This window comes from Ruegeria sp. BG9, assembly GCF_056538305.1.
Genome location: NZ_JBQFSY010000002.1, coordinates 112,871 through 225,372, shown reverse-complemented (window position 1 = coordinate 225,372; position 112,502 = coordinate 112,871). Strand labels below are relative to the sequence as shown.

The 112,502-nt window shown below is 56.8% G+C and carries 113 protein-coding genes, 2 tRNA genes, 1 pseudogene and 1 riboswitch (2 of these 117 running past the window's edge); of the genes and pseudogenes, 50 read left to right on the top strand and 66 right to left on the bottom strand.

Features of this window, described 5'->3' with window-relative positions:
- The 5 genes from hisD to ACR0I8_RS04725 all read left to right on the top strand — a co-directional run.
- Positions 1–595, top strand: partial view of a histidinol dehydrogenase gene (hisD, locus tag ACR0I8_RS04745; RefSeq protein WP_170689440.1) — the end only. 707 nt of this gene lie to the left of the window's left edge; the window shows 595 of its 1,302 coding nt (coding positions 708–1,302); its start codon lies beyond the left edge, outside the window; the stop codon is at positions 593–595.
- Positions 596–694: 99 nt separating this feature from the next.
- Positions 695–1,174, top strand: coding sequence for a UPF0262 family protein (locus ACR0I8_RS04740; protein WP_170379879.1), 480 nt, complete (start codon positions 695–697; stop codon positions 1,172–1,174).
- A gap of 3 nt (positions 1,175–1,177) precedes the next feature.
- Complete coding sequence (locus tag ACR0I8_RS04735) at positions 1,178–1,630, top strand: arsenate-mycothiol transferase ArsC (RefSeq protein WP_170462968.1); 453 nt, start codon at positions 1,178–1,180, stop codon at positions 1,628–1,630.
- A 3-nt stretch (positions 1,631–1,633) separates the two neighbouring features.
- A complete protein-coding gene (locus ACR0I8_RS04730) occupies positions 1,634–2,032 on the top strand; it encodes a ketosteroid isomerase-related protein (protein WP_170660873.1) in 399 nt (132 codons plus the stop codon).
- Entirely contained in the window at positions 2,025–2,624 is a 600-nt protein-coding gene (locus ACR0I8_RS04725; RefSeq protein ID WP_170660874.1) for a GNAT family N-acetyltransferase, read from the top strand. Before ACR0I8_RS04730 ends, ACR0I8_RS04725 begins: the two co-directional genes overlap by 8 nt.
- Before the next feature lie 97 nt (positions 2,625–2,721).
- On the opposite strand, the gene ACR0I8_RS04720 is transcribed toward ACR0I8_RS04725, so the two are convergent.
- A complete protein-coding gene (locus ACR0I8_RS04720) occupies positions 2,722–2,937 on the bottom strand; it encodes a hypothetical protein (RefSeq protein WP_170462965.1) in 216 nt (71 codons plus the stop codon).
- A gap of 146 nt (positions 2,938–3,083) precedes the next feature.
- Between ACR0I8_RS04720 and ACR0I8_RS04715 the strand changes: the two genes are divergently transcribed.
- From ACR0I8_RS04715 to ACR0I8_RS04650, 14 genes are all read left to right on the top strand, one after another.
- Positions 3,084–3,959: a carbon-nitrogen hydrolase family protein gene (locus ACR0I8_RS04715; protein ID WP_170689441.1), complete on the top strand. Its 876-nt coding sequence runs from the start codon at positions 3,084–3,086 to the stop codon at positions 3,957–3,959.
- A 90-nt stretch (positions 3,960–4,049) separates the two neighbouring features.
- Positions 4,050–4,268 carry a translation initiation factor IF-1 gene (infA, locus tag ACR0I8_RS04710; protein WP_005978431.1) on the top strand — a complete coding sequence of 73 codons (219 nt, stop codon included), beginning with the start codon at positions 4,050–4,052 and terminating at the stop codon, positions 4,266–4,268.
- Between the two features lie 11 nt (positions 4,269–4,279).
- On the top strand, positions 4,280–4,858 hold the full coding sequence (locus tag ACR0I8_RS04705; RefSeq protein ID WP_170660876.1) for a Maf family protein: 579 nt from the start codon (positions 4,280–4,282) through the stop codon (positions 4,856–4,858).
- The gene (locus ACR0I8_RS04700) at positions 4,855–5,877 is read left to right on the top strand and encodes a ribonuclease E/G (protein WP_170689442.1); all 1,023 of its coding nucleotides are present in this window, start codon (positions 4,855–4,857) and stop codon (positions 5,875–5,877) included. The genes ACR0I8_RS04705 and ACR0I8_RS04700 overlap by 4 nt, the downstream gene beginning before the upstream one ends.
- Positions 5,874–6,056 (top strand): DNA gyrase inhibitor YacG, encoded by a 183-nt coding sequence (locus ACR0I8_RS04695; RefSeq protein ID WP_170462961.1) that lies wholly within the window; start codon positions 5,874–5,876, stop codon positions 6,054–6,056. The genes ACR0I8_RS04700 and ACR0I8_RS04695 overlap by 4 nt, the downstream gene beginning before the upstream one ends.
- Positions 6,057–6,135: 79 nt before the next feature.
- Positions 6,136–6,210: transfer RNA gene (locus ACR0I8_RS04690), tRNA-Phe, on the top strand.
- 165 nt (positions 6,211–6,375) lie between these two features.
- Entirely contained in the window at positions 6,376–7,578 is a 1,203-nt protein-coding gene (locus ACR0I8_RS04685; RefSeq protein ID WP_170689443.1) for a phage integrase central domain-containing protein, read from the top strand.
- Complete coding sequence (locus ACR0I8_RS04680; RefSeq protein WP_170689444.1) at positions 7,568–8,377, top strand: hypothetical protein; 810 nt, start codon at positions 7,568–7,570, stop codon at positions 8,375–8,377. The genes ACR0I8_RS04685 and ACR0I8_RS04680 overlap by 11 nt, the downstream gene beginning before the upstream one ends.
- A gap of 117 nt (positions 8,378–8,494) precedes the next feature.
- On the top strand, positions 8,495–8,734 hold the full coding sequence (locus ACR0I8_RS04675) for an AlpA family phage regulatory protein (protein ID WP_170689445.1): 240 nt from the start codon (positions 8,495–8,497) through the stop codon (positions 8,732–8,734).
- Positions 8,731–9,039: a hypothetical protein gene (locus tag ACR0I8_RS04670; protein WP_170689446.1), complete on the top strand. Its 309-nt coding sequence runs from the start codon at positions 8,731–8,733 to the stop codon at positions 9,037–9,039. The genes ACR0I8_RS04675 and ACR0I8_RS04670 overlap by 4 nt, the downstream gene beginning before the upstream one ends.
- 146 nt (positions 9,040–9,185) lie before the next feature.
- The gene (locus ACR0I8_RS04665; protein WP_170689447.1) at positions 9,186–11,183 is read left to right on the top strand and encodes an AAA family ATPase; all 1,998 of its coding nucleotides are present in this window, start codon (positions 9,186–9,188) and stop codon (positions 11,181–11,183) included.
- Positions 11,184–11,722: 539 nt separating this feature from the next.
- Complete coding sequence (gene dcm, locus ACR0I8_RS04660) at positions 11,723–12,949, top strand: DNA (cytosine-5-)-methyltransferase (protein ID WP_170689648.1); 1,227 nt, start codon at positions 11,723–11,725, stop codon at positions 12,947–12,949.
- Complete coding sequence (locus tag ACR0I8_RS04655) at positions 12,942–13,424, top strand: DNA mismatch endonuclease Vsr (RefSeq protein WP_170689448.1); 483 nt, start codon at positions 12,942–12,944, stop codon at positions 13,422–13,424. Before dcm ends, ACR0I8_RS04655 begins: the two co-directional genes overlap by 8 nt.
- Complete coding sequence (locus ACR0I8_RS04650) at positions 13,421–14,671, top strand: type II restriction endonuclease (protein WP_170689449.1); 1,251 nt, start codon at positions 13,421–13,423, stop codon at positions 14,669–14,671. The genes ACR0I8_RS04655 and ACR0I8_RS04650 overlap by 4 nt, the downstream gene beginning before the upstream one ends.
- Before the next feature lie 180 nt (positions 14,672–14,851).
- Here the strand turns inward: ACR0I8_RS04650 and ACR0I8_RS04645 are convergent, their stop codons facing one another.
- From ACR0I8_RS04645 to ACR0I8_RS04635, 3 genes are read right to left on the bottom strand one after another with little or no spacing between them, the layout of a single operon-like run.
- Positions 14,852–17,287, bottom strand: a complete 2,436-nt coding sequence (locus ACR0I8_RS04645) for an AAA family ATPase (RefSeq protein ID WP_480702801.1) — start codon at positions 17,285–17,287, stop codon at positions 14,852–14,854.
- Positions 17,284–17,859: a hypothetical protein gene (locus ACR0I8_RS04640; RefSeq protein ID WP_480702799.1), complete on the bottom strand. Its 576-nt coding sequence runs from the start codon at positions 17,857–17,859 to the stop codon at positions 17,284–17,286. Before ACR0I8_RS04640 ends, ACR0I8_RS04645 begins: the two co-directional genes overlap by 4 nt.
- On the bottom strand, positions 17,856–19,349 hold the full coding sequence (locus ACR0I8_RS04635) for an SIR2 family protein (RefSeq protein ID WP_480702797.1): 1,494 nt from the start codon (positions 19,347–19,349) through the stop codon (positions 17,856–17,858). The genes ACR0I8_RS04640 and ACR0I8_RS04635 overlap by 4 nt, the downstream gene beginning before the upstream one ends.
- A 116-nt stretch (positions 19,350–19,465) precedes the next feature.
- Between ACR0I8_RS04635 and ACR0I8_RS04630 the strand changes: the two genes are divergently transcribed.
- Positions 19,466–19,735 carry a hypothetical protein gene (locus ACR0I8_RS04630; protein WP_480702795.1) on the top strand — a complete coding sequence of 90 codons (270 nt, stop codon included), beginning with the start codon at positions 19,466–19,468 and terminating at the stop codon, positions 19,733–19,735.
- Entirely contained in the window at positions 19,728–20,267 is a 540-nt protein-coding gene (locus tag ACR0I8_RS04625) for a hypothetical protein (RefSeq protein WP_480702793.1), read from the top strand. Before ACR0I8_RS04630 ends, ACR0I8_RS04625 begins: the two co-directional genes overlap by 8 nt.
- Positions 20,268–20,844: 577 nt before the next feature.
- On the opposite strand, the gene ACR0I8_RS04620 is transcribed toward ACR0I8_RS04625, so the two are convergent.
- The 13 genes from ACR0I8_RS04620 to ACR0I8_RS04560 all read right to left on the bottom strand — a co-directional run bounded on the left by ACR0I8_RS04620 (position 20,845) and on the right by ACR0I8_RS04560 (position 30,722).
- Complete coding sequence (locus ACR0I8_RS04620; RefSeq protein WP_170452290.1) at positions 20,845–21,972, bottom strand: HlyD family secretion protein; 1,128 nt, start codon at positions 21,970–21,972, stop codon at positions 20,845–20,847.
- The gene (locus ACR0I8_RS04615; protein ID WP_170452293.1) at positions 21,969–22,250 is read right to left on the bottom strand and encodes a DUF3302 domain-containing protein; all 282 of its coding nucleotides are present in this window, start codon (positions 22,248–22,250) and stop codon (positions 21,969–21,971) included. Before ACR0I8_RS04615 ends, ACR0I8_RS04620 begins: the two co-directional genes overlap by 4 nt.
- 46 nt (positions 22,251–22,296) lie before the next feature.
- Positions 22,297–23,373, bottom strand: a complete 1,077-nt coding sequence (locus tag ACR0I8_RS04610; protein ID WP_170452295.1) for a DUF1254 domain-containing protein — start codon at positions 23,371–23,373, stop codon at positions 22,297–22,299.
- Positions 23,370–24,416: a DUF1214 domain-containing protein gene (locus tag ACR0I8_RS04605; protein ID WP_170452297.1), complete on the bottom strand. Its 1,047-nt coding sequence runs from the start codon at positions 24,414–24,416 to the stop codon at positions 23,370–23,372. The genes ACR0I8_RS04610 and ACR0I8_RS04605 overlap by 4 nt, the downstream gene beginning before the upstream one ends.
- Before the next feature lie 417 nt (positions 24,417–24,833).
- Complete coding sequence (locus ACR0I8_RS04600) at positions 24,834–26,159, bottom strand: amidase (RefSeq protein WP_170689460.1); 1,326 nt, start codon at positions 26,157–26,159, stop codon at positions 24,834–24,836.
- 79 nt (positions 26,160–26,238) lie between these two features.
- On the bottom strand, positions 26,239–26,820 hold the full coding sequence (locus ACR0I8_RS04595) for a disulfide bond formation protein B (RefSeq protein ID WP_170687411.1): 582 nt from the start codon (positions 26,818–26,820) through the stop codon (positions 26,239–26,241).
- A 9-nt stretch (positions 26,821–26,829) separates the two neighbouring features.
- Complete coding sequence (locus ACR0I8_RS04590) at positions 26,830–26,985, bottom strand: DUF5993 family protein (protein WP_480480247.1); 156 nt, start codon at positions 26,983–26,985, stop codon at positions 26,830–26,832.
- A gap of 266 nt (positions 26,986–27,251) precedes the next feature.
- Complete coding sequence (locus ACR0I8_RS04585) at positions 27,252–27,725, bottom strand: GNAT family N-acetyltransferase (protein ID WP_170410345.1); 474 nt, start codon at positions 27,723–27,725, stop codon at positions 27,252–27,254.
- 76 nt (positions 27,726–27,801) lie between these two features.
- The gene (locus ACR0I8_RS04580; protein ID WP_170689461.1) at positions 27,802–28,173 is read right to left on the bottom strand and encodes a VOC family protein; all 372 of its coding nucleotides are present in this window, start codon (positions 28,171–28,173) and stop codon (positions 27,802–27,804) included.
- 48 nt (positions 28,174–28,221) lie between these two features.
- Complete coding sequence (locus ACR0I8_RS04575) at positions 28,222–28,878, bottom strand: methyltransferase domain-containing protein (RefSeq protein ID WP_170689462.1); 657 nt, start codon at positions 28,876–28,878, stop codon at positions 28,222–28,224.
- Between the two features lie 50 nt (positions 28,879–28,928).
- Complete coding sequence (locus ACR0I8_RS04570; protein ID WP_480702789.1) at positions 28,929–29,348, bottom strand: DUF6326 family protein; 420 nt, start codon at positions 29,346–29,348, stop codon at positions 28,929–28,931.
- Positions 29,349–29,410: 62 nt separating this feature from the next.
- On the bottom strand, positions 29,411–30,067 hold the full coding sequence (locus ACR0I8_RS04565) for a DUF2306 domain-containing protein (protein ID WP_170689463.1): 657 nt from the start codon (positions 30,065–30,067) through the stop codon (positions 29,411–29,413).
- 34 nt (positions 30,068–30,101) lie between these two features.
- A complete protein-coding gene (locus ACR0I8_RS04560) occupies positions 30,102–30,722 on the bottom strand; it encodes a class I SAM-dependent methyltransferase (RefSeq protein ID WP_170689464.1) in 621 nt (206 codons plus the stop codon).
- 189 nt (positions 30,723–30,911) lie between these two features.
- Here ACR0I8_RS04560 and ACR0I8_RS04555 point away from each other — a divergent pair, with 189 nt between their 5' ends.
- A complete protein-coding gene (locus tag ACR0I8_RS04555) occupies positions 30,912–31,826 on the top strand; it encodes a LysR family transcriptional regulator (protein WP_170689465.1) in 915 nt (304 codons plus the stop codon).
- 201 nt (positions 31,827–32,027) lie between these two features.
- Here ACR0I8_RS04555 and ACR0I8_RS04550 read toward each other — a convergent pair whose 3' ends face one another.
- Positions 32,028–32,942, bottom strand: coding sequence for an NAD(P)-dependent oxidoreductase (locus ACR0I8_RS04550; protein WP_480702787.1), 915 nt, complete (start codon positions 32,940–32,942; stop codon positions 32,028–32,030).
- Positions 32,943–32,993: 51 nt separating this feature from the next.
- Between ACR0I8_RS04550 and ACR0I8_RS04545 the strand changes: the two genes are divergently transcribed.
- A complete protein-coding gene (locus ACR0I8_RS04545) occupies positions 32,994–33,911 on the top strand; it encodes a LysR family transcriptional regulator (protein ID WP_170689467.1) in 918 nt (305 codons plus the stop codon).
- Between the two features lie 88 nt (positions 33,912–33,999).
- On the opposite strand, the gene ACR0I8_RS04540 is transcribed toward ACR0I8_RS04545, so the two are convergent.
- The 3 genes from ACR0I8_RS04540 to ACR0I8_RS04530 all read right to left on the bottom strand — a co-directional run bounded on the left by ACR0I8_RS04540 (position 34,000) and on the right by ACR0I8_RS04530 (position 36,105).
- The gene (locus ACR0I8_RS04540; RefSeq protein WP_170689468.1) at positions 34,000–34,395 is read right to left on the bottom strand and encodes a nuclear transport factor 2 family protein; all 396 of its coding nucleotides are present in this window, start codon (positions 34,393–34,395) and stop codon (positions 34,000–34,002) included.
- Between the two features lie 245 nt (positions 34,396–34,640).
- Positions 34,641–35,273: a tyrosine-type recombinase/integrase gene (locus ACR0I8_RS04535; RefSeq protein ID WP_170689469.1), complete on the bottom strand. Its 633-nt coding sequence runs from the start codon at positions 35,271–35,273 to the stop codon at positions 34,641–34,643.
- A 493-nt stretch (positions 35,274–35,766) separates the two neighbouring features.
- Positions 35,767–36,105: a winged helix-turn-helix transcriptional regulator gene (locus ACR0I8_RS04530; RefSeq protein ID WP_170689470.1), complete on the bottom strand. Its 339-nt coding sequence runs from the start codon at positions 36,103–36,105 to the stop codon at positions 35,767–35,769.
- Between the two features lie 267 nt (positions 36,106–36,372).
- On the opposite strand from ACR0I8_RS04530, the gene ACR0I8_RS04525 reads away from it, so the two are divergent.
- Genes ACR0I8_RS04525 through ACR0I8_RS04505 form a run of 5 tightly spaced genes read left to right on the top strand, consistent with a single transcriptional unit; the run spans position 36,373 to position 40,115 of the window.
- Positions 36,373–37,611 carry a hypothetical protein gene (locus ACR0I8_RS04525; RefSeq protein ID WP_170689471.1) on the top strand — a complete coding sequence of 413 codons (1,239 nt, stop codon included), beginning with the start codon at positions 36,373–36,375 and terminating at the stop codon, positions 37,609–37,611.
- A gap of 7 nt (positions 37,612–37,618) precedes the next feature.
- Entirely contained in the window at positions 37,619–38,455 is an 837-nt protein-coding gene (locus ACR0I8_RS04520) for a hypothetical protein (protein ID WP_170689472.1), read from the top strand.
- A 25-nt stretch (positions 38,456–38,480) separates the two neighbouring features.
- Complete coding sequence (locus ACR0I8_RS04515) at positions 38,481–39,098, top strand: glutathione S-transferase family protein (protein WP_480702783.1); 618 nt, start codon at positions 38,481–38,483, stop codon at positions 39,096–39,098.
- A 2-nt stretch (positions 39,099–39,100) separates the two neighbouring features.
- Positions 39,101–39,676, top strand: coding sequence for a hemerythrin domain-containing protein (locus ACR0I8_RS04510; protein ID WP_170689473.1), 576 nt, complete (start codon positions 39,101–39,103; stop codon positions 39,674–39,676).
- Positions 39,669–40,115 (top strand): SgcJ/EcaC family oxidoreductase, encoded by a 447-nt coding sequence (locus ACR0I8_RS04505; protein WP_170689474.1) that lies wholly within the window; start codon positions 39,669–39,671, stop codon positions 40,113–40,115. The genes ACR0I8_RS04510 and ACR0I8_RS04505 overlap by 8 nt, the downstream gene beginning before the upstream one ends.
- A gap of 436 nt (positions 40,116–40,551) precedes the next feature.
- Here the strand turns inward: ACR0I8_RS04505 and ACR0I8_RS04500 are convergent, their stop codons facing one another.
- The 11 genes from ACR0I8_RS04500 to ACR0I8_RS04450 all read right to left on the bottom strand — a co-directional run bounded on the left by ACR0I8_RS04500 (position 40,552) and on the right by ACR0I8_RS04450 (position 54,483).
- The gene (locus ACR0I8_RS04500) at positions 40,552–41,400 is read right to left on the bottom strand and encodes a DUF6339 family protein (RefSeq protein WP_170689475.1); all 849 of its coding nucleotides are present in this window, start codon (positions 41,398–41,400) and stop codon (positions 40,552–40,554) included.
- Positions 41,397–42,242 carry a hypothetical protein gene (locus tag ACR0I8_RS04495; protein WP_170689476.1) on the bottom strand — a complete coding sequence of 282 codons (846 nt, stop codon included), beginning with the start codon at positions 42,240–42,242 and terminating at the stop codon, positions 41,397–41,399. Before ACR0I8_RS04495 ends, ACR0I8_RS04500 begins: the two co-directional genes overlap by 4 nt.
- A gap of 62 nt (positions 42,243–42,304) precedes the next feature.
- Entirely contained in the window at positions 42,305–44,152 is a 1,848-nt protein-coding gene (locus tag ACR0I8_RS04490; RefSeq protein ID WP_170689477.1) for a hypothetical protein, read from the bottom strand.
- Positions 44,149–45,147: a PD-(D/E)XK motif protein gene (locus tag ACR0I8_RS04485; protein ID WP_170689478.1), complete on the bottom strand. Its 999-nt coding sequence runs from the start codon at positions 45,145–45,147 to the stop codon at positions 44,149–44,151. Before ACR0I8_RS04485 ends, ACR0I8_RS04490 begins: the two co-directional genes overlap by 4 nt.
- On the bottom strand, positions 45,137–47,761 hold the full coding sequence (locus ACR0I8_RS04480; protein WP_170689479.1) for a Z1 domain-containing protein: 2,625 nt from the start codon (positions 47,759–47,761) through the stop codon (positions 45,137–45,139). The genes ACR0I8_RS04485 and ACR0I8_RS04480 overlap by 11 nt, the downstream gene beginning before the upstream one ends.
- Positions 47,762–48,755: 994 nt before the next feature.
- Positions 48,756–49,625: a carboxylating nicotinate-nucleotide diphosphorylase gene (nadC, locus tag ACR0I8_RS04475; RefSeq protein ID WP_480702781.1), complete on the bottom strand. Its 870-nt coding sequence runs from the start codon at positions 49,623–49,625 to the stop codon at positions 48,756–48,758.
- Between the two features lie 3 nt (positions 49,626–49,628).
- Complete coding sequence (locus ACR0I8_RS04470; RefSeq protein WP_170689480.1) at positions 49,629–51,167, bottom strand: L-aspartate oxidase; 1,539 nt, start codon at positions 51,165–51,167, stop codon at positions 49,629–49,631.
- A complete protein-coding gene (gene nadA, locus ACR0I8_RS04465) occupies positions 51,164–52,135 on the bottom strand; it encodes a quinolinate synthase NadA (RefSeq protein ID WP_170689481.1) in 972 nt (323 codons plus the stop codon). The genes ACR0I8_RS04470 and nadA overlap by 4 nt, the downstream gene beginning before the upstream one ends.
- 77 nt (positions 52,136–52,212) lie before the next feature.
- Positions 52,213–53,127: an NUDIX hydrolase gene (locus ACR0I8_RS04460; RefSeq protein WP_480702779.1), complete on the bottom strand. Its 915-nt coding sequence runs from the start codon at positions 53,125–53,127 to the stop codon at positions 52,213–52,215.
- A 123-nt stretch (positions 53,128–53,250) separates the two neighbouring features.
- Positions 53,251–53,327 (bottom strand) — tRNA-Arg (locus ACR0I8_RS04455).
- A 445-nt stretch (positions 53,328–53,772) separates the two neighbouring features.
- Positions 53,773–54,483, bottom strand: coding sequence for an IS6 family transposase (locus ACR0I8_RS04450; RefSeq protein ID WP_170689482.1), 711 nt, complete (start codon positions 54,481–54,483; stop codon positions 53,773–53,775).
- Positions 54,484–54,764: 281 nt separating this feature from the next.
- On the opposite strand from ACR0I8_RS04450, the gene ACR0I8_RS04445 reads away from it, so the two are divergent.
- From ACR0I8_RS04445 to ACR0I8_RS04430, 4 genes are all read left to right on the top strand, one after another.
- Positions 54,765–55,742: a glycosyltransferase family 2 protein gene (locus ACR0I8_RS04445; protein WP_170380126.1), complete on the top strand. Its 978-nt coding sequence runs from the start codon at positions 54,765–54,767 to the stop codon at positions 55,740–55,742.
- Positions 55,726–57,261 carry a hypothetical protein gene (locus ACR0I8_RS04440; RefSeq protein WP_170693455.1) on the top strand — a complete coding sequence of 512 codons (1,536 nt, stop codon included), beginning with the start codon at positions 55,726–55,728 and terminating at the stop codon, positions 57,259–57,261. The genes ACR0I8_RS04445 and ACR0I8_RS04440 overlap by 17 nt, the downstream gene beginning before the upstream one ends.
- 7 nt (positions 57,262–57,268) lie before the next feature.
- Positions 57,269–57,994 (top strand): class I SAM-dependent methyltransferase, encoded by a 726-nt coding sequence (locus tag ACR0I8_RS04435; RefSeq protein WP_170693453.1) that lies wholly within the window; start codon positions 57,269–57,271, stop codon positions 57,992–57,994.
- 178 nt (positions 57,995–58,172) lie between these two features.
- Positions 58,173–58,892: a putative bifunctional lysylphosphatidylglycerol flippase/synthetase gene (locus ACR0I8_RS04430; RefSeq protein WP_170693451.1), complete on the top strand. Its 720-nt coding sequence runs from the start codon at positions 58,173–58,175 to the stop codon at positions 58,890–58,892.
- A gap of 145 nt (positions 58,893–59,037) precedes the next feature.
- Here ACR0I8_RS04430 and ACR0I8_RS04425 read toward each other — a convergent pair whose 3' ends face one another.
- Complete coding sequence (locus ACR0I8_RS04425) at positions 59,038–59,748, bottom strand: IS6 family transposase (RefSeq protein ID WP_170689482.1); 711 nt, start codon at positions 59,746–59,748, stop codon at positions 59,038–59,040.
- The gene (locus ACR0I8_RS04420; protein WP_170689483.1) at positions 59,717–60,451 is read right to left on the bottom strand and encodes a hypothetical protein; all 735 of its coding nucleotides are present in this window, start codon (positions 60,449–60,451) and stop codon (positions 59,717–59,719) included. The genes ACR0I8_RS04425 and ACR0I8_RS04420 overlap by 32 nt, the downstream gene beginning before the upstream one ends.
- Positions 60,452–60,786: 335 nt before the next feature.
- On the opposite strand from ACR0I8_RS04420, the gene ACR0I8_RS04415 reads away from it, so the two are divergent.
- Positions 60,787–61,812 carry a LacI family DNA-binding transcriptional regulator gene (locus tag ACR0I8_RS04415; protein WP_170380279.1) on the top strand — a complete coding sequence of 342 codons (1,026 nt, stop codon included), beginning with the start codon at positions 60,787–60,789 and terminating at the stop codon, positions 61,810–61,812.
- Positions 61,813–61,816: 4 nt separating this feature from the next.
- Positions 61,817–63,031, top strand: coding sequence for a DNA glycosylase AlkZ-like family protein (locus ACR0I8_RS04410; RefSeq protein ID WP_170689484.1), 1,215 nt, complete (start codon positions 61,817–61,819; stop codon positions 63,029–63,031).
- Positions 63,032–63,034: 3 nt separating this feature from the next.
- On the opposite strand, the pseudogene ACR0I8_RS04405 reads toward ACR0I8_RS04410, so the two are convergent.
- The 3 genes and pseudogenes from ACR0I8_RS04405 to ACR0I8_RS04395 form a co-directional block, all read right to left on the bottom strand.
- Positions 63,035–63,730, bottom strand: a pseudogene (locus ACR0I8_RS04405) (fumarylacetoacetate hydrolase family protein).
- 531 nt (positions 63,731–64,261) lie between these two features.
- The gene (gene hpaR / locus ACR0I8_RS04400) at positions 64,262–64,696 is read right to left on the bottom strand and encodes a homoprotocatechuate degradation operon regulator HpaR (RefSeq protein ID WP_170380277.1); all 435 of its coding nucleotides are present in this window, start codon (positions 64,694–64,696) and stop codon (positions 64,262–64,264) included.
- 99 nt (positions 64,697–64,795) lie between these two features.
- Positions 64,796–65,938 (bottom strand): DUF3095 domain-containing protein, encoded by a 1,143-nt coding sequence (locus ACR0I8_RS04395; protein ID WP_170689485.1) that lies wholly within the window; start codon positions 65,936–65,938, stop codon positions 64,796–64,798.
- A 141-nt stretch (positions 65,939–66,079) separates the two neighbouring features.
- Between ACR0I8_RS04395 and ACR0I8_RS04390 the strand changes: the two genes are divergently transcribed.
- The 4 genes from ACR0I8_RS04390 (at position 66,080) to ACR0I8_RS04375 (ending at position 71,422) form a co-directional block, all read left to right on the top strand.
- Complete coding sequence (locus ACR0I8_RS04390; protein ID WP_170641077.1) at positions 66,080–67,252, top strand: MFS transporter; 1,173 nt, start codon at positions 66,080–66,082, stop codon at positions 67,250–67,252.
- A 21-nt stretch (positions 67,253–67,273) separates the two neighbouring features.
- The gene (locus ACR0I8_RS04385; protein ID WP_170689486.1) at positions 67,274–68,305 is read left to right on the top strand and encodes a glycosyltransferase family 4 protein; all 1,032 of its coding nucleotides are present in this window, start codon (positions 67,274–67,276) and stop codon (positions 68,303–68,305) included.
- 103 nt (positions 68,306–68,408) lie between these two features.
- Entirely contained in the window at positions 68,409–69,431 is a 1,023-nt protein-coding gene (locus ACR0I8_RS04380; protein ID WP_170380274.1) for an aspartate-semialdehyde dehydrogenase, read from the top strand.
- A gap of 158 nt (positions 69,432–69,589) precedes the next feature.
- Entirely contained in the window at positions 69,590–71,422 is a 1,833-nt protein-coding gene (locus tag ACR0I8_RS04375) for an amidohydrolase (protein ID WP_170689487.1), read from the top strand.
- Between the two features lie 21 nt (positions 71,423–71,443).
- Here ACR0I8_RS04375 and ACR0I8_RS04370 read toward each other — a convergent pair whose 3' ends face one another.
- Entirely contained in the window at positions 71,444–71,980 is a 537-nt protein-coding gene (locus ACR0I8_RS04370; protein WP_170689488.1) for an SRPBCC family protein, read from the bottom strand.
- Positions 71,981–72,064: 84 nt separating this feature from the next.
- On the bottom strand, positions 72,065–72,715 hold the full coding sequence (locus tag ACR0I8_RS04365; protein WP_170470818.1) for a carbonic anhydrase: 651 nt from the start codon (positions 72,713–72,715) through the stop codon (positions 72,065–72,067).
- 144 nt (positions 72,716–72,859) lie between these two features.
- Between ACR0I8_RS04365 and ACR0I8_RS04360 the strand changes: the two genes are divergently transcribed.
- The 3 genes from ACR0I8_RS04360 to ACR0I8_RS04350 all read left to right on the top strand — a co-directional run bounded on the left by ACR0I8_RS04360 (position 72,860) and on the right by ACR0I8_RS04350 (position 75,430).
- Positions 72,860–73,249, top strand: a complete 390-nt coding sequence (locus ACR0I8_RS04360) for a hypothetical protein (RefSeq protein WP_170689489.1) — start codon at positions 72,860–72,862, stop codon at positions 73,247–73,249.
- 64 nt (positions 73,250–73,313) lie between these two features.
- On the top strand, positions 73,314–74,696 hold the full coding sequence (locus ACR0I8_RS04355) for a M17 family metallopeptidase (protein ID WP_170689491.1): 1,383 nt from the start codon (positions 73,314–73,316) through the stop codon (positions 74,694–74,696).
- Positions 74,693–75,430 carry an NlpC/P60 family protein gene (locus ACR0I8_RS04350; protein ID WP_170689492.1) on the top strand — a complete coding sequence of 246 codons (738 nt, stop codon included), beginning with the start codon at positions 74,693–74,695 and terminating at the stop codon, positions 75,428–75,430. The genes ACR0I8_RS04355 and ACR0I8_RS04350 overlap by 4 nt, the downstream gene beginning before the upstream one ends.
- Here the strand turns inward: ACR0I8_RS04350 and ACR0I8_RS04345 are convergent.
- The 10 genes from ACR0I8_RS04345 to ACR0I8_RS04300 all read right to left on the bottom strand — a co-directional run bounded on the left by ACR0I8_RS04345 (position 75,427) and on the right by ACR0I8_RS04300 (position 86,330).
- Complete coding sequence (locus tag ACR0I8_RS04345) at positions 75,427–75,777, bottom strand: DUF2794 domain-containing protein (protein WP_170380289.1); 351 nt, start codon at positions 75,775–75,777, stop codon at positions 75,427–75,429. The two genes, ACR0I8_RS04350 and ACR0I8_RS04345, sit on opposite strands and share 4 nt — an antisense overlap.
- Positions 75,778–75,850: 73 nt before the next feature.
- The gene (locus tag ACR0I8_RS04340; RefSeq protein ID WP_170689494.1) at positions 75,851–77,515 is read right to left on the bottom strand and encodes an ABC transporter permease; all 1,665 of its coding nucleotides are present in this window, start codon (positions 77,513–77,515) and stop codon (positions 75,851–75,853) included.
- Between the two features lie 115 nt (positions 77,516–77,630).
- Entirely contained in the window at positions 77,631–78,848 is a 1,218-nt protein-coding gene (locus tag ACR0I8_RS04335; RefSeq protein ID WP_170689656.1) for an acyl-CoA synthetase family protein, read from the bottom strand.
- Between the two features lie 19 nt (positions 78,849–78,867).
- Positions 78,868–79,701 (bottom strand): ABC transporter ATP-binding protein, encoded by an 834-nt coding sequence (locus ACR0I8_RS04330; RefSeq protein WP_170380267.1) that lies wholly within the window; start codon positions 79,699–79,701, stop codon positions 78,868–78,870.
- Positions 79,702–79,773: 72 nt separating this feature from the next.
- Positions 79,774–81,057, bottom strand: a complete 1,284-nt coding sequence (locus ACR0I8_RS04325; protein ID WP_170380266.1) for an ABC transporter substrate-binding protein — start codon at positions 81,055–81,057, stop codon at positions 79,774–79,776.
- Between the two features lie 75 nt (positions 81,058–81,132).
- Positions 81,133–82,209, bottom strand: coding sequence for a branched-chain amino acid ABC transporter permease (locus tag ACR0I8_RS04320; RefSeq protein WP_170380265.1), 1,077 nt, complete (start codon positions 82,207–82,209; stop codon positions 81,133–81,135).
- Between the two features lie 3 nt (positions 82,210–82,212).
- Complete coding sequence (locus ACR0I8_RS04315; RefSeq protein WP_170380264.1) at positions 82,213–82,470, bottom strand: hypothetical protein; 258 nt, start codon at positions 82,468–82,470, stop codon at positions 82,213–82,215.
- A 2-nt stretch (positions 82,471–82,472) separates the two neighbouring features.
- A complete protein-coding gene (locus ACR0I8_RS04310; RefSeq protein WP_170462900.1) occupies positions 82,473–83,459 on the bottom strand; it encodes a branched-chain amino acid ABC transporter permease in 987 nt (328 codons plus the stop codon).
- 29 nt (positions 83,460–83,488) lie between these two features.
- The gene (locus ACR0I8_RS04305) at positions 83,489–84,307 is read right to left on the bottom strand and encodes an ABC transporter ATP-binding protein (RefSeq protein WP_170689496.1); all 819 of its coding nucleotides are present in this window, start codon (positions 84,305–84,307) and stop codon (positions 83,489–83,491) included.
- 79 nt (positions 84,308–84,386) lie between these two features.
- Positions 84,387–86,330 (bottom strand): AMP-binding protein, encoded by a 1,944-nt coding sequence (locus tag ACR0I8_RS04300; RefSeq protein ID WP_170689658.1) that lies wholly within the window; start codon positions 86,328–86,330, stop codon positions 84,387–84,389.
- Between the two features lie 388 nt (positions 86,331–86,718).
- Here ACR0I8_RS04300 and ACR0I8_RS04295 point away from each other — a divergent pair, with 388 nt between their 5' ends.
- A complete protein-coding gene (locus ACR0I8_RS04295) occupies positions 86,719–87,663 on the top strand; it encodes a sterol desaturase family protein (RefSeq protein ID WP_170380261.1) in 945 nt (314 codons plus the stop codon).
- A gap of 60 nt (positions 87,664–87,723) precedes the next feature.
- Here ACR0I8_RS04295 and mutT read toward each other — a convergent pair whose 3' ends face one another.
- The 3 genes from mutT to ACR0I8_RS04280 are packed head-to-tail and all read right to left on the bottom strand — an operon-like array spanning position 87,724 to position 90,200.
- On the bottom strand, positions 87,724–88,122 hold the full coding sequence (gene mutT / locus ACR0I8_RS04290; RefSeq protein WP_170334201.1) for an 8-oxo-dGTP diphosphatase MutT: 399 nt from the start codon (positions 88,120–88,122) through the stop codon (positions 87,724–87,726).
- Positions 88,119–89,345: a bifunctional glutamate N-acetyltransferase/amino-acid acetyltransferase ArgJ gene (gene argJ / locus ACR0I8_RS04285; RefSeq protein WP_170689498.1), complete on the bottom strand. Its 1,227-nt coding sequence runs from the start codon at positions 89,343–89,345 to the stop codon at positions 88,119–88,121. Before argJ ends, mutT begins: the two co-directional genes overlap by 4 nt.
- A 6-nt stretch (positions 89,346–89,351) precedes the next feature.
- Positions 89,352–90,200 (bottom strand): peptidylprolyl isomerase, encoded by an 849-nt coding sequence (locus tag ACR0I8_RS04280; protein ID WP_170689500.1) that lies wholly within the window; start codon positions 90,198–90,200, stop codon positions 89,352–89,354.
- 176 nt (positions 90,201–90,376) lie between these two features.
- Between ACR0I8_RS04280 and secA the strand changes: the two genes are divergently transcribed.
- From secA to ACR0I8_RS04265, 3 genes are all read left to right on the top strand, one after another.
- Positions 90,377–93,094, top strand: a complete 2,718-nt coding sequence (secA, locus tag ACR0I8_RS04275) for a preprotein translocase subunit SecA (protein WP_170689501.1) — start codon at positions 90,377–90,379, stop codon at positions 93,092–93,094.
- Positions 93,095–93,194: 100 nt separating this feature from the next.
- A complete protein-coding gene (locus ACR0I8_RS04270; RefSeq protein WP_170689503.1) occupies positions 93,195–94,103 on the top strand; it encodes a hypothetical protein in 909 nt (302 codons plus the stop codon).
- 24 nt (positions 94,104–94,127) lie between these two features.
- A complete protein-coding gene (locus tag ACR0I8_RS04265) occupies positions 94,128–95,684 on the top strand; it encodes a phosphate ABC transporter substrate-binding/OmpA family protein (RefSeq protein ID WP_170689505.1) in 1,557 nt (518 codons plus the stop codon).
- A gap of 277 nt (positions 95,685–95,961) precedes the next feature.
- Here ACR0I8_RS04265 and radC read toward each other — a convergent pair whose 3' ends face one another.
- From radC to dnaK, 13 genes are all read right to left on the bottom strand, one after another.
- Complete coding sequence (radC, locus tag ACR0I8_RS04260) at positions 95,962–96,717, bottom strand: RadC family protein (protein ID WP_170689507.1); 756 nt, start codon at positions 96,715–96,717, stop codon at positions 95,962–95,964.
- 36 nt (positions 96,718–96,753) lie between these two features.
- Positions 96,754–97,488 carry an ABC transporter permease gene (locus ACR0I8_RS04255; RefSeq protein WP_170643454.1) on the bottom strand — a complete coding sequence of 245 codons (735 nt, stop codon included), beginning with the start codon at positions 97,486–97,488 and terminating at the stop codon, positions 96,754–96,756.
- Complete coding sequence (locus ACR0I8_RS04250; protein ID WP_170689509.1) at positions 97,485–98,210, bottom strand: ABC transporter ATP-binding protein; 726 nt, start codon at positions 98,208–98,210, stop codon at positions 97,485–97,487. Before ACR0I8_RS04250 ends, ACR0I8_RS04255 begins: the two co-directional genes overlap by 4 nt.
- Complete coding sequence (gene tenA, locus ACR0I8_RS04245; RefSeq protein WP_170689511.1) at positions 98,207–98,881, bottom strand: thiaminase II; 675 nt, start codon at positions 98,879–98,881, stop codon at positions 98,207–98,209. The genes ACR0I8_RS04250 and tenA overlap by 4 nt, the downstream gene beginning before the upstream one ends.
- Positions 98,878–99,813, bottom strand: coding sequence for an ABC transporter substrate-binding protein (locus ACR0I8_RS04240; protein WP_170689513.1), 936 nt, complete (start codon positions 99,811–99,813; stop codon positions 98,878–98,880). Before ACR0I8_RS04240 ends, tenA begins: the two co-directional genes overlap by 4 nt.
- 20 nt (positions 99,814–99,833) lie before the next feature.
- The gene (locus tag ACR0I8_RS04235; RefSeq protein WP_170689515.1) at positions 99,834–100,796 is read right to left on the bottom strand and encodes a HesA/MoeB/ThiF family protein; all 963 of its coding nucleotides are present in this window, start codon (positions 100,794–100,796) and stop codon (positions 99,834–99,836) included.
- Complete coding sequence (locus tag ACR0I8_RS04230) at positions 100,793–101,389, bottom strand: thiamine phosphate synthase (RefSeq protein ID WP_170689517.1); 597 nt, start codon at positions 101,387–101,389, stop codon at positions 100,793–100,795. The genes ACR0I8_RS04235 and ACR0I8_RS04230 overlap by 4 nt, the downstream gene beginning before the upstream one ends.
- Complete coding sequence (locus ACR0I8_RS04225; protein ID WP_170689518.1) at positions 101,386–102,150, bottom strand: thiazole synthase; 765 nt, start codon at positions 102,148–102,150, stop codon at positions 101,386–101,388. Before ACR0I8_RS04225 ends, ACR0I8_RS04230 begins: the two co-directional genes overlap by 4 nt.
- Positions 102,151–102,152: 2 nt before the next feature.
- On the bottom strand, positions 102,153–102,347 hold the full coding sequence (thiS, locus tag ACR0I8_RS04220) for a sulfur carrier protein ThiS (RefSeq protein ID WP_170380247.1): 195 nt from the start codon (positions 102,345–102,347) through the stop codon (positions 102,153–102,155).
- Complete coding sequence (locus tag ACR0I8_RS04215) at positions 102,331–103,308, bottom strand: FAD-dependent oxidoreductase (protein WP_170689520.1); 978 nt, start codon at positions 103,306–103,308, stop codon at positions 102,331–102,333. Before ACR0I8_RS04215 ends, thiS begins: the two co-directional genes overlap by 17 nt.
- Entirely contained in the window at positions 103,305–104,108 is an 804-nt protein-coding gene (thiD, locus tag ACR0I8_RS04210; protein ID WP_170380245.1) for a bifunctional hydroxymethylpyrimidine kinase/phosphomethylpyrimidine kinase, read from the bottom strand. The genes ACR0I8_RS04215 and thiD overlap by 4 nt, the downstream gene beginning before the upstream one ends.
- Positions 104,109–104,153: 45 nt before the next feature.
- A riboswitch (TPP riboswitch) is annotated at positions 104,154–104,258 on the bottom strand.
- 252 nt (positions 104,259–104,510) lie between these two features.
- Positions 104,511–105,659 (bottom strand): molecular chaperone DnaJ, encoded by a 1,149-nt coding sequence (gene dnaJ / locus ACR0I8_RS04205; RefSeq protein ID WP_170380244.1) that lies wholly within the window; start codon positions 105,657–105,659, stop codon positions 104,511–104,513.
- 74 nt (positions 105,660–105,733) lie between these two features.
- The gene (gene dnaK / locus ACR0I8_RS04200) at positions 105,734–107,641 is read right to left on the bottom strand and encodes a molecular chaperone DnaK (protein ID WP_170380243.1); all 1,908 of its coding nucleotides are present in this window, start codon (positions 107,639–107,641) and stop codon (positions 105,734–105,736) included.
- A gap of 214 nt (positions 107,642–107,855) precedes the next feature.
- Between dnaK and ACR0I8_RS04195 the strand changes: the two genes are divergently transcribed.
- Positions 107,856–108,458: an alpha-ketoglutarate-dependent dioxygenase AlkB gene (locus ACR0I8_RS04195; protein WP_170689522.1), complete on the top strand. Its 603-nt coding sequence runs from the start codon at positions 107,856–107,858 to the stop codon at positions 108,456–108,458.
- On the opposite strand, the gene ACR0I8_RS04190 is transcribed toward ACR0I8_RS04195, so the two are convergent.
- A complete protein-coding gene (locus ACR0I8_RS04190; RefSeq protein ID WP_170380241.1) occupies positions 108,455–109,276 on the bottom strand; it encodes an ABC-2 transporter permease in 822 nt (273 codons plus the stop codon). The two genes, ACR0I8_RS04195 and ACR0I8_RS04190, sit on opposite strands and share 4 nt — an antisense overlap.
- A 122-nt stretch (positions 109,277–109,398) precedes the next feature.
- Here ACR0I8_RS04190 and cysQ point away from each other — a divergent pair, with 122 nt between their 5' ends.
- The 4 genes in view from cysQ to ACR0I8_RS04170 are tightly spaced (at most 51 nt apart) and all read left to right on the top strand, a layout consistent with a single transcriptional unit that may run on beyond the window.
- Positions 109,399–110,196 carry a 3'(2'),5'-bisphosphate nucleotidase CysQ gene (gene cysQ / locus ACR0I8_RS04185; protein ID WP_480702772.1) on the top strand — a complete coding sequence of 266 codons (798 nt, stop codon included), beginning with the start codon at positions 109,399–109,401 and terminating at the stop codon, positions 110,194–110,196.
- Positions 110,196–110,996, top strand: a complete 801-nt coding sequence (locus tag ACR0I8_RS04180; protein WP_170689524.1) for a 3-deoxy-manno-octulosonate cytidylyltransferase family protein — start codon at positions 110,196–110,198, stop codon at positions 110,994–110,996. Before cysQ ends, ACR0I8_RS04180 begins: the two co-directional genes overlap by 1 nt.
- A gap of 51 nt (positions 110,997–111,047) precedes the next feature.
- On the top strand, positions 111,048–112,049 hold the full coding sequence (gene galE, locus ACR0I8_RS04175) for a UDP-glucose 4-epimerase GalE (RefSeq protein ID WP_170689525.1): 1,002 nt from the start codon (positions 111,048–111,050) through the stop codon (positions 112,047–112,049).
- A 7-nt stretch (positions 112,050–112,056) separates the two neighbouring features.
- A protein-coding gene (locus ACR0I8_RS04170) for a glycosyltransferase family 2 protein (protein ID WP_170689526.1) crosses the window boundary here: on the top strand, positions 112,057–112,502 show its beginning. Its footprint extends 601 nt past the window's final position; 446 of the gene's 1,047 nt are visible here — the first part of the coding sequence; it begins with the start codon at positions 112,057–112,059; its stop codon lies beyond the right edge, outside the window.

Here is a 112,502-nt window from a genome sequence, read left to right as displayed (position 1 = left end):
CTCGGAGATCCTCGTAATTGCCGACAAGGACAATGAGCCCGACTGGATCGCGTTGGACCTGCTCAGCCAGGCCGAACATGATGAAAGCGCGCAGTCGATCCTGATCACAGACGATGCCGGGTTCGGTCAGGCCGTGGCGCAGGCCGTCGAAAAACGCCTTGAGACCCTACAGCGCCGCGCCATCGCCGGGGCCAGCTGGCGCGACTTTGGCGCAATCATCACCGTGCGCGATCTGGATGAGGCCGCCGCACTGTCGAACCGCATCGCGCCGGAACACTTGGAACTCTGCGTGGCCAACCCGGTGGCCCTAAGTGAACAGACCATCCACGCAGGCGCGATTTTCCTTGGGCAATACACTCCGGAGGCCATCGGAGACTATGTTGGCGGCCCCAACCATGTGCTTCCCACCGCACGCTCGGCGCGGTTCTCATCCGGCCTCAGCGTTATGGACTTCCTAAAACGCACCACCCTCAGCCAGATGACCCCCGAAGCGCTGCGCGCGATCGGCACCGCGGCGGAGACATTGGCGCAATCGGAAAGCCTCGAGGCGCATGGTTTGTCCGTCACCGCACGTCTGAACCGGCTGAACGGCTGATAGGGCGCAAAGATCGCCAGCTTGAGGCGTTTCTGTGCGTTGCCCATTGAAATCCATTGTTATAGGTCTGAGCAGACGTGAAGGATTGTGACCGTTAAAATGACCCGTATCTCGCATATCGAACTGGATGACCGGAACCTACCCCCGCCGACCCCTGAGATCGAGCAGGAGCGTAAGGTCGCCATCTATGATCTGCTTGAGGAGAACAGCTTTGACCTGCCTCAGCGGGATGATCGCGCAATTCCCGACGGCCCCTATCACCTACAGCTTTCGATCCGCGACAAACGTCTGGTCTTTGATATCAGCACCGAAGACAGCCAGAAAGCGGCTGAATTCCACCTGTCCCTCGGGCCCTTCCGGCAGGTGGTGAAAGACTATTTCCAGATCTGCCAAAGCTATTTCGACGCGGTCAAATCTCTGCCGCCCAGCCAGATCGAAACCATCGACATGGCCCGGCGCGGCATTCACAACGAAGGCAGCCGGGTTTTGCAGGAACGGCTGGAAGGCAAGGCCGACGTAGACACCGACACCGCCCGACGCCTGTTCACGCTGATCTGCGTGCTACATTTCGGAGGCTAACGGGTGACGCCTCTGCCGCAGTCCATTCTGTTCTGTTGCGACCACAACTCGGTTCGGTCTCCGATGGCCGAAGGCATCATGAAAAAGTTCTACGGCACCGGCACCTATGTGCAGTCCGCCGGCGTCCGCAACGATCTGGATATTGACGGCTTCTGCATCGCAGTCTGTCAGGAAATGGGCGTTGAGCTGTCCCGCCACCGCACCCGATCCTTTGACGAGATGCAGGAATGGGGTGACGACCTCAGCTCGTTCGATCTGATCGTCGCTTTGTCCCCGGCCAGTCAGCGCAAAGCGCTGGAGTTGACCCGGATTTTCCACCTCGATGTCGATTATTGGCCAATAATGGACCCTACCGGGATGGGCGAGACACGGGAATCAAAGCTACATCACTACCGACAGACCCGCGATCAGATCATCAAGCATCTGAAAGACCGCTGGGGCGAACCAACGGAGTGACCCATGAACCAGACCGTGAAGACCTATTTCGACGCCTTCAACGCCGGTGATGTCGATGGCATGCTGGCCTGTCTGTCCGATGACGTGGCCCATCATGTGAACGAAGGCCAGATCCGCGTCGGCAAAGAGAAATTCGCAGCTTTCTGCGCTCATATGAACCGCTGCTACAAAGAGAACCTGACCGATATCGTGGTGTTCGATGCCCAAGGTGGCACCCGCGCTGCGGCCGAGTTCATCGTCAACGGCACCTATCTGGAAACCGATGAGGGCCTGCCCGAGGCGCATGGACAGACCTACCGCCTGCCTGCAGGCTCGTTCTTTGACCTGCATGACGGCAAGATCACCCGCGTCACCACCTTCTATAACCTTGCAGACTGGACCAAACAGGTCTCGAATGGCTGAGGTTACATCCGTCCGCCCCCTGATCGGTGCAGCCCTCGAGGCCGCTCTGGACGACGTCGCGCGACTGCGGATCGAGGTGTTTCGGGCCTGGCCTTACCTCTATGATGGCGATCTGGAATACGAGCGCAGCTACCTGCAATCCTATCGCGACAGCGACAAGGCCATCGTTGTCGGCGCCTTCGACAATGACCACCTGATCGGAGCGTCGACGGGCGCGCCGTTGACCGACCACGCCGACGATTTTGCCGCCGCGTTTAAAAGTACAAGCCTGGACCTGTCACAGATTTTCTACTGTGCCGAATCCGTCCTTCTGTCCGACTACCGAGGTCAAGGCGTCGGTCACAAATTCTTCGATCAGCGCGAAGCCCACGCCCGCGCGCAGGGTTTCACCAAATGCGCCTTCTGCAGCGTCCAACGCCCGGCAGATCACCCAATGCGGCCCGAATCCTATAACCCACTTGATACGTTCTGGAGATCCCGCGGCTACGAACCATTACCCGGAGCCATCGCTCAATTCTCGTGGAAAGATGTCGGGGACGAGGGCGAGACACTCAAGCCATTGCAGTTTTGGATCCGGGATTTGTCAGCATGAGCCTTGCCGGCAGTCTCCGGTGCCATACCCAATCAACGCAGGCTTAAACTGCAGCCACGTTCTGAGAAAGTCCTGTAAGACCAGCGAGGCAAAGTTCTCAACCTTGACGCCTTCGACTGATTAGACCGTATTTCACGGCCCAGCCGCGGAGTGACCTGGTCTTGCGCTTTTTCGGGACCACGCTGTCTTTGCTCTGGGCGCCGCCTTTGCGATTGAACTCATAGACGTCAATGACACGTTCCGCGCAGCCGCAGGCCTCACCCATGCCGACCTTGGCGAAATAGAACTTCTCGAAGCTTTCAGGTTTTTGCATGGTGCCCTCCGGGTGCGATTAAACCACATGGGCCTTAGACCTCCAATTCACTTTGTCGTCGTTTTGTCCGACTGAAAGGTTGGGCCTGTACATGCCCAGCAATCGTCACTTAGTGTCCCGGCAAATCAGTATCGAAGGACAGATTCATGAGAGTCGCCACCTCCGCCTATGACCTCGATTGGCTCGACAGTTGGGCGCAATACGAGGACAAGCTGAACGCCTGGGTGGCGCAGGCCGCCGGGAACGGGGCCGAGTTGCTGGTCTTTCCCGAATACGGCGCAATGGAACTTTCGACACTGGACGGGGCCGACGTGGCGGTTGATCTGGAGCGGTCGATTCAGGCGGTCTCGGACCGGATAGAAGATGTGCAGAACCTGCACCAGCGCTTGGCGAAGGAATACAAGACGTACATCCTAGGGGCTTCGGCCCCAGTCGCAACAGGTGCAGGGCGTCCGGTGAACCGGGCGGAACTTTATGCGCCAGATGGCCGTCAGGACCATCAGGACAAGCAGATCATGACCCGGTTCGAGCGCGAACAATGGGACATCGCCCCCGGCGGCCCTCTTAAACTGTTCGACACGGCATTGGGCAAGATCGGCGTACTGATCTGCTATGACAGCGAATTCCCCCTGCTAGGCCGCGCCCTGAGCGATGCGGATCTGATCCTTGTCCCCTCCTGTACCGAAGCGTTAGCGGGGTATTGGCGCGTGCGCATCGGGGCGATGTCGCGTGCCTTGGAAAATCAATGCGTTACGGTCATGGCGTCCTTGGTGGGGAACAATGAATGGTCCGAGGCCGTGGATATGAACACCGGCACAGGCGGCATTTTTGGCCCGCCTGACAAGGGCTTTCCACAGACGGGCGTTCTGGCCGAAGGTGTGTTGAACCAACCGGGCTGGACCTATGCCGATATCGACCTGAGCGCCATCGCCGATGTCCGCGCCGACGGGCATGTCCTGAATCGAACCCACTGGGACGAGCAATCCCCCCGAGTCGAATCTGTCACATTCTCCGCGCTTTAATGATTCCGCCCTTGAAATAAGGGAAAAATAGGCTCATTTAAGCGCAGATCCTCGCAGATTCTGCGAGTGCAACGTAATGATGGAGACAACATGGCCAAGGAAGATACGCTCGAATTTCCCGGTGTCGTGAAGGAACTCCTGCCTAATGCGACGTTTCGGGTCGAGCTGGAAAACGGCCATGAGATCATCGCACATACGGCAGGCAAGATGCGCAAGAACCGCATCCGTGTTCTGGCCGGCGACAAAGTTCAGGTCGAGATGACCCCTTACGATCTGACCAAGGGTCGGATCAACTACCGCTTCAAGTAACGCCCTACCTCATGGCGTTTATCCTCGGATCGGGCAGCCCAAGGCGGCTGGACCTGCTGGCGCAGCTTGGCGTGCAGCCCGATTACGTGCGCCCTCCTGACATCGACGAAACGCCTTTGAAGGGCGAGCTTCCGGTTCCCTATTGTAGCCGTATTGCGCGCGAAAAAGCGCTGGCTGTTCAGGCGGATAGTGCAGATATTGTCTTGTGCGCGGACACCACGGTGGCGCTGGGGCGTCGCATTCTGGGCAAACCCGAAAACGCAGGAGAAGCGGCCGAGTTTCTGCACGCTCTGTCCGGGCGTCGGCATCGGGTCGTGACATCGGTCGCGGTGCGCTGCGGAGACCGGGTGTTGCAGCGAGACGTGGTCTCTCAGGTCAAGATGAAACGCTTGTCGGATCTCGAGGTGAACGCCTATCTTGCGACAGATGACTGGCAGGGCAAGGCGGGTGGTTATGCCATCCAAGGTCCGGCTGGGGCGTTCATTCCCTGGATTTCCGGATCGTTCACCGGCATCGTGGGCCTGCCCCTGTCCGAGACAGCCGCACTTTTGCAGGCAATCGGCTACCCATTGTACAGAGAGGCGCCATGAAAGGCCGCACAATCGTTCTGGATCATATCGATGGCCGCGAAGCAGCCGCGTTGATGGTCGACGGCAAGCTCGACGATTTTCTGATCGCCGGAGACGCGCCGCCGCCCGGCACGATCTACCGGGCCCGCGCAGATCGCCCGGTCAAAGGCCAAGGCGGCATGTTCCTCACCACACCGGACGGGCCCGCCTTTCTGCGTCAGGTCAAGGGCCTCGCACCCGGAGCGCTTCTGCTGGTGCAGGTGACAGGTTTTGCTGAACCGGGCAAAGCCGTTCCGGTCACCGATCGCGTTCTGTTTAAAAGCCGCTATGCGATTGTCACGCCCGAGGCTCCGGGCCTGAACATCTCGCGCAGCATCAAGGATGAGGATGAGCGCGACCGCCTGCTGGAAATCGCCCACGAGGTCATGGGTGACAGCGCCTATGGCCTGATTCTGCGGTCATGCTGCGTTGGTGCGGATGCAGATGACATCGCCGAAGACATCGGCGCCATGCTAACGCAGACCGAACAGGTCCTGAACGATCCGGGCACCGAGCCTGAAACCCTGGCCGAGGGCGACGGCCCTCATATCCTCGCCTGGCGCGATTGGACCGACCCGGCGGATGTCGTGACCGAGGCTGGTGGTTTCGAACATCACGGCGTTCTAGACGCGCTGGACATTGCCCTAGGCATTGCAGAGCCTCTGCCGGGCGGAGGGCATCTATACATCGAACCCACCCGCGCGCTTATTGCGGTGGATGTGAACACCGGCGCCGACACTTCGCTCGCAGCCGGCACAAAGGCCAATTTCGCCTGCGCCAAGACCCTTCCACGCGCCCTTAGGGTTCGTGGTCTGGGCGGGCAAATCACTATCGACATGGCCCCGATGCCCAAGAAAGACCGTCGCGGTCTTGAACAGGCCCTACGCGCCGCGTTCAAGGCGGATGGGATCGAAACAACGCTCGCAGGCTGGACGCCGCTGGGCCATTTCGAGCTGCAACGCAAACGTGGGCGTATCCCTCTGAGCGAGGTGCTGGAATGACTTGCCCGATCTGTCAGGAAAAGACGGTTTCCAAATACCGCCCGTTCTGTTCCAAACGCTGTGCGGATCTGGATCTGGCGAAGTGGCTGAACGGATCCTACGCCGTGCCCTCGCAACGCGAAGAGGATATCGAAGACGCGATTTCAGAACCCGAAGACATCCCCCGCCGTCCACACTGAAAAAATGTCAAAAAGCCTCTGGACACTGCTTGGTGCAAGTCATAGAAGGCCTCCACCCAATGGCAATTGCCGTTCCCGTGCCCGGGTAGCTCAGGGGTAGAGCAGTGGATTGAAAATCCTCGTGTCGGTGGTTCGATTCCGCCCCCGGGCACCATTTACACTTTCAGCAGCATCCAGCACTGTCCGATATTTTCGGTAACGCCATGATTTTGCTGCATTCTGAGTCCAGCGTCGTTCAGGTGATTCCGGGGGCAGCCAGACGGTCTGGGGGTATTTCCGGGGGTATTTTCAAAACCACATTAATTCGATTCCTGTTCTCATGCCATTGACCGATACAGCCATCCGAAACACCGCAAGCCGCGAAAAACCTTACAAAATATTCGACGGAGGCGGTCTGCACCTGCTGATCAATCCCGGCGGGTCCAGACTCTGGCGGCTCAAGTACCGGTTTGGGGGTAGAGAAAAGCTCCTTTCTCTGGGTCCTTACCCGCTCGTCAGCCTCAGACTTGCACGCGAAAAACGCGACGCCGCGAAGTTGCTTTTGCTGGAAGACAAAGACCCGGGAGAGGAGCGGAAACTGGCACGGATTGAGGCCGAACGGGAACGCGCGGTGACCTTTGGCGTGGTGGCCCGGGAGTATGTTTCAAAGCTCGAAAAAGAAGGGCGGGCGCCTGCTACTCTGAAGAAGCTGAACTGGCTCATCAGTCAGACTGAGCCGATGCTTTCAGAACGCCCCGTTGCGCAGATAGAGACCCCGGATGTTCTGCGCCTGCTGCGGCAGGTTGAGAGCAAAGGAACCTATGAAACAACCAGTCGGCTCAGGAGCACGATCGGGTCAGTGTTCCGCTATGCAATTGCGACCGGGCGCGCGCATAAGGATCCGACAGAGGCACTTAAAGGCGCGCTTATCCGTCCGCAGGTGCGTTCCAGATCAGCGATACTTGATCCGAAAGAACTTGGCCTGCTTCTGAACAGGATCGATGCTTTCTCGGGTCAGCCTGCGACAAAACATGCGCTGCATCTGCTTGCCCTTCTGGCCCCGCGCCCCGGAGAGCTCAGACTGGCGACATGGGATGAATTTGAGTGTCAGGAGGCGACATGGCGTGTTCCGGCGGAACGAATGAAAATGCGCCGCCCTCACCGTGTTCCGTTGCCGCAGCAGGCGCTGGATCAGCTGAAAGAACTGCACCGGCATACAGGAACAAGTGATTATCTTTTTCCCTCCGCGCGGTCCTGGAAGAAACCCATGTCGGAAAACACTCTGAACGCTGCACTCCGACGGATGGGGTACTCGTCCGATCAGATAACCGCACACGGCTTCAGGGCAACGTTCAGCACCTTCGCAAACGAAAGCGGTCTGTGGGCTGCAGACGCGGTTGAACGTGCTCTGGCTCATGTTGAGGGCAACGACGTGCGACGCGCCTATGTTCGGGGAGAACACTGGGAGGAACGGGTGAGAATGGCAGACTGGTGGGCGGATGAGTTAAGCAGAATGAAAGAGGCGGCTCAGGATGATCGGTGAAGTGTTAAAATCTGAAAAGTTTATTACCCTGAGTCAGGAATCGATCGGGTGGCAAAGACTCCTGACCTTTGTTGATGTGAAGAACATCATCGTAAAAACAGAGCTCCCTCTTCTGGATGAAGTCGCCGAGAAAAGTTTTCACCATTGGCTAAACGATTGTGTTGAATGGACGATCAGAGAGCAACTGACTGCCCGCCTGGATTGGGACCAGGTCAAAAAGGTGAGTGATGTCCTTGCGATTTATCGGGAGTTTTCCAGTAACTTTCTGTACAGTGACGACCCTCCACCCCCGCTTCCGCGAGCATGGGCCGTTGAAGCAGAGAAGTGGGTGGCTGATGCACAGTGTGTTTTGAAGCGTCGAAGGTCTGGTGGTGCCCGGCCAAATGCTGAAAAATGGGTCTTCTATCCCCGGGCGATCGGTCTTTTCCACGCGGCTTTTGGTGTAGAACCAGATGCGGTCGTTTCCCGAAAGTCAAAGGGGAGTCGGGGAGCTGTGTTTCGGTTTTTGAATGCAACTACAGAGACTGTGAACGAGAGGATAGAAGAGCGGAGCTTCTCTGTTTCGGTGCCGGACGACCTCAGGGCGATGGCACTTTGGCACCCCGTACAAAATGACACTTTCAGGCAGCGACTCAAGGATGCTCTGGAAATGAAGATGAGTTTGGCACCAGAACCAGGTTACGTCGAATATTTTCAGATCACCGGAAAAATGGAGCCGCAGGTCACTGGATTTGAAGGCCCGGCCTGGAGAATTTTCTCAGAAGAGTTCCGGGATGTTTTGTCAGGCCATGGAAATTAAAGAGGAAAATACCTCCGGATTTTTGGCAGGTTTGTTCCCGTGAAATGCGTAAAGGTTTCTGTCAGCCTTTAGTGGCCGGTACGACGTTTTGTCGGCCACTTCAGGAAAGGACAGAAAATGCAACAGGATACAACGCCCTGGCAGAACGTGCAGCCCACCGGGCGGTTGCTTCGGCCCGCAGAGGTTGTTGAAAAAGTCGGACTGTCGCGCAGTCAGATTTATCAGATGATTTCCGAAGGACGCTTTCCGCCGTTCATAAAACTGAGTGACCGGGCTTCCGCCATGCCCGAATCCTGGTTGCACGCGTTTGTGGAAAGCTGTGCAAAAGTCAGCATCGGGCAGGGGTATCAGAAATGAGCCGAATAATTCCAATGCATCCAGATGACATGGCGAAGCTGTATCTCAACACGCTCGAAGACCTGCGCTTGGCGAGGATCGCAGAACTGAACGGAGTCGGTGTAGATGAGCGAACTGCGGATTTGTTTGCACGACTGGAGATCGAGAAAAAGAAGCAGCTCGCTTCGGAAATAGGCCCCCAACGTGCTTTGCTTTCAACTCTTGTTCACGAGTTTGAAGGCAAGCGTTCCTGGTACTGTTCTGTTCGGTACGAAACGCCGCCGGAAGGCTTTTGGGACAGGATGTTCTGTGGCTTTCGAAATTAAGCCGATAGCCCAGAGCGGCCGGAGCCGACTTTCTCAGGCTCCGCCGTACTCTTTCTTTAACTTGTGGTTTTTGCCTCTGGTTTCGTCCAGTTCCACGACCCTTTTGCGGTTCGCGTTGCGACCGGAGAATTAGACAGGAAAGACAAATGCAGGGATCCATAGTCAGTTCTGCCGGTCGAACAAAATCCGTCAATGAAAAAGCTGCGTTACAGCTTGCTGAATCCGGATACAGAATTTTCCCGTGCAACCCCAATAATAAGGCGCCGCAAAACGGTGTGAAATGGAAACAGGTTGCCACTTCTGATGTGCGGCAGATTGAGGCCTGGTGGACAAAATGGCCTGATGCACTTCCCGGACTGCCTACCGGATCAGCCAACGGAGTAGCCGTGGTCGACCTCGACGTGCGAGAGCACAAAGACGGAGTCGCCGCGTATCTGGATCTTGGTCTTGATCCCGAAGACGCAGCAATGGTTGTTCGGACCGCTGGCGGAGGTAAGCATCTCTATTTTGAAAACGCGGATGATATCCGAAACTCGACGAGCAGCGCCGGTATAGATGTCCGAGGAGAGGGGGGCTACGTCATAGCTCCGGGCGCAGTCAGCAAAACCGGTTCGTATACGGTGGAAAAAGGTGACCCAAGGGTTGCTCAGCTGCTCCTGACCGCCTTCCCGCAGTCGCTCACACGATCTTTCAGCAGTTCTCAGAACATTAGTCATTGTCAGTATAAGGTGGCGGAGCTTGCAGAAGCGCTCTTCAGGATCCCGAATGACTTGCCGTATGCTCAGTGGGTAAGAATTCTGATGGCTGTTCATCATGCGACGGCCGGATCCAGGCCCGGGCTCAGCCTGGTACAGGCCTGGAGTGCTGACTACACCGGCTACGACTCTAAGGAAGTATCAAGGAAGTGGCGTAGTTTCGGAAAAGTCGATGCTCCTGCTGTGACTGCCGATACGCTGTTTGCAGAAGCGAGAAACTTTGGCTGGCTGGCAGTTTCGCCAAACGATTTTGATGACGACCCGGAAGAGTTGCCAGGCAGCGAATTCCTACTCGGTGAGGAGGCTTCCAAATCAGCTGATACCGGCGGGCTGACATTTCTCACCCCTGACCAATGTGCTGAGCTACCCATCCGTGACTACGTTATCAAGATGTTGATCGCACCCGGGCAGATAGGATGCATCTTTGGTGAGCCCGGGGCCGGCAAATCTCTGTTTGCTCCGCGGCTTGGCTACGCTGTCGCCCGGGGTGAGGATGTCTTTGGTTTGCGAACTAAGCAGGGGCAGGTGTTCTACATCGCTTGCGAGGATGAAGATGGTATGGCCGGGCGCGTCGCGGCTCTCTGTGGCGATCTTGGCGTAACAGATGGTTTCCAACTGGTTCAGGGTTGCGGAGATCTGTTTTCGCGAGGTCAGGTGGAGGGAAAGGGCAGCCCCGACCTCGAGGCTCTGGTTAAACAGGTCAGATTGGTCCGGCCTTCCCTTATTGTGATCGACACACTCGCCATGGCAATGCCCGGACTGGAGGAGAATGACGCGGCAGGTATGAACCGCGTTGTGCAGATTGGAAAACGCCTTGCACAAACTGGGGCGGCGGTCATCTTTGTTCATCACGGAACCAAAGCCGAGGGCAATACACCCAGGGGGCACTCTGTATTTAACGGAGCCCTCGACTTTTCAATAATGGTCAGGACTGCCGACCGGAACGGAATAGTTCGGGGCAAAATCCGGAAGAACCGAAACGGATCACCTGACCTCGACTTTGCTTTCAGAATTGGCTCTCGTCACCTTGGCTACGACATAGACAGCGAATCTGTGGAAGCACCGATCTGTCTGCCCTGCAGCCCTGGGGATCCAGAGGACAATCCGATACTCACGTCCGCTGAGGCAGCGGCCTTCACGCTTTACATGGAAATGTCGGACGGGGTTGAGCTGAACATAACTGACTGGCGAAAGGCCGCTACGGATGGTTTGACCGTATCAGGTAGTGATAACCGCGCCAGCAGACAAAAGGCGGTATCCAGAGCTCTTTCAGGGCTTGTGAAGAAAGGGAGGATTGCTGTCGAGAACGGTTTGATGTTCGTTCCACGTATACTGGAAAACGATGATTGGGATGACATCGAAGAGGATCAGGATAGTGGAGGAGACTGAGCGGACAGAAAGACAAAGTCTGCCGATTGTCCGGTCTGTCTGCAGTTAGCCGGCCCCTCGCATGACGGACAGACAGGACACCCCCCTTTTAGGGGTGTCCCTGTTGTCAGGTCTGCGGGGCACCCACAGAACAGGTTTACGACGGAGTTATCGCTCAAAAAACGGGTCCCTTCGGTCGTGTTACGCTCACCGCGGTCAGCGCGGAGCTCGGCTTTTGAGAGTCTTTCTTCTGGCCTAAGAGACACCCGTTTGCAGGTGTTTCGCTGACATCCCCCTGGTGTCGCCTGACAGCAGAATAAGATGTCCGTATAGGTAACGTCCCGGACCTGTTCTGAATTGCTTTAGCGTGCTATTTCTGACGGGAAGTTCGCATATGACGGCAATAGAAATGTGCGGTCGCAAAGCACAGGCACTTGGTGGCAAAAGCCTGGATCAGGTGTGCGTTAATGAGAAATCCACCAAATGTGCTCATAATGTTCTTGCGGCTAGGGTAGCTCCCAGCCATAATGACAGAAAAATTCCCAGCGAAGCGAGCAGAGATGACGGACTTTGAGATCCTTCTCAGGAAGGCGGGCTATTCGGTACCCCAGGCAGCAGAACACCTCGACTATTCTGAGAGCCACATTTATCGCTGGGTCAGAGGTGAAGAAAAACCCAGGGACGGTGTCATTCGTTTGCTGGAGTTGGAAGTCGATCGACGGAGCCCACCGAAAAACAAAGGTGGCTTCACCTTTATCGATCTGTTTGCAGGGATTGGTGGCTTGCGCAAAGCTATGGAGGGCGCGGGTGGGCGATGTGTGTTTACCTCCGAATGGGATAAATTCGCCCAACAGACCTATCTTGCGAACTTTCCCGACAACCGGCCGATCGCAGGCGATATCCGGGAGGTGGATGCGGCAGCAATCCCTGAGCATGACGTTCTGGTGGCGGGTTTCCCCTGTCAGCCTTTTTCAATTGCAGGTGTTTCAAAGAAGAATGCGCTTGGCCGGCGACACGGCTTTGATGACGAGACACAGGGCACATTATTTTTTGACGTTCTAAGAATCCTGATGGCGCACCGTCCGGCAGCTTTCCTGTTGGAAAACGTCAAGAATCTCAGAAGCCACGATCGGGGCCGGACGTTTGAGGTGATCAAGCGCAAGTTAGAGGATGAGCTTGGGTACAAGCTTCAGACACGGGTAATTGATGCGGCACACTATGTGCCCCAGCATCGCGAGCGGATCGTAATGGTCGGGTTCCGGGAAGACGTGCCATTCTCCTTCGATGATATTGCCCTGCCAAGACGTGGACACCGCGTTATGAGGGACATCCTGCACCCGGAAAACGGTCTGGAGACACCGGAAAGGCACTACACCCTAGGCGAAAACGCCGTTGTGAGTGGAAAATATACCCTTTCGGACAAACTCTGGCAGTACTTGCAGGACTACGCTGCGAAGCACCGCGCAAGGGGGAACGGGTTTGGGTTCGGGCTCGTAGATGGTGAAAGCATCGCCCGAACTCTTTCGGCCCGGTATTACAAGGATGGATCGGAAATTCTGATTAGCCGTGGTGAGGGGAAAAACCCGCGGCGCCTGACGCCGCGCGAGTGTGCCCGACTAATGGGCTATGGCGAAGATTTCCGGATTCCTGTTTCTGACACCCAGGCCTACAAGCAGTTCGGGAATTCGGTGGCGGTTCCGGTGTTCGCTGAGGTTGCAAGGATCATGCGACCGCATATCCTGTGGCTGACAAAGAACCAGACGGAGACACTAGGCAGAGTTGGTTGACGTTCACGACAAGGCGACCCGAAGCCGGAATATGGCGGCCATCAGGGGCTTCAACACCAAACCCGAAATCATAATCCGCCGGGGGATACATGCCCGCGGTTTCCGTTTCCGACTGCATGATCGAAATCTTCCAGGACGCCCTGATCTGGTATTCCCAAAACACCGGTCTGTACTTTTTGTTAACGGTTGCTTCTGGCACGGTCACGGCTGTCATCTGTTTAAGTGGCCGACCACGCGCAAAGAGTTCTGGCGTCAAAAGATTGGCGCCAATGTCGCGCGGGATAAAGTAAGCAAAGAAGCGTTGCACAATGCCGGTTGGCGTGTAGGGATCATCTGGGAGTGTGTTCTCAAAGGACGTCATCGACGTCCTGTCAGCGATGTTCTGGATGACGTCTCCGATTGGTTGAAGACGCTGGATGGCGATCTCATTCTTGAAGGTTTGCTCGAAAACCAAACATTGGGGGAGTCGCCGTGAAATTCGGTGTGTTGGCGGATATTTTTAAGGGGGCCGGTGCCAAGATTCTTACCGAAGTCGAGATAAATCGCCAGCGGTCAAACCAGCACGAATTCCAAGGTGTTGGTGGTTTTCGGGCTTTCCTTGGCGCGCCTGCCCAAAAGGAAACGTTTCAGTCGATCTTTTATTGGTTGGAAGATGATGAAGACGCGGAACCGCCACGTTTGGCTTCCTTTTGCACATGGAGTGACGTTCGGCGGGGCAAGGCAGGCCGAAGCCCTGAGTATCACCTCTACTACGCAGCGAATTCCGAGCCTGTAGTCCATCGGGCCCGGGCAGGTGATCAGGTCGTAATTGCCAGGAAACAAGATGACACCCTTTTGGTGCTCATCACACCTGATGGTTCAACGATCGGCCAGCAACTGCTGTGGCTATTTGGGCTGGATCTTTTTGAAGGGAGATCCGTCGCTCACCGTCTCGACAATAATAACGCAGTTGAACTTGGGTTTGCGGCTCGACGCGTTCTGGCGGATTTGGGCATTGAGATAGAAGATTCCGAACCAGACGCCTTCGATCTGTTAATTGATAGGTGCGGACGGAAGTTTCCCGGAACCGTTTCACTATCATTATTCGCCCGGGAAACCCTAAAAGATGTTGATCCGAAGCTTGATCCAGACGGAGCGCTGGTTGCCTGGATGGAACACGAGGAAGCGCTATTCCGCCATCTCGAACGTGAAATCGTATCTGATCGGCTGAAAGCGGGCTTTACGGAGGGGGATCTTGCCGATGTGGAAGGCTTCCTGAATTTCTCGCTTAGCGTTCAGAACCGTCGGAAGTCGCGCGCTGGCTATGCCTTCGGGCATCATGTGGAAGCCATCCTGCAAGCTCACGCAGTCAGCTATGCACGTGAAGCAACCACAGAGAAACGGAATGCTGCAGATTTTCTTTTCCCCGGTGAAGGCGAGTACGCCGACCATCAGTATCCAAGTGATCAGCTTGCAATGCTTGCGGTCAAAACAAGCTGCAAGGATCGCTGGAGGCAGGTCCTTGCGGAGGCTGATCGGATTCGGACCAAACATTTGCTCACACTGGAGCCTTCGATATCGAAGTCGCAGGTTTCTGAAATGCAGAAGCAGGAGTTGCAGTTAGTTGTGCCAACACCACTTCACACCACTTATCGCGATGATCAGCGGGGTGCACTACTTGACGTAGCGGGTTTTCTGAAAGTGGTGTGCGAGTTTCAGGGTCGCCAGAAACTACTCATTTGAAAGTCGAAAGTGGGCGGAAAGTGTGAATTCGCGGCACCGCAGCAGGAAACTGTGGAAGCCGCGAAAGCGGACCTTCGTCACCGGGGTCTCAGGATTGTCTTGCTTCGGGACAGTGATTCAGAAATCCGGACATTCGCTGTTGATGTGAGATGGATTCCGGAAACTCAAGAAAGCTGACCTCTATCCCGTTGCGTGAAACAATCGCTTTGGATCCCAAGTCGCCAGATTGGTACTGTATGTTGTTTGACCAGCAGCACTTCTGGACAACTCTACGGTAATGAGGCTGTCATTTTCGGAAGCTGGGCTTAGTTCAAGTGCCAAGTAATCAAAGAGTGGCTTCTCGTGCACAGCGATGACCACTTGTCGTTCCTTTTGTCTTGTCAGCGTCCTCAAGAGAGCCGCAAACTGGGCGATGTGAATGTCATCCATGTTTTGAACTGGGTCATCGAGAACCAGCCAAGGCAATGTAGGTGGTGCGGAAAGATGCAGTGAAAGAAACAGCGTTAGTGCGGCAGTGTTGAGGTTTCCCGCGCTCAACATGGCTTTGGGATTCCCTCCGTCAGCACTCCCTCTGTAACTTGTTCTCAGGTCAGCCTTTACCGGCCCGGAAGTTGTATCGGGAAGTGCGAATACAGGAACGAATGGTTCTTCCGGGGCCAATCGAACAAAAAGGTCTTTCCAGATTGAGTTTAGTGACTCGTTGAAGACCTGTTGCACAATTTCCGTCCTAACTGAGACAGCGCTTTCTGAAAGGCGCTTTAAGCTACTGCGTAGATCATCGACCTTTTTGAAAGCGGCTTGGGCAGTCGCAACTCGGCTTTCAATCTTCTCCAAACTGGCTTTTGCAGCTTTTGTGCTCTCATCTAAGTTTTGCAGCTCACGTGCATGCCTTATCGCGCTCTGACGGTGTTGTTCACTACTCCTCAGCTCACCTAGCTGATCATCGACAACTCGCTTACATCGCTCCAAAATGTCGGCGGTAGAATCTTCGAGCTTGATGTCAGTCAGCTTCAAGTCGGCCGCAAATCTATAGCTGGACTGCCTTACACCTTCGACCGTTTCAATATCTTGCCGTAGCTTAGAAAGGTGTGCTGTCGCTTCCCTAACTCGTTCCGTGCAATGGTCTCCGGTTTTGGCATCGTTCTCCGCATCCACAAGCTGACTCTCAGCACCTCTCAACCGTCCAGCACGCGAAACCAGCGAATTCCTATCGACGTTAGATAGAGTGTTCGCCGCGTACTCCTCGAGTAGTTCTGTGGCCTTCTCAATCTCGCTTCGCGCCTGTTGGCGCTCCATCGATACCGATTGGAGCTCAGCAGCGGCAGAAGTTAGAATGGAAATGTGTTCGGACAGATGTGACTGTAGCGATCTTTTTGAAACCTCTCGAAAATCTCGGTGGCAAACCGGACATTCGTCATCTTTCACAAACGGAGAGACCGCAGACAATGCTAGAGCAAGGTCGCTTGTGCTCGAACTAAGGCCCTCTAGCCTGTCACCTAGTCGCATCGACCTTTCAGTAGCCTTGTTTAAAGCAGATTGCGCAGCAGTGGTTTCTCTGCGGGCAACCTCATCCCTAACCAATCTGGCTTCAACCCGCGATAGCTCAGCAGAAATCTCAGTCATTGAAGCCGCGCGAAAGGACTCTCGGCCCACACGAGCTGGGCTTGGTGTGTTAGGTAGAAATGAGGTTACAATTTCTACCAACTTCTGGAAGCGGGGCTCGTTAGCTGCTTTCCATTCATCAAGATCGGATTTTGCATCCGCAAGTACTTTTTCAGCCTCTGCAATGTCGTTGCTGCCGATCTCAGAAATTCGTCCAAGCAAAGATTGAGCTGAAGCAAGTTCACGTTCAATTGCCATTAGGCGCGTGAATTCGTTTTCCTGGCTCAGAGATACTTCGAGAATTTGAAGTAGGACTTCTATCTCCACATCTTTGTTGAAACTGAACGGCCTCAAGCTCTCCCTGAGGCTGTCGGATACGCTAGTTCTGGTCTTGAGAAGGTCGCCTAGCGTCGTTCGTTGCCGTTGTTCGCTTTCCTTCAGCCTTTTCAACTCATCTTCGGCGTTCGAATACTCTGGCACAGATTTTCTAAGGCGCGCCTTGTGCCCGGCAGGTTTCAATCCTTCAATTACATTGTCCAAGACCTCCAAACCTAGGAGTTCTTTTACGAATCTGGTCAAAGCGTTTTCACCATCTCTGGCGTCGCTCACCTCATAGATTTCAAGCAAACGACTGAGTGTAGTTTGAGCAAGAAACGAACGCTCGGAAAAAAATCTTGAATGATCCGTGTTCAGCAGATGAATGCCATCAACTTCACCTGACGACGAAATCTTGAGATTGGCAGGGCTGCTATAGGTATCTTTATGTCGGCATTCGATGGAAACACTAGCCGTAGTCGCATCATAATGAACGAGATCTTTTTTGTAGTTCTTCTCGACACGGCTCATTGCTTGCACGCCTCCGGTTAGACCGAACTCTAGTGCAGACAAAAAGCTGGTTTTACCGCTGCCATTTGGTCCATGGATCAGCACGACCGATGCATCTAAGTCCAAATCGATGAGTCCATTCAGGCTTCTAAAATTTGACGCACGAAGCTTTGTGATGCGAGAAGTCACTCTTGCTCCTCCCAAATGGGTGCCAATGCATCGCTCACGAGATCACGCACTTTTGCTTCTACCGACTTGCTGCCTTGTTTCGCTGTTTTTGCGAGGTTCTGGATATCTTTCGGTAGTTCCTTAATCTTTTCACCAAGCGCAATGGTTGGATCGCTCAGAGCCTCCGTGGTGTCGAATTCGGCCAGAGGTAGCAGCACTGCCAACCAGTTTGACAAGTTGTTTTCGTCAGCTTCTTCGGAAATGGATCCGACAGGCAAAACGCGACAGACAGACTTTAACTCATCCAGATTAGCCACCGATGGGCGCGGACCAACGATAATTGTAGTGATCGAATTGTTTGCCCGTGAAACATCTAGCGCCCGCGCGACGCCCAAGACGCTGACAACAATCTGTTGATCATCGCACAATGCAGTATCTACGACCAGTATCAGGTCACTTGATACGCCTTGCTTGTCTAAAACAGCAGGGAACTCAAACTTGATCCGGTTGATTGCTAAGGGTGTTGGCAAGCGCCGATACCCACTCTGTTCGAGCAACTCAACTACCCTTTCGACTGGTCCCAAAGTTGTCATGGCATGGTTTCCAACCTGAATCGTTCGGTTAAACCTTCACCGTTTGTTACGTCGTCGAGCATTGTCCGAATACTGGTGCGTCTGATGCGGCTTGTTGATGCTCTTGCAAACGATCGTTTCGGGGATCTCTGCAACCTATCATATATTGGTTTTGCGTGTACAACGATGGCATCTTGAGCGTCATGTAAGTGTCCAGATTCAAATAAGTGATGTTCCGCACTTGAATCCGTAACGACATACAAAGGAGTGCGCCGGTCGCCCAGGCTCAGGGTAATCATACCAGTTCCGACACCGTTCTCAGGCGTTGTGGCAATCTCCCATAGACCGTTTTCGGAGCCAGCGCTAATGATTGCAGCAGCTACAGCCGCTTCTGGCAAACCACTGTTCCTCATGACTTGCGAGTCTTCAATGTTTCGCACGGAAGTTTCGGTAATGGGCTCATATTTCATTGGATCTTCGGGCAATCGCCCCTCAATCAATAGACTTTTGCACTTAGTAATCTGACTCATCAAAGAAAGCACGAAGCCGAGAGTATCCTTATCACAACCAGCAGCAACTGAATTTCTCAACTCATGAATTTTAGTTTCCACCCATTCTTTCAGCTCTGCGGGAACTCCATCAGATAGCATAAATGAAATCCGGGTGAGTTTTCTCTCTAACCCATATAAGAGAAGCGCAGGCAATAGCTGGGACGCGTATGATCGGACGAGCACGTTTTTTTGGATTTCACCCCGAGTTTGCCCGGAATAGTGCTCGCGAAAAACATTACCCAACAATGCGCGTTGATCTTCTCCAATCTCATTGTTCGAGAAAACGCAAGCAGGCCGCTCTCCTGGCCAGTTCCAAGCCAATTGATTTTGAGCTTGGGCGAAAAGACCGCGGATGTTGAAATCTTGCGCGGACAATCCGAGCATTAGAGTTGGATTCTCCATGATCGTCGTTACTAAGTGCTGGACAACACCTTGGTTTCTTGGTTCGTCACGCCAAGTATCTATCTGAACTTGCCTTCCGACAATGTACTGACGATACGTGTCCGAGCTCTGAGCGGCCCGAACTGCACATCCATGGAATTTTAGTAGTTTTGCGCGGAACTCACTTTCTTGCAGATCTTCAGACCTAACGCACACGTCGATCGCGCAAGCACCTGCGCTGGTCACTTCCACCGCTTTCTCAACCAACCCGTCCCAGTTCGCTGAGGCAAGTTCAGACACCATGCCTTCTCTTATGAGGGCGGCCAATGCAAAGTGCTCGGCGGAAGGCTCTACATTTGGGTTTGCATAGGTGCCAACTACATCAATGCCTTCCCAAACAAGCACGTCATCGGCTTCACCCGCTACGTCAATGTTCAGAAATTGAGCATATTGATTAGTAAGTCTCTGCTGTAGAACGCCCGCTATGGGCCATTCTGATGCAGGCAACGCAAAGTTGACTTGAACTCGCTCATCGTCGTTTAGGGCCGCAACGTTGAAAGCTCTCTCAAGTGCTTCCATGTACGGGCACCCACAGTTCTGTTGGTCAATACGAGAGCGAAGGAATTCCAAAACCTTAATGACGAGTTCGCCCAGCATCGGGAATCGCGAGCGCGAGATCCCGGATCCCAACCAAAATGCGTACCGGCCGTCAGCAACTCCCTGTGCGAATTGCGGGAATTCGCCATCCAAAAGCTCTAAGGTCTGTAAAACAGAAATGGATCCGGCGTCTGGGCAATCATCCAAAAGTATTTGATCCCTATGCAATTGATAAGAATTGGAATTTTTCTCCTATCGACGATAAACGGCGAATCCTCACTTCTCAAGCGCAATCTAAACGTGCACGGGTCCACATGAATAAGATTGTCTACCGTCACCAAACTCAAGTAAGCGGACAAAATGACTGATAATTCCAACAACAAAATGTTCGCCGGGTTGACTACTGGTGTGAAGCTCGAGCAGTACGCGCGTTCCATGCTAAAGCAAGTCATGTCGATGGACGACGGATCTCAGCGAGGTGACGTCATGCAAGAGCGCGCCCATATCGGTCTTGAACCAATGCTGTTGGCGCTCGCCATGGAGTTCGCGCTCAAAGCTTGGTTTGTTTGGGATCACGATAGTCACGACCCAATTAGAACGCACGATTTGGCAAAACTGTTCGATGCGTTACCAGCTTCTAGTCAGAAAACACTGGATGCAGTGTTCGATAAGAAGGTTGCTCCCTTTCATTCCCAAAGCTGGTTTATGGAGTACAGTATCAGAGACATACTTGAGCATCACGCAAATGCGTTTGTTGAGTGGCGCTATCTGCACGAGAAACGAGACAGGGGATTGAGCTTCGATTTCTCAACTTTTGTAGCGACGCTCGAGTTGGTTCTGGACGAGTTTAGGAAGCGATACGAAACACGGAAAATCAGCCCACAACGTTCACATTTTTAAGTGTTAACCCTGTTTGCGCAACTTGGTCTGGGGGTCCTGTATACCACTTCAGCGCCTTCAAATTGACCTAAGTAATTACTTTGTATCCGTAGCGGATGATTGCCCTAAAATGCTGCGCTGTGCATCAAGGTCCGGTTTGACGGGTCGCGATGCAACATCACCCTGCCACGGCCAACGGCAGGAAAGGGCCGTCCTTATCTTCACTTTCTTATCCAGCCCGCAACATTCTGCGGCTGCTCCAATGGCGGTGGTGAGCCCAAAGTGACAAATGCTGCAGCTTGTACCGATGTCCGCTTCCACTTTAGCGCTAGGGGTCGGTCCTCAAAGTCTCTTGCTTTGCAACATACAAAGCACTTCTCGATAAGACCTATGCAAAAAGTGGATCTCTGATCGGGGATTTTGGCTATGCCGGCGGCAAATCGAGTCGGTTCCTGGTTGCTACACAGGTCAACTATCGCGCTAGCATGAATTTGAGATGTTTCTACAGCCTTAATGACGGGCTAAGCATGGCTAAAATATTTCTGGTTCTGCCGAAATCACCTAGCGAATGTACTAATTTCGAGTGGCGTCCGTGCGCCTACAGTCCTGGTCTGATGTAATTCAGGATCGAATTCATCCTGACAATTACTTTGCGGATCACGTGCGTTGCCGCTGCTGAATCAGTGTACATCGCCGCCAAACCGGCTGCGCCCGGAGGAATCGATGCCAGTACATCAGGGTCGTCCGGAATAATGGTAACGATGAAGGGCTCGCTTACGATCTCCCCAGCCTGAAAGACAGTTCCGCTGACTTGAGCTTGTCCCTGTGAAGAAATATCGAAGATCGTATCCACCGTGCCGGTTACCAGCTCTCCCGGTCTGATCTTGAAGGCAATTTCAGCAGGTTGACCTGGCCGAAGATGGCGGAGGTAGATCTGATGTACCTGAACGACCAAGGCTTTTTCAGCAGTGTCAACGAACACTCCCGCGGGCGAAAACGGGAACGATACCACTCTTTGACCTTCTGTGATGGCAAGGTTGTTCACAAAGCCTTCCGAAGGAGCACGGACAATTGTCTCTTGCAGATTCCACTGCGCCTGATCAAGCGCCGCTTGCGCCTCCGCAAGCTTAGCGACAACGCCATCCGGTGTGAGGGCATCGAGTTCGACCTGTGCCCGAGACACGGCCGCCTGTGCTTGATCAACTGAGCCTTGTGCCGCTTCGAGATTGGATTGACGGGTTTCAAGCCGATTTTCCGAAATAGCCCCGCTTTCGACAAGCCTACTATCATCCTCAAAGCGTGATTGAGCCAAGTCTCTTTGCGCAATTGCCTGACGCAGTTGCGCCTCGGCGGACGCAAGGTTCTCACGGTCCTGCCGAATTTGTGCCTCGACACGTGAAACAGTTGCTTGCGCTCGTTCAACCGCAATTTCGAAGGGTTCCGGATCAATACGGAACAACACGTCACCCTCTTGCATCGGAACATTCGGTTCTGCCACGACCTCGACAACCTCGCCAGCAACGTTAGGCACGATTGAAACTGCTCTGGTTAGAACCTTGACCGGCCCGGAGGGTGCACCCCACTGCATGGGAATGAAAAGGAAGATGAGCAGGATAACCATCCACCCAATGGTGGAAAGCCACGTCGCCTTGGAGTTTGGAAGAACCTTGAGTTTTACAAGAATGAAAAGGACAGCAACATATATGAGGGTCAGGAAGACAATCATGACGCGCCTTTCGACCGAGCACTGGTTTCAGCTTCGGTTGCTGAATTCGTTATTGTTTGCAGCGGCGACTTTGTGAATGCCCAAATCAATGCAAGCGGCCAAAATATGCCAAAAGTAATCGCTCCCACCCAGCCAGCGACATTGATCGCATCTGCTTGGGGATGCTCGCGTTGCTTCGCGATTTTCCCCGGTAACATTGCCAGGATCACAAATCCTACGATGGCTGTGAGGATCAGTATGACAAGCACGACCCACGCAAAAATGTCCAAGCCGCTCACTCTAAATGCCTCCCTGTATTAGCTGTGCCCACCGAGCTATGTTGGTCTAATTCGCCGGAACAATTTCCGGAACACGGTAGGCTCGAAATTCTTCGACATCCGGTCGATATGCCCGAAGCAGCAGGTTCCAACCGTCTTCGGGTGTGAAGGCGAAGTTGGGAGCAAGTGCGCGACAGTCCTCGCCACCGAATGCAACGTCAAACGAGCCGTCGTCGTTGCTGACAACGCCCTGGTTTGAGCTGACGATGCTATCCGTGTCCGACATCAAGTATTTCTGCGGCCCATATACCGTGATGGAAAAGAATGCATCGACCGGCACTTTCGGGAAAGTTGCAGTGTAGCAAGCGCCTCCCACAGCGTTTTCAGGACCACCGATAGCGTACATTGCGTTTTCGTCCGCTGACAAACCCCAGGCGCCTGCCGTCACATAGGTGAAATACTCCCAGTCCTCAACATCGGCGACCCGCTTCTGCATCGCACCGAACGATGAAGGCAGCTTGGAATACTCAGCCAGCAGGGCGGCGCGCACCCTTTCAAGCACCTCCGCGTCAAAGCTCGGCAGATCATTCTCTGGTGCGGCGCCAGAGATTACATATTGTGGCTGAAGTTCTTCTGTCACAACACGCACATCATCTGCCGTAGCATCCGTTCCGGTCCGAATGCCAACGGCAACGAAATCGGTCTCGAAATCCTCGGACGAAAACGTGTATTGGCCGTCCCCGTACAGGTAGAACGGCGTCATGTGGTCTTCCGTAATGATCTGGATCGATAGAAACCGGTCGCCCACATCTGGCACATCCAGCGTAAACCCCTGTCGCGCGTTAACGATTGCAATCGAATAGATCGTGTCGTTATTTGGCGAAACGACCCAGCGGTCGTCGGCGGTAGACAGGTTCGTGAAGTGAAAGAATTGGTTTATGCCAGAGCGGCCCATGAAGTTCGCGAAAAACGCCCGGCTATCTGCGTTGATGTATTCGGCGGCGCTCATCCCGTAATCGTTCGGATCTGTGGACCAGCCGGAACTGTCTATGTCCGGGATATCCGCTAGCACCGTCGGTACGATCAGAGTGCTGCACAACAAGGCGGCTGTAATCTTGTGGAACTTGCTGGATGCGCTTTTCATTTTGTTTCAACCTCGACTGTCAAGTCAGCGCCGGGAACCGGAACATAGGCGCGAAGGACGCCATAAAATGGCGTTCCGGTCGGAATGCCGTTCTGCCCCTCGCCGGACGGGCTGAGCGTTACGGTATAGGTGCCGTCTTCATTCGGCTCGGCTGTATAGCTGGTTTGATCATAGATGCCCTTGTCGTTGGGGATCAGCAGTTTGTTGGCGGACGCATAGACCGTAACGGAGAAATAGCCGCCTTCTTCGACGATGTTTGCAGGGACTGTCAGAACGTAGGTGTCTTCACCGTTGAACGGCTGGCTGTTTTCGTCAAACGCAAGCAGGCCGTACCTCACCACGTTGGACGGCGTGCCAAGCTGTCCTTGGAACACGCCGACCGCAGCGTGAATCTCGCCCACATCGCCTGAAACCGACCCGAATATCTTGTCGGTATCTACAAGTGGCACCGCTGTTTCGATGAGCGTCAGTGCCGCCGCCTCGGTTTCAGGCGAAAATCGCTGCACGTCGCGGTCCATGTCACCCTGGCCGCCTTCCATCACAATCTCGCTGCTCAGCGCCATGACCTCGTCAAGATTGTCGACGACGACCATGCGGCTAAAGGCAAGCCCTTGGTCGGTTTCGAGAGCCAATTTGTGGAAGTTGCCCTCGGGCAGGGATTGCCCGGGTCGGTACAGCAGGATCGGCAAATCCGGGTTCACGATGACGCCCGGTATGTTGTGCTTCATGTCGAAAATCGACACCGAGAAGTAGCGGTCGTATTGCGGCGTGTGGATGATCGCTGGGCCTTCGGACAGGCTGAACCAGTTATAGCCGTAATTTACCGTCGCCTGGGGCGTGATCACCGTGTCATCGGTGGGATCGACGAGTCCCGTGAACTGAAAGCTGCCCGGCTCGTTGGTTTCGAGCCAGCGCTGCATCATGCGCACCTGTTCCTGGTTGGGATACTCGCGGATATAGTTTTCGATGGTGTCCTGAGCAAATGCAGGAACAGCAAAGAACGGCAGAAACAATATCAGATTGCACAGCTTGCGTATCAACATGTCGTTTCGTACCTTCTTGATCCAGTGATTTCGAGTTTATCACCTTGAACGTAACACTGAGCCAATCTAGGTCAAACTTCTGGGGATTGGGTGCTGTTGTGACGCACAATTCATACGGGAGTTGTATGTCCGTAGAAAACGGATGAGTTTGACGTGGCCCAAAACCCTTCAAGAATGAGCCTTTGTCTCACCAAGTTTCGGCACCATTGTTGATCATATACCGCCGCCTTCGACTGGCTTCCCCAAAAGTGGTCGTTGGCAAACTTGCGGCGAATGGCCGTTTCGTCCGCAAACTGTGAGCTCGGCCTTGTCAAAACGCTGCTCTTGCAGCGAATGACCGCAAAGCGGGCTGCGACCGCAGAAATTCGATGTGGTGTTCAAAGTCGGCTCTGGGCCGGCAATCCAACCACCCAAGCCTCAGACCGGTGGGCGCAGCTCGTGCCAATGAGTAAGTTTTTGAAACACGTCTGCAAGCTTCAGCAGTGAGGTCTCTTTATAATGGTGTCCCACTATTTGCAGTCCAATCGGCATACCCTTTTGTGTCTGGCCACAGGGCAGACTAATTGCTGGGTGGCCTGTAAGATTAAACCCGCATGTAAAGGGTATCAAACTTGCCAGTTCCTGTGTTGGGTCGAAGTCTGCCAGAGGCATCGCAGGGCGTGGTGTTGTCGGTGTCAGCAAAGCCTGCGCGTCAGCTTCCTTGAGTGCGTGAGTTAGTTCCTGCCGCAACTGCGATCGGATTTCTATAGCGCTCAGCAATTGATCCTCGGGAATTTCCAGACCAGAATCGATCATTTCCGCGACCGCTGGCGAGAAATCATCTCGACGCTTCATTAGAGCGTCAGCATTGGCACATGCCAGCTCTGTCGCAAAGAATGTGACGATTGCGTCCACAGCCAATGGCAGCGTTGGAACGTCAATTTCAACAACTTCCGCGCCTGTTTGGTGGAAAACGTTGCACGCCGCTGAAAATGCGGCTTTGGTTTCCGAGTCGAGGTCGTAGGCTTGGGCAATCGCCTCTAGTGTCGCCGTTCCAAGAACTGCGATATTGTCTGCGGGGCGTGGTGTATCGCCATATGCCGCTCGGCTCTGCAAGGTTGCTTTATCCCAAGGATCTGGCCCTGCAAGTATGGGCAGAATCCGGGTGATTTCGGCGGCGGACCTGGCGATGATGCCAACATGGTCAATCGATGGGGCTGACGCCTGACGCATTACGCCCTGAGAGCTGATCAAGCCCCAGGTTGGCTTCAGGCCCGTTGTTCCTGTCATGGCTGCCGGTATGCGAACAGAACCTGCAGCATCGGTGCCAAGCGCAAAGCGGGCAGATCCAACGGCCACCGAGACGCCCGCGCCTGCACTCGATCCACCGGGATAGCAGGTTAGGTCCCATGGGTTACGTGTTGGTGGCTGATCCAGTCCGCAAGTCAACTCGTGCGCGATTTGCGTTCCGACCAGTATACCTCCTGCGGCGCGAAGCCGTTCAACCACTGCAGCGTCTTTTGAGGGAACACGGTGTTCATAAGCTTTTGAACCTCCGGATGTAACCACGCCCGTCACGTCGAACACCTCTTTTACCGCGAATGGCCATCCTTCAATCTGGGGCTCTTGAGGGCCAACATGGATGTCAGCCGCACCGGCCTGAGCGCCAGAAATCAGCAGATGTCTGTATGCGTGTACTTTGTCATCAGTGCGAGCCAATGCGTCCAGTGCGTCTGAGAGCTGACTGCTGGTGGTAACGGACATGGGTTTTCCACAGCTCCTTGTTGGCAATCAATTCAGTTACTAAGCAAATCGCTATTCGGTCCTAAGTCTATTTAGGCGCTTATGAATCAGCCGTGCCTTCAAGCTCATCCAGCAGCTTGTAATCTGTTGGCGGATCGTCACAAATGCCCGGTCCACATTCCAGAAGCGCTGAACCGACGTTGAGCGCAGCCAAAAGTAGGATCAGGAAAAACACCGCTTTGGCCAACTGGCTGCCGCCGAACCTTTCGGTTGCTCTCACGTCCGACGCTAGGTCGTATTGCTTTTCGAAAACCAGCATGATCGCGGTGCCAAGGATCACCAGACCAAAGGCTATTCCGGCCCATGTATAGAAATGTAAACCAAGTACAGGCGAGCCATAGTGACCTGTGCCTGGGACTATATGCAGCAGAATCTGGCGGATCGAAACGCTAATGCCGAAGATCGCCGCGACAAGAACTATTCCATAGTTTCTTGCGCGCGTACCCCACAACAGGTTCAGCCCCAGACCAAACCCGACGGCCACAAACCCAACACGTTGCAACAAACACAGTGGACAAGGCAGCTCGTACAATACGAGTTGAAAATAAAATGCAAGAACCAAAACAAGGCAAACCGCAAGGGCACCAAGCGCGTTCATGTTTCGAGCAAACTCAGGTGACATGCAAAGACCTCACAGTTGGATAGAAAGTGGGGTCGTAGCGTGAAACTTAAGCCAGTACGTGCTTATCAAAAGTGCAAGCACGAAGATGGCGTATGACGACCTTACAAGCTTGAAATACGCAAGTGCCATCGCGCTGGCAAAAAGTGCAAAAAGCAAAGCAATCATTAGATGCTCCTTACCGGATCGAAGGTGTCCGTGGTGACCAATGTCTATGAACTGAACCGGTTCCAGAGATTTAATCAAGCCTGTAGCGATCGTTTGAGTCGCACTATATTATCGACACTGACTACGCGTTGAAATTGCAATCTCAGCGAATGACCGCAAAGCAGGTTGCAACCGCAGCATCTATGAGTAAGGACGAGTGACCGGTTTGGGCCGCGAGTTACAACACACTCTGGAGCTGGCGATGTACCAGAAATCGGACAATGCTGTCACTCTGTCGCAAGTTGAAATTTGAGGAAGGTCGCGCCGTCATAATCGACTTCGCCAACCCGCCAAGCACCAAGTCTGTCGAGTGCCCGCAGGTTCGTGCGTGACGGTGGTAAAAGGAAGGTCACATACGGGATGCGTTCATCGGAAATTGCAAAGTCGATCGCCTTTCGCGAGATGCGCGGCCCGAGGCCAAACGTGTCGGGCCGCAAGACCAGTCCGAAATCCCACTCGACTCCTTCTTTTTGAAATCCACCCCAGCCGACATATCGGTCATCGGACAAAAATGCCCAATGCCCAAGTCCATCACGGCGCCAACACTCTTCCTTTTTGGCGACAAACCGCGCCACTGTCTCGGCATTCCAAGTAAATTTCAGAAGCGGCATATGCTCGGCCACACGAGGGTCGGACATGTGCGCCAAGATTTCGGCTGGGTCGATTTCCGACAATCGGACGAATTTTATTTCAGATCTCATTGCGGCGTCTTTCGATGTGCTCGTCGCTCATTGTCCTCTGAACGCGATATTTCAACAGCCAACTCTATGCCTGCTGTCACGCTGCGACATAGGCATTCAGTTTGTTGCCATCCAGATCCCGGAAATACCCTCCGTAGAAACCATGATCTCCGCGCGGACCGGGGGGGCCCTCATCTGTTCCGCCAAGTTCGAGGCACTTGGCGTGAAGCGTATCGACGGCTTTTCTGTTGGTCATTTTCAAAGCGACCATCACCCCGTTTCCAACACTTGCCGGTTCCCCATTGAACGGACAAACAAGGCATAACGCAGGCTCGGCCCTTGAGCGGCCCCATGCGGCCATATCGCCGTGTTTCCAAAGGCGGTTTGCGCCCACACTCGAAAACAAGGCGTCGTAGAATTTCAGCGCGGCCTCGAAGTTGTTGGTTCCGAGGGTAACATATCCGATCATGCTTGATCTCCGTAATTCTGTGGGCGTCATTTTCAACTTTAAGCCCGGCTACAAAGACACCTGGGTTGCTGCGCCAGACCGCCTTGCAAGTAAGGTCGAGGCCGGACCATGGCTCGGAATTGCCCGCACTTCAAAATTTTCGAAACGCTCGATTGCCTGCATCAATCGGGAGCGGGACATAAATCGGCCGGTCCCGCGAAACAAAAGCGCCTGGCGCATGAGGCTTCCGGCAAGACCACGGGCAGGCTCGTCCGCGCAAAACGCGAGACAAAGCGCGCCGCCGGCTCGAACAACCCTGCAAAGTTCAGTCAAAGCCAGATAGGGATCGGGGACGGTTTCCAAAGCCCAAGCACAGGTCACAAGATCGAAGGTGCCATCCTCAAACGGCAGGGACTCCAACCGTCCTTGTATCTTTGGCACGGGAATGTCGGCGCAGCGTGCAAGCATCGACGCGGACGGGTCGAGAAGGGTCATCAAATTCGGGGGCATACCCTCGGCAATCAATGCACGTGCCAGATTGCCGGTGCCGCAGCCAGCATCCAAAAAACTCGAATTCGGCGACGCAAGTGCACGCACAAGGCCTTCCAGGGCGGCCTGCGCCTCGCCGCCTGCATGACGCAGCCAGCGATGATGAAGTTTGTCATAGCGAGGTGCGAGTTTGTCATAAAGATCGACCGCATCGTCTAAAGGCGTTTCTGCCAACATCTCTTTAGTCCTATTACTCATTCATAGTGTCCGCGGTGCGCACACGTTTTTTACGAAGAACTTGCGTCGGATTGCGGCGCGGTGTGTTCGTGCTCGGGCCACGTCCATGCAGTCCAGAGAATTGCCATTAGAGCCACGATCTCGATAGCGAGGTGGAAGGTGTCATCCATGTCGGTGGGGGCCGAGGAAAGGAGTGTACCCGTCGTGACGATCACTGCAAGGAAGGTGACAGGGCGACCGATCCTGCGGGTTAGCAGGAGCGAAAAGAGCACCATCGCAATCGGCACCTGGACGAGGAAACCGCCGAGAAGCATCAGCCCTTCGGTGATCTCGATGCCGTTATAATGGCCTGTCAGCAGCATCTCGATATGGGACGCGAGAACAAACTGGTGAATGTCGCGAAAGATGATGTTGAGCAGTATGAACAGCCACAGGGCCGACAGAAGAATACGGGGATCGAGCCGTCTCATTTTGGTGCCTTCTTTCTGTGTTTCTGGAGTTTGCCGGTGTCAGGCCGGGAGCACGATTGGGTTCAGATCACGGCACCGGATGTGCGCGTTGCAAAGGCGCGGGGGATCAGGAGTTCCGCAATCGCAAGGTTGATGGCCCACGCCCCAACCATCAGGAGGTCTCGCGAAAACCCCGACGGCTCAGTGTCGAAGAGGCCCATCGTGACCAGAAAGAGCGCGGTCTGCGTTGAGGCCCCTTGGCCGATGGCATAAGCGCGCAGCATCGCAGCGCGGTGCGCAGCGACGTTTCGCGACCGGATCGCGACGACGGCCCATGCGATGAGGGCGATCATCGCGAGGCTAAGCGTGACCCTCGCCCCATAAAGCAATGGTCCCTGCAGGGCGTCGGGAAATACGTAAGCTACGGTCATCCATAGCCCGGTAAGCGCGCTGACGCATCCCGCGGCCGCCACGATCCGCCCGAGGTTCCTGTGCAAGGCGGGGCGGTAGCGCCTCAGGCTCGGCAGAAACTGCACAGCCCCCACAAGGCAGAAAACTGAACTGCCGAGGATATGCAATGTTATCGGGAGGGGATCGATCACCGCACGCGGGTTCGGCGGTATGATCGCCGGAGCGCCGAAAAGTTCCGGAATCCGGACCAGCCCGACGACTGCCGGAATGAAAGAGTAGAGGAACACGAGGGCAAGGAACGCCCATTCGCGACGGCTGATAAAGTACATGCTTCAGTCTCTCAGAATAAGGTGTCGGTCTGCCTCAGGCGGGCTTGCGGGCGACGATAAAGGGGCTCAGTCGGTTCTTTCCGAAGTACCGCGTCTGCTCGATTTCGAACCCGGCCCGGATCAGGTGCCGGGTCAATTCAGCGCGACTCAAGATGATCACATTAGGCGCGATCCGCAGGGCCATGAGCAAACGAACCATGGCTCGCATCCAGCGCGGCGCGTCCTTCAGACAAACCGTCTTTGATATGAAGTGACCGCCGGGTTTCATTTGGTGGAATACTGAATCCAGCACGGTCGGCATGTCATCCACCAGGTGAAGCAGGCTGAACGCGCAAGCGACCTCGAACGGTTGGCCAGGAATGTGTTGCGCCGCCTCCGCCTGAAGAAATTCTGGTGTTCCCGCGGCATCGCCACCTGATCGTGACCGGGCGATCCGGATCATCTCGGCAGAGAGGTCGGTTGCGGTCACATGAGCGACGACAGGCGCGATCTTCCTGGCTGTGCCGCCTGTGCCGCAGCCGATTTCAAGAACGCGATCGGTCGATCGAAGAAGCGCAGTGACGCATTCCAGCTTTTCTTCGTAGGCGGTGACATCGGCAATAGGTTTCTTGGCGTACTTGGGCGCATGCCGGTCCCAGAAGGCTTGGGCAGTCATGTCGGTTTCCTTTGCGCGTTGCACTTCAGGTTTGAAGCGGCGCGGATGCGCCAGTCGTAAGAAACTGCGGAATGCATTGTGTCGCTTTCGATTGCAGAGACCGGGCCGATCTCGTTTCGCATCCGGTATCATCCATGCGCTCATAAAAGGTCGATTGCTTAAATTCGTCCACCTGCTATACGCTCATGAATGAACTGGCAGGCCGTTTCCTTCGATTGGAACCAGGTACGCGCCTTCCTCGCGACAGCGGAGGAAGGCTCGTTCAGCGGTGCGGCGCGCGTGCTGAAGACAACGCAGCCGACGATAGGGCGGCAGATCGGTGCGTTGGAGGAGGCACTTGGCGTCACGTTGGTAGAACGCAGCGTCCGTGGTCTTACCTTGACGGAAGCAGGGCGCGACCTGATTGATCACATGCGCACGATGGGCGAGGCTGCGACGCTCATCTCGATGGTGGCCGACGGTAAATCTCAGGATGTCACCGGAGAGGTCACGGTCACGGGAACGGACCTCTTGTCAGCAGCGATCCTGCCGGGCGTGCTCAAGCCGTTGAGACAGATGGCGCCGGGCATCCGCGTCCGCATTCTCGCGTCGAGTGAGATGCAGAATTTGACGCAGCGCGAGGCGGACATCGCGATACGCCACGTCCGCCCAGATCAGCCGGACCTGATCGCACGGCACTTGGGCGACTTTCGCGCCACTCTCTATGCCGCGACCGACTATCTCGATCGTGCAAGCCGCCCACGGACACCGCGCGATGTGGCCGCACTCGATTTCGTCGGCAATGCCGACCCCGAGCGGCTAATGGCCCCACTGCACAACATGGGCGTGCCCGTTCGTGCAGAGAGCTTCGTGATGTCGAGCGAGAGCGGTGTCGTCGCATGGGAATTGGTGAAAGCGGGCTACGGCGTCTCTATGCAGCCCGAAACGTTGGGCGAGGCTGAACCTGGCATAGAGAAGGTCTTGCCGGATTTCCCTTCGCTTGAGTTTCCAATCTGGCTGGTCACCCATCGGGAGTTACAGACCAGCCGCCGTATCCGGATCGTATTCGACCTGCTGGCCCGGGGTCTGTCAGACGTTGCGAAGCGCCGAAGTGGCGGCGATTGACATGTGTAAATGCGCCGATCCCGGAGCAAGTGAGGTCGCGTGGCAACAATTGAAGCTGCGGTTGCAAGAGTTCGTTTTGTCCGATGAGTGTACGCTAATGTTGGAAATGCTGCGCAGTTGATCAACGTCCGCTTTGTAGAAGCTGCATCGCAGCGACGTCTGTCGCTATAGAGGGCAGCTTTGGGCCGGAGCATTTTTGCATCAGGCATCCGTCATATGCTGGACCAGTGCGGTCAGCTGTCTGTCGCCGTAGCCATCGTCCCAAGCCGTTTTGGTGCGGTCGTGCATCAACTGGATGAATTCAGCGGGCGCCTTAAGTGAGTGATAGGTCTTCAACGCGTCCTCTTGCGCCATCGCGTAAACCTTCAGGGAGGCTTCCGCACTGTCGTAATCCTCAACCGGAACAGTTCTGGTAAAGAGGTCATGGTAGTCATTGACCAATTTGATTGTAGCAGGGAGTTGGTCGACATAAACCTGCATCGGGATGCCCGCTTTCTGGCAGACAAGTGCACCGTAGATCATTCCGAACATGAACCCCTGCCGAACCGTGAAGAGGCCGGCAAAGAGCGCGGCAAGTGCCGCTGGTTTCTCTCCAACATGGGCGGACTTTCCACCCAATTCTCTGATGATATTGCCATAGCGGCCCCAAGTTCCGGCACTGCCCACCGTAAGGATTGTGGTTTCGTCACCACCAATGCCGGAAGGGTAGGCATTGATCATGCCCAGCATGTAGCCAGCCCCTTTTCCCTGAAGGATAGCGACCAGTCTATCGGCATCCGAGGTATCGCCCGTGCTCATGTCACAGATGGTCTTTCCCTCGAGCGAGACGCTTAGCCCGTTGACCAGTTCAATAGTCTCTCTGTGGCTCTTGACACAGATGATGACAAAATCAGACACCGCAATGGCATCATTCGGTGAAGAGCAGATCGTGGCTCCAGCCTCGGCAAAAACCACTGCCTTTGCCGACGTGCGGTTCCAAACGCTGACATCGTGGCCTGCCTTGTGAAAGCAATGCGCTAGTGCTGAGCCCATATTGCCCAGTCCCAAAACAGCAATTTCCATAATGTTTGCCTCGTGTGGTCGCCAATGAATTAATGCACCAGCATGCGGCGGCACCGGAGGATCACATAGTTGTAAATTTTTATGTATTGTTAGATGATCTTACTTATGGATTGGCGCGCGCTTCCCTCTTTGACATCTCTCAGAGCCTTCGCCGCTGCTGCCGAGTTTCGAAATCTGACCCGGGCGGCAGAGGCGCTGAACGTGACCCATTCCGCAGTCAGCCAGCAAATCCGCGGGCTCGAACAACATCTCGGCACTCGGCTTATCACACGTACCCGACACGGCATTTCTCTGACATCGCAAGGCGAATTCCTGTCGGCTGGCCTGCTTAAAGCCTTCGCTGAAATGGCCTCCTTGACCGAGAGCATGTCGAGTGCAGAGTCGGTTCGACCGTTGGTGGTCAGTGCGACTCCGATGTTTTCAAGCGCGTTCCTCATGCCGCGTCTGTCGACATTTATTAACGAATTCCCCAATATCGAATTGAGGATCGATTCAACGATCCAGGCTGTCGATCTCAAGCCGGGCGGGGTTGATATGGCCATCCGATACGGAACGGGTCGCTGGCAAGGGCTTGTCTCGCAGATACTGCTGCCAGGCTGTCTAACGGTCGTCGCGTCCCGCGAACTAATCGGAAACCGGGTGCTCACGAATCCCTTAGAATTGCTAGATTTCACGCTTCTTCAGGAGCAAGCGTCAGTCGAGTTTGACCTGTGGTTAGAAAAGGTCGGAGTTGCGACTGACGCCGACCGGAGAGTTGTCCGCGTGCCGGGCAATATGCTGCTGGATGGCATCCGTCGCGGTGATGGTATCGGGGCGACGGTCCCGGCTTTTGTTTCTGACGAGTTGAAGTCGGGACAACTTGTGGCGCTGTTCGACGATCCAATACCTCAGATCGGCTACTACCTTGTCACTTTGCCCGGCCCGGTTCGACCGGCGGCAAAGCTGTTCATGCAGTGGCTCTCGAAATCAATTACCGAATATGAGAAAAGCCTTTTCCGATGGACGCCTTCTCACTTGCTGTAGGCAATTAAGAGCACCGACTAGAGTCAAATTAGGTCTGACTTGCCGTACATGACTGTGCGAACAGTGCGTAAATTGGTGCCGGATATGGTCATGTTCCCGCAACTTGGCGTTCATAATCCGCGCCATCATACCAACCGAGCGATTTGGTGACCTTCAGGTTGTCGTCTAGGTCCCATTCTTCCCAGCCCGAGAAACGAACGTGGTTACCGGTTTCTTTATGATGGCCTTCGAAAGTCCACGCATAGACCATGTGGTGATCGGCGACGAGAACCGTGTCTAGGTTAAGAACGAGGTCTGGGAAGTCAGCCATAAATCCCGCCGCCATGTCGCCAATCTCGGTCCGGCTCTTCATTGGCTCGCCACCGTTCATTATCATTAATGTATGTTCAGCATATCTTCCCGCGACATCGCCTGACGCCCGGTTTGTCCAAGCAGCGCAGTGATCTTGTGCCATGCGGCGGGCGGTTTGCACATCAGGTGTCATCTATATCTGCATGTCCTAAAAGTCGCGAAAATATATGGTTGCAGAAACGTTAATCGGACCTCTCAAAGCAATCAAGTTTGCTTAACATCGCTTCTCAACGACGGCAGGCTTGTTCGCCTCACGGCCATCCGCTTGTTGAAATTGCGGCGTTTTATACGAACGACAGTTCTCGGAAAGCCGATGGGTGAACTCTTAGAGATATCTAATGTCGGCTGTGGGCCGTCGACGAAGACGGCCCTGCGAAGTTAAATTTCAATGGCTTCAGCGATGGCCAGAGCATCCTCTAGTTCAACACCTAGGTACCGGACTGTACTGTCCATCTTTGTGTGTCCGAGAAGTAGTTGCACTGCCCGAAGGTTGCCCGTCTTTTTGTAGATCTGGGTGACCTTTGTTCTTCGCATTGAATGAGTACCGTAAGCACTCGCTTCGAGACCGATCGAAGTGACCCACTCGCGGACGATCCGCGCATATTGGCGGGTTGAGATGTGCAGTCGCTCATGGAAGCGACCTGGCCACAAATATTCTGACCCGACCATTAGCTCATCCTCCATCCATTTCTCAACGGAAGCTCGCGTACCTTCGGAAACCTCAAAGCGAACAGGTTTCTGCGTTTTGCTTTGCAGTACCGAGGCACGTTCCTTGATTTGACCAGATGCCATCACATCGACGACTTTCATCTTCACGAGATCGCACCCCCGCAGCTTGCTGTCGATCGCCATATTGAACAGCGCTAGGTCGCGGTGGTTCTCGGCCAATTCAAGTCGAACACGGATCGCCCAGACATGCTTTGGCTTCAGCGGTCGTTTCTGACCCACGATGCGGCCCTTGTTCCATGCGGGGCGAAGTGCGCGAATGGCTGGTAGGTTTGGTGTTTCCATGACTGATCCTCCGATCCGCCATGCCCTCCCAAAACGACAACCCGACGTTGACGAGGCACCATATCACGGATTGCTGCGCAGCCTCTGAGGTCCGGAAGGAGCCCAACCTGTAAGTTCGCCTCAATGACACACGCACGCTCACAGCATGATTATTGCTGCATCTGCGAAGTTCCTAGCGCTGCGAGGTGACAGATAGACCAGCCATTGGTACGCAATGCAGTGAAATTAGACCGGGCAATCCACACGTTGGCAGAATGGATCCTACCCGCATCCCCAGAGATCGGCACTGCGCCGACATCTTCTTTTTACCGTTTGTTTGAGGGCCGGTATCCCATTGCCTGTCTTTGGGAAACGCTGCTTTTTCAGCGGGCCGCTGTGAGCTGATAGAAATCAAATCGTTCGAGCCGAAATTTCGACGACTTAGAGCGTTGAAAAATAGGAAGAACGCGGGCCTTTCAACCCAAGCACGTCACAGAAATTGAATGTCCAGCTCTTAATTTCCTTCAATTGTCCACTGCTGCGACCAACGTTCCAGCTCACGTAGAACGGCGTCCAGAGACTTCCCTTTTTTTGTGAGAGAGTATTCGGTTTTTGGCGGCACCTCCGCATAGACTTTGCGGTGGATGACCCCATGGTCTTCCAACTCACGAAGCTTTCGCGTCAGGACGCGTTGCGTAACATCGGGCATTTCGCGGCGCAATTCGCCATACCGTTTGGTTCCCGATTGCAGCGTGTGGAGTATCTGGCATTTCCATTTGCCACCTATGATCTCAATCGCGACCTCGGCTGGGCAATGGTGATCGGTCATGTTCTGCTTTGCATCATTTGCCATTCCGGACCTCAATTATGATACGCATCACAGCTTTGGAAGAAAGCATGGCAAAACCTTGCTCCACATTTTGCAACAGATGCCTACGCTTATTTGCACAGAATTTCCCCTTGGTATCCATTTGGTTCCTACTAACATCAATCGTAGGTAGATGTCATGTTGTTACGACAGTCAATGAAGCGGCCCGATCTGATCCGGGAAATCTGAAAATTCCAGATGACAGAAAAGGCCTTCTACCACTGCACCCCGCCGAACCAGACAGGAGGCCCCATGAAACCGAACTTCATTATCCCACTCGCCACAGGCGCGCTTTCTCTTGCGCTTGCAACCGGTGCAGCCGCATCTGACAACCCACAATCCACCACCGTTCTTGAGTTTGCGGATGCCAACACCTTGTTCGTTGCAGATTCCGATGGTGCAAAGATTTACGCATATACGCTGCCGGATGCCGTTCCAGCCACAGAATCTCGCGGCTATAACCTCATCGGGCTCGGCGCGCAGATCGTCGAGCAGTTGGGGGTGAACCCCTTTGCGATCAGCTATCACGATATTGCCGTGAACCAGGTCTCGAAGGAAACCTACATTTCCCTTTCGATCCGCGCAGGCGTTGAGAAATCCCCAATGGTCATCCGGGTCGATCAGGATGGGACCATTGTTCCACTCGACCTTGCGGCTCTGAACAGCACATCCTTCGCGCTGAGCGATACCCCGGATGATAGCGTGACGTTCTGGCGTGACATCCCGGCTTCGACCTTCACTGTCACCGATATGGATTATGTCGACGGCTCGCTGTTTGTGGCGGGGCTATCGACGGGGGAGTTCGCCTCGACCCTGCGGCAGGTGCCGTATCCGTTTGACAGCAGCGCCGCCGCTTCCAGTATCGAGATGTTCCATACGGTTCACAATCAGACCGAAACCCGCGCCCCGATCCGCGCGATGAGCGTAGTGGACCTGAACGGGACGCAGACCGTTGTGGCGGCCTATACCTGTACGCCATTGGTCACGATCCCTTCGGCTGATCTGGTCGATGGCAGCCACGTCATTGCTAAAACTGTCGCTGAGCTTGGCTATGGCAATACCCCGCTTGAGGTGCTGCATTTCACCGCGCCCAATGATGAGTTCCAGCCCGAAGAATATGTGCTGGTCATCAACAAGGAACGCGACGCCGACCTGATGCGCGTGACCGACCTAGCGACCGCATCGGAAAGCGAAGGCCTGTCGCAACCTGTATTGTGGGGGGATGCCGGTGTGGAAACCACAGCGCGTCCGTTGGGCGCCGTGTTGCAGGCCGATGATCAGGATGAGCAGTATCTACTGACGCTGAAACGGAACCTCGATACCGGCGACGTTGATCTGGTGTCGTTCCGCAAGGGCGCTTATTTCCGCCTGAATGACTTTGTGAGCGAATACAACTTCCCTGATTACGCCTATTCCGATGAGCAGGAGTTCTACCGCACATTCCAGAACCTGCTGAAAGCGGATGCAGGCTATCCTGATCTGCAAAGGTAGGATGCAGATGCGAAGCCTGATTGTATCTGCGGGCGTCGCACTGGCCGGTTTCATATCGGCCAGTGGGATTGCACATGCCTGTGAATACGGCAGTTCGCCGACAGCAAAGGTTGAACAGGTGTATCCGACAGTGGACATCCTGCCCGAGAACCTGCTGCGTTTTTATATCTACTTCTCCGAGTCCATGGCACGAGAGGGGATATGGAACTCGGTCGTTCTGTTGGATGCGGACGGGGAAATCGTGCCCGGTGCGTTTATCGAAAACAAATTCGACCTCTGGTCCCCTGATGACAGGCGCCTGACGGTGCTGTTTGACCCGGGTCGCGTCAAAACCGGTTTGGTGGCACATAATACATTGGGCCGGGCACTGGAGGCAGGAAAGAGCTATACTCTACAGGTTCGCGCAAGTGCCGAGACACGCAACGGATGCAGCATAGCCAGCGACTACAGCAAGAGCTTCGATGTTGCTGACGCTGATTTCGACGCGCCTGATTTGGCCGCCTGGGAAATCATCACTCCTGCTGCGGGCAGTAAAAACTCCCTGCGCGTGGTTCTGGACGGCCCAACAGACCACCTGTCACTGGCCTACCGCATTCGGGTCAAGGATGCCGAGGGGAGTTCTGTACGCGGTACATTGCGTCTTGGTGACCAGGAACGGGAATGGGTGTTCACGCCGCAAAAGCCGTGGGCCAAGGCACCACATCAACTCGAAGTGAATACAACGCTCGAAGACATCGCTGGCAACCGCCTGACCGGATTGTTTGACCGTCCAGTGGTAAAAGACGGCTTTAGTGAGCCAAGCTCCGAGGTGGAGATCCTGACCTTCACCCCGCATCTGAATTGAGAACTGACGCAAGAAAGAAAGCAAGATGATGAAACTCTATTACGCACCCGGAACCTGTGCCCTTGCTCCACATATCGCACTGGAATGGACTGGTACATCTTATGAGGCTGAACGCGTCGAACTGGGATCAGACGACTATCTGAAGATCAACCCGCTTGGCATGGTGCCTGCGCTGAAGGATGGTGATCACAGGATCATGACCCAGGCGGATGCGATCCTGAAATACATTGAGACGAAGTTCCCCAATGCTGATCTTGGTGTTGCGAAAGACCCGATCAGCCAGTTTGAACTGGATGAGGCATTGGCCTTTCTGACAGGGGATTTCCATCCGGCATTCTGGCCCTTCTTTGTGCCGGAACGGTTTACGGCCAGCACTGAAGAAGCCGCACAGAATGATGTGCGCGAGGCCGCCTACGGCCGTATTGACCGGGTCATGAACCACCTTGAGATGCTTTTGGAACGCGGCACGCATGTGGTTGGGGGCAAACGGACGATCGCCGATCCATATGCCTTTGCAATGACCCGTTGGACGGCGCACACGCCAAAGCCCTGGCAGGAATATCCCGCAGTGAAGCGGTTCATGGAGACCATGCTGGAAGACACTGGCGTCCAGAACGCCATGAAAGCGCAAGGACTGAGTTAGCCGTGGCACAGTATGATTACAATGCCCCCCAATACCATGTCGCAACACGCGACAAGGTGAGCACAGAGCTTTTGGAGGGTATCTTTCCCGCAGATCGTGCGGCTTGGGACAATGATCCGCAGTTTCTGGGCTGGCCTGCTCATCTGCAACGCTTGCACGCCTCAATATCCGAGGCCAGCGCCCGGCTGGTCGGGGGGCTGGAGGCCGTTCTGGACGAACCCGAAGGTAGCGTTCAGGAGGTGATGGGGCTGACCGGCATGAACCGTCTGGGCATTGATCTGGTTGCACATGTTTATGGGCATCACGGGTTTGAGGATGCCAATGTCCTGCCAGGTTTCCTTGGGCGGTTTCCGCAATTGTCGCGAGCGATTGATCTTCTGGAAAACGATCACATATTCCTAGACCAGGCGCTGGATCAGTCGGAATTGGTCTTTGCCAAACTTAGTGGAGAGGGCACATCAAAAGCCACGGTCGGAAAGGCGCTTGAGCAGGCCAAGGTACTGAACAAAATACTGAACCGGCACACCTATGACGAAGAGGATATCTTGATCCCGGCGGTTCTGCGTGCCTATGCCTGAGAAGCCCGAAGATATCCCCCGGCTGTTTGCCGAAGCCTGGAATGCCCGCGACGCGCATGCTCTTGCGTCCCTATTTGTAGAAGACGCGGATTTCGTGAATGTCGTGGGCCTCTGGTGGGACAACCGCGATGACATCGAACGCGCGCATCGCTATGGGCTGAAGACGTTTTTCCGCAAGACCGAGATTGCGGCGCGGCGTGTCAAGGTGCGGCTGGTCAGTGACGATTTGGCTATCATCCATACGCGTTGGAAACTGGAAGGACAGCTTGATAAACAGGGGCGACGTCTTGATGCCCGTTTTGCCATCATGGTGTTTGTCGCGCAGCGAAAGCACTGCGGTTGGGCCGTTCTGGCCGCACAAAATACCGACATCGTACCAGGTGCAGAAACCAATGTCGTCAGTGACGGCGAGATGAGAGCCGTAGACTATCTAAAGTAGGGCGAATATTGACAGTCTTTGCTCAAGAGTTATCGAATGATGGTCAACAAGAGCATCGCAGACAGTGGCCAGTCCATAACCCGAAGTCCGCCGTACCGCCAATTTCGAACAGAACTAAGTGGTTTGGCGCCACGGAGTGGCTATTCAATGGCCGCTCTAGCGGTACATGTTGCTTCACGGCAAGAACCATGCCGAGCCCGCGAGTGTTTTCTGCGTCAGCAAAGGGCGGGTTTGTCCGCACCTTACCTGTTTGCTGAGGGCTTGATTTTGCAGTCGCAGCGAATGGCTGGTTCGACGGGCCGCACCGCGGCATCCTGACCGGCTGGCGAAGGTCTCCAAAGGGCCGATTGCTGCGCTCTGTGAGCGAGAGTGAGTATCCAGCTATCAACAGCATGCGACGCAATGCTTATGGCGTTAAAAATCGAGCCGGCTTCCACTAGCCGAAATTACGCATCCCAAATAGATTGGACAACGATCGACGAGGTCTGCGCTCTGATGGAACCTGCTCCACATTTGGAGTTTCGGGTGATGTTTGCGCTCGTACTGACTGTTCAAAACAGGCTTTTACTTCGGCCGCCAAGTTTGATTTGTGGAGGAACGCAAGGTCAATTATCTCGTTTCTCAAGCGAACAAGTTTGCTCGCTCGCCGCATCACGCTTTCCATCGGACCACGTCCAATTTCTTCAGCGGTTAGCACCCATTCTTCAGCAATCGCTTGAGCGAGGTGTCGATTGGTGGACAACGAAGCTCGTTCGAAAATCTGAACCATTGCATCTTCGCTTAAACTCTTCAGAAGGTGCCAGCGTTCGGGGTTTTCGGGTCCACGGTCGAGAACGCGACCGCGCATCCAAAGCCGTTGAAAAGTATTTCGAACACCCCCTGCAAAACGATGAGATGCGGGTTTCGGAAAACGCCATGCAACAACGTCTGGGGCCAGCACGGTGGTCATGTATGCCCAGACGTCGTCTCTTAGGGCTTCGCCTGATTGGAGCTCGGGACACTGTGCCAACGCGATTGCTGCTTTTCTGTCGAAGTCAGCCCGTTGTTCAATTGAAGATTGGTTCGGAAACCCACAGTTTTCCGCAACCTCCCTTATGACCTGGGATATCCGGACTGCTGCGTCCGGATCCTTCGCACCGCCGCTTGGCGAAAATGAAACCAGCGCAGAGTTTTCATCAAGCAGATTCAAGGCGCGCCTTGTTTCCCGGCTATGCGCTCCGGCTTCTTCGAGAAGAACGTCTACGCCCGCACTCTTAAGCCGGGGAAGCAAAGATACTCGTGTCATGCCACCTCTCCTACGTCAGAAGCGGACAGCAGCGCCGCCCTGAATTTTCCGGGTAGATGTTCGTTCATCGATCTTATCGTAGAAACAGGATGCCCCGGAAAAGCCAAATCCATCCAGGTGCGGACCTGTTGCCCGACACTGCCGTCGGCACAATCAGCGAGAAGATCTTCGGCCTCTTCCAATGCCACAACAGAAGCAACCATCTGGGACATAACATCGGATAGCATAGCCTGCAGCGTTAGAGCATCGCCTTCGACAAATCTGTCTGCGATATCCTCGATGTCGGAGTTCACGTACAAACGAACTGCGCCGCCAAAGTCCGCATCGAGCACTCCGGGCTTCCAGTCTACATACCAAGGTGAATGAACGTGTGGAGCGCCGGGAAAACAGGATGTGAAGCTCACTAGTTCAATTGGAAAACGGGAGTCTCCTCCGTCTTCAATCAGGACGTCCTTAGCTATCGACCAAAGCCGAGATCCGGGTACGACCGGTGATAACGCATGCAACCCTTCTGCTTCGCTCTGCAGGAGGAGGCTGACTTCAACCTTTAGCCGACCTGAAAGCTTCGTCGAGTCCAGCCTTGTAGAAAGTGTGGCCGACGAATTTGATGCACGGATCATTTCTGTCGCGCAGATTTGAGAATGGCGCGGCATAGAACCCGAGCCGGTGCCAGTTCGAAAAACGGCCGCGAGGACCAATTTGTCCGGATCAAGTTGAAGACTCAGAGCGGCTTCGGCAACATCGACTTCTAGGGTCGCGGAAACCTCGATATCTCTTTCGTAGTCCCAGGCCGAAAGAGTATCCTTTGCAGGACTCAATGGTTGCCCGGGGTCGCCGATCATCCATCCTCCAAATGTTACAACTTCCGAAGGCAGCGTGAGAAATGGAAATGCTGTCCGACGTTTCATGATCCAGCACCCCCCTGTAATCGAAGCCTCAAACCTACAGCAGCGGCTGCGGGCATTTGAACTGCGATCCGTAAGCGACCGCCTCTTTGTCCAACTTCAAGCCGGTCCCCAATCGAGACCAAACCTTCTCCTTCCAGTTCAACGGAAGCTGCCGTTACTGCAAATTCTGGCGGCAAGTCTTCAGCACCGGTTACACCGCCGTCAGCCACAAGGTGCGGTTCTGCCACGACTGATAGAGAAGGATCTGAACCATCGTTTGTCAGGGTTGCCTCAAACTCTGCCCTGGGTTCACCGTTGTCTCCTAGCGACAATCGGACAAACTCGGGCTGAGATATTGCGGTCGGTCTTCGTTTTGAGGTTCCTTTTCTTTCACCGGTCTTACGTCCAGGCCCCTGAGTTGAGACTGCATCAAGCAAACGGCCGAGCATTGTTGCTGTTCCGGCAAGAGATGGGCCTCTTTCTCCTCCCGATCCCGTTTCTCCCCGGGGGGTCACAAATGTTCGTGCGATCTCATTCAGTTTGTTCAGGGCGACATTTACATAGGTTTTGGCATAGCCTTTTGGCAGGTTCTGAGGCGCCCAGTCGTCGTGAGCGGGCGGCTCGGCACTAGCAAATGCCTGTTCAACATCGTCCGCGTCGGAACAGATGAACACCCCAGCCCATTCAAATCGCCGATCTGGAAATGCTTCGCCCTCGATGTAACGCACGACCAGTTCAACCGGTCGCATAAGTGCTATGTGACTGCTGTATTCCGGTATAAGGCTGCCTTCCGCTGACGTGTTTCCAGATCTTTCCGCCCGCATGCCCTTTCTGATCGAGAGATGCCCTAGGTGCTTTGACGGGCGCTGACTTCGAATACCCATTAGATGCTCAGACTTCGTTCGATGGTCGCTCATTGCCTCGGCGTATAGATCGAGAGGCGGAAAATCCTCTGGCCGCGGAACGGGTACTCTCTGACCCTCGATTTCGATTCCAACGCGCAGTCTTCTGTTCTCCGGCGTAGACTCTGTCATTCTTGGCCAGAAATTCCAGAGGACCGTCTCGACAAGCTCCTTCTGCACTACCGACAAATCGTCGCTCGACAGAAACGGATCGAGAACCATGACCGTCGTACCAGTATTCCCGCGTTCGCGATATGGCATGCCCAGTTCTTCAGCCAATTGTACGGCTGCAGCTTCCTGCGCGGGTTCAACCCCCTCGTCTTCGTCCGGAATGCCCCACCAGTGGCGTCCCGTGAAGCGTCGCCTGTCACCGGTTCCTGCATGTGCGTCAAATGCACTGCCAAGATGGCAACCCATGAGCCTGCGAACTGGCTGCCCGGCAGAAGTTGTTTCCGAATCCACAAGTATAGTTGACACCTCGCTCATCGAGTAGAGCGAGGTTTTCCCATAGCCGTATGTTCCTCCACCATGGTGTGTGTCCCGTGCTGCTCCGACGTTTCTCATAAAATTCACAAAGTCCGGATCTTCAAAATCGTCCGAAGGGGCGTCGGCTCGGGTAGGACCGGCGAGGCCAGTTGTGTTGAAATCCGCAATCTCAAAAACACGCAGCCTCTTTCCCGAGAGCAGACCTGAAATTAGCACGCTAGACTGGTCATTGGCTGGCAGAGAGCCAAAGATTTTCTCTCGTAGTACGTGATGCTGGCTTTCAGTTAGTGTGCGAAGCCTGAGCCGGATATCCGGTCCCCGGCCGTTTTTCGCGGCATCCATACTGTTCTGAATGGCTTCACGGAGCACTGTTTGGAGTACTCCGAGAGCAGGGCGACCAAGCAGCTTGCGGAAACCTTCCGCAGAGATGTTCCCCGTGCGCGCGAAAGGTTCGCTGAAGATACTGAGTGATGTCATTGGAACATTTCCTCAATGAATCCATTAACGTAGCCGTCGTCAGCTCGGAAATCTCCGGCAGCTGACAAATCCAGCTCATAGGTGAGCCTTGAGATCGCCTGCGGAACCCGATCGCCGGGAAAGTCCTTCGACGTAATTCTCGGGAAATCGCTCCCTACCGCAAAGGCGTCGAACCCCTGAACCTCAAACCTGTACCTGTTCCAAGCAGAGTCTTTCGGATCAGCGCAGCCAATCTCGGCCAGACCAGTTCGTAGAATCATGGGATCGACACCGCGATGCACTAGCTCGTCAAACAGCGCTTCAACGCTCAGCCTGCCCTGATCGGCGATCTCCATTCTGATGTGAAACAAGGCCAGTTTCCCGTGCAAGGGTTCGAGCAACTGATCTGCACCGTGAACCGATATCTTCGTTGCGTCGGATCTGGTGGACGTTTTTACTTCGATTGCGTGATTTGCGCGCCGGAAATCGTGTCGCTGATCATAGGGGCCTTTCCAAGCGGCAGCCGCTTCCGGACTGTGTTCAACTAGCATTCTGAGAGCGTAGAGTTCACCCAGAAGACCAGCGGTCTTTGAACGAGAAACACTGTCGGTGGCGTTGGCCAGTAGTAGCTCACGAAAATCACCAATGGTGCCTGATACTGCAGTCACCGGTCCTTCGCCTTCGGACAACCTTTTGAGTATCTCTTTGCAGAGTTCCGCAAAAACAGCATTCAGCCGAATGTCGATGCATAGGACGTCTATGAAAAGCTGCTGCCCTGTGTCGGCATTGTAGTTCGCTACCATAACCGCAAGTTTCGGCCCGTCCTGCAGCGACTGTCCGGATGTTCCCTTAGCGCAGGGTACAAGTAACCTTGGCTCTCCAAGCGGGCCCAGTGCAAATCTTGCAGAACCGTATCCTGTTTCCACTTTAGCTGACCGGCTGACGACATCAACAACACCATCGCCTTTCCTCGACTGCTCCAGCTGGTTCCAGACGTCCACCGGATTACTGTTCATTGATGATCTCCACCGGCTCGAGCTCCTCAACTACTTCTTCTTCGTCAAGCTGCTCAGGCGTTGGAGCATCGATCATGACTTGGAAATAGTCCCCGGAGCGATCGGTCTCTCCCGGAAACACCACGCCGATACCAAGCAGGTCGCCTACGGCACCAAGTGCGTTTCTTTTCCCGGACTTTGGGCTGGACTCGGCTTGGATTGGGTACAGGAGAAGCAAGGGCACAGATGGCCTCATGCGCTTCACATCGTCCCAATTCAAACCCTTCACCGAACTTGGTGGATTGTCCACATCAATCAGCAAGTCGCGTAGAGACATAAGCGCTTTGATATCCGCATGGCCTTCCGACGTAAGCTCTTTTAACCTCGACCGGATGCTCAGACCAACTTTGCCCAAACCTCCGAGTAATTTTTGGGAAGTGTAACCATCTTCAGGAACAACCACTCCAACGTTCCATTCGGGCATTCTTGATTGCGAGCTGTCGAAGAAACCGAGCAAGTGTTCGCGTTTAAGGTCCATGTGAGCATCCGAAATATCGTAACTCGACAGAAACTTTCTTACTTCCTTCGAGGGGACATTTCGAAAGAGAACATGGCCAGCTGTCTCAGCCTCTGATTTTTTGCTCGCAATGCTATCAAGGAGCTTTGAGGCCGCTCTCCAGTTCCCTGCTACTAAGTCATCGTTCAAGTGGTTGAATCTGTTAGTCTGAACATGACGGCCTTCATAGCTGATGCTAGTTCTGTAAGCATGTTTCATCTTTGAAGCTGAAGTGATGGCCATGCCAGGTACAGACCTGACTTTCACGGCAAATTCGAGAGGCGTTGTCTTTCTCGCCCGATAGACAGAAATATCGCCCCGGATTTCCTCTTCGATATGTGCGAGGGCCCGGAAGCTGGAGGCAAGATCGTGAGTGGTCCAGAGACGTGGAAGGTCGTCATATCCAAAACGGTAGCCGAACCACCTGCCCATTTGCAGGAGCGTGTCATACTGTTTAGCCGTACGCAGGAAAAAGGAAACGCACAAACCTTCAAGGGTGAGGCCCCGGGCAAGCACCGCGCCACCAACTACAATATAAGTTTTAGGTTCAGCCGTGTAGTCGAGACGTTCATCGCTCTCTCCGTTTTCAATTGCGACCTCGAGATCGTCAAGAACTTCCCGAAGTTCCGGAAGCAATTCGCTCAAAGTGTCCGGGCGATGGTAATTCCGTCCATTGTCCGGAACCTTTTCGAACTCTTTATGCATCACGGCTTCGAGGCGTTCAGAAGCAGGGCCGACACCTGAAGTCAGATCGGTTTCATTTGCAGAAATCCAGTTGCGGATGCTCTCAGCCATTCGGGTATGCTGGATAATGTTTGGCGAGGTGTGGACGAGCATTGTCATATGCGACTTGCTCTTGCCGCGCATTCGGCGGACCGCACAGGTCGCAAGGTACCAGAGCAGCGCATCTTCAAGGTCTTCTGTCACCTCAGGGTGGAAAATTTCTTTGTCAGCAGCTCTCGCAGGACGGAGGCGGTCTAGTTCTTCATCTGGAATTATCCGGATCATGTCCTGTCCGGCTTCTGCGTCCGTTTCGTTCTCCGCATCCAGCGGGTCAGTTCCAAACACTTCTTTTGTTCCGAAGTAACCTTCCGGGCGCGGCAACGCAGTAATGAAATCTTCTGGGTAAAGGTCGTCCAGTTCTTCCCGATTGTGGGGAAACGGATCGATGAAGACATTGGCAAAAGGCGTGGCCGTGTACCCGACATAGGATACAGCAGGAAGAGAGCGGATGATCTTTCGGATAGCCTCGTTGATCTTGGTCATATCATAATCGTCGCGTGCCGAATTGACCGATGCCTGATCGCACTCGTCATCTATCAGCAGGACCTTGAGCTTTCGCAATACCTGGGGGGGCGTTCGTTCAATAGTTCTGTGGAAACTATTCAGACGTGAAGTGATCTTTTTCATAACGGCGATCTGCGCACGGCCGGAAACTGGCATCGTGAACGACTTGTTCGCAGGCATGATGAAATCGCCATCGTCCTCGGCGGTCGTATAAAGCTGCCATAGATGGCGATGTCGTTCCACGATGTCGGTTTCGAGACGTCGCTGAGTCTGTGCGCGGAGCTTGTTTGTCATCCCGCCTAAAAGAACTATCAGATTGTATCCGGCATCAACTGCCTTCGCGATCACACCTGTCATGTTCGCAGTTTTGCCCGACTGAACGTAGCCAACTACAAGGCCACGGCAGCAGAATTGTTCCTGCGCCGGGTTTGCAAGTAGCGACACGACTTCACTGGACGCGTCATCAATCGATTCAATTGCGTCTTTCGCCCAGCCCTTTTCATTCAGGAGGTAGCCATTCAAAGCGGGCCAGTGACGATCGCCGGGACCGGGTCCCTTGTACCAGTCCTCCCTCTCCTTGATCAGCGAAGAACGGCGAAGGATTTCCACGTCCTCAATGGCAGCTTTGACGATCTGCAACGCGGCATCTATGTCTGCTCTAATTGCAGGTTGAAGAGGGCCAGCGATCCGTTCAAAATCCTCCCTAAGAACTTCAGCGCATCGCTCCGGGCTGCTGTAGTTCGGCAGCTTTTCACGAATATTGCGGACAAATTGTTCAATCTGCGGACTCAATGAAATACCTCCTTAAAACCTGTGGCTCTCTCCTTGCTTCTAGCTGGGCATTCGCCAGGCAAAAGGCTTTGTGGTCGAGGCCATTTTTTTTCGATTTTCTGCCAAATTGTAACGCTGGCGTTACTGCTCGTTACTGAACGTGATCACCGCCTTTGAGCTTTGTCAACCTTAGGTGGCATGCACTCGAAGCCCCGAGTTTCTCGATTGTAGAAAGCCTCGTCGATTACTTCTTTGATTTCCGTCAAAGGGTGGTCCGCAGCCTCTGGGATTTCGTCTCGCAAACCGGGTCGGACCCCTCGTTCCTGCCAGCAGTAGTTTCGACTTCGACAATGGTTTATGCTGTTTCTCACAGAACCCGCCTGGACCCAGCAGGACGCTCAATGCGATTCCAAAACGCGGAATCACATAAATAAATCAAACACTTGAAATGATATGAGAATTCCATTGGGGGTATTTTAAGGGGTATTGAAGGCAATTAGATATGACTTACGTGTTTAATTTTAGATGCTTACCGCATTTTTCCGATTCCGCCCCCGGCACCATTCCCAACAGGTAAGATACTGTTTTCTTTCAGCTTTAACCAGAGCTGACCAAGGGCGTAGTACATTCTGGAGAGCAAAACCGTTCCCTTCTCATTTGTGAAAGCAGGGGGCTTGTACTTCACACAGCGGGTACCGAAAGACCTCGATCACCATTATACCACCGGATAAATATCGTTCTCGCTGCGGACAAGATCAGCGGCGTCCGCAAAGTCCTGAGCGCAAAGAACTTCTCAGCAATTGGATGATCACTGGTATCATCTATGTATCCAATACGTAGACCTACCGGGTAAGCATCTTCTGAGGATGACTGCCCTCTCTGGATGAGACGAGACTAGGTCCCGTCAGATTCACTAAACTTTCGACTCTATGATGTTTTGTATTCCAGACTTAGGGGATGCTTACCCTATGGGCCAGCGATGACCGCAGCGCCCAGTTCTCAGCGGTCAATATTTTCAGGAGTGACTTGCGACGAAATCCAGACCGATATCAAGGCAGGGTGCGCTGTGGGTGATCCAGCCCATTGAAATCAGATCGACCCCGGTTTCGGCCACCGTGCGCACGCTGTCCGGTGTTATCCCGCCGGAGGCTTCGGCGATGGCTCTCCCACCAATCATACCCACTGCCTCGCGCAATGTGGCCGGGGTCATGTTGTCGAGCAGCACGGCATCGGCACCGATCTCCAAAACCTGTTCCAACTGCGCAAGCGTATCGACCTCGATCTCGATCTTGACCATATGGCCGACCGTTTGTTTCGCACTGGTCAGGGCCGGGACGACGCCGCCGGCAATGGCGATGTGGTTGTCTTTGATGAGCACCGCGTCGCCTAGGGAATAGCGGTGATTCATGCCTCCGCCAGCGCGCACGGCATATTTTTCCAACGCTCTCATCCCCGGTGTTGTCTTGCGGGTGCAGGCGATCGAGGCATGCGTGCCTTCGACACGGCGCACCAGATCAGCGGTCGCGCTGGCAATGCCCGAGAGATGGCCCATGAAATTGAGCGCGGTCCGCTCAGCGATCAACAGGCTGCGGGACGGCCCTCGGAATGTAGCGATCGGCGTGCCGCTCGAAACCGAGTCTCCGTCGTTCACATGGCGAGTCATAGTAATGGCGGGATCAACCAAGGCGCAGGCCAGTTCGGCACAGTCCAGACCGGCGATGCAACCGGGTTGACGGGCGCAGGCCACAACCTCGGATCGGTGATCTGATGGAATGACGGCGGCAGAGGTGACATCGCCCGCCAGACCAAGATCTTCATCCAGAGCGCGGCGGATCATCGGCTCGAGCATCGTGCGCGGCAACGGGGAAAGGGGCATGGCGGTCATGGGTCAGGCTGTCCTCAGCTTGGGTTCTTGGTCGACCGAACCCGCATGCGACAGGATTTCGGTCAGTCTCATCAGGTTTGATCGCGGATCAGTCTTTGGTTCAGGGAAGTCGCTACGATAGTGCCCGCCGCAGGAGCCCCGGCGCTTTTCGGCGAAAACCGCGATTGCTAGCGCCGCGAGGGCCGGGTCCGAGGCAGGCCCGCATGACCGAACATGAGACAACAGGTTCGAGATCGCGTGCCGTAGTCCGGCTCCGTGCCGGATCACACCCAGATGCTGCGACATCATCGGCCGGACAGCGCAAGGATCGGGCTCAGGCAACGCAGCGAGGTTGGGGACAAAGGCCCGGGCACGCATCGTGCTGGCGGCAACATTGCCGGCGGCGCGGCGCGCCATCACAACAGCCTCGAGCAGAGAATTGCTGGCAAGGCGATTGGCCCCGTGCAAACCGGTCGCCGCACATTCACCGATCGCCCAAAACCCGGGCAACGTACTCTGGCCGGTCTGGTCAACGGCAATGCCACCCATGTGGTAGTGCGCAGCCGGGCGTATTGGAATCGGATCGCGCGCAGGGTCGATGCCTTGGGCTGCGCACAGGGCGTGAATACCGGGGAAACGTTTGGCAAAGCCCGCACCCAGCGCGGCGCGGGCATCAAGAAACGCGCGCCCTCCGCCTGCGATGACGTGATGCACGGCGCGGGCCACCACATCGCGCGGGGCCAGTTCGGCATCCGCGATATGTGCCATGAAGCGCTTGCCATTCTGGTCGATCAGAGTTGCCCCCTCGCCCCTCACCGCCTCGCTGATCAGGGCCAAGGGTGCTTGGGAGGTGACCAGCGCGGTCGGGTGAAATTGCACGAATTCCATATCGCGCAGCGCTGCGCCTGCACGTGCGGCCATCACCAGCCCTTGCCCGAAATTGCCGGATGGGTTGGTGCTGGCGTAGAACAGACCACCGCACCCACCTGTCGCCATGATGACCCGAGCTGTCCGCAATAGGGTCGCTTGACCCATCGCTTGCAGATGAACACCGGCGACGCACCCCTCAGCGGTCAGAAACCGCCGGACCTCAACCCCCGTCAGGCAGGTGATCGAAGGGCAATTCTGCACCGCGCGGGTCAGAGCGGACATGATCTCGGCCCCAGTCCGGTCACCGCCTACGTGCAGAATGCGTCGACGGGAATGCGCGGCCTCGCGCGCCAGGGCCAATGTGCCATCCTGCGCCCTGTCGAAGTGAATGCCGTATCGCTCAAGCACCGCGATCGCCTCCGAGGCCTCTGACAGGATGCCCGAGGCGACAGTTGCATCACACAGCCCATCTCCGGCCCGCAGCGTATCAGCCAGATGCCGGGCAGGATCGTCATCAGCACCCAGCGCCGCGGCAATCCCCCCTTGCGCCCAGGCGCTTGAGCATTCCTGCCCAAGCCCGGCGCGGGTGATCAGCACCACAGGCTGCGGCGCCAGTTCCAGTGCGGCCACCAGCCCTGCGATACCGCCACCGATGACGGCGATCCGGTCGTGGAGCCCCTCAAGCCGGATCATTTCACGGCCAGCATCCGCTCGACCGAACGGCGCGCATCGTCGGCGATGGCCGGATCGACGGTGACTTCGTGGCGACCCAATTCCAGCGCTTCGCGGATATTTCCCAAACTGATGCGCTTCATATGCGGGCACAGATTGCACGGGCGCACAAACTCCACGTCGGGGTGATTCAACGCCACGTTGTCGCTCATGGAGCATTCGGTCAGCAGGCAAACCCTTGCCGGTTTCTTTTCGCCGACGAAGTCCGACATCACGGCGGTAGAGCCTGAGAAATCCGCCTCGGCCACGACCTCGGGCGGACATTCCGGGTGGGCCAGCACCGTGACACCCGGCCATGCCTCGCGCATCGCCCGAATGTCGTCCGGGGTGAACAGCTCATGCACCTCGCAATGCCCGTGCCAGGCGATCAGTTCGACATCGGTCTCTTTGGCGACATTCTTGGCAAGGTACTCATCCGGTATCATCAAAACGCGCGGTACCCCGAGGGATTCCACCACTTTCACCGCGTTACCCGAGGTGCAGCAGATATCTGAGGCGGCCTTCACCGCGGCCGATGTGTTGACATACGTGATCACCGGCACGCCCGGATGCGCTTCGCGCAACAGCGCGATATCTTCGGGTGTGATGGAATCCGCCAGCGAACATCCTGCCCCCATATCGGGGATCAGCACGGTCTTCTCCGGGTTCAGCAGCTTAGCGGTTTCGGCCATGAAGTGCACACCCGCCAGCACGATGACATCGGCGTCGACCTCAACGGCTTCACGCGCAAGAGCAAGGCTATCGCCTACGATATCGGCCACGCCGTGAAAGATCTCGGGCGTTTGGTAATTGTGCGCTAGGATGACCGCATTCTTCTGCTGCTTCAGGTCGAGAATAGCTTCCAGATCCTCTTCGTACTGCATCCATTCGGCTGGCGGAATGACTTGCTTAACCCGATCGTACAACTCTGGCAGGCGGAAATCTTTCATTGGCTCCTCCATTTATACTCGATTCGAGTACATTCGAGCCGTGATTATTCTCGATTCGAGATTATGTCAAGTGCAACTCAGGATTTGGACAGAGGCAGCCTGGCGCCCGACAGCATGCGGGCCTCAAGAATAGCAGGTCGATATCGGAATAGACGCGCCGGGCGGCCGCCGGTGCCGCTCGAGATTTCGCCTGTTTCTTCAACAAGTTCCTGCTGATCAATCTGGCGGCGGAAATTGGGTTTGTGCAAGTGCAGACCCGACAGCGCCTCGACCGTGCGCTGCAATTGAAGCAGGGTAAAGCTTTCGGGCATCAGCTCGAACACGACCGGAGAATACTTGATCTTGGCCCGCAGCCGCGAAATGCCAGTTGCAAGGATTCGGCGGTTGTCGCCCGCCATGGGCAGGCCAAACTCGGGCACGTCGACCAGACCGGCCTCATACATCAGCTCATAGCGCTGCAGAACCAGTTCCTCGTTCCACGTCTTTCCATTCAGACCGAACAGATAGTCGACACGCTGAGCCTTGAGCGGATCCGCCCCGGCCCAAGCCGTCAGGCGAGCGGTGATACGCGGCACTTCTTCGGGGATGCTATCGCGATGGTCTTCCCAGGGGAAGTACCGGTACCAGCTGCGCCAGGACGGGCGCCCTGCTCCGGCTGCATCCTGTTCGCGCACCAGCCCTAGATAGCTGATCGAGATCCGCTGCGAGGTTTCAACATCCCCGGACCGAGGATCGCGATCCCTGTCCGCAAAGGTATAGAGTTGCTCAAGATAACCCACGGGATGGCCGGTCTGCGCCTCGATCCAAGCGCGCAAACTGCTCTGCAGGCTGCGATGAGAAGACTCGAATGGCCCCGATGGCAGCGCCTCACCCCCCCGCAAGGTCATGACACGCGGCTGGTTGTCGGTCACGGCGACAAGGATTGCGATCAGTTCGGCAGGGGCTAGTCCGCTGGGCAAGATGGTACCTGTGTTGTGCGCAATGCCAGTCATTGACATCGTGTTTGATTTCTAACCCAGATTTCAAACCTTTGCTTGAGGAAAATGCCGTCGCACGAACACCGAACTCAAGTTGAGGCTTTCACCGTTGATTGAAGGTGTTTCCGGCATCTGCAGTGGCGACCCCGGCAGGATTTGAACCTGCAACCTGCCCCTTAGGAGGGGGCTGCTCTATCCAGTTGAGCCACGGGGCCATTTAATAAAAACAAAGGGTTAAGTCAAACCCTGCCAATTGCGATTAAGTATCGCTTAGGAAACCACCTTTGCTCTACTGAATAGTAGAATGTTCTCTTGATTCCAAGGTTTTGCGAGCAAGGAAACGCAAATTAGCGCCAAGCGGCAAAAAATGAACATACTACCCTTTGAATATACGACGCCCGGTACAAAACGGGCAGTAGCCAAGTTTTCGGGTCGGCTTAGTCAAGTTATTTGGCGAATTCACCCACTAGTGCCGAGGGTCTTCAGAACAAACTCACCAACGCTTTGTAGACGAACCACTTTTTGATTTCATTTGGAGTAGCCTTTCCGTTCTTTTTCGGGCGCCACAACCTGGCGATTTCGGGATGGGACAGCGCCAAGGGGGGATTTGGCATTGCCAACTTGTTTGCACGGGGCAGAGGTTGGTCTGGTTTGCGTCAGTCAGGCGGTCATTTCGAGAGTGTAACCTTCCCAGAGGTCGAAGGCATCGGTTCTGGCATGACGGTATGATGCGGTGGAGAGTTGATAGCGGCGGGGTCGGAAGACGGTGTTGATCTGGCCGTGAGCGGCGAGGAACCTTTGGGCCTGACGCGGGGACTTGAACCGACCCATCAGTTTCTCACGCTTTCGAGTTGGCCTGTGTGATCCTTCGATCCGGTTGTTCAACCCTTTGTGTGCTCGGTGATCCGCACCCGGCGCAAGATCGCGGATCGGCTTGAAATAGCTTCGCAATTTGTCCGTGATCACAACGCGAGGTTCGCCAAATTGCGAAATCAACCGTTTCAGGAAGCGCCGGGCTGCCTTAGCATTCCGCCGTGGTTGGACGAGGATATCAAGAGTATCTCCCTTCGCATCCACGGCCCGCCAGAGCCAGCATTTCCGACCATTGATTGGGATGACCACTTCGTCCAAATGCCATTTATCGGCCGCGGAAGGCCGGTCTCGCCAGATGCAGTTTGCGAAATGGTCACCAAAGCGATTGACCCATTTCCTGATCGTTTCCCGACTGACCATTACACCGCGCTCCGCGAGCAGATCTTCAACATCAGCCGTGCTGAGAGCAAAGCGATGGTAAGCCCAGACGGCATAGGCGATGATCTCACGAGGAAAGCGAATGCCTTTAAGGCGCGGCATTTGGGGCAGTATGTTCATGCATGAGCGGTAACCCGTTCACAACGCCCAAACAAGTTGGCAATGCCTTACAATATCATGACAGTTTTGGGCGCGATTGTGATACAATGATCAATATGCTGCCCTCTTTGTTATCTTAACCTGTGTTCCGTGGGCTTGGCTAAGGCCCTGGTGTCATCGGCAGTGCAATCAGGTCGCAGTTGGGTTTCGTCTTTTTGGGCCGATGGTGACAACTCAGAGAAAATAGACAACACTCGCCAGGCGATCGCAGAATGTCGTGTCGGGCAGGTAGAGTGAACAAAATGACGCTAAAGGCGCTTCCCAAGCTTGTGGTTCAGGTACCCTGTCTGAACGAAGAAGAGACCTTACCGGCCGTCATTCGCGACATCCCACGCGAAATCTCCAGCGTGGGGGTGGTCGAGCTTCAGGTCATTGATGACGGATCAACGGATCGCACCAGTGAGATCGCAAAAGAACTTGGTGTTGAGCATGTTGTTCGCAACCGCGGCAACAAAGGGCTTGCCCGTTCGTTCCAGATCGGAATCGACAACGCATTGGCTCAGGGGGCCGATATCATCGTCAATACGGACGGTGACAACCAATATTCTGGCGCGTCCATCCCTGATCTGATTGCACCCATTCTGGCCGGCAAAGCCGACGTTGTTGTCGGGGATCGAAAGCCCGGCCAAAACCAGTCATTCTCGCCCGTCAAACGGATATTGCAGCGGGTTGGCAGCCGCGTTGTGTCGGGCTTTGCGGGGCTTGAGGTCAATGACGCGGTCTCTGGATTTCGCGCCTATTCGCGCTATGCGGCGCTGCATATCAACGTCATGACCAAATTCAGCTATACAACCGAAACACTGATCCATGCCGGGCAAACCGGCCTGAGCGTTGTGACGGTCCCGGTTGAGGTCAATCAAGTTGAACGCCCATCGCGTCTGTTCAAATCCATGCGGTCCTTCATCTCGCGCCAGATGGGGACCATCTTGCGCAGTTACGTGATGTACCGCCCGCTAAAAGCCTTTGCCACAATCGGGCTGGTGCTGCTGCTGATCGGGATCATACCGATCGCGCGGTTCGTCTTTTTCTATCTGATGGGGGATGGCGACGGAAAAGTTCAGTCGCTTGTCCTGGGCGGTGCCTTTGTGGTGATGGGGTACTTCACGATCATTATTGCGATCCTGTCGGAAACGATTGCCACAAACCGGCGCCTGCTCGAAGCGACGTTGCGCCGGGTTCGGGAGTTGGAGCAAAGGGCGGAGCATGCAGATCGTGCATAACGCTTCGCAAACGGGATTTGTGGCATTCTGGACAAGCAGACCGTTTGCGATAGTCGCCCTTGTTGGCTCAGCCTACCTTGCGGTTTTGTGCTGGTTTGCACAGGGTCTGTACCCTGATCCGTTTTTCGGGGGCGCTATCTACGATGGCTATTATCACGCCATCCTGAACGGGCATTTTGATTTACCGCCCCGACTCTTGCGGTTCGAAGGACATTATACACCTGACGCTCAAGGTTATCTTTATCACGGGGCAGGGCCGTTGCTTCTGCGCTTTTTGTTCGGTTGGGCTTGGCCGTTCGAGTCGATCCCGATGGCCGGGTTTTCGATCTGGTTCTGGACCGCACTTGGAACACTGGGTTATCAGGTGGCGCTGAAAGATCTGATTGCTCAAACCGCGACACCGGTACAAAGGAATGCGCAGGGTTGGGCAGTCTTTTTTGCAGCGGCTTTGTGGGTTTGCGGACCTGCGACCCTGCTTGTGGTCAATCAATCGCTCTATCACGAACCTATCGCGCTGGCATATGGCGCGGCGGGTGCCTTTGTGGCGGTTTGGGTGCGCTTTAGTAAGGACAAGCTGCATCCTCTGCTGGCGTTTTCGGTATTGGCTTTGTGTGCAGCTATCACGGTGCATGCCCGCCCTAACCTGGCAATTGGACTGTATGTGGCTCTGATCGCCCTGTGCGGTTGGAGCGTGATTAAACACGGTGTGCGAATGCTGCTGCCCGCGTTGGTTGCCGGAGCAATCCTGGCTGCGGGCGGTTTGCTTTATCTGGGTCTGAACACCCTGAGGTTCGGCGGCGCTGCCGAAGTCCATGGATCGTTCGAGGCAAGCGAGACCCAATACGGGACGGTCTTCTGGGGGATAGAGCCTCAAGAGTCCCCCCGCGCGCAGGCCTTTACCGAACATGGCCGATTTAATGTTCAGCGTATTCCACCGAATGCAGGATTGTATGCGTTTGACCTGCCTGCTCTGGAACTGACGCACCGCCCATCGATGGCGATTTACAACCTCTTTCAGAAGGCGACCCAAGAAAGGCTCGGATATATAAGGGTCGAAGGTCCGCGTTACGGGCTTCTATGGCTCTGGCCGATTTGGTTGAGTTTCGCCGTTGTCGGCTTGGTGCAACTAAGGCGCGCAGAACATCTGGTATTGGCTGCCGGTTTGTTGGTTGGCGTTTTGGTCACGCTCTCTTATGGGACGATCACGCTGAGATACCGTTTTGATCTGTGGCCACTGGTAGCATTCCTAAGTTTTCTTGGGATATCTCGCGTTTTGCCGGGTTTTTCGAACCGTCATCAGCCTGGCATCTTCAAACGACTGGTCTTTGCAGCGGCGCTGATGGGAACGACGGTAACGGCGATGGCGTCGTTTCCGTACACCGCCCTGTTCCGCGAGATCGAAGGTAGTTTCTTCGCGCCATGGAGCAACGGCTACTGCACCAACCTGGCCGAAGGCGCAGGGTTGCCGTCCAACCAGATGTCCGTGATCTGCCGAGCACCGACTGAGTTGAAGGGATAAGATCGGGATGCGTTTGCTAAAGTCTATCTATGTCAGCCTGTTTCGCTTCTTGGCGGCGCTTGCCCAGGTAACCGGGCTTGCTGGATTTCTAGAGCGGCGGTGTGACAAAGGGCGCGGATGGCATTGGATGTCCAGCCTGTTCGCAATCTACGATATTGATGCGATGGTCGGGCTCGACGTGCCATGGTGGACCTACGACGCCATAGAGCAAGTGGATTCATTCTTGGCTTCACGCCCGGCGCGCGTGTTCGAATATGGATCGGGTGCCAGCACAGTTTGGCTGGCACGCCGCGCGTCATATGTTACCAGCGTCGAACATGACGCGCCTTGGTACAAGAATGTGACAGCCAAGATTCCGATGATCGAGGGCTTGTGTCCTACCGAGGTCAAACTGTTTGAGGCAAGTAGTGATGCGCCCGCTGACGCTCTGTATCATTCAGAAAAAGCCGATGGTTCTCTAGTACATTTTATGGCCTATGCCAGTGCAATAGATGAGGAAGAGGGTCTGTTTGATCTGATCGTCGTGGATGGTCGCGCGCGTCCAGCCTGCTTGAAACATGCAATCCCCAAGCTGGCACCGGATGGGATTATCGTGTTCGACAATTCTCATCGCGCGCGCTACCGCCAATCGATCAACGATTGCGGGTTGTCCGAAACCAGGTTGCGCGGGCTGGTTCCGACCTTGCCTTATCCAGATCAGACCTCGCTCCTGCGCGCCGAACCGGCGGGATAGGCCGATGCCAGTGGCGCATCTGCTCAAGGATGAGTTGCTACGTCGAAGACTGGCGCGCAGGTTTGGCCTGCTGGTTCTGGCGCTGTCCGTCATTTTCATTGGACGCGAGATTTCACGCAATTGGGACGCGCTGATCAGTTTCGATCCACCCGATGGGTTCTTTATACGCTGCGCAGTGATGGTTGCCCTCTATTCAGCTTTGCTATTTGTGCTGGCCGAGATGTGGCACCGCATCGTGCAACTATTCGGACCCGAGCCGCGTCGTCGGACATATCGGTCATTCACCCTGTCTCAAATCGCGCGATACGTGCCCGGCAATGTTGTCCACCTTTTGGGACGGGCTGTTTTGCTGCGCGGCGGGGCACTGAGCGACAAGCAGTTGGCCATGGCGACCTTTGCCGAACTAATTTGCTTACCCGTCGCCGCTTTGGTGATCTTGGTAACTGGTGTTTGGTTCGTGCCTTTTGACATATTGCCGTGCGAAGCTGTTGGCCCTGTCTGGCCTATGCTTACGATTTCAATCGCTGTTCTGCTGACCCTGGTACTGGGTTTTTTTGCCTTCAAGCAGAGCCTCACACTTTCTGCTTTGCTCTTGATTGCGCTTCTTGCGATCGCATTTCTTCTTGGCATGAGCTCCGTCGCCGCCTGGGTCCTGAGCGAAATCGACGATGTACCCATTGGCGTTGTGGCCCTCGCCGGTGTTGTTTCTTGGTTGATAGGGTACGCAACGCCTGGTGCGCCAGGCGGTTTAGGCCCTCGCGAAGCCGCGTTCATCGCAATTTTAATTGGCGTTACGACACCCGGTTCAGCCCTGATCGCTGCGGCTGTTTTTCGACTGATTACTGTTGCCGGCGACGTCATCTGCTTTGCGATAGGGATTGCCCTTTTTAGGCGTTAGCGCGGGTATGCGGACAACCAGTGTCGAATTTCTCTCCGTTTTACCTATCGAAGGCAGGAAGAGGTAAGTTGGAAACCTGGACACCTCTATCAACGGCATTGCCAACTTGTTTGCACGGGGCAGAGGTTGGTCTGGTTTGCGTCAGTCAGGCGGTCATTTCGAGAGTGTAACCTTCCCAGAGGTCGAAGGCATCGGTTCTGGCATGACGGTATGATGCGGTGGAGAGTTGATAGCGGCGGGGTCGGAAGACGGTGTTGATCTGGCCGTGAGCGGCGAGGAACCTTTGGGCCTGACGCGGGGACTTGAACCGACCCATCAGTTTCTCACGCTTTCGAGTTGGCCTGTGTGATCCTTCGATCCGGTTGTTCAACCCTTTGTGTGCTCGGTGATCCGCACCCGGCGCAAGATCGCGGATCGGCTTGAAATAGCTTCGCAATTTGTCCGTGATCACAACGCGAGGTTCGCCAAATTGCGAAATCAACCGTTTCAGGAAGCGCCGGGCTGCCTTAGCATTCCGCCGTGGTTGGACGAGGATATCAAGAGTATCTCCCTTCGCATCCACGGCCCGCCAGAGCCAGCATTTCCGACCATTGATTGGGATGACCACTTCGTCCAAATGCCATTTATCGGCCGCGGAAGGCCGGTCTCGCCAGATGCAGTTTGCGAAATGGTCACCAAAGCGATTGACCCATTTCCTGATCGTTTCCCGACTGACCATTACACCGCGCTCCGCGAGCAGATCTTCAACATCAGCCGTGCTGAGAGCAAAGCGATGGTAAGCCCAGACGGCATAGGCGATGATCTCACGAGGAAAGCGAATGCCTTTAAGGCGCGGCATTTGGGGCAGTATGTTCATGCATGAGCGGTAACCCGTTCACAACGCCCAAACAAGTTGGCAATGCCGTCAGGACCACGACACGTTTGCCGAAGGCATCAGCCTTGGCGAAGTTCTTCACCTTGCCCCAAGGCCGGGCAGCGTCTGGCAGGTGTCTGTCAGCCGCGAAGTTTAACGCGGCCCTCAGCGCGTTCATGTCCCGGTTGGCGGTAGCGCTCCGAGCGCGCAGGCGGTCCTCCGCATGGCCCTCAAGGAAGGAGTCACGGTAGCGTTCAATGTCGCTTACAGTCAGGTCCAGGACCAACATATCGCCGAACCATCGCTTGGTCCGCAGGACATAGTTCATGGTGCTGTGTTCCGCTCTGGGCTTCATGCCGCGAGCCAACTTGTCAGCAAACCAGTCGTCCAGCGCACGAGCGACCGTTATGGCCGCAGGAGCCGGAGCGAAGATGTTGCGGGCAGCTTCGCAGGCTTGATCGAAGTTCAGCACATCGTTGCCGTTCGCAGATTCAAGATCGTCTGCCACACCGGGGATGCGCTTCTGTTTAGACACGCCATCAGCGTCCAGCATTCGTACCGTCCATAGACCGGGCAGCTTGGCTCCCTTCCTGTATCCGACATGTAACTTGTCCGTCAGCCGCCGGAAGTGGGCATTCGGCGACGGATTCAGTCTCGCGCGGGCAGCGCGAGTGGTGATCGGTTTGTCCTGTACGGTCCTAGCCATGGCTATTCCTAAAGCATCCAGGCCCCCTCTGGGCTTAAGAATGGCTTAGTATAATAACCGTGCTTAGTAAGGGACGGTCCGGGCTTAACCGGGCATAACGCACTGTTTTATTAGTCTTTCCTGAAACTGAGAGGCTTGTTTCGTGGGTGCTGTAACCCCTTAGGAGGAGGCTGCTCTATCCAGTTGAGCCACGGGGCCGTGCAAAGCCCTCTCTACCTTTCTTTTTTCGGCTTGTCATGGGGTTTACTGAGGGTTTGCTGTAGGCGTGCTGAACAGTTGTAAACTGCACGGTGTTTACGCTAGCATCAGATAAAACAACAACGCAGGTGCCTTCCGTGAACACAGAAACAAAACGCCCGCTTACCCTTCGCGATGTCTCTGAGGCCTCTGGGGTATCCGAGATGACGGTCAGCCGGGTCCTGCGCAATCGGGGCGATGTGTCGGATGCGACGCGCACCCGCGTTTTGGCCGCCGCGAAGGAACTGGGCTATGTGCCCAACAAGATCGCGGGCGCGCTGGCCTCAAGCCGGGTTAATCTGGTGGCGGTCATCATTCCATCCCTATCCAATATGGTCTTTCCCGAGGTTCTAACCGGCATCAATCAGGTATTGGAGGACACCGATCTGCAGCCTGTGGTCGGGGTGACCGACTACCTGCCTGAGAAAGAGGAAAAAGTGCTGTATGAGATGCTCTCCTGGCGGCCCTCGGGGGTGATTATAGCCGGGCTGGAGCATACCGACGCGGCGCGGGCGATGCTGGATTCGGCCGGAATTCCTGTGGTTGAGATCATGGATACCGATGGCAAACCGGTTGATGCAATGGTTGGGATCTCTCATCGTCGCGCCGGGCGCGAAATGGCGCAGGCGATCCTGAAAGCGGGCTATGAACATATCGGCTTCATGGGCACCAAGATGCCGTTGGACCACCGGGCGCGGAAGCGCTTCGAAGGCTTTACCGAGGTTATGGGCAAGCACGGGATCGAGATTGAGGATCGGGAATTCTATTCCGGCGGCTCGGCTCTGGCCAAGGGGCGTGAGATGACGCAAGCCATGCTGGAACGCTCGCCCGATTTGGATTTTCTGTATTATTCCAACGATATGATCGGTGCTGGGGGGCTGTTGTACTTACTAGAGCAAGGTATCGACATTCCCGGTCAGATCGGCTTGGCGGGTTTCAACAATGTCGAACTTCTGCAGGGCCTCCCCCGCAAACTGGCGACGATGGATGCCTGCCGACTTGAGATCGGACAGCAAGCGGCCAAGATCATTGCCACGCAGCTTGACGATCCGAATGCCGAGATCGAGACCCGCGTGACTCTGACCCCCAAGGTCAACTTTGGGGATACGCTGAAACGGCGCTGATATCGTGGCGCTGAAACGGCTGGACAATCGCACGGCGCGGGCGATCTTCATGGATCGCCACGCGTTGGCCGAACCTCCATCGGGCGGCTCTAAGGGCACCGATCTGCTGGATTTGATCCAGAGGCTGGGCTTCGTTCAACTCGACAGTATCAATACGGTGGCGCGCGCGCATGACATGATCCTGTTCTCGCGCAGGCCCAGCTATCGCAGCGGGAACCTCAAACGTTTGTATGAGCGGGACCGGGCACTGTTCGAACACTGGACACACGATGCAGCCGTCATTCCGATGGAGTATTACGCGCATTGGCATCTGCGGTTTCAGCGCGATGCGGATCTGCTGAAATCGCGGTGGAAGAACTGGCGTCGGGATGGGTTTGAGCAGCAGTTCGAAACGGTTCTGAGCCATATCCGCGATCATGGGCCAGTGTCCTCGTCCGACGTGGGGAAGGATGAAAAGAAGGGCTCTGGCGGGTGGTGGGATTGGCACCCGTCCAAGACCGCGCTTGAGTATCTGTGGCGCTCGGGCGCGCTGACCGTTGTCGGGCGGGAGGGGTTTCAGAAACGCTATGATCTGACCGAACGGGTTATCGAAACGCATCTCTGCCCCGGTCAGCGACCCTATGACGCCGAGGCGACGGTTGATTGGCTTTGCAATGCGGCGCTGGACCGGCTTGGCTTTGCCACTTCGGGTGAGCTGGCCGCGTTTTGGGACACCGTTAACGCGGCTGAGGCTAAGGCCTGGTGCGCCCAAGGGTTGCAATCAGGCGCACTAGAGGAGGTCGAGGTCGCTTGCGTCGACGGACGCCTTCGCAAACTGTTTACCCGCCCCGATCTGACCGATGGCTTGAGCGATCTGCCCGCACCAACAGGCCGCATCCGAGTTCTCAGCCCATTCGATCCAATGCTGCGTGACCGGAACCGGGCCGAGCGGCTGTTTGGTTTTCACTACCGGATCGAGGTCTTCGTGCCCGAGCCCAAGCGGACATATGGCTACTATGTTTTCCCGCTGCTGGAAGGCGACAAATTGATTGGCCGGATCGACATGAAAGCCCATCGCGATGAAGGTATTCTGCGCGTCAAAGCCCTGTGGCCGGAGCGCGCGATACGGTGGTCGGATGCCCGCACGCGACGGCTGGATTCCGAGTTGGACAGGGTGCGCCGGTTTGCCGGTCTTGATACGGTCGAATTTGCCAATGACTGGCTGAAAGAGCCTAAATAGGGTCTATTCTGGATCCGTGAGGGTCAGGTGAATGGGCTCCAACCCATCTATCCCACCTTCAATTTCATCCCCTGCAGCAACTGGACCTACCCCGGCGGGAATGCCCGTCAAGATCACGTCGCCGGGGCGCAGGTGATAGAAACCGGACAGGTGGCAGATGATCTCATCAATTTTCCAGATCAACTCATTCAAAGTCGCGTCCTGCCGAACCTTGGCGTTGACGCTCAGATGAATGCGCTTGCGGTCCTCCGGCGACCATTCGGCGGCTCGGGTCAAAGGCGCAAAGACAGCGCCGTTCTCAACATCCTTGCCAAGATCCCAGGGGCGCTGTTTGTTGCGTTCGCGGATCTGAAGATCGCGACGGGTCATATCCAGCGCACAGCCATAGCCATATAACGCTTCCCACGCCTCTGCAGGGGTGGCGCGGAACAAGGGGCGACCGATGGCGACGGCCAGTTCCATCTCGTGGTGCTAGTTTTCGGTCCCCGGCGGGTATGGCACGCTCGCTCCAGTCAGAATGGCGTTTGCGGACGACTTGGTGAAATAGAACGGTGCCTCACGATCTACCTCGTGGCCCATTTCAGCGGCATGCGCCGCATAGTTCCGCCCAACGCAGAAAATCCGACCGATGGGATAGGTCGCCTGTTCGCCGACCACGGGGATGGAGATTGGTTCGGGTAGTGAAAACAGATACGGCATGATGATCCCCTGAGTGTTGCGCCGCGCAGCTTATCGTCTGGCACGCAACTGGCAAGCCGTCGCGATGCGCCGGTTCACGCCGACATCTGCGGCGTGATCTGGCGCAAAGCCGCCCAATTCCTACCGCGGCGCATCTGGGCGTATGAATCCCTTGGAAACAGGTAAAATCGGGCTAAATCGCCTAGTAGATTTGAGAATTGATGGCACCCTCACCACCTGCCCGGCACAGAAGTTCTGCCGGAAAGATCAATACGACTGAAGTGACCTGAAGATACCTCTTGCGGACGCCTCAACATGTCGGCATTGGGACGTGAACGTATCGGAGACGGCAGGCGAAGACACCCATCCCCCTGGGAGTTTCGCCCGTGTTAGACCCTGTTTCAGGGCTGACGCGCCCTCCGACACGTGGGCCGGGCCGTCGGGTAAGACGACACGCAACGGCCTTGGGCCAGGCACAGAATCCAACCCGGGTCTGGCCACCCCGCCGGAGAATTCCCCCTACCTTCTCCGGCGGGGTTTTAGCTCAGCGGCTCACTCTTTGAAATTTTTCAGCTCGTTGAGGATATCCAGAAGCGTTTCATGCTTTTCGGGACCAAGATGCGCGCGCATGCGATCGGCCTGTTGAACAATGCCCGTCAGATTGTCCTGAATGATCTGTTCGCCCTTCGCGGTGATCTCGACGATCTGACGTCGTCGATCTTTGGGGTGACAGCGGCGCTTGATCAGGCCCTTGTCTTCCAGTTTTTGCAAGATGCGCGTCAGGCTGGGCAACAACAGGCATGCCCGTTCGGATATATCGGTCGGCTCGCTTGCACCTTCTTCTTTCAGAAGGCGCAGCACGCGCCATTGCTGCTCGGTCACCCCGGCATCAATCAGCAATTTGCGAATGGGGCCCATCACCCTTTCTCGGGCGCGCAACAAAGCGATGGGCAGGGATCGCGACACCAATGGGAGTTGATCGGACATGCTGAATCATCGCTGAAAAAGCAGGAAGTCTCAAGTCGCCCTGAGAGGAAAGGCTCGCAAGACTCTGATAGCTATAGGTTTAAATCCACTACTGGTGAGCTAAACCCGCATCGCCTCGGCGGCTTTTGCATATCCACCAGAAGCCCCATCCACGAAATGCACATGATCGTCCCGCATGGCTGAGGGGACAAAGCAGGTCATCATCGCCTCATCCTGTACGTGCAGGCCGTAGCGTATTTTGCCGCGGCCGCGGGCTTCATCCAGCATACGCTGGAGGCGGTCCAACGTGGCAGGGTCGCAGTCCAGCGTCATTTTCAAGCCATCGTCGAATTTGCGGTAATCTGCGTTTTGGCTGACCATCCGCCGATAGTGGCCGGGTTCGAACTGCCCCAACCGCTTGCCCGTCAGAAATAACAGTGCAATCAACAGGTTCTGCCCAAGCAGTTTCAGCTTTTGCGCAAACAGATTGCCCCCCGCGCGCGAGACATGAGCGTCCAACCCAACATCCGGCGGCGGCCATGTCATCGGAGGTCCGTTTTCCGGAACCGGATGCCCCGAACGATCCAGTTCTGCGGCCATGGTGACAACAGATTGCGCCAGATCCGCAAAATCCCGCTCGGTCGCCTGAACCGTCGGCTGCACCACGACCGAAACGATCTGACCATGCTGCGCAGGACTGTTGGACCAGCGGCAGGACAGGCCGGTCAGGTTTGGCTGCGCGCTGGGCGCGGCGGGCTCGACCGAATAGTGCCCGGATTTCATCTGCGCCTCGGCCCAGGCCAGGCCTCCGCCCGAGAACATGGCGTAGTCCACCCCGGTGGATGGGGCATAGCGCGCCACCCTCAGGTCTTTTCCAGCCTTGCGCAACTCGGCCACCGGAACGAGGGCCGCGCGCAACGGCATCTCAAACTCCTCTTCGGCCCAGCGCCGCAGGGTTGCCAACGCTCCAGCCGCGATATCCGCCGCACTGGGTGGCACGGCGAAGCCTGCCCCATCGCCACCAAAGACATAAGGAAAAGGTTTGTTTTCCAAAGCGTTGATCATGGCCGAGATCACCGCAGCGCCGACCATGTTGACGGTTTTGTACCGTCCCTGCGCAATCTGCGTCGTCGAATCCACAATGTCGGCAACACCCACAACCCAATCGTCCGGAACCGAGGCAAACTGCGCCGGGTCCGACAGAAGGGTAAAATCGCGCCAAAGCGGCAGGGACTCGTAAAAATCTGAATGGAGGTCTTTCATCGTCCCCCCTTTGTTCCAATTGGGGGTTAAGCTAGCCCGAATGTGTTCGCTGTCCTCCCCTTGCAACATAGTACACGTGCTTGTGCGTTTTGCCACGGCGTGCCAATCAGGGCGGTGGAAATGCGCAGGAAAGGGCCGTTCATGCAGGCAGGTTTGGTTGTACTATGTCTGGCTTATGTCCTGAGCCAGTTTTTTCGCGCGTTCCTTGCCGTTCTCAGCCTTGATCTGGCGCGTGATATCGGTGCCTCGCCCGAGGATCTGGCCTTTGCTTCGGGCCTTTGGTTTCTGGTCTTTGCAGCGATGCAGCTGCCGGTGGGCTGGGCGCTGGATCGTATTGGACCACGGCTCAGCGCATCCGTCCTGCTGCTGATCGGCGGGGCTGGAGGGGCGCTTGTTTTTGCCGCCGCCAGCAGCCCGCTGCATGTCAGCATTGCGATGGCTCTGATCGGCATTGGCTGTTCACCGGTTCTGATGGCCTCGTACTTCATCTTTGCACGCGAGTATCCTCCGGCTCGGTTTGCTACGCTGGCGGCGCTGATGCTGGGCGTCGGGTCGGTTGGCAATCTGGTTGCGTCCTACCCAACGGCGCTTGCGGTCGAATTGATGGGCTGGCGCGCCACGATGGTTGGGTTGGCGGTTCTGTCCGCCGCCATCGCCTTGGGCATCTGGTTCAGCGTGCGTGATCCGAAAAAGGTCGAGACCGACCACAAAGGATCTTTGCTGGACTTGCTGAAAGAGCCTGCCTTGTGGCTCATCCTGCCCTTGATGCTGGTCGCTTACGCTCCGGCGGCTGCACTGCGCGGGCTTTGGGCGGGGCCATACCTGAACGATGTGTTCAGCCTGACCACCACGCAGATCGGCACGGCCACGCTGGTAATGGGAACCGCGATGATCGCGGGGACTTTTGTCTACGGCCCGTTGGACCGCCTTTTGGGCACCCGCAAATGGGTGATTGTCGGCGGCAATGTCCTCTGCGCGGTCGCGCTTGGTCTTTTGTGCCTGTGGGTCGATAGCGCTGTCTGGGTGTCGGTCGTGATGTTGTCGCTGATCGGGTTTCTGGGCGCGAGCTTTCCAGTCATCATGGCCCATGGCCGAGCCTTCATCCCGCCGCATCTGACTGGGCGCGGCGTGACCTTGTTGAACCTTTTCGGCATCGGCGGCGTAGGGCTTGCGCAATTTGCCACCGGGCAGATTCACGCCGCTTTTTCCGACGTCAGCCCCACGGCTCCATACACGGCGATATTCGGCTTTTTTGCGGTGACCCTTGCCATTGGATGCGTGATCTATCTATTCAGCCGGGATAGCGTCGACTGACGCAACGATCAGGAGAGCTCGGTGAAAGACCCCGTCGTCATTGCCCCCAATCTCAAACGCAGGCTTTCGGGCGTGACGGCAACGATTGCGCGACTGGTCCCTTTGCAGGCGCAACACATCGACATCGCCGCCACCGGGCCGGGGCTGCCCGCCGACATTCCGCATATCCCGCTGGGCCGCCTGCCTTTTCTGTCCCGTCGCACGCTGCGGGTATGGCACGCGCGCCGCAATACCGAGATGCTACTCGGCCTGATCCTGCGCAATGTCTTCCGGCTGAAGCTGAAACTGTTGTTCACCAGCGCCTCGCAGCGGGTGCATACGGGTTATACCAAATGGCTGATCGACAAGATGGACGCGATAGTCGCGACCTCGCGCAAGACCGCAGAATATCTGGAGCGCGACGCGCAGGTGATCATGCATGGCATCAACCTAGACGATTTTACCCCGCCTGAGGACAAAGCCGCCCTTCGCGCTCGGCTGGGGCTGCCGGACGGCTTGCTGCTTGGCTGCTACGGACGCATCCGCCATCAGAAAGGCACGGACGCTTTCGTCGACGCCATGATTGATCTGTGCGCGTTGTCCCAAGATGTCTCAGGCATCGTTATGGGCCGCGCGACGGAAAAACATACGGGTTTTCTGGCCGAGCAGAAAGACAAGGTCGCCAAGGCGGGCCACTCGGACCGTATCCTCTTTATGCCCGAGGTGACGGTCGATCAGATTGCCGAATGGTATCAGGTGCTGGACCTGTTCATCGCCCCCCAACGGTGGGAGGGCTTCGGCCTCACCCCGCTTGAGGCAATGGCCTGCGGCGTGCCCGTTGTCGCAACCGATGTCGGCGCGTTTTCCGAGATCGTGACCGACCCGTCGCTAGGCCGGGTGGTGGCCCCGGATGACATCCCGGCACTGGCCGATGCAGCCGCAGAAATGCTGGAAAATCGTGATTCCCTGTCTCAGGCCGGACAGGCCGCCCGCACCCATGTTGAGCAGAATTTCGATATCCAAGGCGAAGCACAGACCCTTGTGGCCCTCTACAAGCGCCTGCTAAGCGCGTGAAGCGCCTCAAATCGGCGTCATTCGTCGAAATACGGCGCAAAAGCCCTTTTGTCCCGACGGCAACGCGGCTATGAACGCGCGTCCTTAACTTTGGAGACATGAAATGGGCTATCGCGTCGTCGTCGTCGGCGCCACAGGTAATGTGGGCCGCGAAATGCTGAACATCCTGGCGGAACGCCAGTTCCCCGTGGACGAAATTGCCGTGCTGGCAAGCCGTCGTTCGCTGGGTACTGAGGTGACATTTGGCGACAAGACACTCACGACCAAAGACCTGGATACCTTTGATTTCACCGGCTGGGATATGGCCCTGTTCGCTGTAGGCTCTGCCGCGACCAAGGACTATGCGCCCAAGGCCGCTGCGGCGGGCTGCGTGGTGATCGACAACTCGTCGCTCTATCGCTACGACCCCGAGATCCCTCTGATCGTGCCGGAATGCAACCCGCAAGCGATCCACGACTACAAAAACAAGAACATCATCGCCAACCCCAACTGCTCGACCGCGCAAATGGTTGTAGCGCTGAAACCGCTGCACGACCGCGCCAAGATCAAACGCGTTGTCGTCTCGACCTATCAGTCGGTGTCTGGCGCGGGCAAAGAGGGTATGGACGAGCTGTGGGAACAGACCAAGGCCGTCTACAACCCGATCAACGAGGTTGAGCCGAAGAAGTTCCAGAAGCAGATCGCCTTCAACGTCATCCCTCAGATCGACGTCTTCATGGAAGACGGCTCGACCAAGGAAGAGTGGAAAATGGTTGTCGAGACCAAGAAGATCGTCGATCCGTCTATCAAGGTCACGGCCACCTGCGTCCGCGTACCTGTATTCGTTGGCCACTCCGAGGCCGTGAACATCGAGTTCGAGGAATTCCTGGACGAAGACGAAGCCCGCGATATCCTGCGCGAAGCGCCGGGCATCATGGTGATCGACAAGCGTGAGGCCGGCGGCTATGTCTCGCCCACCGAATGCGTAGGCGATTTCGCAACCTTCATCAGCCGCATCCGTCAGGACTCGACCGTTGAAAACGGCATCAACCTGTGGTGCGTCTCGGACAACCTGCGTAAGGGTGCGGCCCTGAACGCAGTCCAGATTGCCGAACTTCTGGGTCGTGAGGTTCTGAAAAAGGGCTGATCCCTGATCTGAAATTGGTAGCAAGGGGCCGTTTCGTCAGAAGCGACCCTTTTTCTTTGCGTGTTTCGAAGTGGTCCCGTTCACGACAAAGGACAGACACAGCAATCCGTGCTAAGTAACGCCGATAGCCTTAAGAAAACCATCTAAAGGGTTTTACGATGCGCATTTTCTCTGTTCCTTTCATAATACTCGCCGCTCTTTCTCCGTTGTCCGCGACATCACAAGAGATCGCCGATACGATCTATTCCGGCGGTCCCATTCTGACGATCAATGATGACCAACCCTCGGCCGAGGCCGTGGCGGTCCGAGATGGCCGCATTCTGGCGGTTGGATCGCTTGCGGATATGGCCGAGCATCAAGGCGACGGGACCGTAGCGTTCGATCTTGCAGGGCGCGCAATGTTGCCTGGATTTGTCGACAGCCACGGGCACGTTGTGATGGGCGGGTTGCAAGCCTTGTCGGCCAACATGCTGGCACCTCCGGACGGCGAGGTGACAGACATCGCCAGCCTGCAGGCCACTCTGACAGCATGGGCCGAGGCAAATGCCGAAGCCGTGGAAAACGCGAACATGATCATCGGCTTTGGGTATGACAATGCGCAACTGGCCGAATTGCGGCATCCCACGCGCGAGGATCTAGACGCCGTATCCACCAACATACCCGTTGTGATCATCCACCAATCCGGACATTTAGGTGTTGGCAACTCAAAGGCGCTGGAACTGGCGGGCATCACCGCCGAATCCGAGGCACCACCAGGCGGGGTTATCCAGCGGGATGAAAACGGAGAACCCAACGGGGTGCTAGAGGAGTATGCTTTTTTTGCCTTGTTAGTGCCTCTTCTTGGCGATCTGGGCGAAGACGGTCTGGCTGAGTTCGCCCGCGCCGGCAGCGCCCTATGGGCGCGGTTCGGATACACCACCGGGCAAGAGGGTCGATCATCCGGTGAGATCGTCGAGGTTCTGAAAAAGGTTGGGGCCAATGGCGAACTGCCCATTGACGTGGTTGCCTTTCCGGACGTTCTGGAGGCGCAGGACTACATTGGCAGCAATGTCTCAGGGGACTACACGAATAGGGTCCGTGTCGGCGGCTGCAAGCTGACCATTGATGGCTCACCCCAGGGGTTCACGGCGCTGCGCGACCGTCCCTACTACGATCCGGTTGGCTCTTACCCCGCAGGCTACGCGGGCTATTCCGCGATCACGATGGAGCAGCTTCAGGACGCGGTGAACTGGTGCTATGAGAACGGCATTCAGATCCTGGTGCATTCCAATGGCGAAGGCGCATCGGACATGCTGATCGCCGCTCTGGAAGAAGCCCAAAGGAAATACGGCGACCCCGGAAACCGCCCGGTTCTGATCCATGGCCAGTTTCTGCGCGAGGATCAGGTCGCCAGTTTCAAACGCTTGGGCGTTTTCCCATCTGTTTTTCCAATGCACACGTTTTATTGGGGAGACTGGCATCGCGACCATACCGTCGGCCCAATCAACGGTGAGAATATCTCGCCGACCGGATGGATACGAGAGCGTGAAATGATGTTCGGAACCCATCACGACGCGCCGGTCGCCTTGCCCGACAGCATGCGTGTTCTAGCCGCGACAGTGACGCGACGCACCCGATCGGGCGACATTCTGGGCCCTCATCAACGTGTCGATGTCTTGACCGCCCTCAAGGCCATGACGATTTGGCCGGCATGGCAGCATTTCGAAGAGGATCAGAAGGGCTCAATCGAAGTTGGGAAGGTCGCCGACTTCGTCATCCTTTCAGACGATCCGACAGCGGTGGACCCCGAAACCCTGGCCGAGCTTCAGGTACTGGTGACCGTGAAGAACGATACAGTTGTCTACGAGGCTGAAGACGGCATCCGAGAAGGAAAGCTGGACGTCTCACCCTTTTCTAGCGATCCGGTTGTGGCACATACCTTCCTGCACGCGATTTATCAGGGGATGAAAGTCGAACAGCCTTGGCTGGCGACGGAGCCAAAACGCAATTAAAGGGCGATTCCGAGGGCAGGGCTATCCCTGCCCTTCCACCAAAACCTTGAGGTTCATCAGACCACGCTCATAGTCTGGACCAAGCCACCGATCCATCATTACCCCCATCCAACGAGACATCGGATTAATACCCAACTCGGATTCGAACCCCCATGTCACCTGCGTCTGATCCCCATCTGGTTGCAAGAGAAACGCGGCCGAGGCTGTTCCCATCGGACCGAAATCAAGCGCGGTCTGGACGCTTTGGTTTTCGACGCTCGCCACAATCTCTTGCGATCCGGTGCCGACCTGCGGGTCGTCAGAGCTCCAGTTCAATATATTCCCCACCCCCGACTCTGGCCCGGAATAGGACAGCTTCGTCTCGGGGTCCCGGTGCAACCAGGGTGACCAATGCTCGGTCTGCTGCATTGAGTTCACATAGGGAAAGATCGCCTCGGGTGGCGCGTTGATGGTGATGCTGCGGGATACATCAGCTTTTGAGGGCAGCAGGTACGCAATGCCGACCAGCGCCAGTACAAGAGCGATCAGGCCAATAAAAACGCGTCTAATCAAATTCATAATATGCTCCAAAGGGTAATTCCTTTGTCCGGAGCATATCATAGAAAATTGGACGGAACCGCCGCTTACCGCGATGCTAGGGCGTCAGACCGGAACGAACTTTTTCTGATAGGGATCGAAACACTCCAACCCGCCCGCGCCGATATCTGTCCAAAGCCCGTGCAGGCTGAGCGTGTCGGTCTTGACCGCCTCGGAAACAAACGGGAAGGTCATCAGGTTTTCCAGCGACGCAACGACCGCCTGACGTTCAAACTGGCGGGCCTGCTCGACGCCATCCTCGATATCCGCGACCTGTTCGTACTTGGGCTTGAGGATATCCATCCAACGGCCAACAAAGCTTTCTTTTGCTTCCAGCTGCGGAGCTTCACCCTTGCACATGTCGATACAGCCCTGCACCCCACCGCATTGCGAATGACCAAGCACGATCAGATGCGCCACTTTCAACGCGGTCACCGCATATTCGATGGCTGCACTGGTCCCGTGGTGATCCCCATCCGGAGCGTAAGGGGGCACCAGGTTGGCAATGTTGCGGTGAATGAAGAACTCGCCCTGATCGGCACCGAAGATCGCGGTCACATGAACCCGGCTGTCGCAACAGCAAATCACCATCGCACGTGGGCGCTGCCCCTCATCCGCCAAACGCCGATACCAGACCTGATTTTCGGAATAGGTCGTCGCTTTCCAGCCGTGATACCGTTTCACCAGATAGGTCGGCAAAGGTTTGGCTAAATCCATTTCGGCATTCCCGTCTTTCGTTGCGTAGGCTGCTGTAAACCGAATTCAAGAAAAATTCGAGCCATTATCCAAATTCATCGCAAGGTTTTGCAAAGGAATTGACAGCAAGGATCATAGCCACGCCGTGGGGGCGACGAAACTAGGGTGAATGTGGTGGAAAACATACTCAGGCTTGAACACAAGGAAACCGTGCGACTGGATCCGGATCGCCTCAGCGGGCTGTACCGGCAATTGGGCGACAAGAACGCGTTGGACGTGCTGTGCCGCACGGTCGAGGAACTGGCCTTGCGTCTTTCGAATTGCGAACGGCATTGGCGGCAGCGCGATTGGCAGGCCTTGCGCAAATGCTCCAAATCGCTGGTGGCGATCGCCGATCAGATCGGAATGACGGCGCTGGCGCGGGTTGCGAGCGATGTCACCGGCGCCGTAGATGCGGGCGATGCCGTTGCAGCAGGTGCAACGCTGGGGCGGTTGATCCGGGTTGGAGAGCGCTCTCTGACCGCGATCTGGGATCAGCAGGACCTTTCGGTGTGACGGGGGTTGCGGGCAGGCCGCAGGCGGATAGTCTGGTCGCGAATTCACTCAGCCCGAGACGACTATGACCCTCAGCTTTGCTCAACCCTCTGACAACTCTGTGCCCCTGCATGTGGTGGCGCAACCTGATCTGGACGATTGGCTGGCCGGTCAGTCCGATCACATCCGAAATTGGGTAACGGCAAACGGGTTTAAGGGCGCTTTGGGTCAGGTCCTGACGGTTCCAAGCACGGAAGGCGGTGCGGGGTTCGCGCTGGCCGGATACGGGACCGAGGGCAAGCGTGCCCGCAAGCGGTTCCCTCTGGCCGCTGCCGCGGATGCGCTGCCGGAAGGCAGCTATCACATCGCGGCGGACGTCCCGACGGAGCATCTGGAGATGGAGTGTCTGGGCTGGTTGCTGACCGGCTACGCCTTTGATCGCTATGCGCCTCAATCCGCCGCCAAGGCGCGTCTGGTTGCTCCTGAGGGGGTTGATGCCGCGCGGTTGGAGGTACTGGCAAATGCCGAGGCGCTGACCCGCGATCTGGTCAACACGCCAGCCTCCGATATGGGACCTGATCAACTTCAAGCAGCAGCCGAGGTCCTAGCGGACGAATTCGAGGCCAACTGCAAAACGATCACCGGCGACGCGCTGCTGGAACAGAACTTCCCAATGATTCACACGGTCGGGCGCGCCGCAGATCAGGCCCCGCGTCTGATCGAGATGAATTGGGGCGCGGCCGGACCGACGCTGACACTTGTCGGCAAGGGTGTGTGTTTCGACACGGGCGGACTGAACCTGAAACCGGGCGCGTCGATGGGGCTGATGAAGAAGGATATGGGCGGGGCCGCCAATGTGCTGGGTCTGGCCCGGATGATCATGGCGTTGAACCTGCCGCTACAGCTGCGGGTCCTGATCCCGGCGGTCGAGAATGCGGTCGCAGGCAACGCCTTCCGTCCCGGAGATATCCTGACCTCTCGTAAGGGTTTGACGGTCGAGATCAACAACACCGATGCCGAGGGACGGCTGGTTTTGGCCGATGCGCTGGCGCTGGCGGATGAGGGGAAACCGGACCTCGTGATCTCGATGGCAACCCTGACCGGTGCGGCCCGTGTGGCCGTGGGGCCTGATCTGGCGCCGTTCTACACCGATGACGACCGCGCCGCTGGGGCGCTGAGCAAAGCTGCCGCTGGAGCCGCTGATCCGGTCTGGCGCATGCCCTTCCACACGCCCTATGAGGCGATGATCGAACCCGGCATCGCCGATCTGGACAACGCGCCCTCGGGCGGTTTTGCAGGCTCCATCACCGCAGCCTTGTTCCTGCGCCGCTTTGTTGAAGACAGCAGCTACATGCACTTCGACATCTATTCCTGGCAGCCCAGCAAGCAACCGGGTCGCAGTAAGGGAGGGCTGGGACAAGGCCCACGCGCCCTGCTGACCGCACTGCCCGAGCTTTTGGGCCTATGACCCAGCTACGCGTTGTGGAGCCCGTCATTGACCTGCTGCGCAGCCCAGACGGCCCGCGCGATCGTCAGTTGCTGTTCGGAGACACAGTACAGCTTTCAGAACAGCAAAACGGTTGGAGTCATATCGAGGCTTTCAAGGACGGCTATGTCGGATGGGTTCGCTCGACCCAATTGGGGCCGCAACAGGCCACAACCCATAGGATTATTGCACCTGCCACGCATGCCTATGAGCAGGCGGATATGAAAACCCGCGATCTGGCCTCGCTGAGTTTTGGCAGCTCTGTACACGCCCTCTCACAAACGGATAGGTTTGTTGAAACTGAGCTGGGTTTCATCCCAAAAGTCCACACGGCCCCGATTGCCGAATTGAACCGTGATCCTGTCGCTGTGGCCGAGTTGTTTCTGGGCACCCCCTATCTGTGGGGCGGCAACAGTCGGTTCGGGATCGACTGTTCTGGACTGGTTCAGGTGGGGTTGCTGGCCTGCGGTATGGCGTGTCCCGGCGACAGCGGCGATCAGGAAAAGGCCCTTGGTATCACTCTGCCCGAAGGATCAGAGGCCAAACGCGGCGATCTGTTGTTTTGGAAAGGCCATGTCGCATGGGTTTCCGGGCCGAATATGCTGTTGCATGCCAACGCGCATCATATGGCAGTCGCGTATGAATCCTTGGATCACGCCATCACGCGCATTCAGGCGCAAGGCGACGGGCCTGTGACGGCCCATAAAAGGCTCTAATCCGGGGAAACTGAGCGGATCAGCTTGCGCTCCAATACCCGCAAGACCGTGCGCAGGTCATGGCCGCGTTTCAGAATCCGTCCGTCCATCCCCACAACAGAATACATCCCCTGCTTTTGGCGCAGACGGGGGTGCTTCTCGATCCGGTAGATCGGATGCTCGGCGGTCCGTCGGAAGATCGAAAAAATCGCCATGTCGCGCAGGTTGGAAATTCCGTAGTCGCGCCATTCTCCGGCGGCGACCATCTTACCATAGACGGACAGGATATGGGACATCTCGCGCCGGTCGAACGCGACGGGCATCTGGGCCGAGTTTGTTGGGAACCGGCTGGGAGGCTGCATGTTCATACCCCAAGCCTTGCCGGAAAACGCGGCTGAATCAAGCCCGATGCGCAAGCGGGCCACAATTCGTCAACGGGTGTTACCGCCGTCCGACTTGTCGACATATCAGGATCACAGGCAGTAACCCAACGGCCAGAATGACCAAGGATGGTACCGCCGCCCCCTCGAGCCGCTCGTCCGAGGCCAGCCGGTAGGCCTGCACTGCCAACGTGTCAAAGTTGAAAGGGCGCATGATCAGCGTTGCGGGCAATTCCTTCATCACGTCGACAAAGACGATCAACAGGGCCGTCAACAATGAGGGCGTCAGGATCGGCAAATGCACCCGCCTTAGCGTGCCCAGAGGCGTTTGCCCCAAGGACCGGGCTGCGGCGTCCATATTGGCGTGAACCGTACTTTGCCCGCCTTCATAGGCACTTAGGGCTGCCGCAAGGAACCGCACCATATATGCCGCCACCAGCAGCCAGATGGACCCGGTCACCAGCAGGCCCGTCGATACATCAAACGTCGCGCGCATCCACGCGTCCAACGAATTGTCAAAGCTGGCAAAAGGCACCAGCAGACCAACGGCGATCACCCCGCCCGGCACCGCATAGCCTAGCCGCGCGATATAGCCCGCGATGGTCGAGGGCCGCCCCGGTCTCAAGCGCTGAAAGAACCCAACGCTGACGGCCGCAATAACGGTAATGACAGCAGCCGTCCCGGCGAGGATAAGCGAATTCTGAATGAAGCCGAGGTAGCGAGGCGACAGTAGGTTCTGCTCAGACTTCAACCCCATCTCGAACAGAACAACCACCGGCAGCAGGAACCCAAAAAACACGGGAATGGCGCAGAGGGCAAAAGCCCCAATCGCGCGCCATCCAGTCAGTTGCGCTGCGGGCAGAGCTGCATGTTGCTTGCCCGCCTGATAATACTTGGCCTTGCCGCGCCGCGTGCGTTCAGCCACAGCCAATACAAGCGCGAAGGTCAGCAGACACAAAGCCAGTTGTGCGGCGCCTGCACGATCTCCCAGCGAAAACCAACTGGTATAAATGCCCGTGGCGAAGGTCTGGACGCCGAAATACGAGACGGTTCCGAAATCGGCGATGGTCTCCATGATCGCCAGAAGAACGCCTCCGGCAATGGCAGGACGCGCCATCGGCAGCGAAACCCGCCGAAAGGCCAGCCAAGGGCTGTTTCCCAACGCCCGCGCCGCCAGAAACGCGGTGGCGCTTTGCTGCAGGAACGCTGCCCGCGCCAGCAGGTAGACATAGGGGTAAAGCACCAGCGTCAGCATCACCGCCGCGCCCTCGGTCGAGCGGATTTCGGGGAACCAATAGTCGCGCGGCCCCCAGCCCGTCACATCGCGCAGCGTGGCCTGCACGATACCGGGATGATCCAGAATGAATGTGTAGGCATAGGCCAGAACGTAGGCCGGGAAGGCCAGCGGCAGGACCAGCGCGATTTCCAAAAGGCGCACGCCGGGGAACCGCGTCATCGTCACCAGCCACGCCGCTCCGGTCCCGATGCTGAACGTGCCAACAGCCACCAGAACCACCAATATGGCGGTGGTCATCGTGTAGCGGGGCAGCACGGTTTCAGCAAGGTGCGAGATGGTTTCCGTTCCACCGGTCAGCGCCGCCAGAACCACCGCGACCATCGGCAACAAACAGGCCGCCGCTACGATATAGGCAATGGCCGCCAACAGCCGCGTGCCACGCACGCCGCGGTTTCGTGATCCATTTTCAGAATATTCGATCTGGGCCATTGTCCGGGCTTGTAAGTGGCGAGGGCGTCCTCTTTCTCGACTAAAACACTAGGAAACGCCAGTGCCCAGAGCAATAAATCTAGCAACAAATCTGCGGCATCAAACGCCGCAGATCTCAGTCATAGACGCGCTGATCCTCAATCACCAGACCATCCTTAGGCAGGGACCCGGGGGCCACAACCTCGATTGCGCCTTTCAGCTTCAGCACCTCAGCCACGGATTTCGCATAAGCCGTGTCATCGCCACCCGCGCTTTCGATCTGGACGGTCATCGTGTCCATCTCACCCTGACGGGCTGCGATCACGCGGGCTTTGACGATCTCGGCATGTTTGTCGACCAGCGCGGCCACCTGCTCGGGCCGGACGAACATGCCCTTGATTTTGGTGGTCTGATCGGCGCGCCCCATCCAACCCACGATCCGAGCGTTCGTACGACCGCACGGCGACTGACCCGGCATGATGGCCGACAGGTCGCCGGTCGCAAACCGGATCAGCGGGTAGTCAGGGTTGAGAGAGGTCACCACGACCTCGCCAACCTCACCGGGCGAAACCGGAGTGCCGGTGCCAGGGGTGACGATTTCGACGATGACGTGTTCGTCCAGAATCATCCCTTCCATCGCCGCGCTTTCATAGGCGATATTGCCAAGATCAGCCGTGGCATAACATTGCAAACAGGCGATGCCGCGATCCGCGTATTCCTGCCGCAACGAGGGGAACAGCGCGCCCCCACCCACAGCGGCCTTGGAGAAACTCAGCGCAACGCCCATGGCATCGGCCTTGTCCAGAATGACCTTCAGATAGTCCGGCGTGCCCGCATAGGCCGTGCATCCAACGTCGCGGGCGGCGGTCACCTGCAGCTCGGTCTGGCCGGTCCCGGCAGGCAGAACAGCCGCGCCAACCGCGCGAGCGCCGTTTTCAAAGATCATGCCCGCAGGCGTCAGGTGATAGCCAAAGCAATTCTGAACGATGTCGCCCGCGCCAACACCGGCGGCGTTCAGGAAGCGACCCATGCGCCACCAATCGTAGTCGGTGCTGCCCGGCTCATAGATCGGGCCGGGGGATTGGAACACATGGTGAAAGTGCCTCGCCGGTTTGACCGTAAAGCCGCCAAAGGGCGAGCGCTCCCCTTGCGCGCGGGTCAGGTCCGACTTGCGCAACACCGGTAGCAAGGGCAGGTCTTCGGCCGTTTTCACCGTATTAGTGTCTGTTTCAGCGAAATGCGCCATAAACCCAGGCGCAGACCGCGCCCGTTCTAGTTGCGCCTGCAGCGCCACCGCCTGATCTGAGGCGCGCTGATCCGCCGAGCGCGTTTCGAGTGCATCGAAATAGGTCATCGCCATATCCTCCATCAGATCACAACCACCGCTTGCGGCGGCGGTACGAGCGCACATCGCGAAAGCTTTTGCGGCCTTCGTCCGACATGCCGAGATAGAATTCCTTCACATCCGGGTTCTCACGCAGTTCGGCAGCAGGGCCGTCCATCACCACGCGCCCGGATTCCAGAATATAGCCGTAATGCGCAAACCTGAGCGCCACGTTGGTGTTCTGCTCGGCCAAAAGGAACGAGACGCCCTCTTTCTCGTTCAGATCTCTTACGATGCCGAAAATCTCTTCGACCAGCTGCGGGGCAAGCCCCATTGAGGGTTCATCCAGCAGGATCGTCTCGGGCCGTGACATTAGCGCGCGGCCCATCGCGACCATCTGCTGTTCCCCGCCCGAGGTATAGCCCGCCTGACTTTTGCGGCGCTCTTTCAGGCGCGGGAAGTAATTGTAAACCAGCTCCAGGTCACTCTGGATCGCGGCATTACCGTCCTTGCGGGTATAGGCCCCGGTCAGCAGGTTTTCCTCGACCGTGAGGTGCTCGAAACAGTGGCGCCCCTCCATCACCTGAATGACGCCTTTTTCCACCAGATCCGCCGGGTCGCTTTCATGCACGCTTTGACCGCGATATTTGATCGAGCCCTTGGTGACCTCGCCCCGTTCGGAATGCAGCAGGTTCGACACTGCCTTGAGCGTCGTGGTTTTGCCCGCGCCATTCCCCCCCAGCAGCGCGGTGATGCCGCCTTTGGGAACCGTCAGGCTGACGCCCTTCAGCACGAGGATCACGTGATTGTAGATCACCTCGATATTGTTGACCTCAAGCAGGGTTTCCGCCTGCACATCCGTGGTTTGGGCCGCATCCAGCATCAGCGCCTATCCTCGTTCGCGTGTTCGGGTCAGGGCGGCAGCAAACCGCCGCCCCGCTTGGTTCAGAGCGCTTTAGTTGCAGCGCGTTTCGATATTGTTTTCAGCCGCATAAGCCGCTGAGTCTTCTGCGATCAGAGCGTTGATGACTTCGGCATCTGTCGGTTTGAAGTCCTGAACCGGGTTCCAGGTTCCGGCTGCTGCATCCCACTGGACCACGCCCACAAGACCGGGGCCGCCATGGTTTTCACAGGAAACCGAGAATTCCGGTCCGAAACCGACCATGCCCAGACCTTCCATCTTGGCATTTGTAATTTCCAACGCCTCCATGCCATCGCGCATCATCGACGCGTCGATCTCGGCCGTGCCGTGCATTTCCTGAGCAGTCTTTACCGCCTCAGCCGCCAACATCGCAGCATAGAGACCGCGGTTATACTGAACCGTACCCAGTTGATCGCCTGCACCTGCGGCTTTACCGGCATCGACGACGTATTTCTGCAGATCGTCATAGACCGGATAGTCCATACCTAGGCCCGTGAAGGTCAGCGCCTTGTAGCCGGTTGCTTTTTCACCCGCGGGCTCGACATCGAATTCAGCACCTGACCACCAGACGCCAATGAAGTTCTCCATCGGGAAGCGAATGTTGGCCGCTTCCTGAACCGCAACTTGGTTCATGACGCCCCAGCCCCACATGATCACAAAATCGGGCTTTTCGCGGCGGATTTGCAGCCACTGCGACTTCTGCTCCTGACCTGGGTGGTCGACAGGCAGCAGAGACAGCTCGTAGCCGTGCTTTTCGGCCAGCGTTTCCAGTGTGCGGATCGGCTCTTTGCCGTAGGCAGAGTTGTGGTAGACCAGCGCGATTTTCTTGCCGCTCAGGTCTCCGCCGTTTTCATCCAGCAGATAGTTGATCGCGCCCGAAGCTCCGTTCCAGTAGTTGGCCGGATAGTTGAACACGTGGCTGAACACCTCACCATTCGCAGCCGAGGTCCGGCCATATCCCATCGTGTGCAGCGGGATGCCATCTGCCGTCACTTTCGGGATAAGCTGATAGGTAATCCCAGTGGAGAGTGGCTGATAGACCAGCGCACCTTCGCCCTTGGTCGATTCATAGCATTCCACACCTTTTTCAGTGTTATAGCCGGTTTCGCATTCGATAACCTTGGCTGGAACACCCCCGATTCCGCCATCGCGTTCATTCAGCAGGGTGAAATAGTCGGCGTAACCGTCAGCAAACGGAATACCGCCTGCCGCGTAGGGACCCGTCCGGTAGCTGAGCGACGGGAACACAAGGTCGGCCATGACCGGACCTGCGGCCATCACGGCGCCCAGCGCCAGGGTTGCCAGTTTCTTGTTCATCGGGTGTCTCCTCCCTTGATTGATCCGATGGTGGTTTCGGGCGTTTGCACCCGTCTTTTTTGATTGGGCCTGTCCCTAGTGCGGGAACGGCCAGAGTCTGAGTTTCTCTTTGGCGACACGCCACAGCTGCGCCAGCCCGTGCGGTTCGAGGATCAGGAACATGATGATCAGCCCGCCCACGATCACGAGGTTCAGGTGCGCCACGATGTCCGTGGGCCAACCCAGCAGGTCTACACCGATCAGCTTCAGCACGACCGGCAACAGCACAAGGAAAGCCGCCCCTGCAAAGGACCCAAAAATAGACCCTAATCCTCCGATAATGACCATGAACAGCACCAGGAATGATTTCTGGATGCCAAAGACCTCACCGACTTCGACCGCGCCCAGATAGACCGCAAAGAACAGCGCCCCTGCGATGCCCACAAAGAATGAGCTGACGGCAAAGGCGGTCAGTTTGGCCTTGAGGGGGTTCACGCCGATGATCTCGGCAGCGATATCCATGTCGCGGATCGCCATCCAGGTCCGGCCCGTGGTGCCCCGCGTCAGGTTGCGTGCGAGGATGGCGCAGACGGTCAGGAAAATCAGGCAGAACAGATATGTCGCCCATGCCGGAGCATTCGGGCCGGTGATGATGATACCAAACACATCCCGTTCCGGCGCGTTGATCTGACCCGAAGCCGAATAGTTGTAAAACCACGGCACCCGGTTAAACAGCCACACCAGGAAGAACTGCGCCGCCAGCGTCGCCACGGCCAGATAGAAACCCTTGATCCTGAGGCTCGGCAAGCCGAACAACACGCCAACAAAGGCCGTGATACCTCCAGCAAGGATCACGTGGATGAACATGCTGACATCCGGGAAAGCAGTCATCAGCTTGTAGCAGGCATAGGCACCCACAGCCATGAACCCTCCGGTCCCCAGCGAGACCTGCCCGCAATAGCCCACAAGGATATTCAGCCCGATCGCCGCGATGGCGTAGATCAGAAAGGGCAGCAGTAGCGCGTTCGCCCAATAGTCGTTTATGATGAAGGGAATGATCCCGAACGCAACTGCCAGCACGACATAATAGCGGTACCGGTCAAACTTGATCGGGAAAGTCTGGCTGTCAGCAATGTACGAGGTTTTGAAATCCCCGGCCTCACGATAGAACATGTCTTACTTTCCCCATTCTTCCTGCGCCCGGTTCCGGGCCGCGGCGTCCAATTGGTTTGAGCCCTTGGCGTATCCGCTCGCCTCAGACGCGCGGACCAGTTTCAAATAGGCCAGAACGCCCATGATCAGACCCGCAAAAGCCAGGATTGCCGCGATGGTCAGCTGGCCTTCGGAAAGATCGTCCGAGGTCAGGGCTATATACCCAAACGCCCAGAACCCGGCCCATGCGATGACGTTGATGATGGCGATCAGCTTGGTCATCGCTAAACCCTCTCGATGATCTTCTCGCCGAACAGGCCCTGAGGTCGGAACACGAGGAAGATCAGCGCCAGCACGTAGGCAAACCAGTTCTCAGTCGCGCCGCCCAGCGCAGGTCCTAAGGCGAATTCGAACAGCTTCTCGCCCACGCCGATGATCAGCCCGCCGACGATGGCTCCGGGGATCGAGGTGAAGCCGCCCAGCATCAATACCGGCAAAGCCTTGAGCGCGATCAGCGAAAGCGAGAACTGAACGCCCGATTTGGTGCCCCACATGATCCCTGCGACCAGAGCGACGAACCCGGCGACGGACCAGACCATGACCCAAATGAAGTTCAGCGAAATCCCAACCGACAGCGCCGCCTGATGGTCATCTGCAACAGCGCGCATTGCCCTGCCCTGTTTGGTGTACTGGCTGAATGCGACCAGAGCTGCCACCAGAAGCGCGGCAATGATCGTAGCCACGATGTCCAGATTATCGATGAAGAAGCCGTAGTCGAAGATGTTATAGGTCGTTTCATCAATCCACAGGTTGATGCCCTGGGGCAGACCCACATCCAGCGTCTTGATCTCAGACCCCCACATCAGGTCGGCAACGCCTTCAAGGAAGTAAGCCAGACCAATGGTAGCCATGAACAGAATGATTGGCTCCTGTCCGACCAGATGGCGCATGACGAAGCGCTGCACTGCCCAGGCCAGCAACACCATCACCGCCATGGTCAAAAGGATCGCCAAAAGCGCAGGCACGTTCCAGCCGAAATAGTGGATATGCGTCCCGAAAATCGCATTGATCAGATGGGCAAACGGCACTTGCCCCTTCATGATCCCAACCAGCGTCATCGCCGCAAAAAGCGCCATAACCCCCTGGGCATAATTGAAAATCCCCGAGGCCTTGTAGATCAGCACAAAGCCCAGCGCGACCAGCGCATAAAGCACCCCGGCCATCAGACCGTTGAGGATGACCTCCATCGCAAATACGAGTTGTTCAGGCATTGGTGCCTCCCCAATTTACTACTCCGATGTCAGTCATGGCTGACTCCCAGATAGGCGTCGATGACCTCTTGGTTGTTGCGCACCTCGTCGGGCGTGCCGTCGCCAATTTTCTTGCCGTAATCCATCACGACGACCCGGTCGCTCAGGTCCATCACCACACCCATGTCGTGCTCAATCAGAGCAATGGTCGTCCCAAATTCGTCATTCACGTCGAGGATGAAGCGGCTCATGTCCTCTTTTTCTTCGACATTCATGCCCGCCATGGGTTCATCCAACAGCAGCAGCTTCGGTTCCGCCGCCAGAGCACGCGCAAGCTCCACTCGCTTCTTCAACCCGTACGGCAGGCGTGACACAGGAGTCTTGCGGATGTGCTGAATCTCGAGGAAGTCGATAATCCGCTCAACCGCCTCACGATTCTTGGTCTCCTCGGCCTCGGCTTTACCCTTCCACCACGCCTGTTGAAGGATATTGGTCTTCATAAAGCTCAGGCGTCCGGTCATGACGTTGTCCAGAACGCTCATGCCTTCGAACAGGGCAATGTTCTGGAAGGTCCGCGCAATCCCCTGCTGTGCCACCTCAAACGGCCGCATCGGAGGGCGCTTGGAGCCGTGGAACCAAACCTCCCCCTCCTGCGGGACATAAAACCCCGAGATCACATTCAGCATCGAGGACTTGCCAGCCCCGTTCGGCCCGATAATGGCGCGGATTTCGCCCTCGCGAATATCAAACGAGATATCCTTGATCGCCACCACGCCGCCAAATCGCAGGGTGATGTTTTTCATCTCCATCACCACACCACCGATCTTGCGGCCGTCTTCGGTGACATATCCTTCGGAATTATCCAGCATCAGCCTCTCCCAGACTTACGCGAAAACGGGACGGCGGGCGGGGCGATGACCGCAGGTCGAGCGGCGCTCGAACGGCCCATCATTCCGCCGCAACCTTGTGCTGCGCGACCGACACAACCGGCGCATCAACGATCTCTAGCGTCGCAGAAATCGACCCCTTGCGCCCATCCTCATAGGTCACTTCGGTTGTCGTCGAAACGCTCGAGGACCCGTCATAAAGCGCGGCGATAATGTCGTGGAACTTGTCCTCGACAAAACCGCGCCGCACCTTGCGGGTCCGGGTCATCTCGCCATCATCGGCGTCCAGTTCCTTGTGCAGAACCACAAAGCGATGCACCTGACAACCCGACAGCATCTCATCCGCTGCGACCGACTTGTTTACCTCTTCCACGTGGGCCTTAATTGTCTCTAACACACGCGGATGGCCTGCCAATTCCTGGTAGGATGCGTAAGCCACGTTGTTGCGCTCGGCCCAGTTTCCGACCGCCGTCAGGTCGATATTGATGAAGGCCACGCAGCGATCCTTGCCGTTGCCAAACAGCACGACCTCAAGAATATCGGGATAGAATTTCAGCTTGTTCTCGACATATTTCGGCGCGAACATAGACCCATCGGCCATTTTGCCCACATCCTTTGCGCGGTCGATGATCCGCAAATGGCCCGAGCTTTCCTCGATGAACCCGGCATCCCCTGTCGCAACCCAACCCTCAGCATCCTTGGTGGAGGCCGTCGAGTCCGGGTTGTTGTAGTATTCGACAAACACACCGGGTGAGCGGTAGTGGATCTCGCCCGTATCGTCGATTTTCAACTCGACCGCAGGGGCTGGAACGCCGACCGTATCCGCCCGCACCTCGCCGTCCGGCTGTTGCGTGATAAAGACAGTCGCTTCGGTCTGACCATAGAGCTGTTTGAGGTTGATGCCCAAAGAGCGATAGAAATCAAAGATTTCCGGCCCGATGGCCTCACCCGCGGTATAGCCTACGCGGAACCGTCCGTATCCAAGCGTATCCTTCAACGGGCCGTAAACCAGCATATTGCCCAGCGCGTATTTCAGCTTGTCGCCAAAGCCCACCGGCTTGCCGTCCAGCAACAGACCACCGACCTTCTTGGCATGGGCCATGAAGTGGTGGAACATATTGCGCTTCAGCTTACCCGCATCCTCCATCCGGATCATCACGTTAGTTAGCTGCGTTTCAAAAACACGCGGAGGGGCAAAGAAATAGGTCGGCCCGATCTCACGCAGGTCCGTCATCATTGTGTCGGCGCTTTCGGGGCAGTTCACGCAGAAGCCGCACCAATAGGCCTGACCGATCGAGAAGATGAAATCACCCACCCAGGCCATCGGCAGGTAGGACAGAATGTCTTCGTTCCGCGTCAGATGATCGAACTCGGCCGAGTTCTTGGCGCTTTCAATGACATTCCGGTTCGACAGCACAACACCCTTGGGCTTGCCCGTCGTGCCGGAGGTGTAGAGCATAACGCAAGTATCGTCATAAGTGATCGCCGCGGTGCGCTTGTCCAGCTCGGTATCGAACCGCGCGTGCCCAGCGCTGCCTTCGGCCATGATGTCCTCAAGCGCGTTCATCTGAGAGTGGTCATACTTCCGCATCCCGCGCTTGTCGGTATAGAGGATGTGTTTGACCTGATGCAGGTTTTCCTGAATCTCGATGACCTTGTCGACCTGTTCCTGATCACCGCAGACGACAAATTTCGCGCCGCAATGTTCCAGCACATAGGCCATCTCTTCCGCGACCGAGTCCTGATACAGAGGCACCGGAACCGCGCCCACCATCTGAGCAGCCACCATCGACCAGTAATGCGCCGGACGGTTGCGACCGATGACAGCGATGTGGTCGCCTTTCTCAACGCCCAACTCCAGGAACCCAAGCGCGATGGCGCGGATTTCCTTAGCGGCTTCCGCCCAGGTCCAGCATTGCCAGATCCCAAATTCCTTTTCCCGATAAGCCGGGGCATCCCCGAACTCTGTCGCATTGCGATGTAGCAGCGCCGGAAGGGACTGCATCCCTTCAGCGCCCAACTGCGTCTGAGCCAATCTCTTTCTCCTCCCCACCCGACCCCTCCCCGGGTCGGAAATGGCGGGTCCGGGATGGTGCCCGAACGCCAATGCCCCGATTAAGAGCACGGTCACGATCAGCGTCAAGTTTTGCCTGATGTTTTCTCAATTCTTACGAATTGTAACAGAGAAGCGATCAGCCCGTCGGAGGCGTACAACCCATGCTGCCAAAGCTATTTTTAGTCTCGACAATCAGGTCTCGATTGAACCTCACCCGGTGCATGGTTTTCAAAACTGACACGTATCTCATTTGTAACGGAACCAAGAATCGCGTCATATTTCCGCCGATTTTGCATGAGACTTAAGACTGATACAGGAAACCTCGTTTAGGCACGACATGATGGATCTATCAGAGTTGGCGCAGATAGCCGTCTCCAAAATCTCTGGTATTACTGGCAATGCAAATCTGCGTTTTTTTTGGGTTTATGTCCTGTGCGGAATGAGCATCGCGATCATTGCACATCGCGTTAGTGGAGATGACAGAAGGTTCGTTTCCGTCTTCTTTAAGAAAGAGGTTTGGGGGTCCCGATCAGCGCTTATTGACTACGTTCTTCTCGTGGCCAATCCCGTCATCTTTGCGCTCAGCCTCGATTGGATTTCTAAAGCTCTTTGGCAGCTGACTCCTATGACTACCGATTGGATCAGAGGTTTGGGTGCGGATCTGCAGGATGCGGGTGGCTCCATTTGGGTTGCTGTCGCGCTGACCGTAACGCTGTATCTGGTCAACGACTTCATGCGTTGGTGGCTGCACTACCTTCAGCACAAAATTCCAGTGCTATGGGAGTTCCACAAGATTCACCACTCGGCAGAGCACTTGAATTTTGCGACAGCTGAACGGCATCACCCGATTGATGGGCTATTCTTTGCAGTCGGGGTCATAAGCTCGGCAGCAATCGTAAATGGTGTTTTTTTGGGCTTGTTCGGAAGTCATCTGACAGCCTACCAAATCGGTGGAGCCAACATCATTTTCTTTGGATCGAACCTTATCGGAGGGGTTCTACGTCATAGCCCGATCTGGGTTAGCTATGGACCTAAAGTCGAGAAGTGGTTGATTTCACCGGCGATGCATCAGATCCACCATTCGAGCGACCCTAAACACTGGGACAAAAACATGGGTGGCGGACTCGCAATCTGGGATCGGATGGGTGGAACGCTCTACGTTCCTCAGGGCCGAGAAGAGCTTCAGTTTGGCATCGGCCCTGAGACGGAAGACTATCGGACGCTTTACGGCGTTTTCATTGAGCCATTGATCAAAGCGACCCGCATCTTTCAACGCAGTTGAAGGGTTTACGAAGTAAGTTAGCTACTCGTAGCCGCCTTCAAGCTTTTGTCTGCGTCTAAACTACAACCAATCCCGCAGTATCGGAATCAGCGGTACATCCGCCGCTGGCATCGGGTAATTGCGCAGATCATTAGCCCGCACCCATTTCAGCGCCTGACCTTCTTTCGACTGCGGTATCCCCTCCCATTTGCGGCAGGCAAACAGCGGCATGAGCAGGTGGAAATCGTCGTAGCTGTGGCTGGCGAAGGTCAGTGGCGCGAGGCAGGAGGCCCAGGTGTCGATACCAAGTTCCTCGTGCAATTCGCGAATCAGGGCGGCCTCGGGGGTTTCGCCGGGTTCGATCTTGCCACCGGGGAATTCCCACAGACCAGCCATGGATTTGCCCTCGGGACGTTGGGCCAGCAAAACGCGGCCCTCGATGTCGATCAGGGCGACAGCGGATACCAGAACTGTTTTCACGAGCGATAATCCGCGTTGATCTCGATATAGCCGTGGGTCAGGTCGCAGGTCCAAACGGTGGATTGCCCCTCACCCAGCCCAAGATCGACTGCGATAACAAGATCTTGGCCTTTCATATAGGCGGCCGCGTCTTCTTCACGATAGTCGGGGCTGACCCAGCCTTTTTCAGCGACCAGAATATCGCCGAAGGAAATGCTCAGCAGGTCGCGATCTGCTGCGGCTCCGGATTTGCCGATGGCCATGACGACGCGGCCCCAGTTTGGGTCCTCACCTGCGATGGCGGTTTTCACCAGAGGGGAGTTCGCAATCGCTAGCCCATGCACCTTGGCATCTGCGTTCGAGGCGGCTCCGGTCACGCGGATTTCTACGAATTTCGTCGCACCTTCGCCATCGCGCACAACTTGCTGCGCGAGGTCCAGCATCACGGTTTCCAGCGCCACGGCGAAGGCTGCATTGCCGGTGGCATCGACACCCGACGCTCCGGTTGCGCACAGCAAAAGGCTGTCCGAGGTCGAGGTATCGCTATCGACAGTGATGCAGTTGAAGGTCCGGTCCGTCTGCACGCCCAGCATGGATTGCAGCGCCGATTGCTCCACCACAGCATCGGTGAAGATGTAAACCAACATTGTCGCCATATCGGGTGCGATCATGCCGGACCCCTTGGCGATCCCCGCTATAGAAACTGTTTTGCCGTCAATCTCGACCTGAGCCGACGCCCCTTTCGGGAAGGTATCGGTGGTCATGATCGCCCGCGCCGCGTCCTCGATGGCATGACGGCTGAGGCCGGATTTCAGCGCTTCAAGTTGAGAAACGATGCGATCATGCGGCAGAGGCTCTCCGATCACGCCGGTGGATGAGGTGAAGACCCTGTCAACCGGTACACCAGTCGCCTTTGCCACGGCTTGAGTCACCTCGGCGACTGAGTTTTGGCCGTAGTGGCCGGTGAAAGCATTGGCATTGCCCGAATTCACCAAAATTGCCGCTGGTCCATCGCTGGCGCCGCCGATCTTATCCTGACAATCCAGCACCGGAGCGGCGCGCGTGGCCGAGCGCGTAAACACCCCAGCCACGGACGTGCCGGGATCGAGAACCGCCAACATGACGTCAGTTCGGCCTTTGTAGCGCACCCCTGCCTCAACGGTTGCAAAACGCACTCCGTCAATCGCGGGCAGGTCGGGGAAACCGGCAGGGGCCAGCGGCGAGGTTTTGGTGATCGTGGCCACGGGTTTTTACTCCTGAATCAGGTCCAGCTGGCGGATGACTTCAGGACCAACCCCTTCAAGGGCGGTGCGTTCGATCTGAGCCTGTTGGGTCAACTCATCAATACGGGCCTGAATAGCCTCTTGCTGAATGGTCTGGGCCAGTTCATCGCGCACGGCCTCAAGCGCGGGGGCTTCAGATTTGCGCTTGTCGTTCAGGATCACCAAATGCCAGCCGAACTGCGTTTGCACCGGGTCTGAGATTTGACCTTTTTCAAGACCCAGCACGGCGTTTTCAAACTCAGGCACCATCTGGCCCTTACCGAACCAGCCCAGCGCACCGCCATTGGGGCCGGACGGCCCGGTCGAATGCTCGCGCGCCATCTCGGCAAAGTCGGCGCCGTCATCAAGTTGCGACTTGAGCGCTTTGGCCTCGTCCTCGGACTCAACCAGAATATGGCTGGCGTCGAACTCGTCTTCACCTTCAAATTCGGCAAACTGCGCGTCATAGGCCGCTTGTACCGCCTCATCCGTCACAACATCGTTGGTCAGGGCGTTCACAGTCTGCACCGCCAGCAAAGAGCGTGTTTCATTGTCCAGCGTCAGAGCGTTTTGTTGGGTCAGCTCTTCCTGCTGTTGGCTCAGCAATTGCTGTTGGATCAGCTGTTCAAGCACGAAGTCATACAGCACATCGTCCTCGATCTGCTGATATTGCTGCGGCAACGCCGCGACGGTGGCGACAACGTGACCCAGTGTGATCTCGTCCCCGTTGACCGTGGCCAGAACGGTACCTGCATCGGGCTTGGTTTCGGCGGCCAGCGGCAGCGCCATCACGGCAGTCAAAGCCAGCGATGGCAGAAAAGTGAGGCCTTTGGGCATGGAATCATCCTATTTCTTTGCCGCGACAGGGCGCAGCGTTGACACTTCAGAACCTGCCGCTTACATCGCTTTGAAGCCTTGGACAGGGCCGCCTTTCACCCCCCGTATCTATGGGTTGCGCGCAAGGTGGGCAAGCCTGTCGCAACCAAGACAAGAACAGATCCGCTGGAGTGAACATGCTGGGACTCGGAACGCTCGCCAAAAAGGTGTTCGGAACACCGAACGACCGCAAGATCAAGGCGACCCGCCCCCTGATCGAAAAGATCAACGCGCTGGAGCCCGAGTTCGAAAAACTCTCTGACGAGGGTCTGATCGAAAAAACCGCCGAGCTGCGCAAACGCGCGCTGGATGGCGAGAGCCTGGATGACCTGCTGCCCGAAGCTTTTGCTAACGTGCGCGAAGGTGCCAAACGCGCACTGGGTCTGCGGGCCTTTGATGTGCAGCTGATGGGCGGCACCTTCCTGCATCAGGGCAATATTTCCGAGATGAAGACGGGTGAGGGCAAGACACTTGTTGCCACTTTCCCCGCCTACCTGAACGCCCTGACCGGCAAGGGCGTGCATGTTGTCACGGTCAACGAATACCTGGCCAAACGCGATGCGGAATGGATGGGCAAGGTCTTTGCCGCGCTGGGTATGACCACTGGTGTGATCTGGTCGGGCCAGCAAGATGCCGAGAAGAAAGCCGCTTATGCTTGTGACGTGACCTATGCCACCAACAATGAGCTTGGCTTCGACTATCTGCGCGACAACATGAAGGCCAATATGGCTGACATCTATCAGAAATACCACAATTTCGCGATTGTGGATGAGGTCGACTCGATCCTGATTGATGAGGCGCGGACGCCGCTGATCATCTCAGGTCCGGCGCAGGACCGGTCGGATCTGTACACCGCAATTGATGCGTTGATCCCGAGCCTGAGTGACGATCACTATTCGCTGGACGAAAAATCCCGCAACGTGACCTTCACCGATGAGGGCAACGAGTTTCTGGAACAGCAACTGATCGCCGCGGGCCTGATCCCCGAGGGGCACTCTCTGTATGACCCCGAAAGCACCACCGTGGTGCATCACGTCAATCAGGGCCTGCGTGCGCATAAACTATTCCAGCGCGACAAGGACTATATCGTACGCGATGGCAATGTGGTTCTGATCGACGAATTCACCGGCCGTATGATGCCGGGTCGCCGCCTGTCGGAAGGTCTGCATCAAGCGATCGAAGCGAAAGAGAACGTCCAGATTCAGCCCGAGAACGTGACGCTGGCCAGTGTGACCTTCCAGAATTATTTCCGCCTCTATGACAAGCTGGGCGGCATGACCGGAACCGCGCTGACCGAAGCCGAAGAATTTCAGGAGATCTACGGTCTGGGCGTGGTCGAAGTCCCCACCAACCGTCCGATTGCCCGTCTGGACGAAGACGATCAGGTCTATCGCACAGCGATGGAAAAATACGGCGCGATTATCTCTGAGGCGAAGAAGGCCCAGGAAAAGGGTCAACCGGTTCTGATCGGCACCACCTCGATCGAGAAATCCGAAGTTCTAAGCCAGATGCTGACCAAGGAAAAGATCGAACACAACGTTCTGAACGCCCGTCAGCACGAACAAGAGGCCCAGATCGTGGCCGATGCGGGCCGCTACGGTGCGGTCACCATCGCCACCAACATGGCCGGTCGTGGCACCGACATTCAGCTGGGCGGCAATGTGGAAATGAAGGTTCTGCAGGCCCTTGCCGAAAAGCCCGAGGCCGACCCAGCCGAGCTGCGCGCTGCGGAGGAGGCCAAGCACGCCGAGGAAAAACAAAAGGTTCTGGATGCGGGTGGTCTGTATGTCATGGCCTCGGAACGCCATGAAAGCCGCCGCATCGACAACCAGCTGCGCGGTCGCTCGGGCCGTCAGGGCGATCCGGGACGCACGGTGTTCTACCTGAGCCTCGAAGACGATCTGATGCGCATCTTCGGCTCGGAACGTCTGGACAAGGTGTTGACCACGCTGGGCATGAAAGAGGGCGAAGCCATCGTTCACCCCTGGGTCAACAAATCGCTGGAACGCGCGCAATCCAAGGTCGAAGGCCGCAACTTTGACATGCGCAAGAACGTTCTGAAATTCGACGACGTGATGAATGATCAGCGTAAGGTGATCTTCAGCCAGCGGCGCGAGATCATGTCAGCCGACGACCTGTCCGAGATCGTCTCGGACATGCGCGAGCAGGTGATCGACGATCTGATCGACGAATACATGCCGCCAAAATCCTATGCAGATCAGTGGGATACCGATGGGCTGCATGAGGCAATCAAAGAAAAGCTGACCATCGATGCCCCGGTTCAGGACTGGGCCGCCGAAGAAGGTGTAGATGATGAACAGGTGCGTGAGCGTCTGGTTAAGGCCGCCGATGAGATGATGGCGCAAAAGGCTGTCGCCTTCGGCCCCGAGAACATGCGCAACATCGAAAAACAGGTTCTGCTGCAGACTATCGACGGCAAATGGCGCGAGCATCTTCTGACGCTGGAACATTTGCGCTCGGTCGTTGGATTCCGGGGCTACGCCCAGCGCGATCCGCTGAACGAGTACAAGAACGAAAGCTTCCAGCTGTTCGAAGGCATGCTGGACAGTTTGCGCGAAACCGTGACCCAGCAATTGTCGCGCGTGCGCCCGCTGACCGAAGAAGAACAGCGCGAGATGTTGGCGCAGATGGCGGCCCAGCAAGCGCAGGCTCAGCAAGCGGTTGATCAGGCCGCAGGTGCCGCTGAAGCTAAGGCCGAGGCGGTCGCGTCGGGGGATGCACTGCCTGGCTTTGACGAGAATGATCCCTCGACCTGGGGCAATCCATCGCGCAACGATCAATGCCCCTGTGGTTCGGGCAAGAAGTTCAAACACTGCCACGGCCGATTGACCTAACGTCAACAAATACCAGTCACAATCGCTCCGCTTCGCGGCCACAAATTGGCCGCGATTTTTAACGAGAGTGCGACTCGCTCCTTCAACTGGGGAGGGTGTTTTGTTCGTAGTCAGAAATTACGTGACCATGTGCGGCACGGTCGCTTGTGCCCTGGGTATTGGTTACCTGATGCAATATGGTGCGCCTGCGCAACCGAATGGCGCGCAGGAACCCATCGCCGTGGCTTCTGTCGCGGATCAGGCCTCGGTCATTGCCGGGCTTGAGCGTATCGTGCAAACCTCTTCCTCTGACGAGACCCCCTCGCAACCGATTGAGCGCCCTGCGCCGAAGGCAGCTCAAAAGCACACCAACTGCAGCATCAGCGCGCGTGCCACCGCCCAAATGGGTGCCAATGCACGGCTGCGGATCAAGGCCCCCTGCCGCAGCAACGAACGTGTTGAGATTCACCACAGCGGTTTGACGCTGACACAGCAAACCGACGAAAACGGTGCCTTGGACCTGACCATTCCGGCCCTGTCCGAATACGCCATTTTCCTGATCTCATTCGAGGATCAGACCGGCACGGTCGCCACCACTCACATCATGGACATTGACCAATTCGACCGGGTCGCATTGCAATGGCAGGGTCAGACCGATCTGCAAATCCACGCCTTGGAGTTTGGTGCTAGCTATGGTGAGCAGGGGCATATCTCGGCCAATAGCGCATCGCAGGGCGCGGGTTCCGTGGTCCACCTGGGAAGTGCGAGCTTCAATGATGGACAGAATATCCAGATTTACTCGTTCCCGGCTGCGCGTTCGGAACAATCCGGCTCGGTCGCTTTGACGGTTGAAACCGAAGTGACCGAAGCCAATTGTGGCCGCGATCTGAACGTCCAGTCGCTTGAACTGCGCAGCGATCGCCGGCTGCGGTCGCGCGATCTGATCCTGACTATGCCGATGTGTACCGAAGTCGGTGAGTTTCTGGTGTTGAATAATCTGTTCCAAGACCTGACAATCGCGGCAAATTAAACCGCAGGCAGGCTCGACCTTCTCATGACACGTATTCGTGCGGCGCTGGCCGTACTGTTTTCTGTTTCGCTGGCTGTTTCAGCCGCCGCACAGGATATTGTTCTGACATCGCATGATGGCAAGATCGAAGTTTCCGGCACCCTGCTGGGCTTTGACGGTGAATTCTACCGTGTCGACACCCAGTTCGGAGAGCTGACGGTTGATGGGTCCAGCGTCACATGCGACGGCCCGGCCTGCCCCAGCCTGACCGATTTCGTGGCCGAGGTCCGGTTCTCGGGATCATCCGTCATGGCCGAGACGGTCCTGCCTGCCCTGATCATCGGCTTCGCTCGGCAAGAGGGTCTGACAGCAACCCCATCGCGCGTGGATGAACGCAGCTTTGCCTATGAGCTGCGCCAGCCAGACCGCACGGCCCCTCTGGCCCGCCTGTTCTTTCGCGTTGGAACGACGGATCAGGGGTTTGCCGACCTGATGGACAACGACGCTGATATCGTGATGGCGCAACGCGAAATCCGGGATGAGGAACGCAGCGCGGCCGAGGCCGCAGGTCTGGGCGATCTGACCCATCCCCGCCGCGCGCGGATTGTGGCGCTGGATGCGATCGTGCCGGTGGTTGCGCCAGAGAACACCGTTCAACAGATCTCACCTGCGGATCTGGTCCGTGTTCTGTCGGGCGAGATCACCAACTGGACAGATTTGGAAGGGCCGGACGCTCCGATTGCCCTTCACACGCCAGACGCCGGTTCAGGCTTGTCCCAGGATGTCGAGGATCAGCTTTTGCGCCCCGCTCAGACAGAGTTGTCGGAAGGCGTTCTCCGCCACCAGCGCAATCGCGATCTTGTCCAAGCAGTGGCAAACGACCCGTTCGCGATCGGCATCACCACGCAGGCGGCCTCGGGCCCGACCCGCGCACTGCCTTTGGCCGGCGGCTGCGGACATGCGCTTGCGGCGACCCGCCAGTCAATCAAGACCGAGGACTACCCGCTGACTTCTCCGATGTTTCTCTACCTGCCACAACGCCGCCTGCCTCGGATCGCGCGCCAGTTTCTGGCCTATACCCGCTCAGCCGACGCGCAGATGGCCATACGGCAGGCCGGCTTTGTCGATCAGGCGACCGAGAACCTGCCCATGGGGCTGCAAGGCAATCGGCTCGCCAATGCGATCGTTTCCGGCGGGGCCGAGGTCGGACTGGAAGAGCTTCAACACATGGTCGAAACTCTGCGGCCATTGTCTAGACTGTCGATCTCCTTCCGGTTCGAGCCGGGAAGCTCTCGCCCGGATGCGCAATCGCGGTCTAATATTCTGCAATTGGCCCAGGCGCTTGAATCCGGCAGTTTGACCCCTCGCAAGCTTGTCTTTGCCGGGTTCAGCGACGGGGATGGAGGCGCTAGCGCCAATGCCCGGATCGCTCATCGCAGGGCACAAACCGTGCGTAATGCGGTTCTGGCCGCCATTGAGACCGAAATCCCCGACAATATCGAGATCACAACCGAAGGTTTCGGAGAAGCGATGCCCATGGCCTGCGACGACACTGAGTGGGGCCGAAAAACAAACCGCCGGGTTGAGGTTTGGGTGAACTAGAGAGTGACGATGTCGGACAGAAACTCGGACGAAACCGCCTCTGCAAGCAATGAGGGTTCCGCCAGCCGCGCGGAGACCATGTATGATCTCTAGATACGCGACGCTTTTTCCGGCGAGACGCAAAAAAATGTAAGACCCTGTGACGCATTTGGCTAGAGGCAACATGGGCGAAAGCGAGAAACTGTCCTCATCGATATGAATCGGACAACCTGGAACTCTCAAACCAGATAGCAATTTCAGTCGATAGGGCAATCGACAAGAAACACGAGTCTTCCCGTCACAGATACCCCTCTGACCGAAAGCTCAGCTCGGTTGATTTTCCGATAATCAGATGGTCGTGCAGCGTCAGCCCCAAGGCCGTGCAGGCATTCTGTATGCGGTTTGTCATGTCGATATCCGATTGCGACGGCGTCGGGTCGCCGGAGGGATGGTTATGCACCAAAATCAGGGCCGAAGCGTTTAACTCCAAGGCCCGTTTCGCCACCTCGCGCGGGTAAACCGGGACATGATCGACGGTGCCCTTAGCCTGCTCTTCATCCGCGATCATCACGTTCTTGCGGTCAAGGTAGAACACGCGAAACTGCTCAATCTCTCGATGCGCCATCGTTGTGTGGCAATAATCCAGCAAAGCATCCCAGCCTGAGATCACGTGGCGCTGCATCACCCGCGCGCGGGCCATACGATGGGCACAGGCCTCTAGGATTTTCAGATCGGTGATGACCGTTTCCCCAACGCCGTTGATTTGACGCAACCGCTCCTCTGGCGCAGTCAATACGCGGTTGAAGTCCCCGAACGTATCCATCAGCAGGCGGGCCAGAGGTTTCACATCCTGACGCGGGATGGACCGGAACAGCACCAGTTCCAGCAACTCATAATCCGGCATAGCGCCTGAGCCGCCAGACATGAAACGTTCGCGCAGCCGCTTGCGATGGTCTTTGATGTAGGAGGGTAACCGACCCGTCGGCAGCGGCTGCGCTGGCGCTTCGTCCGTGTCGAAAAGCATTGGGGCTTCGGCAAAGGCGTCCTGTGTCATGGGCCTCACCTTGGCGCAGAATCGGTTTCTGAAAGGTTAACGCGCCTCACCGGCCATGCGCGCTGTGGCGCGGCGTACCAGCATGTGCAGCAGGATCGAGAACACGCCCAAAGTCAGCATGGCTGCAAACATCAGATCGGTCTTGGCCCGGCCATTGGCCAGCAGCATCAGGTAGCCCAACCCTTGCGAGGACCCAACCCATTCGCCGATCACCGCGCCAATCGGTGCATAAACCGCCGCCAATCGCATCCCCGAGGCCAGCGAAGGCAACGCCGCCGGGATACGGATGTGCCACAGAACCGAACGCGGGCTTGCCTGCATCGTGCGCGCCAGATCAAGGTACCCGGGCGGGGTCCTCATCAGACCGTCAAAGAAAGATGAGGTGATCGGGAAGTAGATGATCAGAACCGCCATCGCGACCTTGGACCAAAGGCCGTAGCCCAGCCACAGGGTCAGCAGCGGCGCCAGCGCGAATACCGGCAGAGCCTGGGTGAACACCAGCATCGGCTGCACCAACACCCGTGCGGCCCGCGAATTAGCCAGCTGCAGTGCGGTGACGACGCCTAGAACCGTACCAACCGCCAGGCCAATCACGACCTCAACCGCGGTAATCCAAGTATGTTCCGCAATCACCCAGCGGTTCTGCCACCAGGTCTCGGCCACAAGCGCCGGACCGGGCAGGATGAATTTGGGCAGGCCGGTCAGGCTGACAATCGCCTGCCAGACGGCCAACGCAAACAGGGTTGCGGCGAGGGCAGAGAGGAGTTTCATGCCGCCTCTCTCAATAGTTTCAGTAGCGCGCCTTGGGTTTCCAATGTCTCCAGATCATCCACATGGCGCGGTGCGGGCGCGGCAGGCGGAGCACAGGGCGTCAGCCCCTGCTGCGTCATCACGACGATGGATTGGCCCAAACGTGCGGCCTCGGCCGGGTCGTGGGTGACCAGAAGGACCGTCCGGCCCTGCAGCGCCTCTGCGGCCAGATCCTGCATGTCCGCGCGGGTGCGCGCGTCGAGGGCCGAGAATGGCTCATCCAACAGCACGATGGGGCGATCTTCCATCAGGGTCCGCGCCAAGGCGACGCGCTGTCGTTGGCCTCCGGACAGCTCCGACGGTTTCTTGGCCATGTGATCTTGCAGGCGCATCCGTTCAATCAGACGGTCCCGGCGATCCAGATCGGGTTTCTCACCCCGCAACCGCGCGCCGAGCGAGACGTTTTGCGCCACCGTCGCCCAAGGCAGCAGCAGGTCGTCCTGCGCCATATAGGCGACACGTGTTGGGACCGTTTGGCCATCGCTGGCCATGATCTGACCGGTGAAATCCGCGCCTGTCTCCAACCCTGCGATCAGGCGTAGAACCGTGGTTTTGCCAACGCCCGATCCACCTAACAGACAAGTCCACTGTCCCGCCCCAAGGGTAAGGGACAGCGGTGCGAACAAGGGCGTATCGCCAATACTCGCGTGTCCGCTGATAGTTAGATCGGGCGCCGGGGTCATGGGGTCAGACCCATTTGCCAGAAATTGACCTCTAGCTCTGTGGCGGTTCGGAAGGTCTGGCACAGACGATCCCAGCGCGGAGAGGCCTCGATATCCGCCCCAAGACGTCGTGTTAGAGCCGAATCCAGCAGTTCGCCGGCCGCCTTGCACGCACCCTGGTAGTCCTCACCAGCATAGGTATTGATCCAGTCGCGATAGGTCTCGGATGTGGCCTCGGAGGCCAGTCGAGACCCGATTTCTCCGTATCCGATCACACAGGGTGCCAGCGCTGCCAGCAAGTCCAACAGATCGCCACTATACCCGGCCTCCAGCACGAACCGCGTATAGGCAAGATTTTCGGCACGTTCCGGGGTTGCAAACAGCTCCTCCTGAGAGATACCGGCCGCTTCGCAGGTCCCGATATGCAGCTGCATCTCTTCTGCGACCAAAGCGTTCACGGTGCCCACAGCCGTCAGCATTTCGGAATGCGTTTCTGATTTCACTACCGCCAACGCCCAGGCGCGGCTGAAATGAATCAGGAACACATAGTCCTGACGCAGGTAATGCAGGAACGCCTCACGGGGCAGAGAGCCGTCCTTCATCCCTTCGACAAAGGCGTGGCGGGTATAATCCCGCCACGGCCCCTGCGCCGCATCACGCATCAGCGTGAAGGCTTTGCCATAGTCGCTCATTGCGCCGTCACATCGATGGTGATGTCGCTGACCGGCAAAACGCTGTCGATCATGCCGCTTTCGTTCAGGAAAGTCTCGAACCGGGCGTAGCGGCCTGCATCAAATCCTGCCGGGCGCAGAGCGAAACGGGGCAGAGTGTCGACCCAGGCGCGGGCGTTCAGCTCATCCTGCAACTCGGGCGAGGTCGCGGCGAAAATTTCCCAACTCTTCTCCGGGTTGTTGACGATGTACTGGGTCGCTTTTTCGGTCGCGGCCAGAAAACGAGCGATCTTATCCTTGTCCATCGTCTCGGGGTTGGCGACGTAGATCAGCTCGTCATAGGACGGCACGCCCTCTTCCTCGATATAGAAGCAGGTGCCGGGACGGCCTTCGATATCCATCTGGTTCAACTCGAAGTTCCGATAGGCGCCGATCACCGCATCTACCTGACCGGTCATCAGCGACGGCGAGAGCGAGAAGTTCACGTTGATCAGTTCAACATCGTCCAGCGTCACATCGTATTTGCCCAGAACGGTGGTCAGAACAGCCTCTTCCACACCAGCGACCGAGAAACCGATTTTCTTGCCCTTCAGGTCCGCAGGCGACTTGATCGGGCCGTCTTCCAGAACCAGTAAGCAGTTCAGAGGGGTCGCAACCAGCGTGCCGACGCGTTTCAGCGGCAGGCCTTCGTGGATCTGCAGGTGCAATTGCGGCTGATAGGATACGGCCAGTTCGGCCTGACCTGCGGCCACCAGACGCGGCGGGGCAGAGGGATCGGCGGGCGGCACGATCTCGACCACTAGCCCCTGCTCGGCGAAGTACCCGTTTTCCTGCGCCACGATGATGGGCCCATGATCGGGGTTGATGAACCAATCCAGAAGAACGGTCATCTTGTCTTCAGCCCAGGCCGGCGCAGCGGCCAGAAGGGCGATGGCTGTCATCAGCTTTTTCATGTCTCGCGTTTCCTTTTCACTCACGAGGTTGAGGCCGCAACGAGGACAATCTCGCCCGACCAATCCGGTTCAATCTGCTCAGCCGCGCGCCAGGAGCGCAGGCCAGTTGCACAGCACAAAGCCAGTCGTTTTTCCTTGTTAGGCTCTGATTTCAGGTGCTCCACGTTTAAGCGACGTGCCAGAGGGTGGATGGGTTGAGGAGCTTCATCCTCGTCCCGAAGCTCAACAATCACATCATCTGAGGACAGCTGCGAGGCGGCAACGAAGGCAAAGGACTGCTCAGGCTCGGGCGCTGCGTCAAAGCGGAAGCTGGAGCTTCGGAATGTCTTGGCGTCTACCTGTACCATCAGGCCAAGGGGCGACGGGTCGAGGCCCAGGATCAAAGCCAGCGCCATCTGCGCCTGCATCGCACCGATCATGCCCACGACTGGCCCCAGCACACCTGCCGTGGCACAGCTCGCCCCGCTGGTCGGAGCCTCGGGGAACACGGCCCGCAGTGACGGTGCGCCGCCGCAGAAAACGCCCACATAGCCAGACAGGCCCAACACAGAGGCGCTGACCAAAGGTTTGCCCAAGGTCAGGCAGATGTCCGACAAGGTGTAGCTGGCGGCATAGCTGTCCGCACAGTCGAGGATCAGATCGGCCTGTGAAACAAAACCAGCCGCATTCTCGTTTGTTAGAGCCTGTCTATGCGCCACGACGTTGATTTCAGAATTCAAGGCACGACAACGATCGGCTGCAACTTCGGCCTTTGGGCGTCCGTAGTCTGCCTCAGTAAACAGCGTCTGCCGATGCAAGTTCGACAGGGCCACGTCATCCGCATCGAAGATCGTGAAATGCCCAACGCCTGCCCCGGCCAGCAAAGGCAGAACCGGAGCCGCCAATCCGCCCGCCCCGACAACCAGAACCCGCGCTGAGGACAGGCGCGCCTGCCCTTCGGCCCCGACCTCGGGCAGGATCATCTGGCGAGCGTAGCGGCTCATCTGGTGGCCTCGATCCACTGGCGCACCCGTGCCTCGGGGTCAGCGTTCAGGGTGATGTCCGTGACGACCGAGACGATGTCCGCCCCTGCCTCAAGCACGCCGGGCGCGCGTTCGACGCTCATACCGCCAATCCCGACCAGAGGGATATCGCCCACACGGGCCTTCCACTCGGTGACGCGCGGCAGGCCCTGTTGCTCCCACTTCATCTTTTTCAGGATCGTCGGATAGACCGGCCCCAGCGCGACATAGTCGGGGTCCATGGCCAGAACGCGCTCTAGTTCATCATCGTCATGGGTAGAAACGCCCAGCTTTAGACCCGCTTTTCGGATCGCCTTGAGGTCGGCATCGTCCAGATCCTCCTGCCCCAGATGGATCCAGTCGCAGCCCGCATCAATCGCGACCTGCCAATAGTCATTCACCACCAAAACTGCGCCATGCTTATTGCACAGATCGCGAGAGGTCGCGATCTCGGCCCGGACAACATCTTCCGGCTGATCCTTCATGCGCAGCTGCACCAGTTTTACACCCAAGGGCAGCATCCGCTGCAGCCAGTCCGAGTGGTCAAAGATCGGGTAAAAACGGTCCAAGCTCATGACAGGAAAGCCTTTCCAACAACGGGGGTTGAGGGTTCGGCCATGTCCCGCGCCTCGATCGGGTCGGCCTGATGCGCCAGCTGCCCAGCCTCAACTGCGCGCATCATTGCCTTTGCCATCAATGCAGGATTACCAGCACGGGCGACGGCCGTGTTCAGCAATACGGCGTCATATCCCAGCTCCATCGCGTGGGCCGCATGGCTGGGCAGGCCTATCCCGGCATCAATCACCAACGGCACATCCGGGAACTCGGCCCGCATTGCGCGCAGGGCGTATTCGTTGTTCAGACCGCGGCCCGACCCAATCGGCGCACCCCAGGGCATCAGGACCTCGCACCCGGCCTCAAGCAGGCGCTCGCCCACGATCAGGTCGTCTGTGGTGTAAGGGAAGACCTCGAACCCGTCCTCGGTCAGTATGCGCGCGGCTTCGACCAGCTGGAAGACGTCCGGCTGTAGGCTGTCGGTATGGCCGATCAGCTCCAGTTTGATCCATTTGGTCTCAAACACTTCGCGGGCCATATGCGCGGTGGTCACCGCCTCTTTCACCGTGTGACACCCGGCGGTGTTGGGCAGCACCAGCGCGCCCAGATCACGGATCATCTGCCAAAAAGTCTGCCCGGCCCCCGATTCCCGCCGCAGAGAGACAGTCGCCACACCCGCGCCGCCGTCGCGGAACGCCTGTTCTAGGATAGCAGGGCTGGGATATTGCGCGGTGCCCAGCATCAGCGGGTTGGGTAGATCGACGCCGTAAAAGCTTTTCATCCTCACCCTCCTTGCATCGGCGACAGGATTTCGACCCGGTCACCTTCGGACAGGGCATGGGCAATGCGCAGGCTGGAGGGCACGAATTCCTCGTTCACCGCCGTTGCGACACGGCCCGAGAAGCCGCATTCCTCTAGCAGTTCTGCCAAGCTGGAGGCCTTTACCTCCTTGGGGTCGCCATTAAGCACGATCTTCATCGACCATCTCCGAATGTTTGTTCTCAAGCGCCAGATCGGCCACGCCTTGTGCCAAGGCAGGGGCCAACAGGTAGCCATGGCGGTAGAGGCCATTGGCATAGATCGTCCGACCCAAGCGTCGGATACGCGGCAGGTTGTCAGGAAAGGCAGGGCGCAGATCGACGCCGATTTCCAGCACCTCAGCCTCACCAAAGGCCGGGTTCAAAGCGTAGGCCGCGCTGAGCAGTTCCAGCATTGAGCGCGCGGTGATACGGCTGCTGTCTTCGCTTTCGATCATGGTCGCGCCCAGCATGTAGACGCCCTCGCCACGCGGAACGATGTAGAGCGGCATCCGCGGATGCAGCAGGCGCACTGGACGGTTCAGCGTCACATCGGGGCAACGCACCACCAGCATCTCACCCTTTACGCCACGCAGGTCATGCAGGTATTCGCGCGCACGCAGCCCTCGACAATCGATTGCGTTTTCCAGCTGTGCAGGTGCCAGTTTGCGGTGGAATTCGACGCCCTTGTCTTTGAGACCTCGGTGCAGGTCTAGCAATGCCTGACGGGGATCAAGATGTGCTTCTTGGTCGAAGTACAATCCCTTTCCGAATCCATGTAAATCAGGCTCTAAATTGGCGATTTTCGCCCGGTCTACCTCTGAATAGGAGTTCGTCCGGCGGGCAAATCTGCGTAAGTCCGGGATGTCCCGCGCATTTGCCACGACCAGAGTACCGCATCGTTGCACTTGTGTTCGGGAGGCCCACCACTCGATGGCGGATTGACCCAGCCTGAGGACAGGTTCCTCCGCGTTTTCATACTCACACCACGGGGCCAACATACCGCCCGCCCACCAGGAACATCCATGCGGACCCGGAAGGCCGCCTGGATCGAAAACCTGCACCTTTGCCCCGCGCGAGACCAGCTCGGACGCAACGGCCAAACCGGCTACACCGGCGCCTATGACGGACCAAAGGGTCACGCAGGCCAAACCCGGTGGAAGTGATGAACAGGTCCGTGGCCCGCGCCGATCTTCAGCTCATCGGCCCGCATGATGGCGCTCTGCAGATACTCATGCGCCTCCGTCACGGCATCGGCGAGGGTCAGGTCCTTGGCCAAACCGGCAGCGATGGATGAGGACAGCGTGCAACCCGTTCCATGGGTGTTTCGAGTGGCCTTCCGAGGAGCTTGAAATTCGGCAATCACCCCGGTTTCGTCGATCAGCAGATCATGGCAGACATCCCCCTTGCCATGACCGCCCTTCATCAAAACCGCTTGCGCACCCAAAGCGCACAGCGCTTTGCCCTGTTCAACCATCGCCTCAGGCGTGTCGGCATCACCTCGATCCAGCAAACATGCCGCCTCGGGTAGGTTTGGCGTCAGAACGGTTGCACGGGGCAGCAGAACGTCGCGTAGCGTTTGAACTGCCTCATCGGCCAGAAGAGCGTCACCGGATTTCGCAATCATCACGGGGTCCAGAACAACCGGTCCTTGAAACTCGGAAATCCCCTGCGCCACGGTCTCAATAATCTCCGGCGTCGCCAGCATTCCGATCTTGATAGCGCGCACATCCAGATCGCTGAGCACCGCTTGGATCTGGGCCGAGATGACCTCCGACGGAATACCATGCACGGCCGTAACCGCCTGCGTGTTCTGAGCAGTAACGGCGGTGATCACGCTGGCCCCGAAAACGCCTAAAGCTGACATCGCCTTGAGATCGGCCTGAATGCCCGCGCCGCCGCCGCTGTCGGATCCTGCTATGGTCAAGGCAATAGGTGCCACGTCGTTGCTCCATCTATTGTGAGCAACTCGGGCATGGAAAACGTCTGTTTGCTTTAGACCGTTCCCTACGCCGGAATTGCCCGGATCAGGTTCGATGGGTTAGCGCTTGCGCCTCTCAGCCCTTCGATAAGGGCACCCCAACGGTTGATGCGGACAATCTCAGGACCGGTCTGGAAAATCAAGCCTCAATCCGCGTATCGTATGGCCAATATCTTCAATAAAATAAGGCCAGAGGAACGGTGGAGTTTGCGGGAATCTGCCGCAAGCTCCGAAGCTATTTGCGACAGCAGAATGAAGGATCACATCCTTTGGAAGGCCGAGCCACCCGGCGACAGATACGTGTGAGGCGGCGGGATCAGAACCTCGATCGAAAAAGGCCGCCCCAGTTGGAGCGGCCTGAACTTAGCTTTTCATCCCGTCCCAGAAGGACTTCACGGATGAGAAAAAGCTTTTTGATTCTGGATGGTTATCCTCACCCAAATCATCGAACTCACGCAAAAGTTCTTTCTGGCGAGAGGTGAGGTTGACCGGAGTTTCCACAGCCAGTTCGATGAACATGTCACCGATGCCACCACCCCGCAAAGCAGGCATGCCCTTTCCGCGCAGGCGCATTTGGCGGCCCGACTGGCTGCCCGCCGGGATCTGCACCCGTCCGCGCCCGCCATCAATGGTCGGCACCTCGATGGACCCGCCCAGCGCGGCTTTGGCCATGCTGACAGGCACGCGACAATAGAGGTTCACGCTGTCACGTTCGAACAGTTTGTGGTCCGAGACCTCAACAAAGATATAGAGGTCACCCGGAGGGCCGCCGCGCATACCGGCTTCACCCTCACCCGCCAGGCGGATGCGTGTACCGGTCTCAACGCCAGCTGGGATATTGACCGAAAGCGCGCGTTCTTTTTCCACACGACCCGCGCCATTGCAGGATTTACAGGGGTTTTTGATGATTTGCCCAAGGCCCGAACAGGTCGGACAAGTCCGCTCAACGGTAAAGAACCCTTGCTGCGCCCGGACCTTACCCATGCCTGAGCAGGTTGGACATGTCGTAGGTTCAACACCACCCTCTGCACCCGAGCCATCACAGGCCGAACAAGCCACGGCTGCGGGGACGTTTATGGTTTTCTGCAGGCCCGAGAAAGCCTCTTCCAGCGTTACGCGCAGATTATAGCGCAGGTCGGACCCGCGTGCGGCGCGACGTCCACCGCCGCCACCACGTTGGCCGCCCATGAAATCGCCGAAGAGATCATCGAACACATCCGAGAACGCGCTGGAGAAGTCACCCTGCCCAAAGCCACCGCCCGGACGGCCACCACCGCCCATGCCGTTTTCAAAAGCGGCGTGACCAAAGCGGTCGTAGGCGGCTTTTTTGTCGGCATCGCGCAGCACGTCATAGGCTTCGTTCGCTTCTTTGAACTGCGCTTCGGCATCCGGGTTGTCTTTGTTGCGGTCGGGATGCAATTCCTTGGCTTTCTTGCGAAAACCTTTCTTGATCTCATCCGCAGATGCGCCCTTGGTTACACCAAGCACATCATAGTAGTCGCGTTTTGACATCAGTTTTCCCTTCTGCCTCAACGTAATCGGGCCGGCCCGGCAAGCGGACCGGCCCAGATTGGCCCGGTTACCGGTTACTTACGCTTGTCGTCGTCCAGATCTTCGAACTCGGCGTCGACAATGTCATCATCCGCAGGACCCGCATCTGCTGCTGCAGGCTCCTCCTCGCCCTCTTCGGCTTGCGCCTTGTAGATGGCTTCGCCCAGCTTCATGGCGGCTTCGGTGACGTTCTGGATGCCGGACTTGATCTTGTCGGCGTTCTCTGTTTCCAGCTCGTCCTTCAGCGCGGCAATTGCCAGCTCAATGGCTTCGATGGTGGTCGGATCAACCTTGTCGGAATGCTCTTCCATCGACTTCTCGGTCGAGTGGATGAGGCTTTCCGCCTGGTTCTTGGCGTCGACCAGCTCGCGGCGTTCCTTGTCGGCTTCCGCGTTCTCTTCGGCGTCCTTGACCATCTTTTCGATGTCCTCGTCGGACAGACCGCCCGAGGCCTGGATGGTGATCTTCTGCTCTTTGCCGGTGCCCTTGTCCTTGGCCGAAACCGAGACAATGCCGTTGGCGTCGATGTCAAAAGTCACCTCGATCTGAGGCATACCGCGCGGTGCGGGCGGGATGTCTTCGAGGTTGAACTGACCCAGGATCTTGTTGTCCGCGGCCATTTCACGCTCACCCTGGAACACGCGAATGGTTACGGCGTTCTGGTTGTCCTCGGCGGTCGAGAAGACCTGAGACTTCTTGGTCGGAATGGTCGTGTTGCGGTCGATCAGACGGGTGAACACGCCACCCAGCGTCTCAATACCCAGCGACAGCGGGGTCACGTCCAGCAGAACCACGTCTTTAACGTCGCCCTGCAGAACACCGGCTTGGATAGCCGCGCCCATGGCAACAACTTCGTCCGGGTTCACACCTTTATGCGGCTCTTTACCGAAGAATTTGGTGACCTCTTCGATCACTTTCGGCATCCGGGTCATACCACCGACCAGAACAACTTCGTCCACGTCAGCAGCCGACAGACCGGCGTCTTTCAGAGCGGCGGCGCAAGGCTTCATCGACTTTTTGATCAGGTCCGAAACCAGCGATTCCAGCTTGGCACGGGTCAGTTTCATGACCATGTGCAGCGGCTGACCGTTCGAACCCATTGAGATGAACGGCTGGTTGATTTCGGTCTGCGAGGTCGAGGACAGCTCGATCTTGGCTTTTTCAGCGGCTTCTTTCAGACGCTGCAGGGCCATCTTGTCTTGCGACAGGTCAACACCGTGTTCCTTTTTGAACTCGTCCGCCAGATAGTTGACGATGCGCATGTCAAAGTCTTCACCACCCAGGAAGGTGTCACCGTTGGTCGACTTAACTTCGAACAGGCCGTCGTCGATTTCCAGAATGGTCACGTCGAAGGTACCGCCACCAAGGTCATAGACCGCGATGGTTTGGGTTTCTTCTTTATCCAGGCCATAGGCCAGAGCAGCCGCTGTCGGTTCGTTGATGATGCGCAGAACTTCCAGACCGGCAATTTTACCGGCGTCTTTGGTGGCCTGACGCTGTGCGTCGTTGAAGTATGCTGGAACGGTGATAACCGCCTGCGTGACTTCCTCACCCAGATAGCTTTCTGCGGTTTCCTTCATCTTGCCCAGAGTGAAGGCCGAGATTTGGCTTGGGGAGTACTTTTCACCGCGGGCTTCAACCCATGCGTCCCCGTTGCCGCCATTTACGATGGCATAGGGCACCATTTTCTTGTCTTTTTCGACTTCGGCATCATCTACACGACGACCGATCAGACGCTTGACGCCAAAAATCGTGTTGTCGGGGTTGGTGACCGCCTGACGTTTTGCAGGCTGACCGACCAGTCGCTCATCTTCAGTGAAGGCGACGATCGAGGGCGTGGTCCGCGCCCCTTCGGCGTTTTCGATGACCTTCGGCTGCGAGCCATCCATGATCGCAACACACGAGTTGGTGGTGCCTAGGTCAATCCCGATTACTTTTCCCATATTTTCAATCCCTTTCTCTTCAAGGCGATGTCCCGAGGGCCGGACCCGTTATGGCATCCCGTCCCCGATCTGATGTGCGCGACAGCACTACACCATCGCGCGTCCCGGCGTATATAAGGGCCGGACCAGAGGCCTGCAAGCATTCTGAATTGCAGGTTTTCGGGAATCTGCGGCCTTTTTTGGCAAGGATTTGGTAAGGAATGGGGAATCCGGCATGGCTCGGCTGCTTTTACGGGGATTTGAGATCAGGAAAGGCTATCTGGACAATGCCGCCCAGCGCCGGCTGATCGATGCGCTGCGCCCGATTCTGAAATCTGCACCCCTGTTCCGCCCCGTGACACCATCGGGCAAAGAGATGTCGGTGCGCATGACGTCTGCCGGAGATTTGGGCTGGGTGACGGACAAGGCGGGCTACCGCTATCAGGACCAGCATCCCGGGGGCATGAACTGGCCCAAAATCCCCGAACGTGTCCTTGCGATCTGGCAGGATCTGGTGGGCCCAGAGCGCGCACCGGATTGCTGCCTGATCAACTACTACGGCGAAGACGCGAAGATGGGCCTGCACCAGGACAAGGATGAGGCCGATTTTTCGTGGCCTGTGCTGTCGGTCTCGCTCGGCGATGACGCGCTGTTCCGCATCGGCAACACAACACGCGGAGGCAGGACGGAATCCATCTGGCTGAACTCGGGCGATGTGGTGATCATGGGCGGCCCAGCGCGATTGACCTATCATGGCGTAGACCGCATCCGGTTCAAGTCATCCAAACTGCTGCCCAAAGGCGGGCGGATCAACCTAACCCTGCGCGTTGCGCGTTAGCGGCGCGCGCTCCAACTTTGTGAGACGTGTTTCTTGGTGAAGAAAACGCCCAGCAGGCCGATCATTAGCAGCGCGACGCCAACCCAGACTGCGTATTCCCAGCTTGTGTTGCGCGGGTAATAATTTCGAAACACATAGCCTCGACACTGGTCGATCAAATGAAACAGGGGGTTCCAAGCGAATAACATCAACATGTATCCGCCCAGCGCATTGGCTAGAAACATCTTGCCAGAGAAGATCATTTGTAACCGTCGGTACACCGTGGTCAGTATGCCTGCCGTCATTGGAAACCAAGGTCGCAGCGCCATCAGAACCAGCCCAACAGCGCATCCTGTGAACCACGACAAAAGCACCATCGCAAAGGCAGGCCCCGGCTGTTCGATCACCAATGGTTTTACTGCGGCATGGTAGATGAACAGGATGACAAACATAGTCACCATCATGGTGTAGAGCGTCCCGAGCGCCGTGGCCACGATCGTGATCACCATGTTCATAGGTGAGTGCAGCATCATCGGGTTGTTGCCCGCTCCCACACCCGCGACCTGTTTCACAGCCCGGATATGCAGCAAGAACAGGAACACGCCCGACAAGAGATACAAAACAAGGTCACCACGCACCTTGGCCACCCGCGTGCCCATAAAGGACATAATCAAGTAAAACACCAGCACCATCACAAGGACCTGGATAATACTGCGCAAAATCGCGACCACCGCGTTTGCGTGTTGGGTCCGGATATCGCGCACAACCGCATGAAAGATCAGCTCGGCCGTGGTGAAGGCACCACCCAGCAGGGTCTTGTTATTCCTGAAATAGAACACGTGTCGGGTCTTTCCTGCTCTGTTGACCTCAGTCTTTCACGAATACCTTGCCGTTCGGTAACCAGCACATCATAAGTCCGTCACCACATTCGATCAACAAACCACCAAATCGGAGCTTTTTTGTGACCTACGACGCCCTTATCCCCGTCATCCGACGTCTGGCACTGGAAGCCGGTGACAAGATCATGGATATCTACAACTCGGATACGTTCGATGTGAAGGTCAAATCCGACGAAAGCCCCGTGACCGAGGCTGATGAGGCCGCCGATGCGTTGATCTCAGAAGGGCTGCGCGCCGCCTTCCCCGACATCCTGCTGGTGACCGAAGAACAGGCCGCCTCGCATTCCGAAAAGGGCGAAACATTCCTGATCGTTGATCCGTTGGATGGCACCAAGGAATTCATCAATCGGCGCGGAGATTTCACCGTCAATATCGCACTGGTCGAAAACGGTACCCCCACGCGCGGTGTCGTCTATGCCCCTGCGCGCGGTCGCATGTTCTACACCCAAGCCGATGGGCAATCGGTCGAGGAAACCGGCACATTGGACAAAGCCCACGCGGGGGAGATCACGCCGATTTCAGTCTCTAACCCGGACAATTCCGCCCTTTTGATCGTTGCGTCTAAGTCGCACCGGGATCAGGCAACCGAGGATTACATCAACAAGTACCAGGTGCAGGACAGCAAGAGCGCGGGCTCGTCCCTCAAGTTCTGTCTGGTCGCAACGGGTGAGGCGGATCTCTACCCGCGGGTCGGGCGCACGATGGAGTGGGACACCGCCGCCGGGCACGCTGTGCTGGCGGGGGCAGGTGGTCAGGTGGTCCGGTTCGACGACCACACACCGCTGACTTATGGCAAGGACGCCTATGCAAACCCGTTCTTCATCGCCTACGCTCCGGGTGTTGAGTTGAAGGAAGCCTGATGTCCGTTCTGATCGCCATTCCCGCCCGCTATGCCTCATCCCGCTATCCGGGCAAACCTTTGGTGCCGCTGACCGGCGCAACGGGCAAAGCCTTGACACTGATCGAACGCTCCTGCCGGGCGGCCAAGTCAGTATCAGGCGTGGACAAGGTGGTTGTCGCCACAGATGACGACCGCATCCGGGAGGCCGCCGAGGGGTTCGGGGCCGAGGTCGTGATGACCTCGGAAACCTGCCAGAACGGTACCGAACGCTGTGCCGAGGCACATGAGGTTTTGGGCGGTGGCTATGAGATCATCGTGAACCTGCAAGGCGACGCGCCGCTGACACCGCATTGGTTTGTCGAGGACCTGATCTCGGGGCTTCGAGCGGCACCAGAGGCGGGTGTCGCCACGCCCGTTCTGCGCTGCGACGGGGATGCTCTGAACAGCCTACTCAATGATCGCAAGCACGGGCGCGTTGGCGGAACGACTGCCGTTTTTGCCAGCGATAACAGCGCGATGTATTTCTCGAAAGAGGTGGTGCCCTTCACGTCCGACAGCTATGCGGGCACAGATCCAACCCCTGTGTTTCACCATGTCGGCGTCTATGCCTACCGACCGGATGCGTTGGCCGCCTATCCCAGTTGGCCCACTGGCCCGCTGGAGCAGTTGGAAGGTCTGGAACAGCTGCGCTTCATGGAAAACGGCCGCAAAGTTCTATGCGTCGAGGTCGAAGCCAAAGGCCGCCAGTTTTGGGAGCTGAACAACCCTCAGGACGTGCCCAAGATCGAAGCGATGATGGCAGTTATGGGGCTGGAGTGATCCCTTTTCCCCCTGACCGAGCCTGCCAAGTTGGCTTAGAAGCACCCAACTATGACCACTGGACCTGATACAAAAACGATCCTTGTCACAGGTGGTGCGGGGTATATCGGCTCTCACGCTTGCAAGGCGCTGGCGCGAGCAGGCTTTGTGCCGGTGACCTACGACAATCTTGTCACCGGTTGGCAGGATGCGGTCAAGTTTGGCCCGTTTGAGCGGCGAGACCTGCTGGACCGTGCACGGTTGGATGAGGTTTTTGCCAAATATCAACCTCAGGCCGTGATACATTTCGCAGCGCTCAGCCAGGTGGGAGAAGCCATGAAACAACCCGCGCGCTATTGGTCAAACAATGTGACTGGCTCGCTAACTCTGATCGAGGCCGCGGTGGCCTCAGGCTGTCTAGATTTCGTATTTTCCTCGACCTGCGCAACCTATGGCGACCACAACGATGTGGTGCTGGATGAGGATACGCCCCAGCACCCGATTAACGCTTATGGAGCCTCAAAGCGCACAATCGAGGAAATACTGCGGGATTTTGAGGCTGCTCATGGCCTGCGCCATGTGATCTTCCGCTATTTCAATGTGGCCGGTGCCGATCCCGAAGGCGAGATTGGAGAGCTCCACCGGCCTGAGACCCATCTGATCCCGCTGATACTGGATGCAATTGATGGCAAACGGAATGGCTTGACTGTGTTCGGCACAGACTACGACACGCCAGACGGCACCTGCATCCGCGACTACGTGCATGTTTGCGATCTGGTCGATGCACGTGTCCTGGGCTTGAACTGGCTGCAGCAGGGCAAGGACAGCCGTGTGTTCAATCTGGGTACCGGCTCGGGATTCTCGGTTCTTGAAGTTATCGAGCAGTCCAAAACCGTCACCAACCGCACTGTTGCCTACAACGTCGGACCGCGCCGCGCAGGTGATTGCACCAAGCTGGTGTCAGGCTCGGAGCGCGCCGAAGGAGAGCTGGGCTGGAGGCCAAAACGCTCAACGATAGAGACTATGATTACCGACGCGTGGCGCTGGCATCAAACCGGCACCTACGAGAAATGAGCCGCCGTTGACCCCCGTCAGCACCCAGCTTCCCCGCATCAGCCCGGCCCAGAAATACCGGCTGCATTGGAAACGGCGTAGGCTGCTGTGGCAATCCTGGCGCAGCCGGCACCAGTTGGCCTGTTTGCAGAACAGAACCTTGGACATCCAGCGCGGAAATATTCTGACCTTCGTCACCCTGCGCAACGAGTTGGAACGTCTACCGTGGTTTTTCCGGCACTACCGCGCCTTGGGCGTCGACCATTTTCTGATCGTGGATAATGGCAGCGACGACGGATCCACCGAGTATCTCGCGCAGCAACCTGACGTTTCGCTTTGGCACACTCAAGCAAGCTACCGCGCCGCGCGCTTTGGGCTGGATTGGCTGACCTCGCTGCAAATCCGGTATGGCCACGGCCATTGGTGCCTGACAGTCGACGCGGATGAGTTGCTGATCTACGCGCATCAGGACAC

Excerpts from the sequence above, each read along its gene's own strand:
- ACR0I8_RS04740 (WP_170379879.1), top strand. The coding sequence starts at position 695 with ATGACCCGTATCTCGCATATCGAACTGGATGACCGGAACCTACCCCCG.
- ACR0I8_RS04730 (WP_170660873.1), top strand. The coding sequence starts at position 1,634 with ATGAACCAGACCGTGAAGACCTATTTCGACGCCTTCAACGCCGGTGAT.
- ACR0I8_RS04725 (WP_170660874.1), top strand. The coding sequence starts at position 2,025 with ATGGCTGAGGTTACATCCGTCCGCCCCCTGATCGGTGCAGCCCTCGAG.
- ACR0I8_RS04720 (WP_170462965.1), bottom strand. The coding sequence starts at position 2,937 with ATGCAAAAACCTGAAAGCTTCGAGAAGTTCTATTTCGCCAAGGTCGGC.
- ACR0I8_RS04715 (WP_170689441.1), top strand. The coding sequence starts at position 3,084 with ATGAGAGTCGCCACCTCCGCCTATGACCTCGATTGGCTCGACAGTTGG.
- infA (WP_005978431.1), top strand. The coding sequence starts at position 4,050 with ATGGCCAAGGAAGATACGCTCGAATTTCCCGGTGTCGTGAAGGAACTC.
- ACR0I8_RS04705 (WP_170660876.1), top strand. The coding sequence starts at position 4,280 with ATGGCGTTTATCCTCGGATCGGGCAGCCCAAGGCGGCTGGACCTGCTG.
- ACR0I8_RS04700 (WP_170689442.1), top strand. The coding sequence starts at position 4,855 with ATGAAAGGCCGCACAATCGTTCTGGATCATATCGATGGCCGCGAAGCA.
- ACR0I8_RS04695 (WP_170462961.1), top strand. The coding sequence starts at position 5,874 with ATGACTTGCCCGATCTGTCAGGAAAAGACGGTTTCCAAATACCGCCCG.
- ACR0I8_RS04685 (WP_170689443.1), top strand. The coding sequence starts at position 6,376 with ATGCCATTGACCGATACAGCCATCCGAAACACCGCAAGCCGCGAAAAA.
- ACR0I8_RS04680 (WP_170689444.1), top strand. The coding sequence starts at position 7,568 with ATGATCGGTGAAGTGTTAAAATCTGAAAAGTTTATTACCCTGAGTCAG.
- ACR0I8_RS04675 (WP_170689445.1), top strand. The coding sequence starts at position 8,495 with ATGCAACAGGATACAACGCCCTGGCAGAACGTGCAGCCCACCGGGCGG.
- ACR0I8_RS04670 (WP_170689446.1), top strand. The coding sequence starts at position 8,731 with ATGAGCCGAATAATTCCAATGCATCCAGATGACATGGCGAAGCTGTAT.
- ACR0I8_RS04665 (WP_170689447.1), top strand. The coding sequence starts at position 9,186 with ATGCAGGGATCCATAGTCAGTTCTGCCGGTCGAACAAAATCCGTCAAT.
- dcm (WP_170689648.1), top strand. The coding sequence starts at position 11,723 with ATGACGGACTTTGAGATCCTTCTCAGGAAGGCGGGCTATTCGGTACCC.
- ACR0I8_RS04640 (WP_480702799.1), bottom strand. The coding sequence starts at position 17,859 with ATGACAACTTTGGGACCAGTCGAAAGGGTAGTTGAGTTGCTCGAACAG.
- ACR0I8_RS04635 (WP_480702797.1), bottom strand. The coding sequence starts at position 19,349 with ATGGAAGCACTTGAGAGAGCTTTCAACGTTGCGGCCCTAAACGACGAT.
- ACR0I8_RS04630 (WP_480702795.1), top strand. The coding sequence starts at position 19,466 with ATGCGTACCGGCCGTCAGCAACTCCCTGTGCGAATTGCGGGAATTCGC.
- ACR0I8_RS04625 (WP_480702793.1), top strand. The coding sequence starts at position 19,728 with ATGACTGATAATTCCAACAACAAAATGTTCGCCGGGTTGACTACTGGT.
- ACR0I8_RS04620 (WP_170452290.1), bottom strand. The coding sequence starts at position 21,972 with ATGATTGTCTTCCTGACCCTCATATATGTTGCTGTCCTTTTCATTCTT.
- ACR0I8_RS04610 (WP_170452295.1), bottom strand. The coding sequence starts at position 23,373 with ATGAAAAGCGCATCCAGCAAGTTCCACAAGATTACAGCCGCCTTGTTG.
- ACR0I8_RS04605 (WP_170452297.1), bottom strand. The coding sequence starts at position 24,416 with ATGTTGATACGCAAGCTGTGCAATCTGATATTGTTTCTGCCGTTCTTT.
- ACR0I8_RS04600 (WP_170689460.1), bottom strand. The coding sequence starts at position 26,159 with ATGTCCGTTACCACCAGCAGTCAGCTCTCAGACGCACTGGACGCATTG.
- ACR0I8_RS04595 (WP_170687411.1), bottom strand. The coding sequence starts at position 26,820 with ATGTCACCTGAGTTTGCTCGAAACATGAACGCGCTTGGTGCCCTTGCG.
- ACR0I8_RS04590 (WP_480480247.1), bottom strand. The coding sequence starts at position 26,985 with ATGATTGCTTTGCTTTTTGCACTTTTTGCCAGCGCGATGGCACTTGCG.
- ACR0I8_RS04585 (WP_170410345.1), bottom strand. The coding sequence starts at position 27,725 with ATGAGATCTGAAATAAAATTCGTCCGATTGTCGGAAATCGACCCAGCC.
- ACR0I8_RS04580 (WP_170689461.1), bottom strand. The coding sequence starts at position 28,173 with ATGATCGGATATGTTACCCTCGGAACCAACAACTTCGAGGCCGCGCTG.
- ACR0I8_RS04575 (WP_170689462.1), bottom strand. The coding sequence starts at position 28,878 with ATGTTGGCAGAAACGCCTTTAGACGATGCGGTCGATCTTTATGACAAA.
- ACR0I8_RS04570 (WP_480702789.1), bottom strand. The coding sequence starts at position 29,348 with ATGAGACGGCTCGATCCCCGTATTCTTCTGTCGGCCCTGTGGCTGTTC.
- ACR0I8_RS04565 (WP_170689463.1), bottom strand. The coding sequence starts at position 30,067 with ATGTACTTTATCAGCCGTCGCGAATGGGCGTTCCTTGCCCTCGTGTTC.
- ACR0I8_RS04560 (WP_170689464.1), bottom strand. The coding sequence starts at position 30,722 with ATGACTGCCCAAGCCTTCTGGGACCGGCATGCGCCCAAGTACGCCAAG.
- ACR0I8_RS04555 (WP_170689465.1), top strand. The coding sequence starts at position 30,912 with ATGAACTGGCAGGCCGTTTCCTTCGATTGGAACCAGGTACGCGCCTTC.
- ACR0I8_RS04545 (WP_170689467.1), top strand. The coding sequence starts at position 32,994 with ATGGATTGGCGCGCGCTTCCCTCTTTGACATCTCTCAGAGCCTTCGCC.
- ACR0I8_RS04540 (WP_170689468.1), bottom strand. The coding sequence starts at position 34,395 with ATGACACCTGATGTGCAAACCGCCCGCCGCATGGCACAAGATCACTGC.
- ACR0I8_RS04535 (WP_170689469.1), bottom strand. The coding sequence starts at position 35,273 with ATGGAAACACCAAACCTACCAGCCATTCGCGCACTTCGCCCCGCATGG.
- ACR0I8_RS04530 (WP_170689470.1), bottom strand. The coding sequence starts at position 36,105 with ATGGCAAATGATGCAAAGCAGAACATGACCGATCACCATTGCCCAGCC.
- ACR0I8_RS04525 (WP_170689471.1), top strand. The coding sequence starts at position 36,373 with ATGAAACCGAACTTCATTATCCCACTCGCCACAGGCGCGCTTTCTCTT.
- ACR0I8_RS04520 (WP_170689472.1), top strand. The coding sequence starts at position 37,619 with ATGCGAAGCCTGATTGTATCTGCGGGCGTCGCACTGGCCGGTTTCATA.
- ACR0I8_RS04515 (WP_480702783.1), top strand. The coding sequence starts at position 38,481 with ATGATGAAACTCTATTACGCACCCGGAACCTGTGCCCTTGCTCCACAT.
- ACR0I8_RS04505 (WP_170689474.1), top strand. The coding sequence starts at position 39,669 with ATGCCTGAGAAGCCCGAAGATATCCCCCGGCTGTTTGCCGAAGCCTGG.
- ACR0I8_RS04500 (WP_170689475.1), bottom strand. The coding sequence starts at position 41,400 with ATGACACGAGTATCTTTGCTTCCCCGGCTTAAGAGTGCGGGCGTAGAC.
- ACR0I8_RS04495 (WP_170689476.1), bottom strand. The coding sequence starts at position 42,242 with ATGATCGGCGACCCCGGGCAACCATTGAGTCCTGCAAAGGATACTCTT.
- ACR0I8_RS04490 (WP_170689477.1), bottom strand. The coding sequence starts at position 44,152 with ATGACATCACTCAGTATCTTCAGCGAACCTTTCGCGCGCACGGGGAAC.
- ACR0I8_RS04485 (WP_170689478.1), bottom strand. The coding sequence starts at position 45,147 with ATGAACAGTAATCCGGTGGACGTCTGGAACCAGCTGGAGCAGTCGAGG.
- nadC (WP_480702781.1), bottom strand. The coding sequence starts at position 49,625 with ATGACCGCCATGCCCCTTTCCCCGTTGCCGCGCACGATGCTCGAGCCG.
- ACR0I8_RS04470 (WP_170689480.1), bottom strand. The coding sequence starts at position 51,167 with ATGATCCGGCTTGAGGGGCTCCACGACCGGATCGCCGTCATCGGTGGC.
- nadA (WP_170689481.1), bottom strand. The coding sequence starts at position 52,135 with ATGAAAGATTTCCGCCTGCCAGAGTTGTACGATCGGGTTAAGCAAGTC.
- ACR0I8_RS04460 (WP_480702779.1), bottom strand. The coding sequence starts at position 53,127 with ATGACTGGCATTGCGCACAACACAGGTACCATCTTGCCCAGCGGACTA.
- ACR0I8_RS04450 (WP_170689482.1), bottom strand. The coding sequence starts at position 54,483 with ATGAACATACTGCCCCAAATGCCGCGCCTTAAAGGCATTCGCTTTCCT.
- ACR0I8_RS04445 (WP_170380126.1), top strand. The coding sequence starts at position 54,765 with ATGACGCTAAAGGCGCTTCCCAAGCTTGTGGTTCAGGTACCCTGTCTG.
- ACR0I8_RS04440 (WP_170693455.1), top strand. The coding sequence starts at position 55,726 with ATGCAGATCGTGCATAACGCTTCGCAAACGGGATTTGTGGCATTCTGG.
- ACR0I8_RS04435 (WP_170693453.1), top strand. The coding sequence starts at position 57,269 with ATGCGTTTGCTAAAGTCTATCTATGTCAGCCTGTTTCGCTTCTTGGCG.
- ACR0I8_RS04430 (WP_170693451.1), top strand. The coding sequence starts at position 58,173 with ATGGTTGCCCTCTATTCAGCTTTGCTATTTGTGCTGGCCGAGATGTGG.
- ACR0I8_RS04425 (WP_170689482.1), bottom strand. The coding sequence starts at position 59,748 with ATGAACATACTGCCCCAAATGCCGCGCCTTAAAGGCATTCGCTTTCCT.
- ACR0I8_RS04420 (WP_170689483.1), bottom strand. The coding sequence starts at position 60,451 with ATGGCTAGGACCGTACAGGACAAACCGATCACCACTCGCGCTGCCCGC.
- hpaR (WP_170380277.1), bottom strand. The coding sequence starts at position 64,696 with ATGTCCGATCAACTCCCATTGGTGTCGCGATCCCTGCCCATCGCTTTG.
- ACR0I8_RS04395 (WP_170689485.1), bottom strand. The coding sequence starts at position 65,938 with ATGAAAGACCTCCATTCAGATTTTTACGAGTCCCTGCCGCTTTGGCGC.
- ACR0I8_RS04390 (WP_170641077.1), top strand. The coding sequence starts at position 66,080 with ATGCAGGCAGGTTTGGTTGTACTATGTCTGGCTTATGTCCTGAGCCAG.
- ACR0I8_RS04380 (WP_170380274.1), top strand. The coding sequence starts at position 68,409 with ATGGGCTATCGCGTCGTCGTCGTCGGCGCCACAGGTAATGTGGGCCGC.
- ACR0I8_RS04375 (WP_170689487.1), top strand. The coding sequence starts at position 69,590 with ATGCGCATTTTCTCTGTTCCTTTCATAATACTCGCCGCTCTTTCTCCG.
- ACR0I8_RS04370 (WP_170689488.1), bottom strand. The coding sequence starts at position 71,980 with ATGAATTTGATTAGACGCGTTTTTATTGGCCTGATCGCTCTTGTACTG.
- ACR0I8_RS04365 (WP_170470818.1), bottom strand. The coding sequence starts at position 72,715 with ATGGATTTAGCCAAACCTTTGCCGACCTATCTGGTGAAACGGTATCAC.
- ACR0I8_RS04355 (WP_170689491.1), top strand. The coding sequence starts at position 73,314 with ATGACCCTCAGCTTTGCTCAACCCTCTGACAACTCTGTGCCCCTGCAT.
- ACR0I8_RS04350 (WP_170689492.1), top strand. The coding sequence starts at position 74,693 with ATGACCCAGCTACGCGTTGTGGAGCCCGTCATTGACCTGCTGCGCAGC.
- ACR0I8_RS04345 (WP_170380289.1), bottom strand. The coding sequence starts at position 75,777 with ATGAACATGCAGCCTCCCAGCCGGTTCCCAACAAACTCGGCCCAGATG.
- ACR0I8_RS04340 (WP_170689494.1), bottom strand. The coding sequence starts at position 77,515 with ATGGCCCAGATCGAATATTCTGAAAATGGATCACGAAACCGCGGCGTG.
- ACR0I8_RS04335 (WP_170689656.1), bottom strand. The coding sequence starts at position 78,848 with ATGACCTATTTCGATGCACTCGAAACGCGCTCGGCGGATCAGCGCGCC.
- ACR0I8_RS04330 (WP_170380267.1), bottom strand. The coding sequence starts at position 79,701 with ATGCTGGATGCGGCCCAAACCACGGATGTGCAGGCGGAAACCCTGCTT.
- ACR0I8_RS04325 (WP_170380266.1), bottom strand. The coding sequence starts at position 81,057 with ATGAACAAGAAACTGGCAACCCTGGCGCTGGGCGCCGTGATGGCCGCA.
- ACR0I8_RS04320 (WP_170380265.1), bottom strand. The coding sequence starts at position 82,209 with ATGTTCTATCGTGAGGCCGGGGATTTCAAAACCTCGTACATTGCTGAC.
- ACR0I8_RS04315 (WP_170380264.1), bottom strand. The coding sequence starts at position 82,470 with ATGACCAAGCTGATCGCCATCATCAACGTCATCGCATGGGCCGGGTTC.
- ACR0I8_RS04310 (WP_170462900.1), bottom strand. The coding sequence starts at position 83,459 with ATGCCTGAACAACTCGTATTTGCGATGGAGGTCATCCTCAACGGTCTG.
- ACR0I8_RS04305 (WP_170689496.1), bottom strand. The coding sequence starts at position 84,307 with ATGCTGGATAATTCCGAAGGATATGTCACCGAAGACGGCCGCAAGATC.
- ACR0I8_RS04300 (WP_170689658.1), bottom strand. The coding sequence starts at position 86,330 with ATGCAGTCCCTTCCGGCGCTGCTACATCGCAATGCGACAGAGTTCGGG.
- ACR0I8_RS04295 (WP_170380261.1), top strand. The coding sequence starts at position 86,719 with ATGATGGATCTATCAGAGTTGGCGCAGATAGCCGTCTCCAAAATCTCT.
- ACR0I8_RS04280 (WP_170689500.1), bottom strand. The coding sequence starts at position 90,200 with ATGCCCAAAGGCCTCACTTTTCTGCCATCGCTGGCTTTGACTGCCGTG.
- secA (WP_170689501.1), top strand. The coding sequence starts at position 90,377 with ATGCTGGGACTCGGAACGCTCGCCAAAAAGGTGTTCGGAACACCGAAC.
- ACR0I8_RS04265 (WP_170689505.1), top strand. The coding sequence starts at position 94,128 with ATGACACGTATTCGTGCGGCGCTGGCCGTACTGTTTTCTGTTTCGCTG.
- radC (WP_170689507.1), bottom strand. The coding sequence starts at position 96,717 with ATGACACAGGACGCCTTTGCCGAAGCCCCAATGCTTTTCGACACGGAC.
- ACR0I8_RS04255 (WP_170643454.1), bottom strand. The coding sequence starts at position 97,488 with ATGAAACTCCTCTCTGCCCTCGCCGCAACCCTGTTTGCGTTGGCCGTC.
- ACR0I8_RS04250 (WP_170689509.1), bottom strand. The coding sequence starts at position 98,210 with ATGACCCCGGCGCCCGATCTAACTATCAGCGGACACGCGAGTATTGGC.
- tenA (WP_170689511.1), bottom strand. The coding sequence starts at position 98,881 with ATGAGCGACTATGGCAAAGCCTTCACGCTGATGCGTGATGCGGCGCAG.
- ACR0I8_RS04240 (WP_170689513.1), bottom strand. The coding sequence starts at position 99,813 with ATGAAAAAGCTGATGACAGCCATCGCCCTTCTGGCCGCTGCGCCGGCC.
- ACR0I8_RS04235 (WP_170689515.1), bottom strand. The coding sequence starts at position 100,796 with ATGAGCCGCTACGCTCGCCAGATGATCCTGCCCGAGGTCGGGGCCGAA.
- ACR0I8_RS04230 (WP_170689517.1), bottom strand. The coding sequence starts at position 101,389 with ATGAGCTTGGACCGTTTTTACCCGATCTTTGACCACTCGGACTGGCTG.
- ACR0I8_RS04225 (WP_170689518.1), bottom strand. The coding sequence starts at position 102,150 with ATGAAAAGCTTTTACGGCGTCGATCTACCCAACCCGCTGATGCTGGGC.
- thiS (WP_170380247.1), bottom strand. The coding sequence starts at position 102,347 with ATGAAGATCGTGCTTAATGGCGACCCCAAGGAGGTAAAGGCCTCCAGC.
- dnaJ (WP_170380244.1), bottom strand. The coding sequence starts at position 105,659 with ATGTCAAAACGCGACTACTATGATGTGCTTGGTGTAACCAAGGGCGCA.
- dnaK (WP_170380243.1), bottom strand. The coding sequence starts at position 107,641 with ATGGGAAAAGTAATCGGGATTGACCTAGGCACCACCAACTCGTGTGTT.
- ACR0I8_RS04195 (WP_170689522.1), top strand. The coding sequence starts at position 107,856 with ATGGCTCGGCTGCTTTTACGGGGATTTGAGATCAGGAAAGGCTATCTG.
- ACR0I8_RS04180 (WP_170689524.1), top strand. The coding sequence starts at position 110,196 with ATGTCCGTTCTGATCGCCATTCCCGCCCGCTATGCCTCATCCCGCTAT.
- galE (WP_170689525.1), top strand. The coding sequence starts at position 111,048 with ATGACCACTGGACCTGATACAAAAACGATCCTTGTCACAGGTGGTGCG.